General features: G+C 69.9%; 84 protein-coding genes, 1 tRNA gene and 5 pseudogenes. 28 read left to right on the plus strand and 62 right to left on the minus strand.

Annotation, left to right across the window (positions count from 1 at the left end):
• Positions 1 to 110: 110 nt before the first annotated feature.
• Complete coding sequence (locus tag AB0N06_RS15375; protein ID WP_030931413.1) at positions 111 to 566, minus strand: tellurite resistance TerB family protein; 456 nt, start codon at positions 564 to 566, stop codon at positions 111 to 113.
• 163 nt (positions 567 to 729) lie between these two features.
• Between AB0N06_RS15375 and AB0N06_RS15380 the strand changes: the two genes are divergently transcribed.
• Together AB0N06_RS15380 and AB0N06_RS15385 are read left to right on the plus strand one after the other, a co-directional pair.
• Positions 730 to 1,188 (plus strand): BlaI/MecI/CopY family transcriptional regulator, encoded by a 459-nt coding sequence (locus tag AB0N06_RS15380; RefSeq protein WP_366135177.1) that lies wholly within the window; start codon positions 730 to 732, stop codon positions 1,186 to 1,188.
• A 3-nt stretch (positions 1,189 to 1,191) separates the two neighbouring features.
• Positions 1,192 to 2,133, plus strand: a complete 942-nt coding sequence (locus tag AB0N06_RS15385; protein WP_366135178.1) for a M56 family metallopeptidase — start codon at positions 1,192 to 1,194, stop codon at positions 2,131 to 2,133.
• A gap of 18 nt (positions 2,134 to 2,151) precedes the next feature.
• Here AB0N06_RS15385 and AB0N06_RS15390 read toward each other — a convergent pair whose 3' ends face one another.
• The 6 genes and pseudogenes from AB0N06_RS15390 to AB0N06_RS15415 form a co-directional block, all read right to left on the minus strand.
• Positions 2,152 to 3,390 (minus strand): cation:proton antiporter, encoded by a 1,239-nt coding sequence (locus tag AB0N06_RS15390; RefSeq protein WP_366135179.1) that lies wholly within the window; start codon positions 3,388 to 3,390, stop codon positions 2,152 to 2,154.
• Between the two features lie 2 nt (positions 3,391 to 3,392).
• The gene (locus AB0N06_RS15395; protein ID WP_358856938.1) at positions 3,393 to 3,863 is read right to left on the minus strand and encodes a TrkA C-terminal domain-containing protein; all 471 of its coding nucleotides are present in this window, start codon (positions 3,861 to 3,863) and stop codon (positions 3,393 to 3,395) included.
• Between the two features lie 232 nt (positions 3,864 to 4,095).
• Complete coding sequence (locus AB0N06_RS15400) at positions 4,096 to 5,556, minus strand: SPFH domain-containing protein (protein WP_366135180.1); 1,461 nt, start codon at positions 5,554 to 5,556, stop codon at positions 4,096 to 4,098.
• 53 nt (positions 5,557 to 5,609) lie between these two features.
• Positions 5,610 to 6,119 (minus strand): hypothetical protein, encoded by a 510-nt coding sequence (locus AB0N06_RS15405; RefSeq protein WP_366135182.1) that lies wholly within the window; start codon positions 6,117 to 6,119, stop codon positions 5,610 to 5,612.
• Positions 6,120 to 6,222: 103 nt separating this feature from the next.
• A pseudogene (locus AB0N06_RS15410) lies at positions 6,223 to 6,601 on the minus strand (redoxin domain-containing protein); the annotation flags it as partial.
• 71 nt (positions 6,602 to 6,672) lie between these two features.
• Positions 6,673 to 7,341: a TetR/AcrR family transcriptional regulator gene (locus tag AB0N06_RS15415; protein WP_366135183.1), complete on the minus strand. Its 669-nt coding sequence runs from the start codon at positions 7,339 to 7,341 to the stop codon at positions 6,673 to 6,675.
• Positions 7,342 to 7,410: 69 nt separating this feature from the next.
• Between AB0N06_RS15415 and AB0N06_RS15420 the strand changes: the two genes are divergently transcribed.
• Positions 7,411 to 8,853, plus strand: a complete 1,443-nt coding sequence (locus AB0N06_RS15420) for an MFS transporter (protein WP_366135184.1) — start codon at positions 7,411 to 7,413, stop codon at positions 8,851 to 8,853.
• A 124-nt stretch (positions 8,854 to 8,977) separates the two neighbouring features.
• On the plus strand, positions 8,978 to 9,367 hold the full coding sequence (locus AB0N06_RS15425; RefSeq protein ID WP_366135185.1) for a hypothetical protein: 390 nt from the start codon (positions 8,978 to 8,980) through the stop codon (positions 9,365 to 9,367).
• Between the two features lie 37 nt (positions 9,368 to 9,404).
• Here AB0N06_RS15425 and AB0N06_RS15430 read toward each other — a convergent pair whose 3' ends face one another.
• Positions 9,405 to 10,253: a GNAT family N-acetyltransferase gene (locus tag AB0N06_RS15430; protein WP_366135186.1), complete on the minus strand. Its 849-nt coding sequence runs from the start codon at positions 10,251 to 10,253 to the stop codon at positions 9,405 to 9,407.
• Between the two features lie 133 nt (positions 10,254 to 10,386).
• Positions 10,387 to 11,769: a hypothetical protein gene (locus AB0N06_RS15435; protein ID WP_366135266.1), complete on the minus strand. Its 1,383-nt coding sequence runs from the start codon at positions 11,767 to 11,769 to the stop codon at positions 10,387 to 10,389.
• Positions 11,770 to 12,057: 288 nt separating this feature from the next.
• Here AB0N06_RS15435 and AB0N06_RS15440 point away from each other — a divergent pair, with 288 nt between their 5' ends.
• Positions 12,058 to 13,302: a molybdopterin-dependent oxidoreductase gene (locus AB0N06_RS15440; protein ID WP_366135187.1), complete on the plus strand. Its 1,245-nt coding sequence runs from the start codon at positions 12,058 to 12,060 to the stop codon at positions 13,300 to 13,302.
• Between the two features lie 337 nt (positions 13,303 to 13,639).
• Here AB0N06_RS15440 and AB0N06_RS15445 read toward each other — a convergent pair whose 3' ends face one another.
• The 8 genes from AB0N06_RS15445 to AB0N06_RS15480 form a co-directional block, all read right to left on the minus strand.
• Entirely contained in the window at positions 13,640 to 14,479 is an 840-nt protein-coding gene (locus tag AB0N06_RS15445; RefSeq protein ID WP_366135188.1) for a methyltransferase domain-containing protein, read from the minus strand.
• Positions 14,476 to 15,123, minus strand: coding sequence for a DUF2064 domain-containing protein (locus AB0N06_RS15450; RefSeq protein ID WP_366135189.1), 648 nt, complete (start codon positions 15,121 to 15,123; stop codon positions 14,476 to 14,478). Before AB0N06_RS15450 ends, AB0N06_RS15445 begins: the two co-directional genes overlap by 4 nt.
• Positions 15,120 to 15,854: a glycosyltransferase family 2 protein gene (locus AB0N06_RS15455; protein WP_366135190.1), complete on the minus strand. Its 735-nt coding sequence runs from the start codon at positions 15,852 to 15,854 to the stop codon at positions 15,120 to 15,122. The genes AB0N06_RS15450 and AB0N06_RS15455 overlap by 4 nt, the downstream gene beginning before the upstream one ends.
• Positions 15,855 to 16,104: 250 nt before the next feature.
• Positions 16,105 to 17,166, minus strand: coding sequence for an NAD-dependent epimerase/dehydratase family protein (locus AB0N06_RS15460; protein WP_366135191.1), 1,062 nt, complete (start codon positions 17,164 to 17,166; stop codon positions 16,105 to 16,107).
• Between the two features lie 114 nt (positions 17,167 to 17,280).
• Complete coding sequence (locus AB0N06_RS15465) at positions 17,281 to 17,886, minus strand: hypothetical protein (protein ID WP_366135192.1); 606 nt, start codon at positions 17,884 to 17,886, stop codon at positions 17,281 to 17,283.
• Positions 17,883 to 19,139 carry an MAB_1171c family putative transporter gene (locus AB0N06_RS15470; protein WP_366135193.1) on the minus strand — a complete coding sequence of 419 codons (1,257 nt, stop codon included), beginning with the start codon at positions 19,137 to 19,139 and terminating at the stop codon, positions 17,883 to 17,885. Before AB0N06_RS15470 ends, AB0N06_RS15465 begins: the two co-directional genes overlap by 4 nt.
• A 35-nt stretch (positions 19,140 to 19,174) precedes the next feature.
• Positions 19,175 to 19,747, minus strand: a complete 573-nt coding sequence (locus AB0N06_RS15475) for a toxin (RefSeq protein ID WP_366135194.1) — start codon at positions 19,745 to 19,747, stop codon at positions 19,175 to 19,177.
• A 6-nt stretch (positions 19,748 to 19,753) separates the two neighbouring features.
• Positions 19,754 to 20,230, minus strand: a complete 477-nt coding sequence (locus AB0N06_RS15480; RefSeq protein WP_366135195.1) for a hypothetical protein — start codon at positions 20,228 to 20,230, stop codon at positions 19,754 to 19,756.
• Between the two features lie 399 nt (positions 20,231 to 20,629).
• Here AB0N06_RS15480 and AB0N06_RS15485 point away from each other — a divergent pair.
• Positions 20,630 to 20,823 (plus strand): annotated as a pseudogene (locus AB0N06_RS15485) (MerR family transcriptional regulator); the annotation flags it as partial.
• Positions 20,824 to 21,148: 325 nt separating this feature from the next.
• Positions 21,149 to 21,352, plus strand: coding sequence for a cold-shock protein (locus AB0N06_RS15490; RefSeq protein ID WP_358856957.1), 204 nt, complete (start codon positions 21,149 to 21,151; stop codon positions 21,350 to 21,352).
• Between the two features lie 384 nt (positions 21,353 to 21,736).
• On the opposite strand, the gene crcB is transcribed toward AB0N06_RS15490, so the two are convergent.
• Genes crcB through AB0N06_RS15505 form a run of 3 tightly spaced genes read right to left on the minus strand, consistent with a single transcriptional unit; the run spans position 21,737 to position 22,964 of the window.
• Positions 21,737 to 22,111 (minus strand): fluoride efflux transporter CrcB, encoded by a 375-nt coding sequence (gene crcB, locus AB0N06_RS15495; RefSeq protein WP_366135196.1) that lies wholly within the window; start codon positions 22,109 to 22,111, stop codon positions 21,737 to 21,739.
• Positions 22,108 to 22,473, minus strand: a complete 366-nt coding sequence (locus AB0N06_RS15500; protein WP_366135197.1) for a DUF190 domain-containing protein — start codon at positions 22,471 to 22,473, stop codon at positions 22,108 to 22,110. The genes crcB and AB0N06_RS15500 overlap by 4 nt, the downstream gene beginning before the upstream one ends.
• Positions 22,470 to 22,964 carry a CrcB family protein gene (locus AB0N06_RS15505; RefSeq protein ID WP_366135198.1) on the minus strand — a complete coding sequence of 165 codons (495 nt, stop codon included), beginning with the start codon at positions 22,962 to 22,964 and terminating at the stop codon, positions 22,470 to 22,472. The genes AB0N06_RS15500 and AB0N06_RS15505 overlap by 4 nt, the downstream gene beginning before the upstream one ends.
• Before the next feature lie 456 nt (positions 22,965 to 23,420).
• Between AB0N06_RS15505 and AB0N06_RS15510 the strand changes: the two genes are divergently transcribed.
• Positions 23,421 to 24,161, plus strand: coding sequence for a polyprenol monophosphomannose synthase (locus AB0N06_RS15510; RefSeq protein ID WP_366135199.1), 741 nt, complete (start codon positions 23,421 to 23,423; stop codon positions 24,159 to 24,161).
• Between the two features lie 80 nt (positions 24,162 to 24,241).
• Here AB0N06_RS15510 and AB0N06_RS15515 read toward each other — a convergent pair.
• A pseudogene (locus AB0N06_RS15515) lies at positions 24,242 to 24,859 on the minus strand (phosphoribosyltransferase family protein); the annotation flags it as partial.
• A gap of 99 nt (positions 24,860 to 24,958) precedes the next feature.
• Here AB0N06_RS15515 and AB0N06_RS15520 point away from each other — a divergent pair.
• Entirely contained in the window at positions 24,959 to 25,744 is a 786-nt protein-coding gene (locus AB0N06_RS15520) for an HAD-IIA family hydrolase (protein ID WP_366135200.1), read from the plus strand.
• An 11-nt stretch (positions 25,745 to 25,755) separates the two neighbouring features.
• Here AB0N06_RS15520 and AB0N06_RS15525 read toward each other — a convergent pair whose 3' ends face one another.
• The gene (locus AB0N06_RS15525) at positions 25,756 to 25,890 is read right to left on the minus strand and encodes a hypothetical protein (protein ID WP_366135201.1); all 135 of its coding nucleotides are present in this window, start codon (positions 25,888 to 25,890) and stop codon (positions 25,756 to 25,758) included.
• Between the two features lie 226 nt (positions 25,891 to 26,116).
• Here AB0N06_RS15525 and dacB point away from each other — a divergent pair, with 226 nt between their 5' ends.
• The 3 genes from dacB to AB0N06_RS15540 all read left to right on the plus strand — a co-directional run bounded on the left by dacB (position 26,117) and on the right by AB0N06_RS15540 (position 30,225).
• On the plus strand, positions 26,117 to 27,658 hold the full coding sequence (gene dacB, locus AB0N06_RS15530) for a D-alanyl-D-alanine carboxypeptidase/D-alanyl-D-alanine-endopeptidase (RefSeq protein WP_366135202.1): 1,542 nt from the start codon (positions 26,117 to 26,119) through the stop codon (positions 27,656 to 27,658).
• Positions 27,659 to 27,986: 328 nt separating this feature from the next.
• A complete protein-coding gene (locus tag AB0N06_RS15535; protein WP_366135203.1) occupies positions 27,987 to 29,570 on the plus strand; it encodes an MMPL family transporter in 1,584 nt (527 codons plus the stop codon).
• A gap of 1 nt (position 29,571) precedes the next feature.
• Complete coding sequence (locus AB0N06_RS15540; RefSeq protein WP_345517324.1) at positions 29,572 to 30,225, plus strand: response regulator transcription factor; 654 nt, start codon at positions 29,572 to 29,574, stop codon at positions 30,223 to 30,225.
• A 193-nt stretch (positions 30,226 to 30,418) separates the two neighbouring features.
• On the opposite strand, the gene AB0N06_RS15545 is transcribed toward AB0N06_RS15540, so the two are convergent.
• The 4 genes from AB0N06_RS15545 to AB0N06_RS15560 form a co-directional block, all read right to left on the minus strand.
• Complete coding sequence (locus tag AB0N06_RS15545) at positions 30,419 to 31,093, minus strand: CAP domain-containing protein (RefSeq protein WP_366135204.1); 675 nt, start codon at positions 31,091 to 31,093, stop codon at positions 30,419 to 30,421.
• A 719-nt stretch (positions 31,094 to 31,812) separates the two neighbouring features.
• Positions 31,813 to 33,081 (minus strand): GNAT family N-acetyltransferase, encoded by a 1,269-nt coding sequence (locus AB0N06_RS15550; protein WP_366135205.1) that lies wholly within the window; start codon positions 33,079 to 33,081, stop codon positions 31,813 to 31,815.
• A 213-nt stretch (positions 33,082 to 33,294) separates the two neighbouring features.
• Positions 33,295 to 34,083, minus strand: coding sequence for a DUF72 domain-containing protein (locus AB0N06_RS15555; protein ID WP_366135207.1), 789 nt, complete (start codon positions 34,081 to 34,083; stop codon positions 33,295 to 33,297).
• Between the two features lie 103 nt (positions 34,084 to 34,186).
• Positions 34,187 to 35,611 (minus strand): ATP-binding protein, encoded by a 1,425-nt coding sequence (locus AB0N06_RS15560; protein ID WP_366135208.1) that lies wholly within the window; start codon positions 35,609 to 35,611, stop codon positions 34,187 to 34,189.
• Between the two features lie 208 nt (positions 35,612 to 35,819).
• Here AB0N06_RS15560 and AB0N06_RS15565 point away from each other — a divergent pair, with 208 nt between their 5' ends.
• Complete coding sequence (locus AB0N06_RS15565) at positions 35,820 to 36,560, plus strand: PP2C family serine/threonine-protein phosphatase (RefSeq protein ID WP_366135209.1); 741 nt, start codon at positions 35,820 to 35,822, stop codon at positions 36,558 to 36,560.
• A 175-nt stretch (positions 36,561 to 36,735) separates the two neighbouring features.
• Here the strand turns inward: AB0N06_RS15565 and AB0N06_RS15570 are convergent, their stop codons facing one another.
• Positions 36,736 to 37,830 carry a CU044_5270 family protein gene (locus AB0N06_RS15570; protein ID WP_366135210.1) on the minus strand — a complete coding sequence of 365 codons (1,095 nt, stop codon included), beginning with the start codon at positions 37,828 to 37,830 and terminating at the stop codon, positions 36,736 to 36,738.
• On the minus strand, positions 37,827 to 38,513 hold the full coding sequence (locus AB0N06_RS15575) for an RNA polymerase sigma factor (protein ID WP_366135211.1): 687 nt from the start codon (positions 38,511 to 38,513) through the stop codon (positions 37,827 to 37,829). The genes AB0N06_RS15570 and AB0N06_RS15575 overlap by 4 nt, the downstream gene beginning before the upstream one ends.
• A 167-nt stretch (positions 38,514 to 38,680) precedes the next feature.
• On the opposite strand from AB0N06_RS15575, the gene AB0N06_RS15580 reads away from it, so the two are divergent.
• Positions 38,681 to 40,246: a serine protease gene (locus tag AB0N06_RS15580; RefSeq protein ID WP_366135212.1), complete on the plus strand. Its 1,566-nt coding sequence runs from the start codon at positions 38,681 to 38,683 to the stop codon at positions 40,244 to 40,246.
• A gap of 436 nt (positions 40,247 to 40,682) precedes the next feature.
• Here the strand turns inward: AB0N06_RS15580 and AB0N06_RS15585 are convergent, their stop codons facing one another.
• Both AB0N06_RS15585 and AB0N06_RS15590 read right to left on the minus strand, forming a co-directional pair.
• Positions 40,683 to 41,081: a DUF4440 domain-containing protein gene (locus tag AB0N06_RS15585; RefSeq protein ID WP_366135213.1), complete on the minus strand. Its 399-nt coding sequence runs from the start codon at positions 41,079 to 41,081 to the stop codon at positions 40,683 to 40,685.
• Between the two features lie 155 nt (positions 41,082 to 41,236).
• On the minus strand, positions 41,237 to 41,980 hold the full coding sequence (locus AB0N06_RS15590) for an NIPSNAP family protein (protein ID WP_366135214.1): 744 nt from the start codon (positions 41,978 to 41,980) through the stop codon (positions 41,237 to 41,239).
• A 105-nt stretch (positions 41,981 to 42,085) separates the two neighbouring features.
• On the opposite strand from AB0N06_RS15590, the gene AB0N06_RS15595 reads away from it, so the two are divergent.
• Positions 42,086 to 43,063 carry a WYL domain-containing protein gene (locus tag AB0N06_RS15595; protein WP_366135215.1) on the plus strand — a complete coding sequence of 326 codons (978 nt, stop codon included), beginning with the start codon at positions 42,086 to 42,088 and terminating at the stop codon, positions 43,061 to 43,063.
• A 188-nt stretch (positions 43,064 to 43,251) separates the two neighbouring features.
• On the opposite strand, the gene AB0N06_RS15600 is transcribed toward AB0N06_RS15595, so the two are convergent.
• Positions 43,252 to 47,856 carry a cation-translocating P-type ATPase gene (locus tag AB0N06_RS15600; RefSeq protein WP_366135216.1) on the minus strand — a complete coding sequence of 1,535 codons (4,605 nt, stop codon included), beginning with the start codon at positions 47,854 to 47,856 and terminating at the stop codon, positions 43,252 to 43,254.
• Between the two features lie 70 nt (positions 47,857 to 47,926).
• Positions 47,927 to 48,475 (minus strand): hypothetical protein, encoded by a 549-nt coding sequence (locus AB0N06_RS15605; protein WP_366135217.1) that lies wholly within the window; start codon positions 48,473 to 48,475, stop codon positions 47,927 to 47,929.
• Between the two features lie 231 nt (positions 48,476 to 48,706).
• Here AB0N06_RS15605 and AB0N06_RS15610 point away from each other — a divergent pair, with 231 nt between their 5' ends.
• Positions 48,707 to 49,144 carry a sensor histidine kinase gene (locus tag AB0N06_RS15610; protein WP_366135218.1) on the plus strand — a complete coding sequence of 146 codons (438 nt, stop codon included), beginning with the start codon at positions 48,707 to 48,709 and terminating at the stop codon, positions 49,142 to 49,144.
• 181 nt (positions 49,145 to 49,325) lie between these two features.
• Here AB0N06_RS15610 and AB0N06_RS15615 read toward each other — a convergent pair whose 3' ends face one another.
• From AB0N06_RS15615 to AB0N06_RS15625, 3 genes are all read right to left on the minus strand, one after another.
• Positions 49,326 to 49,757 (minus strand): SRPBCC family protein, encoded by a 432-nt coding sequence (locus AB0N06_RS15615; RefSeq protein ID WP_366135219.1) that lies wholly within the window; start codon positions 49,755 to 49,757, stop codon positions 49,326 to 49,328.
• 157 nt (positions 49,758 to 49,914) lie between these two features.
• The gene (locus tag AB0N06_RS15620) at positions 49,915 to 50,211 is read right to left on the minus strand and encodes a hypothetical protein (protein WP_366135220.1); all 297 of its coding nucleotides are present in this window, start codon (positions 50,209 to 50,211) and stop codon (positions 49,915 to 49,917) included.
• Between the two features lie 300 nt (positions 50,212 to 50,511).
• Positions 50,512 to 51,450 carry an alpha/beta fold hydrolase gene (locus AB0N06_RS15625; RefSeq protein WP_366135221.1) on the minus strand — a complete coding sequence of 313 codons (939 nt, stop codon included), beginning with the start codon at positions 51,448 to 51,450 and terminating at the stop codon, positions 50,512 to 50,514.
• 124 nt (positions 51,451 to 51,574) lie between these two features.
• On the opposite strand from AB0N06_RS15625, the gene AB0N06_RS15630 reads away from it, so the two are divergent.
• The gene (locus AB0N06_RS15630) at positions 51,575 to 52,204 is read left to right on the plus strand and encodes a TetR/AcrR family transcriptional regulator (protein ID WP_366135222.1); all 630 of its coding nucleotides are present in this window, start codon (positions 51,575 to 51,577) and stop codon (positions 52,202 to 52,204) included.
• Between the two features lie 374 nt (positions 52,205 to 52,578).
• On the opposite strand, the pseudogene AB0N06_RS15635 reads toward AB0N06_RS15630, so the two are convergent.
• Positions 52,579 to 52,692 (minus strand): annotated as a pseudogene (locus AB0N06_RS15635) (DNA-binding protein); the annotation flags it as partial.
• Positions 52,693 to 52,849: 157 nt separating this feature from the next.
• Here AB0N06_RS15635 and AB0N06_RS15640 point away from each other — a divergent pair.
• A complete protein-coding gene (locus AB0N06_RS15640) occupies positions 52,850 to 53,632 on the plus strand; it encodes a polysaccharide deacetylase family protein (RefSeq protein ID WP_366135223.1) in 783 nt (260 codons plus the stop codon).
• Positions 53,633 to 53,980: 348 nt separating this feature from the next.
• Here AB0N06_RS15640 and AB0N06_RS15645 read toward each other — a convergent pair whose 3' ends face one another.
• A complete protein-coding gene (locus AB0N06_RS15645; RefSeq protein WP_366135224.1) occupies positions 53,981 to 55,408 on the minus strand; it encodes a DUF234 domain-containing protein in 1,428 nt (475 codons plus the stop codon).
• 852 nt (positions 55,409 to 56,260) lie between these two features.
• Positions 56,261 to 56,334 (minus strand) — tRNA-Gly (locus AB0N06_RS15650).
• Between the two features lie 493 nt (positions 56,335 to 56,827).
• On the opposite strand from AB0N06_RS15650, the gene dcd reads away from it, so the two are divergent.
• Together dcd and AB0N06_RS15660 are read left to right on the plus strand one after the other, a co-directional pair.
• Positions 56,828 to 57,403, plus strand: coding sequence for a dCTP deaminase (gene dcd / locus AB0N06_RS15655; RefSeq protein ID WP_037695496.1), 576 nt, complete (start codon positions 56,828 to 56,830; stop codon positions 57,401 to 57,403).
• A gap of 9 nt (positions 57,404 to 57,412) precedes the next feature.
• Complete coding sequence (locus AB0N06_RS15660) at positions 57,413 to 57,922, plus strand: phosphoribosyltransferase (protein WP_366135225.1); 510 nt, start codon at positions 57,413 to 57,415, stop codon at positions 57,920 to 57,922.
• Positions 57,923 to 57,995: 73 nt separating this feature from the next.
• Here AB0N06_RS15660 and AB0N06_RS15665 read toward each other — a convergent pair whose 3' ends face one another.
• The 5 genes from AB0N06_RS15665 to AB0N06_RS15685 all read right to left on the minus strand — a co-directional run bounded on the left by AB0N06_RS15665 (position 57,996) and on the right by AB0N06_RS15685 (position 66,574).
• A complete protein-coding gene (locus AB0N06_RS15665) occupies positions 57,996 to 60,887 on the minus strand; it encodes an HAD-IC family P-type ATPase (protein WP_366135226.1) in 2,892 nt (963 codons plus the stop codon).
• Positions 60,888 to 60,940: 53 nt separating this feature from the next.
• Positions 60,941 to 61,969 carry a polyphosphate kinase 2 family protein gene (locus tag AB0N06_RS15670; RefSeq protein WP_366135227.1) on the minus strand — a complete coding sequence of 343 codons (1,029 nt, stop codon included), beginning with the start codon at positions 61,967 to 61,969 and terminating at the stop codon, positions 60,941 to 60,943.
• Positions 61,970 to 62,480: 511 nt separating this feature from the next.
• Positions 62,481 to 63,377 (minus strand): Yip1 family protein, encoded by an 897-nt coding sequence (locus tag AB0N06_RS15675; protein WP_366135228.1) that lies wholly within the window; start codon positions 63,375 to 63,377, stop codon positions 62,481 to 62,483.
• A gap of 241 nt (positions 63,378 to 63,618) precedes the next feature.
• Positions 63,619 to 65,886: a (Fe-S)-binding protein gene (locus AB0N06_RS15680; protein ID WP_366135229.1), complete on the minus strand. Its 2,268-nt coding sequence runs from the start codon at positions 65,884 to 65,886 to the stop codon at positions 63,619 to 63,621.
• Positions 65,887 to 65,968: 82 nt separating this feature from the next.
• Positions 65,969 to 66,574 carry a sugar transferase gene (locus tag AB0N06_RS15685; protein ID WP_366135267.1) on the minus strand — a complete coding sequence of 202 codons (606 nt, stop codon included), beginning with the start codon at positions 66,572 to 66,574 and terminating at the stop codon, positions 65,969 to 65,971.
• Positions 66,575 to 66,852: 278 nt separating this feature from the next.
• Here AB0N06_RS15685 and dnaK point away from each other — a divergent pair, with 278 nt between their 5' ends.
• From dnaK to AB0N06_RS15710, 5 genes and pseudogenes are all read left to right on the plus strand, one after another.
• Complete coding sequence (dnaK, locus tag AB0N06_RS15690; RefSeq protein WP_366135230.1) at positions 66,853 to 68,706, plus strand: molecular chaperone DnaK; 1,854 nt, start codon at positions 66,853 to 66,855, stop codon at positions 68,704 to 68,706.
• The gene (grpE, locus tag AB0N06_RS15695) at positions 68,703 to 69,353 is read left to right on the plus strand and encodes a nucleotide exchange factor GrpE (protein ID WP_366135231.1); all 651 of its coding nucleotides are present in this window, start codon (positions 68,703 to 68,705) and stop codon (positions 69,351 to 69,353) included. The genes dnaK and grpE overlap by 4 nt, the downstream gene beginning before the upstream one ends.
• A 93-nt stretch (positions 69,354 to 69,446) precedes the next feature.
• A complete protein-coding gene (dnaJ, locus tag AB0N06_RS15700) occupies positions 69,447 to 70,634 on the plus strand; it encodes a molecular chaperone DnaJ (protein WP_366135232.1) in 1,188 nt (395 codons plus the stop codon).
• Between the two features lies 1 nt (position 70,635).
• Positions 70,636 to 71,082, plus strand: a complete 447-nt coding sequence (locus AB0N06_RS15705) for a helix-turn-helix domain-containing protein (RefSeq protein ID WP_366135233.1) — start codon at positions 70,636 to 70,638, stop codon at positions 71,080 to 71,082.
• An 81-nt stretch (positions 71,083 to 71,163) separates the two neighbouring features.
• A pseudogene (locus tag AB0N06_RS15710) lies at positions 71,164 to 71,353 on the plus strand (heat-shock protein HspR); the annotation flags it as partial.
• A gap of 84 nt (positions 71,354 to 71,437) precedes the next feature.
• On the opposite strand, the gene AB0N06_RS15715 reads toward AB0N06_RS15710, so the two are convergent.
• The 16 genes from AB0N06_RS15715 to AB0N06_RS15790 form a co-directional block, all read right to left on the minus strand.
• Complete coding sequence (locus AB0N06_RS15715) at positions 71,438 to 71,686, minus strand: hypothetical protein (RefSeq protein WP_366135234.1); 249 nt, start codon at positions 71,684 to 71,686, stop codon at positions 71,438 to 71,440.
• Positions 71,687 to 71,712: 26 nt separating this feature from the next.
• Complete coding sequence (locus AB0N06_RS15720; RefSeq protein ID WP_366135235.1) at positions 71,713 to 72,576, minus strand: peptidoglycan-binding protein; 864 nt, start codon at positions 72,574 to 72,576, stop codon at positions 71,713 to 71,715.
• A 42-nt stretch (positions 72,577 to 72,618) separates the two neighbouring features.
• Positions 72,619 to 73,266: a hypothetical protein gene (locus tag AB0N06_RS15725; RefSeq protein WP_366135236.1), complete on the minus strand. Its 648-nt coding sequence runs from the start codon at positions 73,264 to 73,266 to the stop codon at positions 72,619 to 72,621.
• Positions 73,263 to 73,457: a hypothetical protein gene (locus AB0N06_RS15730; protein WP_366135237.1), complete on the minus strand. Its 195-nt coding sequence runs from the start codon at positions 73,455 to 73,457 to the stop codon at positions 73,263 to 73,265. Before AB0N06_RS15730 ends, AB0N06_RS15725 begins: the two co-directional genes overlap by 4 nt.
• Before the next feature lie 70 nt (positions 73,458 to 73,527).
• The gene (locus AB0N06_RS15735) at positions 73,528 to 75,912 is read right to left on the minus strand and encodes a hypothetical protein (RefSeq protein WP_366135238.1); all 2,385 of its coding nucleotides are present in this window, start codon (positions 75,910 to 75,912) and stop codon (positions 73,528 to 73,530) included.
• Complete coding sequence (locus tag AB0N06_RS15740; protein ID WP_366135239.1) at positions 75,899 to 76,729, minus strand: hypothetical protein; 831 nt, start codon at positions 76,727 to 76,729, stop codon at positions 75,899 to 75,901. The genes AB0N06_RS15735 and AB0N06_RS15740 overlap by 14 nt, the downstream gene beginning before the upstream one ends.
• Before the next feature lie 45 nt (positions 76,730 to 76,774).
• Positions 76,775 to 77,764, minus strand: a complete 990-nt coding sequence (locus AB0N06_RS15745) for a hypothetical protein (protein ID WP_366135240.1) — start codon at positions 77,762 to 77,764, stop codon at positions 76,775 to 76,777.
• 19 nt (positions 77,765 to 77,783) lie between these two features.
• On the minus strand, positions 77,784 to 78,347 hold the full coding sequence (locus tag AB0N06_RS15750; protein WP_366135241.1) for a hypothetical protein: 564 nt from the start codon (positions 78,345 to 78,347) through the stop codon (positions 77,784 to 77,786).
• Between the two features lie 86 nt (positions 78,348 to 78,433).
• Positions 78,434 to 78,856, minus strand: coding sequence for a hypothetical protein (locus tag AB0N06_RS15755; protein ID WP_366135242.1), 423 nt, complete (start codon positions 78,854 to 78,856; stop codon positions 78,434 to 78,436).
• Positions 78,857 to 78,908: 52 nt separating this feature from the next.
• Complete coding sequence (locus AB0N06_RS15760; RefSeq protein WP_366135268.1) at positions 78,909 to 79,241, minus strand: hypothetical protein; 333 nt, start codon at positions 79,239 to 79,241, stop codon at positions 78,909 to 78,911.
• A 65-nt stretch (positions 79,242 to 79,306) separates the two neighbouring features.
• Entirely contained in the window at positions 79,307 to 79,597 is a 291-nt protein-coding gene (locus tag AB0N06_RS15765) for a hypothetical protein (RefSeq protein WP_366135243.1), read from the minus strand.
• 124 nt (positions 79,598 to 79,721) lie between these two features.
• On the minus strand, positions 79,722 to 80,324 hold the full coding sequence (locus AB0N06_RS15770; protein WP_366135244.1) for a phage tail protein: 603 nt from the start codon (positions 80,322 to 80,324) through the stop codon (positions 79,722 to 79,724).
• Positions 80,325 to 80,367: 43 nt separating this feature from the next.
• Positions 80,368 to 80,769 (minus strand): hypothetical protein, encoded by a 402-nt coding sequence (locus AB0N06_RS15775; protein WP_366135245.1) that lies wholly within the window; start codon positions 80,767 to 80,769, stop codon positions 80,368 to 80,370.
• A 310-nt stretch (positions 80,770 to 81,079) separates the two neighbouring features.
• Positions 81,080 to 81,274: a helix-turn-helix domain-containing protein gene (locus AB0N06_RS15780; RefSeq protein ID WP_366135246.1), complete on the minus strand. Its 195-nt coding sequence runs from the start codon at positions 81,272 to 81,274 to the stop codon at positions 81,080 to 81,082.
• Positions 81,271 to 81,825 (minus strand): hypothetical protein, encoded by a 555-nt coding sequence (locus AB0N06_RS15785; RefSeq protein WP_366135247.1) that lies wholly within the window; start codon positions 81,823 to 81,825, stop codon positions 81,271 to 81,273. Before AB0N06_RS15785 ends, AB0N06_RS15780 begins: the two co-directional genes overlap by 4 nt.
• Positions 81,822 to 82,070, minus strand: coding sequence for a hypothetical protein (locus AB0N06_RS15790; protein ID WP_366135248.1), 249 nt, complete (start codon positions 82,068 to 82,070; stop codon positions 81,822 to 81,824). Before AB0N06_RS15790 ends, AB0N06_RS15785 begins: the two co-directional genes overlap by 4 nt.
• Before the next feature lie 314 nt (positions 82,071 to 82,384).
• Here AB0N06_RS15790 and AB0N06_RS15795 point away from each other — a divergent pair, with 314 nt between their 5' ends.
• The 3 genes from AB0N06_RS15795 (at position 82,385) to AB0N06_RS15805 (ending at position 84,169) form a co-directional block, all read left to right on the plus strand.
• Complete coding sequence (locus tag AB0N06_RS15795) at positions 82,385 to 82,867, plus strand: helix-turn-helix transcriptional regulator (RefSeq protein WP_366135249.1); 483 nt, start codon at positions 82,385 to 82,387, stop codon at positions 82,865 to 82,867.
• A 47-nt stretch (positions 82,868 to 82,914) separates the two neighbouring features.
• Entirely contained in the window at positions 82,915 to 83,418 is a 504-nt protein-coding gene (locus tag AB0N06_RS15800) for a hypothetical protein (RefSeq protein ID WP_366135250.1), read from the plus strand.
• 286 nt (positions 83,419 to 83,704) lie between these two features.
• Entirely contained in the window at positions 83,705 to 84,169 is a 465-nt protein-coding gene (locus tag AB0N06_RS15805; RefSeq protein WP_366135251.1) for a DUF3592 domain-containing protein, read from the plus strand.
• A 91-nt stretch (positions 84,170 to 84,260) separates the two neighbouring features.
• Here AB0N06_RS15805 and AB0N06_RS15810 read toward each other — a convergent pair whose 3' ends face one another.
• The 3 genes from AB0N06_RS15810 to AB0N06_RS15820 form a co-directional block, all read right to left on the minus strand.
• Positions 84,261 to 86,279 (minus strand): PA14 domain-containing protein, encoded by a 2,019-nt coding sequence (locus AB0N06_RS15810; RefSeq protein ID WP_366135252.1) that lies wholly within the window; start codon positions 86,277 to 86,279, stop codon positions 84,261 to 84,263.
• A gap of 173 nt (positions 86,280 to 86,452) precedes the next feature.
• Positions 86,453 to 87,517, minus strand: a complete 1,065-nt coding sequence (locus AB0N06_RS15815; protein ID WP_366135253.1) for a helix-turn-helix transcriptional regulator — start codon at positions 87,515 to 87,517, stop codon at positions 86,453 to 86,455.
• 124 nt (positions 87,518 to 87,641) lie between these two features.
• Positions 87,642 to 87,871, minus strand: a 230-nt coding sequence (locus tag AB0N06_RS15820) for a hypothetical protein (RefSeq protein WP_366135254.1), incomplete at its 5' end; no start/stop codon positions are given.

Below are 87,871 nucleotides of genomic sequence, written 5' to 3' on the forward strand. Positions count from 1 at the left end.
GCTCGCCCCGATACGCCCAGTATCGGGGCGACCCTCCGCCTTGCGATCGCACGCACCAGACGCCGCCCGGCCCGCCCTACGGGCGGACGACGCCACTTTCGAAACACGCCCTAGAGGTCGAACTCGTGCGGCGGAAGGTCGAGTGCGAAGCACGCCTCCCGGACGACGGCCTGCTCCGACTTGTCGAAGTCGCCGTCGGCGCCGCCGATGACGATGCCGATCTGGATGACGGCACGCGCCTCAGCCGGCTTCTTCTTCGCCTTGCCGATCTCCTGGAGCACGCTGACCTTGCCGAAGGCGAAGTCGGCGGTGAGCTTGTTCACGTACTCGTTGAAACGTCGCTGCAGGTCGTCCGCGGGGAAGTTCTGGAGCACCTCGTTGGAGGCGATGAGCGAGGCGACGCGCTGGCGCTCGGACGGGTCGATGGAACCGTCGGCGGCGGCGACCAGGGCGCACATGGCCATGCTCGCGTCGCGGAACGCACCGCTCTTCAGGTCGTTCTTCTTCGCCTCGAGCTGCGACTGCATCGTCGTCGCGGATTCCTTGATCCGATCCCACAGTGCCATGACGTCTCCATACGTTGCTTGCGTTGCGTTGCCGGAACGAGATCCAACTCTACAGACGTGTAGAAGTTAGCAGGATGTCGCCCGCTGCGTCCGGGAACCGGCCTTCAGTACGATGCTGCGACGCCGTGGCCGACGCGGCATCGCACGAAGGGCAGTCACCACGATGGACACGGCCGGGGCCAGCCACCGCCCTCACAACGAACTGTCCGACGACAACGTGCCCCCGGCGGGCCCCGCCTCCGACGGCCGACGCCCCCGCAAGCGCGGACAGGGCGAGCTGGAGGCCCAGGTCCTCGCCGTTCTGCGCTCGGCGAACGGCGCCGCGACGGCGGGCTGGGTGCAGGAACACATCGACGGCGACCTCGCGTACACCACCGTCATCACGATCCTGTCCCGTCTGTACGAGAAGAAGTACGTGACCCGTGCCCGCCAGGGCCGCTCCTACACCTGGACGTCCGCCTCCGACGAGGCCGGTCTCGCCGCGCTGCGGATGCGTCGGGTCCTGGACGGCGAACGGGACCGCGAGGCCGTACTCGCCCGGTTCGTCTCGGCGCTGTCCCCGGGCGACGAGGAACGCCTGCGCGCGCTGCTGGCGCAGACGACGGAGAAGGACGAGGGCTGACCCATGGGCGTCTTCGTCTACCTGCCCCTCGTGCTGCCGCTGACCGCGCTGCCGATCGCGCGCCTCGCCGAACAGCATCTGCACCCGCGCAGTGCCACCCGCCTGCTGGCGGCCGTCGGCACGACGCTCGCCCTGTGCAGCACGGTGTGCCTGGCGCTGCTGATGGTGGTGGGCACGGCCCAACTCCCCGGCAACCCGCTGCCGGACGGCTGGTCGGACCCCGAGGTGCGTGCGGCGGTGCCGTACGAGGAGAAGGCGGGCATCGTCGCGATCGGGGTGCTGGCGGCGGTGGTGGTGGCCTGCGGGTCGGCAGTCCACCGCCACGTATGCCAACGCATCCGCGCCACACGGGCCCTGCAGTCCCTCCCGGAGCAGCCGTCCGCGGTCGCCGTGCTGCCGGACCCGAAGCCGTACGCGTACGCACTTCCCGGCGCCCCCGGCCGGGTGGTGGTGTCGACGGCGATGATGGAGTGCCTGACCGCCCGCGAACGCCGGGCGCTCGTCGCCCACGAGCAGGCCCATCTGGCCGCCCGTCACCACCGCTACCTCCTGGCCACCCAACTTGCCGCGCGCGCCAACCCGTTCCTGCTGCCGCTGCGTACGGCGGTGGCGTACAGCACGGAACGGTGGGCGGACGAGGAGGCGGCGCGGGCGATCGGTGACCGGCGGGCGGTGGCGGGCGCGGTCGGCAAGGCGGCGCTGTTCGCGCACCGTTCGCCCACCGCCCCGCCCGCGTTCGCCGCGTTCGCGGCGGTGGGCCCGATACCGCGCCGGGTCGCAGCGCTCCTGGAGCCGGTCCCGCCGACCCGGCTGTGGCCCCCGTCGTCCGCGCATGTCACCTTGGCGGGACTGGTGGCCACCGTCGGAACGACGGTGTCGGCGCTGTCGTCGCTGAACGCGACGGTGACGCTGGTGCGGATCCTGCACGAGGCGACCCCGCTCTGAGGTTCGGACCGACCGGTCTCAGTCGGCGGCCGCGGCGTGCTCGACGACAGGCATCTCCGTGCGGGCGACAGGCACACTGCCCCCGGACGCACCGCCCCCGCCGTCCCGCCACGTCCGGATCCTGGCCACGACGGGCTGGGTCCAACGGGCGGTGAGCGGACCGATGATGACGAGAATCAGGACGTACGCGGTGGCGATCGGCCCGATACGGGGCTCGGTCGCCACGGCCAGACCGGCGATGACGATGGAGAACTCGCCGCGCGCGACCAGCGTCCCGCCGGCCCGCCACCGCCCGCCCGACCCGATCCCGGCGCGCCGGGCGGCGTACCACCCGGTGCCGATCTTGGTGAAGACGGTGACGACGGCCAGCAGCAGCGCGGGCAGCAGCACGGGCGGAATGTCGGACGGATCGGTGGAGAGACCGAAGAACACGAAGAAGACGGCGGCGAACAGATCGCGCAACGGTGTCAGCAGCTTGCGGGCCCCTTCCGCGACCTCCCCCGAGAGCGCGATCCCGACGAGAAACGCCCCCACGGCCGCGGACACCTGCAACTGCTGTGCCACGCCGGCCACCAGGACGGTCAGCCCGAGCACGACGAGGAGCAGCATCTCCGGATTGTCGGAGGAGACGGCCCGGCTGATGAGCCGGCCGTGCCGCAGCGCCACGTAGAGAACCAGACCGACGGTACCGAGGGCGATCAGCAGGGCGATGCTGCCCCCGGCCAGACCGGCACCGGCCACCATCGCGGTGAGCAGCGGCAGATAGACGGCCATCGACAGGTCCTCGATGACGAGAACCCCGAGAATGACGGGCGTCTCCCGGTTTCCCAGCCGCCCCAGATCGGTGAGTACCTTCGCGATGACGCCGGACGACGAAATCCAGGTGACCCCGGCCAGTGCGACGGCTCCCACGGGTCCCCACCCGAGCAGCAGCGCAGCCACCGCGCCGGGCGTCGCATTGAGCACGAAGTCGACGGCCCCGGACGGGTATTGCGTCTTCAGGCTGGTCACCAGCTCGGACGCGCTGTACTCCAGCCCCAGCAGGAGCAGCAGCAGAATGACGCCGATCTCGGCGCCGACGGCGGTGAACTCCTCACTGGCCCCGAGGGGCAGCAGCCCCCCGTCCCCGAACGCCAGCCCTGCCAGCAGGTAGAGCGGAATCGGCGAAAGCCCTATCCGCCCGGCGAACCGTCCGATGATCCCGAGCCCCAGTATGACGGAGCCGAGCTCCACCAGCAGTGCGGTCGTGTCGTGCACGGTCAGCCCTCCGCGATGATCTCGGAGAGCGCGTCGACACCCTCACGCGTTCCGACGACGACCAGCGTGTCCCCGATGGCCAGCCGGAAGTCCGGCCCGGGCGACGGATGCGCACTGTGCGTCCGCAGCACGGCCACGATCGACGCCCCGGTCCGCGTCCGGGCCCGGGTGTCCCCGAGCAGCCGGCCCCCGTACGGGGAGCGCGACCCGAGCGGTATGTGCTCGGTGACGAGATCGATGCCCTCGGTCCGTACGGCGTCGATGGGCGCGGCGTCGATGAGGTGGGCGAGTCCGGTCGCCTCCCGTGGAGTCAGGGCCACGGAGAGCTGACAGGAATCGGGATCGTCGCGCTCGTAGAACCCGATGAACCGGCGCCCGTCGTGGTGGACGACGACGGAGATGTGCTGTCCCGACTCGGTGATGTAGTCGTACTGCACACCGACTCCGGGCAGCGTGGTCCGGTGGGTTCCCATGGCTTCCTCCCGATACGCGCGGCGACAGGGCGACGCACTTGGTGATCTCTTTAACCTTCCATTACCTTAACCGGAGGTTTCCGCCGCTTGGTGTCCGCGCGCACGGAGACCCTGCTCACCTGCGGATACGGCGTGATCGGTGCGCCGCCCCCGGGAGGCGGCCGAGGTCCGGACACAGCCGTGCCCGGCGGTCCGCTGCTCACCGCCGGGCACATGGGGATCGGGAACGGCGTCAGTCGGTGATCTCGATCTTGCCGTTGGCCGATGCCGATGCCGATGCCTCGGCCGGGGCCTGCGCCGTGATCTGCGCCGCAGCGTCCGAAGTCGACCCGCTCTTCAGGTTCTTCAGCAGTGCCGCCAGGTCGACGCCCGTCGTGGCGGTGAGCAGCTCCATGCCCTGCGCGACGTTGTCCGCGACCGTGCGCGACAGCTGGCTCGCGCCGTCCGTCGAGATGACCGTCATCTTGTCGACGGCGCTCAGCGGTTCGGCCGCCTTGGCGACGACGTGCGGCAGTACCTCGACCAGCATCTGGAGCACCGCCGCATCGCCGTACTGGGCGAACGCGTCCGCCTTCTTCCGCATGGCCTCGGCCTCGGCCGCGCCCTTCGCGGCGATGGCGGCGGCTTCCGCCTCGCCCTCGATGCGGACGGCGTCGGCGAGCGCCGAGCGGTGGAGCTTCTCGCCCTGACCGGTGAGGCGGGAGCGCTCCGCGTCCGCCTCGGCCTCCTTGACCTGGGCGATGCGGCGGGCCTCGGCCTCCTGCTCGGCCCGGTAGCGGGCGGCGTCGGCGGGCTTGCGGACCTTGGTGTCGAGCTCGCGGTCGGTCAGGGCCGCCTGACGCTGGGCGACCTTCTCCTGCTCCTCCAGGACTTCCTGCTGGCGGGCAGCCTCGGCGAGCGGGCCGGCGGCGTTGGCCTTGGCCGCCGCCGCTTCCGTCTCGGCCTTGATCTCGGCCTGCTTGAGGTAGAACGTCCGCTCGGCGATGGCGATTTCCTCGGCGGCCTTCAGGCGGGCCTGCTCGGACGCGCGCTTGGCGATCGCCTCGGCGATGTCCGCCTCCTGCTTGGCGCGGGCGGCCTCGGGGCGGCCGAGGTCTTCGAGGTAGGAGCCCTCGGTGGTGATGTCCTGGATCTGGAAGGCGTCCAGGATCAGGCCCTGGCCGGAGAGGCTGGCCTCGGCCTCCTCGGCTACCTGGCCGGCGAACGCGGCGCGGTCGCGGATGATGTCCTCGACCGACATCCGGCCGACGATGGCGCGCAGCGCGCCGGAGAGCACCTCCTGGGTGAAGCCGACGATGCCGTCCTGCTGCTGCAGGAACCGCTGGGCGGCGGCCCGGATCGCGTCCTCGTTGCCCCCGACCTTGACGATCGCGACGCCTTCGAGGTGGGACTTCACGCCGCGCAGGGTGACAGCTCCGCGCACGGCGACCGGGATGTGCCGGCTGGAGAGGTCCAGGGTGAACTTCTGCTGCACGAACGGGACGACGAAGACGCCGCCGCCGACGACGACCTTCTGACCGCTGTTGTCGATGCTGGTGCGTCCGGTCACCGGGTCGGTCGACTTCTTGCCGCGCCGGCCGGTGATGATGAAGGCCTCGCTGGGCCCGGCGACCTTGTAGCGGGTGATTACCACGAGGCCGAGGAGTACGAGGAGTACGACGACTCCGACGACGGCGGTCACAACTGGGCTCATAAGGGGTCCCCCCTGCCTCCCGATCGGGGACGGCAGTTCGGTTCAGTGGGTGGTCAGCGCTCGACGGGGCGGACCGCGACCGAGGTGGTCGAGAGTGCGGCCTCCACCCAGATCTCGGTGCCGCGTTCGACCGGCGCCGGGCTCTTCGCCGCGAGTTTCACGGGCTGGCCCGCGAGCCGCAGCAGGACCTCGCCGTAGCCGTCGGCCGGGATGGCCGTGACGACGGACCCGGACGTGCCGACGAGATCGTCGCCCCGCGGTGTGGCGGCGGTCTGATCGCGCATCAGGGCGCGGCTGAACTTCCAGGTCAGCCAGGCCGCGACCAGTCCGGCGACCAGTCCGGCCGCGGTCGCGGCGACCGTACCGGCACCGGTGGTGCCGAGCACGATCGCGCCGCCGAAGCCGAGCATCGAGAGGAATCCGGCAATGACGGGGAGGGACAGGAGGCCGTCGAAGAGCCCGTCGAGTACGCCCCCGAAGAGCCCTTCGAGGATTCCGTCGAAGATCAGGGAGAGGGCGAGGAGCACGATCCCCGCAATGCCCAGGCCGAGAAACAGGGTCATGTGATCACTTTCCCGATCTGCGAAATCCTCCGAAGTTCCGTCGAACTGGCTGGATGATGCCATACATGCTTGCGCCGTGACATTGCCGAGGTCCGGCAATCTTTTACTTGTTCTTGATGCCGGAGATGTGGTCGGCGAGCGTGTCCAGCGACTGGAAGGCGGCCCCGAGGACCGCGACATGCTTCCACCGCAGCACGCCGTCCGTCCCGATCGGGAACACGGCGCGGCGCGCCCCGATCCCGGGTGCCGTGATCCCGTAACGCGGGCGACCTCCCGTCCGGTGTCCGCGAGCAGCGGCATCCGCAGACCGTACGTGCGGGCGAACGACTCGTGACTGTCCACACCCTGTGGACTGATTACCCAGACCTCCGCGTCGAGACCGGTGAAGGTCTCCATGCCGGAGGGGTACGCGCAGAGCTGTTTGGTGCAGACGGCCGTGTTGTCGCCGGGGTGAAGAAGGCGAGGACGACGATACGGCCGCGGTGGCCTCGCACGGAGGGGACCATCCGCTGTGCGTGCTCATCGACGCGCTGAACCGAGACAGCGGGGGCGTTCAGCCGGTGGGCCCCGCCGGGGCGTAGTGGCCCAGGAACATGTCGACGCCGCTGGTGATCAGGCGGTCCGTGACCGGGTCGTCGATGGCCGTACCGTACGAGCTGAAGACCAGGTGCGGAAAGACCAGCAGCGCGTACAGCTGGATGATCGCCGTCTCCAGGTCCGGGATGGTCAGGCGGCCCCGGTCGGCGAGGGTGCGCAGGGCGTCGGCGACGGCGGGGTGGTGGCCCTCGGGGCCGTGGCCCTGCCAGGCGTTCGCCAGCTCCGGGAAGCGGTGCAGTTCGGCGGCGACGAGATTGCGCAGGGCGATGACGTCGGCGTTGTCGCGGACGGCGGACACCCAGGTGCGGGCCGCCTCGACGAAGGCGGTGCGCAGGTCGTCGGCGTCGGCGAGTCCGGCCAGTGCGGCGGCCGAAGGGCCGCCCAGGGGCTCGTCCAGTGCGCCCGCGATGACGGCCGTGAACAGTGCTTCCTTGCTGCCGAAGTGGTTGTAGACGGTCACCTTCGACACGCCCGCCTCGGCGGCGATGGCGTCCATCCCGACGCCGAACCCCTCCCGCAGGAACGCCTCACGGGCGGCCTTGACGATGGCTCGCCGCTTGGCCTCGGCGCGCGGTCCACCGGGGGGCTGTTTGGCGTTCCCCCGGTGACTGCTCTGCATGGTCATGGGGCAAGGCTAACAGTCAGCTGAACTGAACAGTTGAGTTCATGTGAACTGATCCGTACAGTTCAGTTCATGAGTCCGCATGAGACGCACGTACAGCATCCGGCCACACATCAGGCCGGGCATCCGCCCGCCCACCCGCGTCGCTGGGCGACGCTCGCCCTTGTCTGCGTCGCGCAGTTCATGCTCGTCCTCGACGTCACCGTCGTGAACGTCGCACTGCCCGACATGGCCGCCGACCTGCACCTCGGCCGCACCGCCCTGACGTGGGTCGTCACCGCCTACACCCTCTGCTTCGGCGGGCTGATGCTGCTCGGCGGCCGGCTCGCCGACGCCCTCGGCGCGCGCCGTACCCTCCTTGCGGGGCTGGCTCTCTTCACCGTCGCCTCGCTGGGCACCGGGCTCGCCGACGGCGCCCCGGTGCTGGTCGGGGGCCGGATCGCCCAAGGAGTGGGGGCGGCGCTGCTGTCGCCCGCCGCCCTGTCCCTCGTCACCACCTCGTTCCACGGCGCGGAGCGCAACAAGGCGCTCGGGGTGTGGGCGGCGATCGGCGGGACCGGGTCGGCGATCGGGGTACTGCTCGGCGGTGCGCTGACCGGCGGCCCCGGGTGGCAGTGGGTCTTCTACATCAATGTGCCCATCGGGATCGCCCTGCTCGCCGCCGTACCCGCCCTCGTCCCGGCGCGCGCTCCCCAGCCCTCCGCCCGGCTCGATCTGCCCGGAGCGCTGCTGGTCACGGCCGGGACCGGAGCGCTCATTTACGGACTGGTCGAGGCGGGGGACGCCGGGTGGGGATCGGCCGCCGTCCTCGTGCCGGTCGCGGGGGCCGTGCTCCTGTACGGGGCGTTCGCGGGCGTCGAACGGGCGGCCGAACATCCGCTGATGGATCTGCGGATGTTCACCCGGCGGCCGGTGCTCGCGGGCGCGTTCCTGATGCTGGTCGCGACGGCGCTGCTGATCGCCTTCTTCTTCCTCGGATCGGTCTATCTGCAGCATGCGCGAGGGTTCACCCCGATGCGGACCGGGCTGGTGTTCCTGCCGGTGGCCGTCGCGGTCGGGTTCGGCGCGCATCTGGGGTCGCGGCTGGTCGGGACGGCCGGCAGCCGCGGGACAGCGGTCGCCGGGATGGTGATCGCCGCCGCCGGTTCCGTACCGCTGACCCGGCTGGGAGCGGACAGCAGCGTGTACGGGGCGCTGCTGCCCGGTCTCTCCGTCGCCGCGCTGGGGCTCGGCGCGGTCTTCGTCACCGCGACCACGACAGCGCTGGGCATGGTCGGGCACCACGAGGCGGGGCTCGCGTCCGGGGTGGTCAACACGTTCCACGAGGTGGGCGGCGCGATCGGAGTGGCGGTCGTCTCCACGGTCGCGGCAGCCGGGATCGAAGGCGGTGCGGTGGGCGGGTTCGCCGACGCGTTCACGGTCTGCGCGGCGGCGGCCGGGGCCGGTGCGGTCGTCGCGGTCGGCCTCGTGCCGCGGGGGAAGCCGGAGACGACGGGCGGGCCGCACGTGCACTGAAGCTGCTGTGCGGAAGCGGGGCGGAGGACGACATCGCGGTGCTTGCCTCGCGGAGACGGCCCCGGGCGCGGAAGGAGAGGGAGTAGCAGCCGCGTTGTCAGTGGGTGCTGCGAGGATCGCCGTCATGGAGACCACGGAGCCGTTGCTGCTCATCGATGTCGAAGCCGCCGTCCGCGCCGGTTGGGGTGCCGACACGACCACGCCCGACCACCGGCCGCACTGGACTGCGGCCAACCCTGCCCGGGACCAGTGCGGGGTCACCGCCCTGGTGCTCAACGACCTGCTGGGCGGCGAGCTGATCCGCGGCGAGGTCCGGGTCGACGGTGAGCGCACCGACTTCCACTGGTGGAACCGGCTGGGCATGGGCGTGGAGATCGACCTCACGCGGGAGCAGTTCGGGCCGGAGGAGATCGTCACCGGTGGCACGGTGATACCCCGGCCGGCGGAGATCGTACGGCTGCGCGAGGAGTACGAGCTGCTCCGCGGCCGGGTGCTGGACCGGCTCGGGCGGTAGGGGGCGGACAGGGGGCGGCGGTCAAGGCATCCGCCGGTCAGCCGAGTTCCAGGCTGGTGATGCCGAACAGCCCGGTGTGGTCGACGTCCGGTGTCGGACCCGTGTACATGCGGGCTGTCTCGAACGACGGGGTGAGACCCAGCTGTTCGGCGAGCCGGACCGCCGCCGGATTGATGTCGGGTACGTCGACGGCGATCTCCGTCTCCGGTGCAGTGGCCGAGAGAGCGCTCACCAGGGCGGCGGCCACCTCGGGCGACGTGGCGTGCAGCGGGCCGATGCGTGACGACGTTCGGCACGGGCGCAGCACGGCGAAGCCCTGCACCTCCCCGTTGGCCACGGCGGCGCGAGCGGTGCGCATGGGGGCGGCGACCCACGGGGCGAGAAAGCTGTCGCGCTCGGCGGGGAAGAAGCGGCGGTCGAAGGCGGCCAGCCGGTCGAAGGGGAGCGACCGGGCGTCGACGAGGGAGACACCGGGCGGTGCGGTGATGTCCATCGGAGGCAGCCCCTCCCAGCGCATGGTCGTCCACGCCGGACGGAACCCGGATTTACGGTAGTTGGACTGCTGGGCGACGACGCCGTCGAGTCCGATGTTGCGCCCGGCGAGCCGGTCCATTCCGGCGCGCCAGACCTGGATCCCGTAACCCCGGCCGCGCAGCTCCGGACGGGTGAGATAGAAGCCCAGGAAGCCGAAGCCGGAGCCGTAACGGATGACGGAGACGGAGGAGACGGGTTCGCCGTCGAGTCTGCCGATCAGGAAGCCGCGCGGGTCGGTGGCGAAGAAGGCGTGGCTGTCGGTGCGGCCCGGGTTCCAGCCCTCGGCGTGGGCCCACTCACCCAGCATGTCGATGTCGGCGGCGCTTGCGGTGGTGATCTCGAATGTCGGCACGGGGCAACCCGTACCCCGTGCGTGATCGGTTCAACGCGCTTCCCGAACTTACGGCCTCCCCCGCGGTAGGGAGTGGGCTCCCGACGCCCTGCGACTCCGCTCGCTGATCCACTCCCTACCGCGGGGGAGGCCGTCACCACCCGGTCCAGAGCAAGTGGTTGACGAGCAGGGCGACGACCGCCTGCGCCGTCAGCCAGCCGCGGCGGGCGGACGGGGGGAGCAGTGCGGCGGCGGGCAGCAGCCAGAGGACGAACGGCTGCCAGATGCGTTCCGTCTCGGCCTTGCTCATTCCGGACAGATCCGCGACGAGGAGGGCGAGGAGCGCGGCCAGGGCGAGGAGGCTCAGCCGCTGCGGTGCGGAGGTGGCGCCGGTGCGGACGGCGCGGACGGCGGACGGGGCACCGGCTGCGGCCCGGCGGAGACCGGCGACGGTGGCGAGACCGGCGGCGATCGTGGTGGCCGCGAGGTTCGCCCAGACCCAGTAGGCGTACGGCCGGATCCCACCCGCTCCCTGGTAGTAGCGCTCGACCAACAGCCGGTACCCCTCCCACCAGTTGAAGCCCACCAGGGTGAACGCGACCGGCACGACGAGCGCTCCGAGCAGGAGAAGCGGAAGGGGGCGTGCGGTGCGGGCGAGGAGCAGGACGGCGAGGAGCAGGAGCGCGATGAGCGTCAGGCCGTACGAGAGATAGCAGGTCAGGCCGTAGAGGAGGCCGGAGGCGAGGGCGGCCGCGGCGGCGCGGCCCGGCCGGGTCCGGCGGGTTGCGGCCAGGACGAGCAGGGCGATCGACCACGCGGCGACCGCGGCGAACCAGGCGTCAGCCGAGGCGCCGGTCCAGACCGCCATCGGTGCGAGGACGAGGAACGGGGCGGCGCGGCGGGCGAGGCGCTCGTCGGCGAGGGCGCGCACCGTGATCAGGGCGGCGACGACGGCGGAGCCGCCGAGCACGATGCACCAGACACCGGCCCAGCCCCCGCCGCCCAGCCCGATCCGGTCGAGCAGCACGAAGGTGAGCGTGGCGCCCGGCGGATGACCGGCGACATGGGCGGGCCAGTTACCCGGGGGGCCGACCAGGATGTGCGTGTTGAATCCGCGCAACGCTGCGCCGATGTCGTCGAAACGACTGATGACCTGCAGGTATTCATGCTTCGTGGTGAGCCGGTCGGCGATGCCCCGCCCCCAGCCGTCGATCATCGCCAAGGAGAAGATCCAGCCGAGGGAGGCCGCCCACGCGGTCGCGAGCAGACCCCGCCAGGGCAGCCGGCCGGCGAGGACCGGCCCGTACGCGATGACGGCCGCGGCGACGATCACAGCGGCCGGGGTGCCGGGGCCGGTGTGCGGGTACCAGGACGCCAGCAGGGGCGGCCAGTGGACGAAGAGGCTGCCGTCGGCGTCCTGGATCGCCCGGCCGACCAGCACGGCGGCGGTGACCAGCAGGACACCGGTGGCGGCGGCGATCAGGTCGAGGGGTCGGCCGGTGGCCCGCCGGCCGGCGGTGCGCTGCTCGCGTTTCACGTGCTCCTCGGTCTTCACACAGGCACGCTATGCAGGGCGGGGCGATGACGGGCGGTGCCACCGGGGCGCGTCATCGATCTGTCAGATCTTGGCCCGGTTGGCGGTCAACGGGAGTGACGTCGGAGTTTCGTCAGGAGTCGTACGCGCTGCGGCCCGAGACCTCGGGCTTAGCGTCGGGACATGGGCGACAGTCGTCACAACAGAGCGTTCCGGTTTTCGTTCCGCTTCGGTGGGGCGGGCCGTGCCGGGCCATCGGATGACGGACCGTCCGCGCGGCGGGCCCCGGCCGTGCTCGAACGGCTCCGGACCACGGATCGGCTGCCCTCCTCCCCCGGGTTCTGGCGCAGCCCCGTGCGCAGCGTCCGGTTCACGGCGGTGCTCGGGCTCGTCCTCCTCGTCGGGCTGACGCTGGTGTTCGTGACGGGGCTGCTGTCGTACGCCGCGTACAACCCGGATCTTGCGGCGGTCAACGACAAGACGCCGGGCAAGGGACTGCTGGGGTTCTACCTGTTCGCCTGGCCGACCGGACCGCACTGGCTGTACCGGCTGACGCAGGGGCTGCACGTCACGGGCGGCATCGTGCTCGTACCGGTACTGCTGGCGAAGCTGTGGTCGGTGATCCCGAAGCTCTTCGCGCTGCCGCCGGTCCGGTCGGTGGGGCACGCCCTGGAACGCGTGTCGTTGCTGCTGCTCGTCGGCGGGGCGCTGTTCGAGTTCATCACCGGGCTGGTCAACATCCAGGTGTTCTACGTGTTCCCGGGGTCGTTCTACACGCTCCACTTCTACGGGGCGTGGGTGTTCTTCGCCGGGTTCGTCGCCCACGTCGGGGTGAAGCTCCCACGGGCCGTACGGGTGCTGCGCAGCGGTGAACTGCGCGGTGAAACCGATGAGCTGGCGTCCCCTGCCCCCGATGCGCCGACCATCTCCCGGCGCGGCGCCTTCGCCATGGTGGGCGCCGGGTCGCTCCTCCTGCTGATCACCTCGGTGGGCCGGAGCTTCGACGTGCTGCGCGGCACCGCACTCCTCACCCCGCGCGGGGTCGCCGACCCCGGGACGGGGCCCAACGGCTTCCAGATCAACAAGACGGCCGCGTCCGTCCGGATCGTCCCGGCCGACACGGGTGAACGGTGGCGGCTGACCGTCAGCGGACCCGCCGGGGATCTCGTGTTCACCCGGGAACAGCTCCTGGCCATGGATCAGTACAGCGCCGCGTTGCCGATCGCGTGCGTGGAGGGCTGGTCGACCGTGGACCAGTGGTGGCGCGGGGTGCGGCTGCGGGATCTGGCGGCGCTCGCCGGGTATCCGGACCGGCCGCCGGGGGTGTTCGTGGAGTCCGTGCAGCGCAGCGGGCCGTTCCGGAAGGCCGCGCTCCGCGACAACCAGGTGCGCGACCCGCGCTCGCTGCTGGCACTGGAGGTCAACGGCGAGACGCTGTCGCCGGACCACGGGTACCCGGCGCGGATCATCGTCCCGGCCGCGCCCGGCGTGCTCAACACCAAATGGGTGACTCGGCTGACGTTCGGAGAGCTGTGATGCGGAAGACGAACGGCCCGCGGTCCGCGGCGGTCTTCAGGCGCTGGTACGGGGAAGGGCCGCTGCATCTCCTGCTCCTGGCCGCCACCTTCGCCCTCGCGGGCTACGCGGTTGTGCGGCTGCTGGAGGGGGACACGTTCGGTGTCGCGGTGTGGCTCGTCGGCTCCGCGCTGGTGCACGACCTCGTGCTGCTGCCGGTGTACGCGACGGCGGACCGCGGCGTACGCGCGGTTCTGGGGCCGGGCTCAGGGCTGGTCAACTTCGTCCGCGTGCCCGCCTTTCTCTCCGGGCTGCTCCTGCTGATGTGGTTCCCGCTGATCAGCAGGAAGGCGACCCACTACAAGCCGGCGAGCGGGCTCTCCCCCGATGTGTTCCTCGGGAACTGGCTGCTGATCACGGCGGTGTTGTTCGCGGTGTCGGCGTTCTGGCTGGGCGTCCGGACCCTCCGGGTGCGGCGCAGGGCGATGAAGGGGCGGCCGTCCGACACCCACTGATCGACGGTCCGCCAGGCGTTCGGCTGCGTGTGCCGGAGCAGGGCCGGGGTGCCGAGCCGGGCCCAGGGAAACAGCGCGCCCCTGGTGGCGGCCCGGTCCTCCTCACCGGTCCCTTCCGGCGCGAGGCGACCGTCGTACAACCGGACCTGGACCCGTTCGTCGATGTCCAGCGGCGACGTCTCCGCGATGAGGAGCCCGCCGGGGGCGAGGAGGTCCGCGGTGCGCAGCAGGAGACCGTGCGGGTCGCCGCCGATGCCGATGTTGCCGTCGATCAGCAGCACGGTGCCCCAACGGCCCTCACCGGGAAGCGGGTCGAAGACGGAACGGTGCAGCGCCGAGCCGCCGATCCGGAGCGTGTGGGCGACAGCGGCGGCGCTGACGTCGATGCCGAGTGCACGGTGGCCGCGGGAGGCCAGTTCCGCGACGAGGCGGCCGGGACCGCACCCGATGTCGAGGACCGGCCCTTCGCAGCGGCGCAGCGCCGACAGGTCGGCGGCGTCGGCCTCCGCACACCAGCGCTCGACGTCCAGGGGCAGCAGCCAGCCGTCCGTACGGCGGAGGAAGAGCGGACCGTGGCCGTTGCGCAGCGCGTCGGTGTAGGGGTCGGTGGACCACGGCGCGAGGTCCTCTCTTTCGGAACCTGCCGTGCTCGTGGCGGAGCGGTCCGGAACCGTACTGCTCATCGGGCCGCCGCCGCGGTCAGCCGGGCCAGCACCGAGGCGAACTCCCCGTGCGGTGCCGCGGCGGCGACGTGCGCGGCGTCCGCCGCTGTGTCCACGTCCCGCAGCCGCGGCAGATCGCGCACGGTCAGTCCGGCGTCGACGAGACGCCGCCGCTGGACCGCACCGGTCTGCGGGACGGACATGGGCACGCCGCGCACCAGGTCCGGGTCGGGGGCGGCCAGGCCGAGTGCCCAGAAGCCGCCGTCGTCGGCGGGGCCGAACCAGGCGTCGCAGTCGTCCCAGGCGTCCGGGGAGAGCGCGGGCGCCAGTTGGGCGGCGGAGATCTGCGGGGTGTCCATGCCGATGAGCAGGGCCGGACCGGTACAGCCGGCGAACGCCGCCGCGAGCCGCTCGTCGAGTCCGCCGGAGCTCTGCGCCACCACCTCGACGCCCGTCGGCAGCCAGGGCCCCGGCCGCCCGTCCAGCACGAGTACGTGCCGCCGGGCGGGCAGCGAGAGCATCGTGCGCAGCGTGTCCCGGAGCGCCGCCTCGGCGAGCTGTGCGGCCTCGGCGGGCGTGAACGGCGGGGTGAGCCGGGTTTTGACCAGTCCCGGCAGTGGTTCCTTGGCGATGACGAGGAGGGCGGTCGGGCCGGACACGCTCATCGGGACGCCCCCTGACGGGCCGTCCCCGCGCTCGTCCGTTCCGGCGGCCTGTGCAGGACCGCGCGCATGTCCCGTACCGCATGCCAGGTCCCCCGCCAGGTGCCGGTCACCTTGGACCTGCCCGTGCGCGGCAGGTACGGGACATCGGTCTCGGCGACCCGCAGCCCGGCGTCCGACGCACGCACCACCATCTCCAGCGGGTAGCCGCTGCGCCGGTCGGTGAGCTCCAGTGCCAGCAGGTCCGCCCGGCGCCCCGCCCGCATCGGGCCGAGGTCGTGCAGGCGCAGTCCCGTCCGGCGGCGCAGCATCCGGGCCAGCGCCAGATTCCCGGCGCGGGCGTGCAGCGGCCACGCGCCACGGCCCTCGGGGCGGCGGCGCCCCAGCAGCAGATCGGTCTCGCCGTCGGCGATCCGGCGTACGAAGCCGGGCAGCAGACCCGGGTCGAGGGAACCGTCGCAGTCGCAGAAGCAGACGAACTCCGCTTCGGCGGCGAGCAGTCCGGCATGGCACGCGGCGCCGAAGCCGCGTCGCGGCTCATGTACGACGGTCGCCCCGAGTGAGCGGGCGAGCTCCGCGGATCCGTCGGTGGAGCCGTTGTCGACGACGACGGCGCGCCAGCCGTCCGGGATACGGCCCAGCACCCGGGGCAGCGCGGCGGCCTCGTCCAGACAGGGGAGGATCACGTCGGCGTGGGGGGAGCGGGCGGGGTAGGAGTCGGTCACCTCGCTCACACTACGGAGCAAAAACCGGCATTTCGGGCTTCAGGCTTCTTACGGAAGACGGACGTCGACCCTTCGGCGGACCGCCGACTGCCCGACCCGGGGCCGGGATGCCGAGGTGACCGTATGGAGAACATCCCGGACACCCCGGGTTCCGGCCCCGCCCCGGCGGACCGCGCGGCCATGTTCTCGTCGTCGACGATCCGACGGTCGCCGAGGTGGCCGCCGGCTGACCGGGCGGGCCGTCCGGAGCGGCCGTCGGTCAGCCGGTGGTGACCGCCGCCCTCAACGCCGCACCGGCGAACTCCTTCATCCCCTCCGCGAAACCCACCTCCGGGCGCCAGCCCAGTTCCTCCCTCAACCGCCGCGAGTCCGCCGTCACATGGCGTACGTCTCCGAGCCGGTACCCGCCGGTGATCTCCGGTGCCGGACCGCCGTGCGCGGACGCCAGCGCCGTCGCCATCTCGCCGATCGTGTGCGGGTCCCCGCTCCCCGTGTTGTACGCGGCGAAACTTCCCACCCCGCGTCCCCCCACGGCCTCCAGGGCCACCGCGTTCGCGACCGCCACATCGCGTACATGGACGAAGTCCCGCCGCTGACCGCCGTCCTCGAATACCTGCGGCGCCTCGCCCCGCTCCAGCGAGGAGCGGAAGAAGGAGGCGACCCCGGCGTACGGGGTGTCGCGCGGCATCCCCGGACCGTACACGTTGTGGTAGCGCAGGGACACCGCCCGGCCGCCCGTCGCCCGGGCCCACGCGGCGGCCAGATGTTCCTGGGCGAGCTTCGTCGCCGCGTACACATTGCGCGGGTCGGTGGGCGCGTCCTCGCCCACCAGCCCCGGCGTCAGCTCTGCCCCGCAGTCCGGGCAGCGCGGCTCGAACCGGCCCGCCGCCAGATCGTCCACAGCCCGCGGCCCGGGCCGGACCCGCCCGTGCCGGGGACAGTCGTACCGCCCCTCGCCGTAGACGACCATCGAACCGGCGAGCACCAGATTCCGCACACCGGCCGCGGCCATCTCCGCCAGCAGGGCGGCGGTCCCGAGATCGTTGCAGCCGACGTACTCCGGGGCGTCCGCGAAGTCCTTGCCCAGACCGACCATCGCGGCCTGATGGCAGACCGCGTCGACGCCCCGCAGGGCGTCGGCCACCGCCGCCCGGTTCCGGACATCGGCAACGATCAGCCCGTCCCGGCCGCCTCCGGCGCCCACGCCGTGCGCCGACTCCAGCAGCGCGTCGAACACCACCACCTCGTGCCTCCGCGCCGCCAGCGCCCCGGCGATGTGTCCCCCGATGAAACCGGCTCCGCCGGTGAGCAGTACACGCATGTCCGTCACGCTAAGGGCTGTCCCGTCATCCCTGGTGGATCAGCGCGCGGCGTCAGATGCGGTGCATCGCAAGGCGCAGGAGCGTCCTCATACTGCGGCGGAACCGAGTGGCCGTCAGACGAGCAGGAACGCGGTCGCGGTCCCCGCACCCAGCGCCGAGCCCGCCACCGTCTGGGCGACGCTGTGGTACCCGAGCGCCACCCGTGACCAGCACACGGCGACCGTCATCGCATACGCGAGCAGCCACCACGGCGAGTGGACCGCGGCCAGCAGCGCGACGACCGCCGAGGCGACCGACGCGTCCACCGAGATCTTCCAGACGGTGTTGACGGCCAGCAGCACGACCGTCATCGCCCACAGCGCCAGCATCGCCACCAGGATCCCGGTGGGCGCGTGGCCGAGGACCATGACGACCGAGCCTGCGCCGATCGAGCCGAGGATGACGAGGAAGATCGGTGCTCGCTTCGTACGGTCGACCACATGCCGGTCGCCCCAGGTGCCGCGCCCCCGCTCCCACTCGATGTATGCGGCCGGGAGGATCCCCGCGCACAGGGCCCCGAGCAGGCCCCACAGCAGACCGGTCCAGTGGCCGGCGGCGGCCGACCCGATGGCGAGCATGCCGGTCAGCAGAAGGTTGCGAGGCTGCAGCACGTCCGTGACCACGCGTGCGGTCGAGGCCGGCCTCGGGCCGGAGCCGGTGGCCGAATCGGTGGTCGTCATGCCGTCCTCTCCATGGCCGCCGAAGCCGCCAGTACGTCCCGGGCCCGGTCCTCGGTGACGGTGCGGTAGGCCGTCGCCACCTGCACCAGCCACGCCACCTCACCGTCCTGATCGGTGGCGTGCTGGGTGCCGACCGCCGCGGCGCTGCCGGCGGGAGCACCGGTGTTCATCGCGGTGAGGGCGGCCTTGATCCAGTACGCGTCGGCGAGCGGACCGGCCTTCGCGGGGGCAGCGGCGTCGGCCGCGGCAGCTGCCGCGGTGGTCGGGAGCAGGCTGTCCGGCACGTAGTGCCGCAGTTTCTCGACCGCGTCCGCGATATCGGCGGCCCACCGGTCGATCCGGAGATCCGCGGGGGTGTCGAACCGGGTCAGCTCGCGGCGGAGCGAGGCCGGGGGCTCGAACGGCTGGTCGGGGAACGCCGTCATCAACTCGTACCAGAGTGCGTGCAGTCGGGTCTGGGCCCGCCACAGCTTTGCCCGGCGCCGCCCCTTGCTGAGGGCGGGGACGGAAGCGCCGACCGCGAAGAACGCGAACAGCACGACCTGCGCGGCCTCGGTGACCTTGTCGAACTCCAGCGCGAAGGCGGCACTCGGCTGGTCGACGACGCTGACCCACAGGAAAAGGGTGCGGCTGACCGTGTAGGCGACCCCGATGAACATCGCGAACGTCATCATCGCGAGCCCCACCCGCAGATGGCGAAGCCCGGCACCGGCGGTGGCCAGCGCCCACTGGTAGGCGCAGACCGCGGACGCGGCGCCGAGGTAGAGGTAGAACACGCTCATGTACAGCGTGGCGCCCCACTGGCCCGCATGGTCGGCGACGAAGCGGTCCGACGGCACGGAACGGTCGACGACGGTGAAGAAGAGCACCGTCAGCAGGATCAGCGTGGCGACGGACGCCTTGGCCGCCACCTGCTGGACCGCCCGGGCGAACCGGACGTGCCGCGGGACGTCACCGGCGTCGGGGTACTGGCCGTAGATGGCGACGATGTAGCTGAGGATCGCCAGGATCGCGATCGTCGCCGTGTAGTGCTTGATCAGAACCGAGAGGTCGGTGACCGGGCTGTTGTTGAGCCCGATCCGCACCACCTCGGTCTTGGTCCACAGGGCGGCGGCGAATCCGGCGTAGCAGCCCCACAGCGCGCGGCGACGCTTGTCCTCCTCGTCGCCCCACAGGGCTGCCGGCATGCGCCACACGGCGACAGCCGTCATCAGGACGGCTATGAGATAGCCGGCGAGGTCGAGCGGGGTCACGGGGGGATTCCTCTGGGTGGGAGAAGGGGACGGGGTCACGTACGGCGGAACAGCCCTCGGCGGCGGTGCGCGACCGGGCGCGACAGCGAATTGGCGAGGCGTCCCACCATGTCGTCGCTGGTCACGTCCCTGGCCATCCGGGGGATGAGCGAGGCGCCGAACTCGGCGATCCGCTCGTCGTGCGTGTCGTACTGGGCGCGGGCCTGGACGGTGGAGTCGCCCGCGCGCAGCGCGTCGGCGACGCCGGAGTCCACGACCCGGGAGATCAGGGACGTGTCGAAGACGGGCAGCAGCCGCTGGAGCTGGTCCGCGTCGAGCGAGGTGCCGTGGTCGAACCACTCGTGGCACAGCTCGTGCAGGATGACGTGCTGGGTCTGGTACGCGGTCGGGCGCCGCCGGTAGAGCACGAAGCTGGTCGAGCCGGAGGCGAGCCGCAGACCGCAGGCGGCATTGACGCGCGCCAGCCGGTCGGGCATTTCGTGCAGCACGATGGTGCGGCCGCGGGCCGCCTCCATGTTGGCCACCAGGCCGGCGATCGAGAACGGTGCCGGGATGGGGAGGTCGGCCAGTCCGGCCTCGCACTCCTTCCGCAGCTTGCGCAGGGACACGGCGGCCTACTGCGCCGAGGGGCCGTCGGCGGCGGAACCGCTGCCTTCGCCGTCGGCGGGGGTGCCGGGCCGGTTCTTCGCGTCCTCCAGGAGCGAGAGCGCGAACTGCAGGAGTTCCGGCGGCAGACCGTCGTCGGCCAGGCCGCGTCCGGCGAGCCCGCTGATCTCCCCGGTACGCCGCTTCGCGAGGAACCGCAGCCCGGCGACGACGTCGTCGACGACCTCGGACTCCTCCTTGAAGAAGCGCCAGTCGACGCCGAAGCCCAGTCCGAGGGCCTTGAGGATGTCCTCGGACGGCTGGGTGACCTTCCCGGCGAGGATGTTGGAAAAGTAGCTGTGCGACAGCGAGCCGCCCCGTTCCCTGACCAGGTCCGCGAAGACCCGCCCCGAGATCTTCTGGCCGGGGAAGGTCTCCGCCACCATGTATTCGACCTTCTGCTGCAGCGTCCGCAGCTCCGGCGCGCGCTCTTCGCCGTTGTCCATCGGGGCCCCCACGTTCACGTCCGCCTGCACGCGCGCCCCTGAGACGCTGCGCTTGCCTGGATCCGGTCGGCGGGCTCGTACTGTAACCAACCGGGATGAGGGGTCCGCGGCGTGGGGAGGCGGGCGAGACATAGCGGAACATCCTGCTCCGCTGTCAGGAGTGGGCTTGCGTAAACACTCTACGTCACTGTTAACTCGAAAAAACATGGGCAAGGGACCACGAGGGGAGTCCCTTGCCCGTGAAGTCGTCGTGCGCCCGTGTGTCCGCGGGCCCGGCCACGCGTTCGGGCCCGCAACGAGTTGTAGCCCTTCACGACGGGGGATGCGTGAAGGGCTACCCATACAGTATGACCATTGATCACTCCTCCCATCAACTGACCAGCCGATCAGTGTCCACCGCCCTTGCGGTCCGAGGGCGGCCACCGCCGCTACTCCCGCTACCGATTGCGCATTACCGCCCGTGCCCGCGAGCTCGTCGACGGCGGCACGCCGATCGAGGCCGCCTGTCGCATCGTCGTTCCGGAGGGCCGGCTCGAGGAGGTCTGCGCCTCGATGCGGAGCCGCGCCGGCCGGTGGCGGGTTCGAGGTCCTGAGGCCAGGTCCCCACGCCGGGGCTCCGTGCAGGGAGCACATATCTGTTGTCGCAAGCACAGAATGTTATGCAATGCGCGATGAGGGTTTATGGCATGCCGCGCGGAGTGTAATTACACGCCGCGCGTGGTCGCTTGCATCGTGCTACGGTGGATCCTAGTTGCGGTTGTGGTTCCCGAAAATCCAAGTGCTCTTGTCGCCGCAATTGGCTGATGAGTGCGCCTTTGTAATTCCGGCATCATCATTCCGGACGGGGTAATCATTGCGGCGACGCGGGACCGGCACAGTGCGAGGTCCCCGGGCACTGCCCCAGAAGGAGAGAAAGACATGGCTACTGGCACCGTCAAGTGGTTCAACGCGGAAAAGGGCTTCGGCTTCATCGAGCAGGACGGCGGCGGCCCAGACGTCTTCGCCCACTACTCGAACATCGCCGCGAGTGGCTACCGTGAGCTGCAGGAGGGCCAGAAGGTGACCTTCGACGTCACGCAGGGCCAGAAGGGCCCGCAGGCGGAGAACATCACCCCCGTGTGATCCTGCAGATGCTCCAGCGTCTGACGCGCTGAGACGCACGTGCGCAGCTGGGACCCGCACCTTCGGGTGCGGGTCCCAGCTCGTTGCTTTTCCGGGCCCGCACCTGTGCGCCGGCCCCGTCCCCGTGACGGACACGATTCACCATCGACCGTGTCGGACACGGCTCACTTTTCGCAGCCGGGCTTCTTCCGTGCATTTCATCGGCCCGTTCTTGCGATTCCTGCACCACTTCACTGCCGTGCGAAATTCCTCGATACGTCATATCGAGGAAGAGTTCTCTTTGAACCGCTCAACGCGCACGAACGACTGTTATTCCGGCAACCGCATGTCGCCGGTCGGGCGACGGCACACCCGTTTGGCGTACACGGGAAGAATGATTGCGGGTCACTGCCAGAGCGCCTCGGCGACCGCGACCCCGGCGAACACCGCGCCCAGCGCCGCCACCACGCTCGCTACGACATTGGCCGCCGCGTAGAACTTCGCTCCGTCCTCGGCCAGCCGTAGCGTCTCGTAACCGAACGTCGAATACGTCGTCAGCGCCCCGCACAGCCCCGTACCGACGAACAGCTGCACCTGCGACGAGGCGGCACCGGCCGCCACCGCGCCGGTCAGCAGCCCCAGCAGCAGGGATCCCGCCACGTTCACCGCGAACGTCCCCCACGGGAAGACCGTGTCGTGCCGGGCCTGGACCGCACGGTCGGTCAGATAGCGGAGCGGGGCGCCGATCGCGGCGCCGACGATCACCAGCAGCCAGGTCACCGGCCCTCCTCGCGGTCGCGGGGGCGGACGATCTCGCACGCGTCGAGGACGACGACGCCGTCCCTGGTCAGTTCGTCGATGAGCGGCAGGAACGCGCGGATCCGGTCCTCGGTGTCCACGATCACGACCGCCACCGGCAGGTCCTCGCTCAGCGACAGCAGTCGCTGGGTGTGGATCCGCGACGAGGCGCCGAACCCCTCGATGCCACGGAACGCACTCGCACCCGCCAGCCCGGCGCGGTGCGCCCGGTGCACGATCTCCGTATAGACGGGGCGGTGGTGCCAGACGTCGGACTCCCCGACCAGGACCGTCAGGCGCAGCCCCCGCTCGGCCGCCCCGGCCGGCTCCGACTCCCTCGTCATGGCTGCCTCCACGCCAGCACACGGCGGGTCACCCACACCGCACTCCACACCGCGGCGAGCGCCGCCAGCAGGGTCAGCCCGAGATACGCGATGCCGGTACGGGCCCGGCCGCCGTCCACCAGCCGTTCGATGTCCGCGGCGTACGTGGAGAACGTGGTGAACCCGCCCAGCACCCCCGTGCCGAAGAACGGGCGCACCAGCCGGTGCGCCGCCCATACGTCGCTGATCAGGACCATGAACACGCCGATCACCGTGCACCCGAGGGCATTCACGACCAGTGTCGTCCACGGGAAGCCGCCCGGCGGGGTGCTCCAGATCAGCGACGCCCCGTAACGGGCGGTCGCTCCGGCGGCGCCGCCGAGGGCGATGACGCCGAGGACGGGCCACTGCCCGCCCGGCTGCCGGCTGCGCTGCCCGGGTGCGGGCGCGACACGCCGGGTGCCGTCGGGACCGTCCGTCACGAGTGTCGTTCGGGGCCGCTGGGCTCCCATGGGCGCATGTCTCCTACCTGCTGGGTGCCCGGACACGAGCACGTTCCACCGCAAGTAGGGACCGTTGGCGGCACTGCTGCCGCGGTTCGGGTACGGCGGGCCCCACCGCCGCGCAGCAACCGTCACCAGTCCCTGCTCGCACCAGATTATCGCCCGGCCGAACGCTCCGCCCGCCGCGCTCAAAGTGACCGGATTCTGCGGGTGGTTGATGGCACGACTCCGTTTCGGTGACGGAAGAGGTCCATAGGGATCCGGGGCTCCGGCCGGCAGCGGCCCCAAGGTGTCGCGAAGGAGGGAGGGAAATAGGGAAATCCGGAGAATACTGTTTAGCCCATGTGCCGGTCGGTCTTAGGAGTACGGGGTGGGTGCTAGGCTCGCGCGGATCGGGAGCGCGGAACAATGGAGAACTCCCGAGAACGTCTGGGAACCCCCGAGAGCACGAGAGAGCGCAAGGGAATGGCCGTGGAGAAGACCTCCCCGAGGACTGTGGTGGTCGTCCCCACCTACAACGAACGGACGAATCTGCCGATCCTCGTCGATCTGCTCAAGGATCTGCACCTGCCGAACCTGCACATTCTGGTGGTGGACGACAATTCGCCCGACGGCACGGGGGAGGTTGCGGACCGGCTCGCGGGCGAGACCTCGGGCCTGGTCGGGGTATTGCACCGCACCGAGAAGGACGGGCTCGGGCGCGCCTACGTGGCCGGGATGACACGTGCGCTCGCGGAGAAAGCGGAAGTTGTCATTCAGATGGATGCGGACCTCTCCCATCCGGCGTCGGTGGTTCCGGTCATGGTCGAGAAACTGTTCGCCGAGAATGCCGCAGTCGTCATTGGGTCCCGTTATGTGGAAGGCGGTTCGCTGGCCACCGAGTGGCCATGGCACCGCAAAGCGCTCTCCATCTGGGCCAATTTCTATGTCAATGCCATTCTGCGACTGCATGTGAAGGACGCCACCGCGGGGTTCAAGGCATGGCGGGCGGACACTCTGAAATCGATCGATCTGCCGTCCGTCCGCAGCAATGGATATTCCTTTCAGGTGGAGATGAACTACCGTGCGGTCAGGCGCGGACTGCGGATGGTCGAGGTCCCGATCCGATTCGAGGAGCGGGTGAACGGCGAGTCGAAGCTCGGACTGCGCGTGCAGATCGAGTCGGCGGTGGCGCCGTGGAAGCTGCGGTTCGGCAAGCAGGACTGAGCAACCGCGGTAGTGCCCCGGGTCCGGACACCGGACCCGGAACCCCGAAGGGGCACCGGCGCCCGGTCGGTCTAAGCCTTCAACAGGGCGAGAACTTCCTCGTCGGGCGTCTGGGAGAAGTCCCGGTACCACTCGCCGACGGCCGAGAAGAGGGCCGGCGTGGAGAGACAGACCACCTCGTCCACCTGCGTACGAAGCCAGGCGATCGTGTCCGCGGGCGCCACCGGAACCGCCAGCACCACCCGGGCCGCGCCCTGCGCCCGTACGACCTCGCAGGCGGCCGACGCCGTGGCGCCGGTCGCCACCCCGTCGTCGATCACGATCGCGGTACGGCCGGCCAGCTCCAGCCGCGGCCGGTCGCCCCGGAACTGCCGTGCCTGCCGGGTGAGTTCCGCTGTCTCGGCGCGCTCCACGGACGCGATGTCCCCGCGGCTGATCCCTCCGCGGCGTACGACGTCTTCATTGATCACCCGCACCCCGCCCTCCCCGATGGCACCGAATGCCAGCTCACGGTGGTACGGAACACCGAGCTTGCGGACCACGATCACATCGAGAGGTGCGCCGAGCGCGGTCGCCACTGCCGCGGCGACCGGGACCCCGCCACGGGGCAGCCCCAGAACGACGGGGTGCTCCCCCTGCAGATGCCGGAGCGCTTCGGCGAGCTGCTTGCCCGCATCGGTGCGGTCGGTGAACAACACGGTGGTTCACCTCCGACCCAGGGGAGACAGAGGCACGTACGCACCTACTTCGAAGCAACCCCATTTGCGGCGCCCGCGCAAGTCGGCGACGGTCGATCCATGGAACGGATCGGAGCGGTACTGATCGACATCGACGGCGTGCTCACCGTCGACTGGGAACCGCTGCCCGGCGCGGTGGCGGCCCTGGCGCGGCTGCGTGCCGCCGGACTCCCGTTCGCCCTGGTCACCAACACCACCTCGCGCACCCGTGCCCGGATCGCCGCGAAGCTGGCCGCGGCGGGCTTCCCCGTCGGCGAGGACGACATCCTCACCGCGCCCGCCGTCACCGCCGCGTACCTGCGTGCCCACTGCCCGGGTGCCCGGTGCGCGCTGCTCAACAGCGGCGACGTCAGTGAGGACCTGACGGGCGTGACCGTCGTCGACGTGGGGGAGAGCGCTCCCGCGGACGTGGTCGTCCTGGGAGGCGCGGGCGACGCGTTCGACTACGCGTCGCTCAACGCCGCGTTCCGCCACCTCCAGCACGGGGCCCGGCTGATCGCCATGCACCGCAACCTGTACTGGCGTACGGCGGAAGGTCTCGCCCTCGACACCGGGGCCTTCCTCCCTGGGCTGGAACGGGCCGCCCGGACCGAGGCGGAAATCACCGGAAAACCCGCCGAGGCGTTCTACGCCACCGCCCTGGCCCACCTCGGCGCCACCGCGTCCGGCACGCTGATGGTGGGCGACGACATCGAGACCGACGTACTCGCGGCCCAGCGGTGCGGCATCACGGGCGTCCTCGTCAGAACAGGCAAGTACCTGCCCGAGACACACCGCTCCGCCACCGGCACCCCGGACCACGTCCTCGACTCCTTCGCCGGCCTCCCGGCTCTTCTGGACCGATGAGCCCCGTGGCCTCAGTCGCTGTCGCGCAAGCAGCGGCGGGCCAGGTCCGCCTCCTCGTCGAGGCGGGCGCGCAGGAACTCCACCAGGTCGTCGGTCATGCACGCATCATCCCGCGCCGCGACGGTACGGACGCGGCCCCGTGCCACGACCGTACGGACACACCCGCCACACCTCCCGCCACCGTCCGAGGGATGTGCCCGCCGCGCCGCGCCTGACCACCCGCCTCCGCCGCCCGCGAGTCATACCCTCAGAACGCCCTTTTCCCGGTCTTCGTGCATCACACACACCGGTGGAGTCCGCATGTCATCATCCGTCACCGGAAACCGACGCCGGAATCGGAGGCATCGGCGCATCTTCACAGTTCTCGGTCTCGTGCTGGTCGCCACTGTCGCCGCGTTCGGCATGGACTGGGTGATGCCGTCGAAAGCCCCCGACGAGCTCGACCCGCGCATCTCCTCGATCATGGGCAAGCCGGACTACCCGCACGCCCAGTGGGGTCTGTTCGAGCAGAACCCGGAGACCGGCAAGGTGGTGCAGTCGCGCTACGCGGACCAGTTCTTCATCCCCGGTTCCGTGGCCAAACTGTTCGGCGTCAGCGGCGTCTGGCACACCCTCGGCAGCGGTCACCGCTTCGTCACGCCGGTTCATGCCGTCGGAGAGCGCCGGGGCGCGACCCTCACCGGGAATCTGGATCTCGTCGCGCAGGGCGACCTGACCCTCGGCGGCCGTACGCGTGCGGACGGCACCGTCGCCTTCACCACCATCGACCACAGCTACGCCGACGACATCCCCGGAGCGACCCTCACCCCGCAGAACCCGCTGGCCGGCATCGACCAACTGGCCCGGCAGGTACGCGCCTCGGGGATCACCAAGGTGGACGGCGACGTGGTCGTGGACGCCCGGCTGTTCCGTCCCGACCCGGAACTCGACCCGGCGCCGACGCCGCTGATCATCAACGACAACCTCATCGACCTGCTCACCACCCCCGGCGACGAACCGGGCGCGCCCGCCGAGCTGGACTGGCGCCCGAAGGTGGCGCCGTACCGCGTCACGTCCTCCGTCCGGACCGTCGAGGCGGGCGAGCCCGCCGACATCACGGTGACGCCCTCCGCCGACGGCACCCGGATCCAACTCTCCGGCACCATCGCCGCCGATTCCGCCCCGGTCCTGCGGGTGTCGGACATCCGGGACCCGAACGCCTTCGGCCGCACCGCCTTGATCGAGGCACTGAAGCGGGCCGGGGTCAAGGTCACCGCGGCCGCGGTCGGAGCCAATCCCGCCGGCAAGCTGCCCGACTCCTACCGGGGTGCGCCCGAGGTGGCCCGGTTCACGTCCCCGCCGTTCGAGCAGTACGCCCGCCTCATCCTCAAGGCGAGCCACAACCTCGGGGCGAACCTCGGTATCTGCCTGATGGCCGTCAGCGCGGGAAGTCATCAGTGTCCGGACGGATTCTCCGCACTGGCGAAGTTCCTGGACGAGGCGAAGGTGGACCGCAGGGCGGTGCAGCTGGCCGACGGCCGCGGCGGCAACCCGGCCGACCGCGCCACGCCTCGCGCCGTCGCCCGGATCCTGACGTACTGGCAGGGCACCCCTGACGCGGACCGCTTCCGGGAGGCTCTGCCGACCCTGGGCGTCGACGGCAGCCTCGCGGGCAACTGCCGCGACTGCTCGGCACGAGGCAAGGTCTCCGCCAAGACAGGCACTGTTGCAGGCGGCGACCTCCTCAACGACCGGCTGGCGGTGGGCGCGGAGACGAGGGCCGGGTATCTGGAGACGAGCCAGGGGCACTACGACGTGTTCTTCATCGGGGTGAACGGCGCCTCGACACCGGACATCAACGGCGTGCTGACCATCGGGAACGATGTGGCCGACATCGCCGCGATCCTTCAGGAGAACGCGAGCGGCAGTTCCTGAACCACGCACGCAGCGACGCCCCGACGCCCTGGACGACATGGCGGGCAACGCAGGGGGCATGGACGGCCGACCACTCCACCACCCGCCACCCGGACGGCGCCGCCGCCCGCTCCTGCTGCATCCCCCGCAGCGCCGGCCCGGGTGGCCGGTACGCGTCGGGTTGTCGGGCGAACCGGGTCGCCGAGGGGCCTCTGGGACGAGGACGCTCCTCGACCGGCCACGGGCCACGGAGATGCCGGCGGACCCTTCGTGTCCACCGACTGGTGGACACGGGGTTCAACCGGTCGAGGCTGCCGGGAGCACCGTCCTGCGGACGAGCATCCGAGGTATGAGAAATCGCCCAGTACGTTTGGCTGTTTGGAGCGCCCGACACCCCTGGAGGGCCATCACCGGTTGGTTCCTGTTCGTCATTCTGTGCCTCGGCGCCGGCATCGCGACGGGGAGCAACGCGGCGACCACCGAGGATTTCCGGGTCGGGGAGGCGGGGCGCGCCGAGGCGATGGCGACCGAGGGCGGCCTTCAGCGCCGGCCCACCGAGCACGTCCTGATCCGCGCACGGTCCGGCCCTCTGGACGCGGCGGCGGCCGGTTCCGCGGCCCGTGAACTCACTGTCCGGATGGGTAAGTTGTCCGAGGTGGACAGCGTGGCGGCTCCGGTCCGTTCGAGGGACGGCAGCGCCCTGCGCGTGACCGTGGTCCTGAAGGGCCCCGAGCTGGACGGCAGGAAGAACGTCGTCCCGCTCCTCGAACAGACGGCAGAGGCGGCCGCGGATCACCCGGACCTGATCGTGGAGGAGACCGGATCGCCCGCCATCAGCAAGGGCGTCAACGACCAGCGCGACGACGACCTCGCACTGTCCGAACGCATCACGCTGCCGGTCACCCTCGTCATCCTGCTGATCGTCTTCGGCTCGGTCGTCATGGCCGGCGTGCCACTGCTGCTGGCGCTCTCCTCGATCGCCGCCACCATGGGCCTGGCCATGGTGGCCTCCCACGTCCTTCCCGACCCAGGGGTCGGGACCAACATGATCCTGCTCATCGGTCTCGCGGTGGGCGTCGACTACACGCTCTTCTACCTCAAGCGCGAACGCGAGGAACGGGCCCGCGCGGGCGGGCGGCTCAGCCCCGAAGCACTGGTGGAGCTCGCGTCGGCGACGGCGGGCCGGGCCATCGTGGTCTCCGGCCTCGCGGTGGTCGTCTCCACCGCGACGCTCTACCTGGCCACGGACGTCATCTTCTCCTCGCTGGCGACGGGCACGATCCTGGTCGTGGCGGTCGCGGTGGTCAGCTCCCTGACCGTGCTTCCCGCGCTGCTGGTGAAGATCGGCCACCGTACGGAACGCCGGGCTGCCAAGAAAGCCGCGCGGCGGGCGAGCCGGGGCGAGCCGGTTCGTACGGAGCAGGTGAAGCCCGAGAACGGCAAGGTGTTCGCCGCCCTGCTGCGCCCCGCGCGTCTCCATCCTGCGATCACCCTGTGCGTCTCCGTAGCGGTCATGCTCGGCGCGGCCCCCCGCAGCGGTATCGCCGACGGATCGGTCGCCGCGACGCTCCGCCGCACCTTGGACCGGTTCACCGAGGACACCGGGCTCATCGTCACGGCGGATCTGCCCGACATCGAGTGCGACCAACCGACTCGGGTCGCACTGCTGCGGTGCACCCAGGAGTCCTTGGCCAATGTCCGCAAGCACGCGGCCGCCTCCACGGTGGGCGTCGTCCTGGCGCGGCACCCCGCCGGAGTCGAGCTGGAGATCACCGACGACGGACGTGGATTCCTGGTCGAGGAGTCCCACGGCTTCGGGCTGGACGGAATGCGCAAGCGCCTCGCCGAATTCGGCGGCGATCTCACCGTCACCAGTTCGCTCGGTGACGGAACCCGAATCCTCGCGATGATTCCCATGCATGGTCAGGTGTGACATGACGACTGCGACGACGCCGGAAGTCCCCCTGCGCATCATCCTGGCCGACGACCATACGGTGATGCGCGCCGGACTCGCCGCGCTGCTGGCTTCCGAGCCCACCATCGACATCGTCGGCGAGGCCGGAGACGGCCGCGAGGCCGTGCGGCTCGTCGAGCGGCTCGGCCCGGACGTGGCACTGCTCGACCTGCGGATGCCCGTCCTCGACGGGGTGGGCGCCACCGCCGAGATCGTCGGCGGCTCCGCGCGGACCCGGGTACTCATCCTGACCACGTACGACACCGATGCGGACATCGAGCGTGGTGTCGAGGCGGGGGCGACCGGCTATCTGCTCAAGGACGCCACGCGCGAACAACTCGTCGAAGCCATCCACGCGGCATCCCGGGGCGAGACCGTACTCGCCCCGCGCGTCGCGCAACGCCTCGTGGCCAGGATGCGGCAGCCCGTGCCCGTAGCACTCACTGCACGCGAGTCCGAGGTGCTCAACGCGGTCGCCGACGGACTGTCCAACGCGGAGATCGGCCGGCGGCTGTTCATCGGAGAGGCCACGGTGAAGACCCATCTCCTGCGCATATTCGCGAAACTCGACGTCAGCGACCGCACGCGCGCGGTGGTCGTGGCGATGGACAGCGGGCTGCTCCAGCGGCGTTAGCCGGCGTGGATGCCCGGGGGAACGACGCGCGGACACCTCGTTCAGCAGGAACAGCAGCCTGGCCCGGCGCGCGGACTCTCCCGCACGCCGGGCCAGGCTGCTGTTTCCTTGGCAGCTCCGTCTCACCTGCGGGTGCGCACCACCCCCGCGGACGTGAGATCCGGGGCACGGAGTGGCCGGATTTCCTGGTCCGCTATCGGGCCGTTCCGAAATCCTGCGTCCAGTAGTGGCCGGGCTGCGCGAGTCCGATGCCGATTTCCTTGTACGTGCAGTCGAGGATGTTGCGCTTGTGGCCCGGGCTGGTCATCCAGGCGTTCATCACCGACTCGGGTGTGGAGTAGCCGTAGGCGACGTTCTCGCCGTAGGCACTCCAGGTGTAACCGGCCCGCGTGATCCGGTCGGCGGGCGACGATCCGTCGGAGCCCGTGTGGGACATGTTCCGGTGGTCGGCCATGTCCTTGCTGTGCTCCTGCGCGGCCTTGGTCAGCTTGGCATTGACGGTGAGGGGAGAGCATCCGACCTTGCCGCGCTCGCTGTTGACGAGCGCCAGCACGCGGGCCGTGTCAGCGGATGCGGGGGTGGTGGTCGGGGCAGGTGCTGCCGATGCGCTCGCAGACGCCGCAGGGCTCGTGGGCGCACTCGCAGTCGGCTTCTGCCCCCGAGGGCCGGCTGTCCAGTGGTGCGCGGAGCCCGGGGTCTCCCAGTGGTGCGCGGAGCTCACGGTCGTCCAGTGGGCGGAGGGCCGGCCACCCGCGTCCTCCGGAGAACCCAGACAGGCCATGGCCGCGGAGGGGATACCCACGGCTCCCGCTGCGACGACAGCGATGGCTATCGGCCGGTAGGACTTCTTCCTGCGGTGCTTCCTCATGCGTGACCTCGCTCGGTAATCGCCAAGCGCCCCCGGTAGGGCAGGGCTCAGCGCAGTTCCTGGCTTGAGCTGTGGAGATGCTGTGCGGCCGTCATTCTTGGAACTGCCGCGAGGCGGGGCAACACGCCCCATGACTATCGGGCTTCGTAGTGATGGCCGGCCCTTGCCGCGGTCGCCCGGCCGTGCTTGTCCGGCTCTCGGGGCCGCGAGAAATCCTGTTGCGTCGTCAGGGTTCCCTGCCTGCCGAAGGAACGGGCGCGACCACCCGCCCGTTCGGATTCCGGCCTACCCCGTGCAGGGCATGTGACATCAAGTCGGACAAATCTCATCAAGTCGCCGTCGTGATATCTACTATTCGGTGACCGCATTGCCGAACATCGATGTGGGAGATGTCACCGGCGAATGAATGCGCCTTCTCTTTTCGTTTCACGCTGTGCAACGTGCGGTTCGTGAGTGCGCAAGGAAGGGAATGGCGCCCGAAAGGTGATAAAGAAGATCACCTGAGGGGCGGGAAAGGATCACCCCGGCTGTGGCGGGGCACCGCATCCGCGGATGCCCGGGAGCACCCGCCCCCGGCCGAGCTCACCGAGCTCGGTGCGTTCTCCTGCGGCGCCGGGTTCGTACGCCTCCCAGCGATCACCCGGAAACGCATGCCGGAGCCGTTCGGAGATCGCGCAGGCATGGGCCCGCCAGGAGCGGACCAATGCCACCGCGGGCCTTCAGGTGCGGCCGTAGCGGATGGTGTGGTCGGCGAACTCCAGGGCCATGTCGGTGGTGACGGTGGGGCGGGTATGCCTGATCGTGTGGAGAAAGTCCTCGGTGGTCGGCTGGGCCCTCTCCCCGGTGTCGAGGGTGCGTTCGAAGACGGACTGGGCGACCGTACGGGCGGCTTGCTTGATGTCGGCGGGGGTGAATCCCTCGCTGGCGTCGGCCAGCACGGCCGTGTCGGCTTCGGTCCCGGTCTTGGCGATATAGCTGGTCCACAGGGCCTTACGGGCCTCGTGGTCGGGCGGACCGACGGGCAGGACGTAATCGAATCGGCCATGGCGCAGGAAGGCCGGATCCAGGGCGGCGACCGTATTGGTGGCGCAGATGAGCAGTCTGCCGTCGCGGTCGCGGAACCGCACGATCGATTTGAGGAGTTCATTGACCACGCCGACAGACATGGGGTCGGCGAGGTTGCGGGTGCCGGCGACTTCCTCCACCTCGTCGATGAAGACCAGGGCATGGTCGAGTTGTGCGATCTCCTCGAAGCGGCGGCTGAGTCCGTGCGCGAGCCCGTCCTCCAGCGCGAGCCGGGAGGGGAAAAGCTCGACGAACGGCCAGCCGAGCCGACTTGCCACAGCCTTGGCGAACGTGCTCTTGCCCGTACCCGGGGGACCGAACAGTACGACGGCCTGGGGTGGTTCGACGCCGTGCGCGTCAGCAAGCTCGGGGTTGGCCAGGGGAAGCACCAGTCGGCGTTCGACGAGCCGCTTCTCGTCCGCCATGCCTGAGAGCTTCTCCCAGAGCCCGGCCGCGGGCACCGTCGCCCCGAGCGAGGACAGGATCGCGGAGTCCTGGGCGGTCACCGACTGCACCTTCTCGAAGTACGTCAGCCCCCGATGCTGTCGGAACCCGGAATGGCCGAGCGCGGCGGCGCCCGTCTCCTCCTCGGGCAGAAGCGCGGCGACGATCTTGGCTCCGACACTCTGCAGGCGGCGCTCCAGGGCGGAGAGCAGCGCGGTGCCCAGCCCCAGGTTCCGCCAGGCCGGATGCAGGGCGATACGCAGCACCCAGGCCCGGTCGCCGTCCACCCGCCCCACCGCCGCGCCCACGAGATGCCCGTCGGCCACCGCGACGACACCGGGATTCTGCGCCTGCACCGCGGCGACGACCTCGGACAGGCGGAAAACAGCGGGCTGGTCGGTCGTGGTGCTCTCAGCGTCGAGCCGCACCACCGATTCGAGATCGTCCGGCGTGAAGTCCCGCACATGCCACACAGCCATGGCCCGGCCCTTGGACGTCGCTCCTTGAATTTCCATCATCAGCCAGGTCCGGCGCGGTCGCCAATCAACGGCATGCGGTCGCACCGGGCGAAGGGCCCGCCGGTGCGGCCCGCCTCATCGTGACGGGCGGGGTGCATGCTGCTTCAAGCAACGCCCCGCGTACGGGAATGCGCGACCCGCACCCGGAACTACCGCAGCCCGGCGGGAAAACCCTCAGGACGTGGACTGCCCCGGCAGGGCTCCGGGAGGCGTACGGCTCACCGTCCGGCCCAACGCGGCCGCTCCGCGGGCGAATTTCACGGCGTCCACGACGGCCGCACCACCCAGGTCGTTGTTGAAGTACACATACACATCGTCCTCGTCGGGCCAGGCGTCGACGATGCGACGGGCCCAGGATGTCAACGCCTGGCGGCCGTAGCGCGGCGGCGGCTCCGCGATGCCGCCGTGAAACCGTACGTACCCCCATGACGCGGTACGCCACAGCGGCGTCACCGTGCGGGACCAGCGATCTGCCCAGCACAGGGCGCTGCCATGCCGTTCCAGCACCGCCCGGAGCTCCCGCTCCGCCTCCCACCACGAGGTGTGCCGCAGTTCGACGGCCACCCGAACCCCGTCGGGAAAGCAGCTCAGGCAGGCGTCCAGAGCCCCGATGTCCGCACGAAAGTTCGAAGGCAGTTGGAGCAGCACGGGTCCCAGGCGGTCGCCGAGGCCCTTGGCGTGATCCATCAGCCGGAGCACCGGCTCCTCGGGATCGTGCAGCCGCTTCAGATGGGTCAAGTAGCGGCTGGCCTTGACCGCCATGACGAACCCCTGCGGCGTCCGCTCCCGCCAGGAGGCGAAGATCTCCTCCGTGGGGAGCCGGTAGAAGGCGTTGTTGTTCTCCACCGTGGCGAAGTGCCGGGCGTACTCCTCCAGCCACAGCCGCTGCGGGTGCCCGGAGGGATAGAGAACGCCGCGCCAGTCCTTGTACTGCCACCCTGAGGTTCCGACGAGCATGGGCATGGTCCGATCCCTGCCCCTGAGGCCGAAGGCCGTAACGCCTCGCCGGGCGAGTGCGCTGTGGTGGAGGCACGTACGGGCACGGGCGCGTGTCGCACGCCGTCGCTCATCGGCGGGTGCGCCACGCGGCGAGCAGATCTTCGGGGCCGTAGACGGCCTGCAGCCCCGAACAGGCGACTCCGCAGCGCGAGACCGCGACGAGCGGGACAGGAGCATCGGTGACGGCTGCCCGGTGTCTGTGCAGTGCGGTGAGATCGTGCCCGTCGAACGGCGAGGTCTCCAGCCACTTGATCGAGCCGAGGAACAGCAGCCGTTTGGCGACGGGCTGCCGGTCGGCGCCCACCAGGTCGATCTCGACGTCATTGCTGCGCGTCCAGTAGCCGCCGATGGCCGGTGCGGCGGGCAACTGGCCGTCGGGCAGGGCGCGTGCGAGCGACTCGCGGATCAGCGGCTCGACCGCGCGCCCGCGCCAGGTGGTCCAACGGTCCCTGATCCGGGCGAGCGTGAGGTCCCCGCGCAGGCGCTCGATCTCCGCCATGTGGGGTTCGACGAAGGCCAGCCAGAACCGCATGTAGGGGTCCGCCACCCGATAGCGGCGTTCCTTGGACGGGCGCAGGGAGAGTGGGAGTTCGGTGGCCACCGCACGCTTGTCGATGAGCAGTTCCGTGGCCCGGCTGAGGGTGCTGTGCGCGATGCCTCCGGCGGCCCGCGCGATGTTGCTGAAGGTCCGCTCCCCCGTGCCGATCGCGCGGAGGACTTCCCGGCCCATCGCCTGGGGTGGGAACTCCGCGGCCAGGGAGCGTTCCGCGGAGACCAGGAGGGCGGAGGTCGGGTTCTCCAGCGAGGTGGTCAGGAACTCCCACATGGAGGCGCCCGGGCGCCACTCCCGGCAGAGCATCGGGAGCCCGCCGGTGATCAGCGTGGCGTCGAAGGCGGTGGCCGGGTCCAGGTCGAGCATCTCGGCGATGTCGGCCGGGTTCAGCGGACCCAGGACCATGTCGCGCCCTCGCTGATGGAAGGGCCGGTCGTAGCTGCCGAGCGCCTCCATCATCGACAGATCGGAACCGATCAGGAGCAGCAGCACCGGCTTGCGACTGAGCAGGCGGTCCCAGGTTCGCTGCAACATGCCTTCGAAGGCGTCGACGCGGTCCATGAGGTACGGAACCTCGTCGATGACGACCACGCTCGGAGTGTCCTCGGGCACGATCTCCGCAAGCAGTCTGAAGGCCGCGTTCCACTGGCTCGGTGCTTCTTCGGCGTACAGGCCGCGCTCCGGCAGGGTGGAGGTCGCCACCGCATCGGCGAGCTCGGCGAGCTCGTCCTCGGCCGACCCGCCGGCCGCGGTGAAGAACAGATACGGCACCCCGGCACGCTGCAGGAACTCTTCGACCAGGCTGGACTTCCCGACCCGTCGCCGACCGCGCAGAAGCGTGCATTGCCCAGGCTTTGCGGACCCTGCGGCAGTCCGGACCTCATCGAGCGTCCGCCCCAGAATGCGCAGCTCCCGGGCCCGGCCGATGAAGCGGTGCACGGCGGTCCCTCCTGACTATCCCCCAAGAATAGTAGCGCGGAAGATACTATCTCGTGCGCTAGTAAGGTCTGGCGCCGCGAAGGCGCGGTCCGGTGCGGTGGTGCACACGCGCGACAGTCTGCTCGGCGGGGCCGCGTCATCCGCGTGCGCACAGCGCCACAATGGAGATGCGGGACGCGCCTGCCGTTACGGAGAGCGGGGCCCTTCGATGCCGTACATAGCCGTCACTGCATTGAGTCACACCGGGCTCATTCGCGATCACAACGAGGACAGCCTCGTTGTCGGACCGTGGACGCTGTGCGGCACCGTGACCGAGAATCCGCAGACGCTGCTGTTCCCGCTCGGCACGCCGCTTGTCGTCGCGGTCGCCGACGGGATCGGCGGGCAGCCCGCCGGTGAAGTGGCCAGTGCGCTGGTCGTCCGCCAACTCGCGTCGTTCGGTCCTTCATTGGACAGCGAGGAAGCCGTTCGTGACGCTCTGAACGTCTGCAACGACGCGGTGTACGCAGCCGCCGACGGCAATCCGGAACTGGTCACCATGGGGACCACGGTCGCGGGCGCCGTGGTGCTGGCGGAGTCGCTGCTCGCCTTCAACGTCGGCGACAGCAGGGTGCTCGACGCGACTCGGGACGGACTCCGCCAGGTGAGCGTGGACGACAGCCCGCCGTTGCCGCCGGGCCGGCGCACCACGTCACTTGTCACACAGGCACTCGGCGGCGCCCGCCGGTTCAGCGCCATCACGCCCCACGTCACGACGGCGCCGCTGTCCGCAGGTGATCGCTACCTGGTCTGCACCGACGGGCTGACGGACCCGGTGACGGAGGACGCACTCGACAGTCTGCTGCGCCTGCACAACGACGGCAGGGCCGCTTTCGAGCTGTGGAAGGCCGCTATCGAGGCGGGAGGCCCCGACAACATCACGCTCGCGATGGTGCGCATCGGCGAGTAGCGGCGAGTGGGCCGTCACGCCGATACGCCCGAACCGTGCGGGCGCGACGGGAGTGGCGCCCCCACGGTTCGGGCGGGAGGGCCGGCACAGCCACAGCGGTGCCGGTGTCCCGCACCGCTGCTGCCGGCCCCGGTGGAACCGCGATCCGACGCGGCCCGTGCGGATGGCTGCCCCTCTACGTGGTCATCGGCGCGGGGGTCTCGCCGGCGCGGTCGACCGCGGCCTTGGTGAGGACCGCGGAGGTGCCGACAACGGTCCCGGCCGGGCCGGCGTCGCCGGCTTCGGTGAGGACCGTGCGTTCACCGAGGTACGCGTACGTGGTCCGGTCGAAGACCCACTGCGTCTGCTGCCCGTGTGCCGTACGGGCGACGGCAACGCCCTCACGGCCCGTGGCGTCGGCGGCCGCATGGATCACCGTGACCCCGGGGATCTTCGCGGCGGCCTTGTAGAGCGCGGCGCTGACCTGCGGGGGGGCCCAGGTCTCGGCCAGCAGTTCGCCGATCGCGGTGAATGCTCGCTGGTCCGGGTCCTGGCCCTGTCCGCGGGTCTCGTCCCGGATCAGTTTCAGCAGGGCGTCGGGGTCGGTGGGCAGCGACGCGACGTACGCGTGCGTCGGGTCGCTGATCGACGCGGCCTCCTTGTGCGAGGTGCGCGGCTCGGGTGTTGCCCCTCGGCTGTCGAGGTCGTAGACCGGCGCGTCGCCGCCGAGCGAGGAGTCGGGCTCGCCCTCCTCGCGCAGCAGGCCGGGGCGGCTGCCGTCGGCGGACAGCCACACCTGCCGCGTGTGCGCGGGAGGCATGGTCACCTTGCCGCCCCCGGCACTCTGCCCGGCGTAGGCGACCTTGCTCTCGATGTACACGAACTGGTCGGCGCCGACCGTCGGTTGCTTCTTCCCGGCGGCCGCGAGTGCGATGCGGTCGAGGAGGTGTGCCGCTTCGGACGTGCCGGGGGCGCGGCCACCCGTGACGGCGGTGGTGTCGTGCCCCGGTGTGTCCGCGAGGTTGACCACCACGATGCCGCCGACCGCCAGGGCGCAGGCGACGGCGGGCACCATGACCCGGACCAGACGCCGACGCGGGCGCGAGGCCCGGGGGGTGAGGCCGCCACGCGGTTCGGCTACGGCGGCCTTGCGCAGCAGGGTTTCCTTCAGCAGCAGTTCACGGTCGCGGTCCAGGCCGGGGACCGGCGGCGGGGGCAGCAGTGCGGTGAGGCCGATGCGTTCGGTCTCCTCGGACCGCTGGTGCGTACGGCGCCGCGAGGTGAAGTTCATCCGTGGTTCTCCTGGGGCAGCAACGGGGCCACGGTGCGGCCCGGCAGTGGCTTGGGCGGGGTGGTGGTGGCGGGGGTGCTGGTGACGGGGGCTCTGTTTCCCGCCGCGGGTGGCCGTTCGGTTCCGGTCGGCGTGTCCTGCGAGCGTGTGGCGCGCGCTTCGGTGCCGGCGAGCTCGCGCAGTCGGGTACGGGCGCGGGACAGGCGTGACCGGACGGTGCCGACCGGCACGCCGAGTGCGTCGGCCGCGGCCGCGTAGTCCAGGCCGGCCCACACCACGAGGGTGAAGACCTCCCGGTCGCGCCGCCGCAGGCGGGCGAGTGCGGCGTGCGCGGCGCGCAGTTGCTCGGCATCCGCGAGGTGCGTGACGAGATCGTCGGCGAAGTCCGGGATCGAACCGCGATCCGGGACGCGGGCGAGCGCGACCTCACGGCGTCGGCGTGCGCGTGCGTTGCGGCGCATGATGTTGGTGGCGATTCCCAGCAGCCACGGGCGCAGACTGTCCCCGTCGGGGCGCAGCTTCTCCCGGCTGCGCCATGCTTCCAGGAAGGTCGCCGAGACGACGTCTTCGGCCTCCGCCCAGTTGCCCGTCACCCGCAGGGCATAGCGGTACAGCACCTGGGCGTGCTCGTCGTACAGCTCTCCCAAGGCGTCGCGGTCTCCGCGGCGGAAACGATTCCTCATGAGTGATTCCACACTCTGCTCTGCCACGTCCGTTGCGCCGGTTCCGGTGACGTGCGCCACACAGATGCCGTCCCAGGGCCACGCCCCCTGTGCCTCGGGGCCACGCTCCCGAGCTCCGTGTGACCCAGCTCACGGGAACGCCGACGCCCGGCAGTGCAGTGCACGTCATGAACAGTTCTTCCGTACCCCGCCGGAGCGCGCTCCGGACGCTTGCTCTCGCCGTCGCCCTGGTCGGCAGCGCGACGCCCGCATGGGACACCACCGCCTTCGCCGCGGAGCCGACGACGTACGCCCTCACGATCACTCACCTCGACCGCACCGGCCACACGACGGGGAATTACGCCACCAACGTCACCGGAATCTCCGGCCCGGGTGCCGACGAGGCCGTCCATCCGTACGACGCTTCCGGTACGACCACCGTGCGCCTGCCCCGGGGCCGGTACCTTCTGGACAGCTCCCTGACCACAGGCAACGAAGCGGACGGGACGGACTGGATCGTCCAACCGCGCCTCGACCTCGACCGCGACACCACCATCACCGTCGACGCACGGACCACCGTCCCCGTCGACGTACGGCCGCCCGACGGCTCCGCGGGCTTCCTGCACAGCGCGATGTTCGTCGAGGTCACGCACGACGGCGCCACCCGGGACGCCAACCTGATCAACTCCAGCTCGAACCTGCGCGTCGCGCACCTGGGCCCCGACAGTGAACCCGGATCGGTGAAGCAGTGGTTCGACTCGTACTGGACGACCGAAACCGCGGGCTACGCGCTCGGCTATACCTTCACCGGCCCCCGCGCCCTGACAGGGCTCACCCGGCACCCCTCCCCGAAGGACCTGGCCACCGTGCAGATCCGCGGCGCGGCCCGGCCGGGCGCTCCAGGGACCGCGTCCGTCGACCTGCAACCGAGTGCCGGACCGACCGTCGGCGTCGCCCAGATGCTGGCGACCCCCGGCACCGCCACCTACCTTGTGACGCCTGAACGCGGCACCTGGGACATCTCCTACTCGGCCCCCGGTACGCCCGGCGCGGCATCGAGCCGCTACAGCGCCGATGGCGTCGCCGTGCGGGCCGGGGGCACGACCACGCACACCTTCGACAACGCCGTCTTCGGACCCGACCTCACCGGTCGGCCCGGCGTCGTTCGCGACGGCGACCGCGTCACCGTCGATGTCCCGCTGCTCGCCGACGGCGACGGCCACGTGCCGTGGTCACCGCAGTTCAGCTCGGCCTCGACCACTCTTTACCGCGACGGCGTGCGCGTCGGGACCAAGGCAGGCGCCCCCGGACGAGGCGAGTTCACCGTGCCATCGGGGCGCGCGGCGTACCGGCTCACCAGCACGGTGAATCGCAAGGGTGCGCCCGGCACCGCCACACGTGTGACCGCGTCGTGGACCTTCTCCTCGCTCACCACGACCGGCCCGACCCCGGTCCCGGTGAGCGCCGTGCGGTTCTCGCCCGAGCTCAGCCCGACCGGCACCGCGGCGGCGAACACGGCACTCCGTGTCCCCGTCACGGTGCTGGGCGCCGCCGCGGACGGACGTGTGCGCTCGCTGGCAGTCTCGGTGTCCGTGGACAAGGGCGGCTCGTGGACCCGGGTTCCGGTCGAGAACGGCGCCGTCACGATCCACAACCCGAACGCGGACACCGGTGTCTCCTTGCGCGCGGAGCTGACCGACACCGACGGGAACACCCTCACCCAGACCATCATGGACGCCTACCGGACCCGATGACCCCGTAATGGCCTCCCCCGCGACAGGGAGTGAGCTCCCGACCGCGGGGGAGGCCGTAATCCGGGCAGGTGAACGGGGCGTGGGACCTTCGGCTTCCGGCACCTTGGGCGAGGGGGGCTCCAGGACGGTCGGCTGGACCTCTTCAGCTGAGGGCAAGAGGTGGGGGATCTCGTCCCTGTGGTGTCTGCCGGGGCGGAACGCCTCTATGAAGCGTACAGAACTCCAGGGCTGCAGAAGGGAGTTGATCGGGCCGTTCCTGCCCTTCGGCGGGTTCGGCCCGTACCCGAATGCGGGTGCGGCAGCGGTTCGAAGGGGTGATCCGGTGGCCGAAGCTGCCTGGTGACCGCCGTTCACGGCGCGTAGTCGCACGCGCCTTCCTCGGCGACCGGAGTCCGTCTCTCTGCCGGCCGTCCCGCCCCGACGGGTGCCCGACGAATCAGGGCCGGTCGTGCCAGGCGAATGCCGTGATCCGCCAGCCGTCCGAGGTGCGGACGAACTGGAAGGTCTTGGTCCCGACACCCTCGAACGACTCACCGTCCAAGACCCCGGACTTGCGGTAGTCGCTGAACCGCGACGCGATATCGCCGACGATCTCGGTCCGCTCGGAGGTCTCCCACTCGGAGAACTCGACCAGTCGGCCGTCGGACAGCAGCCGCCGGCGAGGTTCGATGAACTCGTCCACGGTGTAGACCGTGAACTCCGGGGCGGTGGTGACGATCACGCCGCTTGGAAGGACCAGCCGCCGGATCCGGGCCACGTCGGCAGCCTTGCCGCCCCGATTGTCGAAGGCGCCGAAGAACTCGGCGGTCACTGCGTCGATCTCGGTCTTGGACATGGACGCGACGCTAACACCGAAGGGGCGAGGGCTCAGTCGTCGAGACCATCCAGCCGGCCGGGGGCGTTCACCACCCGGACCGGCACGTACTGGAGCGCCCCGTTCAGGAGGCCGGCGGTGGTGTCCCGCCGGGGCGTGAGAGAGCGCCCCGCCTCTCAGCGGATGAGTGAGCGGGCTGTGGGTGCCAGCCTCAGGAGTTCGGGGGCTGCGGTCTGCGCCTGCTCGATGTCCGGAAGAAGCTCCTTCCGTACGAGGGGATGAGCCATGGCGCGGGTGAGGTGGCGGCGGTGCGCGCTCTCGTCCGGATACGAGGTGAAGACCGCGACGACGTTCTCCCCGGTGCGGACCGGGAGCCTGGGGAATGTGTTGGCCGCCGGCTCCGTGGTGAGTACGGCGAGTGGTGCGGGCCCTGTTTCCCGCAGCACCGGGACGAGACCGTCCCAGATCAGTTCGATGCCGTTGTGGCGGCCCGGAGGGAAGTGCCACAGTGCGCAGGCCACGAACCGATCCGGTGCCGCGGCAGCTTCTTCCTGCGGCCGGTCGGACGGGGTCACCGCGAAGCCGCTCCCGGCCGGCAGGGGCCGCAGGAGCAGGACATTGTCGGAATCGACCATGGTGGCGTTGGCTTGGGGGCCGTGCACGGCCCAGACCGGCCCGCCGTAGAAGGCGGACAGGGCCTCCCGCCGGACCTCCATGTCGGTGAAGCCGCGCAGCCAGACGAAACGGTCCGGATCGTCGAGGTCCCGAAACTGGCCGAGGACGATCGTCCCGGTCCCCTCCTGGGTTTCGACGAACTCCCGGTCGAACAGATCGATGAGCTCGTCCCGGCGGCCGGGGCGCAGGGTGTACTGGCGAAGCTCGATCACAGCAGGGTGGTCGGCAGGGTCGGTTCTGGGCACAGAGGATTCCTCTTTCGCGTTCTTCGGGCCGGGTGGATCGACCTGGGCCGACGGTAGGGCCCGTGTGTGCCAGAAGCTGTCAGTGTTTGGGAGCAGAATCCTCCTGTGTCTGCCGACCGGTTGCTTTCGATGCTGCTGTTGCTCCAGACCCGTGGCCGTATGTCGGCGCGACGGCTGGCCGACGAGCTGAGGGTCTCCGTACGTACCGCCTACCGTGACCTTGATCGCCTGCAGGCCGCCGGGATCCCGGTCCGTGCCGAGTTGGGCCGCGCCGGCGGCTATCAGCTGCTCGACGGATACCGCACCCGCCTCACCGGTTTGAGCGAGCGCGAGGCCAGAGCGTTGTTCCTCGCCGGACTGCCCACGCCTGCTGCCGACCTGGGGTTCGCGGCGGAAGTAGCGGCAGCACGGCTGAAGTTGCTGGCCGCCCTGCCGGCGGGGCGGCGCGAAGAGGCGACGCGGGCCGACGCGATGTTCCACCTGGATGCTCCGGGCTGGTACCGGGAAGCCGAGGCAACTCCGTATCTGCCCCTGCTCGTCGAGGCGGTGTTCAGCCGGCACGCGGTGGATGTGCGCTACCGCCGCTGGCGCGAGCCGCAGGAGGTGAACCGCCGACTGCACCCCTACGGCCTGGTGCTCAAGTCCGGCACCTGGTACCTCGTGGCCGCAGCCGAGGGCCGGATCGCCACCTACCGGATCACCCAGGTCCTCGACGCGGTGCTGAGTGACGAGCGTTCCGAACGGCCGGAGGACTTTGTCCTGGGCGAATACTGGTCGTCCTACCTGGACGACTTCCAGGCGCGCCGCTATACGGGCACTGCGACCATCCGCTTGTCCCCGAAGGGGCGCGAGCGGCTGCCGGCCAACGCTCCGCCCGAGGTGGTCCGGGCATGCGACGCCACGGCAAAGGCGGTTGGCGACGACGGCTGGATCGAGGCGGTCATCCCGACCGAGAGCACCGAACATGCCCGTGGTGAGCTGCTGCGGCTCGGCATCGATGTGGAGGTCGTCTCGCCGGAGGAACTGCGCCGGGCCATGGCAGACGCCGTGTTCGTACTCGCCCGGACCTATGGGCGCGGGTGAGCCGACGGGACAGGACATTCCGCACCGTGGTGCGGGCCCGGTGCGCGACACCCAGGGGCGCTGTGCGCAGGACCGGGGTGGGAGCGGAGCCGAGCACCCCAGCGGTCGGTCGCCGTGGTCACCTGCCCCCGACGTCACTGATCTGCCACTGCTGACTCCCGGCGCCGCGCTGAATCACCTTCAGGTCGTCAGTGGGCGAGCCGCACCACGGGGCGCACGCGCGAGGCGAGGCCGGCCAGCAGCCGGTCGGCCTGCGGCAGTACGCGGGGGCCGAGGGCGGCGGCGCCGACGGCTACGGCCACGCCGGCCCACGCCAGTGGGCCCAGCGGCGTGCACCCGAAGAAGTGGCTGACGACGGGCGTCTGGACGAGGGCGATGAGCACGGCAGCGGTGCCGAGGACGGTGGCCAGGACCAGTGGGCTGTGGCGGCGTCCGACGACGGTCTGGGTGAGCTGGGCGCCGACCACACCGCACAGGGCCATCGTGCTGGTGCGCCGCGCCGAGCCCGGAGTGAGGCTGCCGATCAGCCATGCGACGGTCCCGCCGATTCCGGTGATCAGGCCACGATCGCGGATCTGGCGGGTCAGTGGCCGGCCGAGGATGGCGAGGCCTACGGGTGCGTCGTCGGCTGCGGTGGGCTCACCGACGGGTTCCGGATCGTGGGGGGTGACCGCGACCGCCATCGCCGGGAACATGTCGGTGAGCAGATTGACCAGCAGTAGCTGACGTGTCGTCAATGGCGACGTGCCGGACAGCAAGGTGCCCAGTACGGAGAAGCCGACCTCGCCGGCGTTCCCTCCGAGCAGAATGCTGATCGCGTCGGCCACGCTTCGCCACAGGGAACGGCCCTCGCCGATGGCGTCGATGAGAACCGACAGTTCGTCGTTGGTGATCACGAGGTCCGCGGCGTTGCGCGCGGCGGCCGATCCGCGCGCCGCGATGCCGATCCCGACATCGGCGGCGCGGATGGCGGCAGCGTCGTTGGCGCCGTCCCCGACCATGCCCACGACGCGTCCCGCCTCCCGGAGCGCCTCGACCACCTGCAGCTTCTGCTCGGGTGCGACGCGAGCCACGACGCCGCAGTCCCGGAGCAGGCGCGCCCGCCCCGCCCGGTCGAGTGCGGCCAGCTCGTCACCGGTGACGACCGTGACATCCGATGGCCAGCCCAGAGCGACCGCCACGGAACGGGCGGTCTGAGGGTGGTCGCCGGTGAGCATGACGGGTCGTACGCCGATCTCGCCGAGGCCGGCCACGAGCGGGGCCGAACTGGCGCGAGGGGTGTCGGCCAGTGCCACGAACCCGATGAGTTCCAGCAGTTCGAGGGGCTTGTCCAGGGCCTCCGCCGCTTCTTCCGCCGCGAGGCGGCGCTGGGCGACGGCCAGCAGCCGCAGGCCCTGGGCGGCAAGGGCATGTGCCGTGTCGACGGCTGTCGGATCCGCAGCGGGGCAGCAGGGCAACACGACTTCGGGCGCCCCCTTGATGACCAGCATGTCCTCGCCGTCGTCGCCCCTTCCGACGGCGGCCGCGTAGCCCCGGCTCGCCTCGAAGGGCTGGGCCCGCACGGTGGTCCACCCGGTCTCGCGCGGGGCGGCTGCCAGGACGGCCTCGTCGGTGGCGTGGGCGTGGGCACCCGGCTGCTCGGCGACGCGCGGGCAGGCCCGGGCGGCGATGCGAAGGATCGGTTCCGCTTCGGGGCCGGACGTCGGGTGCTCGGCGCCGGCGGCAGTGACCAGGTGGACGACCCGCAACCGGTTCTCGGTGAGGGTCCCGGTCTTGTCGAAGCACATGGTGTCCACGCGTCCCAGGGCCTCCAGACTGCGCGGCGTGCGGACCAGGACACCCAGCCTGCTGAGCCGGCGCGCCGCGGCCATCTGCGCCACCGTCGCCACCATGGGCATGCCTTCGGGGACGGCGGCCACCGCGACGGCCAGCCCGCCCTGGAGCGCGGCGCGCACCGGGCGGCCGCGCAGCAGGGACAGACCGGCCACCGCGGCGCCGCCGGCGAGGGTGAGGGGCAGGACCCGGCGGGTCAGCCGGTGCAGTCGTGCCTGGACCCCTGCCGAGGTGGGGACCCGGGCGGCGAGGGACGCCGCGCGGCCGGCTTCGGTCTGGTCACCGGTGCCCACCACCACGGCGCGGGCGTGGCCCGCCACCACCGTGGTGCCCTCGAACACCATGCAACTGCGGTCGGCGACGGGCGCCTGTGGTACGGCGGCCACCTGTTTGCGGGTGGGCAGTGACTCGCCGGTCAACGAGGACTCGTCGACCTCGAAGCCGCTGACCTCCAGCAGCCGCGCGTCGGCTGGCACGACGTCGTTGGTGCGCAGCTCGATCACGTCGCCGGGCGTCAGTCGTTCGGCCTCGACGAGGGTCGCCTCGTCTGCTGACACGTCGGGGAGGCGCCGGGCTGTTCGCCGTTGCCCGGTGACGAGTTCGGACAGTGCCTGCTCCGCGCGCAGCCGCTGTACTCCGCCGACCAAGGCGTTCCCCCAGACGGCGCCGATGACGAGGAATGCGTCCACTGCTGATCCCAGCAGTGCCGACGCGGTGGCACCGACCAGCAGGATGGGGGTGAACGGGTCGTCGAGTTCGGCCCACACGGCGCCTGCCAGACGTGCGCCGACCCGCGCCGGCGCGAAGGCCGGGTGAGTGGCTGCGGCGCCCATGACGTGGCCGGTCCGGGTCCGCACCACCGCCCATGCGGTGGGCGCGGCCCGCGGTGCCCTCGCCAGCCGGGCCATGACCTCCTCCGGCTGCAGAGCGTGCCAAGGCACTCGATGCCTGGGGTGCGGGGTCGTACGGGCGGCGACGCCCAGCGCGGTGAACCAGCCCGACACCAGAGCCGCGGCGGTGGCGATGTTGACCGGGCTGATCCGCAGTTCGAGGGGGAAGGGGACCCGTTGCGTCCGGGCCCCGCGGGTGAGGACCAGGAGCTCGGAGAGCGTGGCGCCCGCCTCGGCGAGGAACTTGGACCGCCGGCTGGCCGCCCGTGCAGCGGGCACGGCGGACAGCAACCGCCACGTGCCCTCCAGCCCGCGCAACGGCAGAATATCCGCGCCCCAGACGACAGCGCTGCGCTCGTCGGCAACGGCGACGGCGATGTCACTGCGGAGCAGCCCGTTGAGTACGTCGCGGGCGGGCGCGGTCAACTCCCGTTCCGCTGCAACCCGGTCGTCCGGCACGCGCGCCACCGTGAGGACCGTCCGCCCGCCGCTCTGCAGGCCGGCCACCACCTCGGCCAAGGGGAGCTCGGCAGGGGCGAGTTGGTCGGCCAGCGTCCCGAACTCGCCGAGCGAGTGGTCGTCCAGCACCACAACGTGCAGGCCGGCCCGGCGCGCCGCGTCCAACGCGGCCTCGGCCATCGGGTCGACCTCCCAGCCGACCAGGACGGTACCGACATCTTCGCCGTCCACCGACGCGATCATCAGTCCCGTGTCCGACCGCCCCGTGTCCGACGTCAACTCGTCGGGCACCGGTCGCAGGCCGAGTCCCGGCTCCCCGGACGGCGTCGCTCCGTCCGCGGGCGCACTCAGGGCTGCGGTGGACTCCTGCCACAGCCGACGGTGGTCCCAGCCGGCCATGCTGGGATGGACCTCGAGCACGGTGCGCCGAGTGCCCCGCAGCGCTTCAGGGTGCAGGACCACGGTGTCCACCAGCTCCAGCCGGTGCAGCCGCTCCGGGCTGCGGACCAGCACCTCCTCGCGCGCCAGGGCGCTGCCGAGCGCCGCGGTGAAGGCCGCCGGGCCGTAGCGCGCAGCCTTGGGTGAACCGGCCAGTACGGTCTCGGCCGCCCCATCGAGGTTGCGGGTGAACAGGAGCGTGGTGAGGGCGCCGCCCAGCATCCCGTTGATCGCGGCGTCGGCATACTTTTCGCCGGGGCACGAACGCAGCGGCGGACGTGCGATGTCGTCTCCGGCCAGGGTCAGCCTGTCCGGAGCGCACAGCGTGTCGTGCAGGGCGTCGAATGTCGCGAGCTGTGCAACGGACTCCACCAACTGGGCGGTCCGCAATGCCGCGTCGAGCAGCAGCGGACTCGGCGACTGCCCGACCCCGCAGACTGCCGCATGGGCCGCGGCGAGCACCAGATCGGCCACGTCCGGGCTCAGCGCGCGGCTCAGCACCGTCCGTACCCGGGAGTCCTCACGCATCAGGACGACCGCGGCCACGGCGACCTCCGGCACGGGCTTCAGAAAGAGCGTCCGTGCCGCGAGGGAGGTGGCGATGCCCGCCGCGTCGCACGCCACGGCGACAGCATTGGCGCGCACGCCCCCGGGCGCACCCGGGTGCGCGTGCTCCAGCGTGTGCTCACCGACGTGCACCAGCCCGTGTTCGGCGGCGAGTTCGGACGCCCAGTCCACCACTTGCTCGCTGATCGCACCCTCGGTGGTCTGCACGATCAGCCGCCCCAGGCCGCCGTCCCAGTAGGCGACCAGCACGTCAGGGTGCTCGGCCAGCTCGACGGCCACTTTCTCGGCGGCCACCTCGAGTTGCTCCACGGTGGGTTCCCGCGAGTCCGGATGCTGCCGCAGTGCGAGGTGGATGCGGGAGCCGGAGCGCCAGTAACCGACTTGTGGCGTCACGGTGTTGCGAGCGACCCTGCCGACCCGCAGCGCCGTCGCCGCCACCGCCGCCGCGCCGCTCGCAGCGCCACGCGCACCGGCGCTCACCAGGTCGGCGACCGTCCGCGCCGTGTCGGTGGTCGGCGGGGCGATCCGGCGGGTGGCCTTGACGGGGGCGGCCAGGGCGTTCTGGAGGGCCACGGCGGGCAGCCCGGTCAGGAAACGGAGCAGCATGTCTCACCTTCGCGGGCTTGCCGCACGGGTCGGCGGCGGAACGGTCATGAGAGCGGGTGGAAGGCCTGAGTCAGGGCTTCTTCCGCCCACCTGCCTTGGTCTGTGAGGTGCTCGTGGCGGCACGCTTGGACGAGCGGGCCTTCGCCGTGGCCGAGGTGCTCGTCTTCTTGGGCGCGCGGGTCTTCGCCGTCCCCGGCGTGGCCTTGCCCGGACGGGTCTTCGCCTTCCCGGTGGCGGTCGACGCCTTGGCCGACCCGGCGGCGCGCTTCGCGTGCAGTGCTTCGGCGCGGGCCTCGCCGGCTGTCTGGGCCGCCGCGACATCCTTGGGACGCGGTTGCGTGAGCCACACCACGGCGGCGCCCGCCGCGACCACTGGCCACTCGACCACACCGGCCACGCCGAGCAGCCCGGCACCGGTGTACGCCGCGACACGCCGCGCATGGGGCGAGACGATCCCGACGGAGTCCAGAACACCGTCGACGATCCCCTTGGCCCTCTCGGCGCCAGGGACCTTCTCCATTGCCGTCGTCATCGTCTGCACGGGGTGCGCCAGCGCCTCCTGGACGGGATGCTGCACCTCCGTGTCCCCTGAGCCAGCCGCATGGGAACTGTCAGTCATGGTCGCTCTCCCTCCGTAGCGAAGGCGAGGCATACGACACCGAGGCCGTGACGCTTCTCGCCTTTCCGACAACCTTGACCATATCGGGCAATATCGGCAAGTCTGGGCATATCAACATGCCGCCGTATGACGTACTCGGCGGTGAGGACGGCTGCGCCGAGTCCGCGAGGATCGGCGTCCCGGTCCCGGCGGAGCCGGTCCGCTGACCGGCTCCGCGACGGTGAGGATCCGGTGGACCTCCTGCTCGGCGACGTGGCGGACCGGGCGGCCGCGCTCGTCGGTCGCCGCACGGGCCGCGAGATCGTCGTGCGTGCCGACAGCGGCGTCATACGGGGCCGGCCCGCCGCCCTGCAACGCGCGGTGTCCAACCTCCTGGAGAACGCCGCCAAGTTCGATCCCAGGGGCGACGCCCCGATCGAGTCCGTGATCAGCGGCCCGCGCGTCGAGGTGCGCGACCGCGGCCCCGGCATCCCCGTGCCGGATCTGCCCCGCATCTTCGACCGCTTCTACCGCGCCCCGACCGCACGCAGTCTCCCCGGCTCCGGGCTCGGCCTGGCCATCGTATGGGAGGTGGCCCACGCCCACGGCGGCGAGATCTTCGCTCACAACCGGTCAGGCGGCTGCGCCGTCATCGGTTTCACGGTCCATCACCCCGATTCCGGAGGGTGATCCGGCGCACGGTCCCTACGGGGCGAGCGGGAGTGGGCCGACCAGGCCAGACGCCGCTGGGGCGACCCGTATGCGGGTGCACGGGACGACACCGTTGTCGACCGCTGTTTGCCGCGCTGAAGGGCACGCATCGGCTAGGACGGCCGTGGACCGCACTGCCGTCGTACTCGGTGGGGGCGCCTCACCGCTTCTGTTCCACCAACTCCTTGAAGTGCTCGAGGTCGTCCCGTACAAGCCGTTCGATCGCGGTCGCCTGGGCGAATCCCTTCGGCCCGCCGAACGCCTCCTTGACGGTGCCCGGGTCGTACTCGATCCGGGCCTGGACTCGGGTGTGCTCCTGGTCGATGGGCAGCAGTGAGAAGGTTCCCGACAGGTCGGGACCGCTCGTGGTCTGCCATTCCATCCGGTGTTCCTTGCCGCGGTCGGTGATCTCGGCTTCGAACTTCTGAGCTCGGCCGCCCGCGTTGACGTCCAGGTGCGCCCGGTGCCCGTCCTCCGAACGAGCCTCGCGTACTCCGTCGACGAATCGCGGATAGGTCTCCACCTGGTGAAGGCGTTCCCAGGCCAGAGCGATCGGAACATCAACGTCGATCTGTTCTTCGAGAGTGCTCATCGGCCACCTCGCAAGTAGGTTCACGGTTTACGGGGCCACATCTCCATTGTCGCCGCCAGAGGGCCGATGGAGGCCGGCGTCGGTGTCCGTGGGCCGGGCGGGCCGGTGCCGTCCGTCCTCGGCGTTCCGGGGCACGGGCACAAGGACCGCAGCGGCCTCAGGCGTGCCCGAGTCCGAGTTCGCGGCCGCGGTAGAAGTCTTCCCGCTCCTCGACGATGTACGGGGCCATGGCCTCACGCCGCTGCGTCTCCGCCGCGGAGGCCCGCCAGGAGTCGCAGGCTTCCTTGGTGTCCCAGAACGACACCCCGGTGATCTCCTGCCCGTCCTCGGACCAGTACGCGTAGGCGCGGCGCAGCGCCTGCGGGTACGTGTCCGGGCGCCAGGCCCTCTCGAACTCCTCCAGCGCGCCCGGCTTGATGCGGCGGGTCGTCACCCAGACAAAGTGCTCCACCATCGCGGCCTCCTCTGGAACGCCGGTTCGACTTGATGGCGCCTTCTTGATCCATCGTAGGTTTGTGGCACCGCTTCCGCCTCTGCTGCGGGGCAGTGCGGCCGCCCCAGGTCACTCCCGGGGTGGGTTAAGGTCCCGCATCGACCGCTGTGCACCGATCTGAAGGGCATGGATGGGGCACGACGCGGAGCAGGTGCCCCGCATCATCGTTCACTGGTGTCGAGTCCGGCTGTTGACGCGTCGGGGTTCGGGCACCTTCATGGAGCCAGGGGTTTGCAGCCGCCAAGCCGGTGCTCCCCGCCGCTATGAGTCGACTGCGGCGGGGTCGAGGGAGTCGACGTCCTCCATGAAGCCCAGCATCCGGGCGTTGACGACGTCGGGGTGGTCGATCTGCGGTCCATGGCCGGTCGCGGCGATGATCTCGGCGCGGGCGCCGGGGATCAGGCGCGGTACGCGCTCCAGCTGCCGCTGCGGGTGCACCAGGAGGCTGCGCTTGCCCATGATGAGGTAGAGCGGGGTCCGGATGGAGCGCAGCGCGTCCTCGGTCAGCGGCAGAGGTGCGGGACGGCGGATCCGAAAGGCCCGGGCGCCTATCTGGACCCACTTCCGCAACTCGGGAACGGCGATGACCGGCTGCTCCAGCCAGGAGGCGAGGCGCGGACGCAGCGCCTTGGGAGCGAAGCTGGCGAAGAGGCTCACGAAGACCCAGGCGAAGAAGCGCAGGCCCACCTTCTCCAGGCCGCCCGGGTCGAGGGCGGTGACCGAGGCGAGCCGTCCGGGCCGGCGGTGCGCCTGGTTGAGCACCAGCCAGCCGCCGTAGGACGAGCCGACGAGGTGGACCCGGTCGAGGCCGAGCGCGTCGAGGGCCTCGTCCATCCACTGCGCGGCGCGCTCGGGCTGCCACATGGGCTCGCGGTGGACGCTGCGCCCGGCGTCGCCGGGGGTGTCGAGCGCGTAGACGGGCCGTTCGGCGCTGAGCCCGGGGGTGTTGGGGTACCACATCGCCGAGCAGTAGCCCGCGCCATGGATCAGGACCACCGGAGTGCGGGACTCCGCGGCCGGGTCGGTGGGGCCGTACCGGTAGACGTGCGTGGTGCCGAAGCTCGTCTCGACGTCCGTCTCGGAACGAGCAGGTGCGCCCATCGCGTAGAGGACGTCGCTGGCGGCGAAGTAGCGGTCACGCAGGGTGTCGTTGACGTAGCGGCCGACATCGCGGCGCACACGGGTCGTGTTCTCGGGCACGGAGCACCTCCGGGAAGATCCGTTCTTCGTGATACGACCGTACCATGATAGTGGTACGGCGGTACCATGAAGAGGTTCGGCCGGGCCGGACCGCGAACGCGACCGACGGGCGGAGACACGGCACATGCCAAAGCGCGTGGACCACGAGGAACGGCGAGCCCAGATCGCCGAGGCGCTCATCCAGGTCGCGGGGCGGCGAGGGCTGCACGCCGTCGGCATGCGCGACGTGGCCGCAGAGGCCGGCGTGTCACTCCGGCTCGTGCAGTACTACTTCGAGACCAAAGAGAAACTGCTCTTCTACGGTCTCCAGCACCTGACCGACCGCTTCACCGCACGGGTGGGTGCCCGCCTCCGCGCCGCCGGTACGAACCCGGGCCCGCGCGCGACGATCGAGGCGCTGCTGCTGGCCTCCCTGCCGACCGACGACGAGGGGCGCACCTTCCACCTCCTCTACAGCTCCTACTCGATCCTGTCCGTGACCGACGAGGCGCTGGCCGCCCAGCCCTTCATCAGCAACCCCGACGCCGCAGAGAACGCCCTGACCGGGCTGCTCGAACAGGCCCAGGCGTCAGGCCTGACCGGTCCCGGTATCGCCGCGCGCACGGAGGCGATCAGCCTGCTCGCCATGACGGCGACCATGGGCACCAGCATTCTTGTGGGCCAGCGGAGTCCGGAGTCGGCCATCGCGGTACTTCGTCACCATCTGGACCGGATCTTCTCGACCGCCGAGACGTCGGCGAACGGGGCGGGTTAAATCTGGCGCGCCGTCAGGGCACTTGTGGCACGCGAATGGCCTGTGGGCTCCGAGAGGCCTGGACAACGAAGAAGGCCCAGGTCAGAGACCTGGGCCTTCTCTCAAGAGCGGGTGACGAGAATCGAACTCGCGCTCTGAGCTGGGGAATCACTGGTGCTGACGGTGGTCGAGTGTGTTCTGAGCTGGTGATACGCAGCTGTGGACGCGCCCCCGGCGCGGTGTCTCGGCACCTCTGTTCACCGCTGTTGACCACTCGGCTGGGCACGGATGGGGCACGAGCGTCGGCGGTGCAGTGACATTCACCAAGAACGCATGCCATGGGCCGCCCCGATGAGAAGGCATTGAGGCGCAACTACTCCAAGGGGACTAGTGAGTCAGAGGGGGATGACTCGAACGTGGCTGCCGCAGAGTTTGGTCATGTCGTCGCTGTCGGACGTCAGCAGTGCGACCGGTTTGGGCTGGCGAAGGGCTACTTCGGCCATGGTGGCGTGCCGTTGCGCCCCCTCATCTGTCGCGGAAGTCCTGTGTTTGTCGCCGGCCCCCTGCAGATTCGTCCGTGATCGGTAACTGAGGGACCTCGCGGGGGCGTTCGTGTGTCTTCATGGGTGCACGGCATCGGCGGAGGCAGCAAAGGGGTGGGCGGACATGGCAAGGCGCAAGGGAAGGGGATGGCACGGCCGGCTTCTCGCGGCAGCGCTCGGGGTGACAGCGGCGGCCGCTGCCACCTCGGTGTGGACCGCGCAGGCCGACACCGCCGGAGGGCGGCAGCCGCAAGCGCATGTCTCAGCGCCGGACGCCCGGCCTCAGGACCGGACCGTGGCCAAGGTGGCGGCGGACATTGCGCACGCCTCGGACCGCGGCGCCCGGGGCGTCAACATCACCATCGACGACGGACCGGACCCGGTCTGGACGCCGCAGGTATTGCAACTGCTGAAGGACAGCGGTGTGAAGGCTACGTTCTGCATGGTGGGCACGCAGGCCCAGGCACACCCGGACCTGGTCAAAGAGGTCGTGGCAGACGGGCACCGGCTGTGCAACCACACCGTCTCGCACGACACCACCATGGACACCAAGTCCGAGGCCTACCAGTCCCAGCAGATCCTGGATGCCGAACGCATGATCACCAAGGCGTCCGGGGGCGTCCGGCCGCAGTATTACCGGGCCCCGGGCGGTGCTTTCACCCCGTACAGCCGACAGCTTGCCGCGTCCCGGGGGATGCGGCCGCTGGGCTGGAACGTCGACTCCAAAGACTTCGAGCGTCCCGGCGTGGACACCATGGTCGCCACCGTCAAGAGCGAGATCTCCGACGGGCCGACCGTCCTCTTCCACGACGCGGGAGGGGACCGCTCCCAGACCGTGGCCGCTCTGCGCGAGGTGCTGCCCTGGCTGAAGCAGCAGGGCTACTCCTTCGGCTTCCCCGTGCGGTGAGTGAGGCTCGCCCGCACTGACATCCAGACCCGGACCCCCGGCACCAGCAGACAGATGTGAACGACCCCAGAGAGTGCCAACAATGAGCGCCTCCACTGCGCCGCAAGGATGATCTGGACACCATGACCGTCCGCGTCCGGATGGCCGCGCCCGAGCTGACCACGGGCAGGAGCGCACCGGACGGCAGCAAGTCGGAGGCCGGCAAGCATGTCGTCGTGCTGCCGGGCTTCCTCCGGACCGACCTGGGAAGACACGACCATGCGCGGAATCCTCGGCCCCCGCTGGGGGCCGATGCTGACCGTTGCCTACCGCTCCGACTGGCACGTGGTGGCACGGGCGGTCACAGATTCAGGACCAGGTGTCATGGAGGTCCTCGGGTGTGAGGGTGTGGACGCCGTCGGCGGTGCAGCCGCTGCGGGTGACGGCGAGCAAGGGGGTGGCGTCGTCGGCGCCGGGAAGCTGGGAGCGGTGGGTGATGAGACGGGCGAGGTCGCGGTTGTCGAAGGGCTTCTTCTCCAGCCACTTGACCGAACCCACGAGGGTGATCTTCTTGGCGATGGGGGAGCGATCGGCGCCGACGATGTCGATCTCCGGGTCGTTGGTGCGGGTCCAGTAGCCGCCGATCGCATGGGTGCCGGCGGGCAGTCGACCTTCGTCGGCGCCCAGCCGCCACAAGGCTTCGCGGATGACGGGCTCGATGGCCCTGCCCCGCCAGGACGTCCAGCCGGCACGGATGGTGTCGAGGACGAGGTCACCACGGCCGCGTTCGACCGTCGGGATGCCGGGGCCGATGAAGGAGAGCCAGAAGCGCAGGTACGGGTCGTCGATGCGATAGCGGGTCTCACGGCTGGGTTTGGTGGAGAGGGGTAGTTCGGCGGCGACCATGCGGCGAGAGGTGAGGAGCTCCAGTGAGCGGGATACCGAGCTGGGGTTGAGGCCGCCGGCGGCTCTGCCGATCGTGGTGAAGGTGCGCTCGCCGTGGCCGATGGCGCCCAGGACGGTGCGAGCCTGCGCCTCGGTGGGAAACTCGGCAGCCAGGGTTCGCTCGCCACTGACCAGCAGCGCGGATGTCGGTCTGCGCAAGGCGAGTTCGAGGTACTCCCACAGCCCGGCGCCCTGCGGCCATTCCTCCAGGATGAGCGGGAGCCCGCCGGAGATCAGGTAGGCGTCGAAGGCGTCGGCGGCCGGTAGATCGAGCATCGAGGCGACCTCTGCCGGATTCAACGGCGGCACGACCATCTCGGTGCCCCGCTGGTAGAAGGGCCGCCCGTAGGTGTTGAGCTGTTCCATCATGGCGATGTCGGAGCCGATGAGGATGAGCAGAACGGGCAGCTTCGACAACGCCCGGTCGAACGCCTTCTGCAGCGCGCCCTCGAAGCTCGGGTCCTCGCGTACGAGGTAGGGCATCTCGTCGAGGACCACCACGCTGGGAGAGTCGGTGGGCAGCGCGGAAGCGAGCATGGTCAGCGCGGCGTCCCAGGTCAGTGGGGCGGCGAAATCACCGAACCGCGCCGCGTCGGGAAGCCGGGAGGCCGCCACCTCGGCGGCGAAGCCCGCCAGATCCTCCTCGCGGGAGCCGCCGACGGCGGTGAAGAACACATGCGGCAGCCCGGCCTGCTCCAGGAACTCCTCCACCAGGCGGGACTTGCCCACCCGGCGGCGCCCGCGGATCAGCACGGCCCGTCCGGGCCGTCCGGTGCGCCCGCCGGTCTTCACTGGTCCCAACAAGTCGTCCAGAAGGGCGAGTTCGGTGCGGCGCCCGACGAATCCGTTCACGGCAGTCCATTTCCACGGCGCAGTCTTGATACTCCCATTCAAGATACTATCATTGATGGAAGTATTAAGTGTGCGGAGCGTGATGATGTCGTCCCGTGGCATCGGGGGATCCAGCGTGTACGCCATCCCCGTCGGCCTGCGTGCCCTCCTCATTTGGCGCGGCGGGTCAGGAAGCCCCGGGATCTCTTTTCCTGAAGATCGCCCTGTGGAGCCGCTCGAACCCTGCAGGGTCGGGGTTCGCACCACGGTGGCGACACCGCCGTCACGCGAACCCGAAGGTGGAACCGCGGGCGCCTGTACGGCACTCGACGTCGCTGTTGCGTACCGAACTGCTAGCCCTTGGGGTCGCGCGCCCACTCGCTGCGATTCCATCCGTCCTGCCTTGACCCACCACTGTACGAACGACCTGGACGCCATGGGCCGCGTCTGCTCGGCTCTGCCTGGGGCGATGGCGGACGGGATGGGAGCCCCCAACGCTCGCCACAATGAGCCCGCGGACGGGAACGGCGCCCCTCCATCCCGGTGCCGGCCGATCCCCCGCCGGAGGCATCATCTTGTGCCCGCCGATGACGTCCCGCCCTTGCCCGCATGCACGCAGCGCGCCGCCGGACGCGGCCAGGCGGGGCGCAGACAGGAGGCAGGCCGCGCCGCAAAGGCGGCGCGCGCCCGCGCCGTGCGCGGGCCTTGAACCTGGAGCGTCAGCGGGAGGTGGCCGACGGGATCGACACCCGAGTCCGCGCCGAGCGGGAGAGGGCTGCGATTGTGCCCGACGATCAGGCATCGGGCACGGAACGGGCCTCATGTGGTCTAGACAACAAAGAAGCCCCGGGCCGTTGGCCTGGGGCTTTTGCATGGAGCGGGTGACGAGAATCGAACTCGCGCTCTGAGCTTGGGAAGCTCATGTTCTACCATTAAACTACACCCGCGAAGCGCACTGAATGATCAGCGATGCATCGTCCCACACTCTACCCCATGGCAGGCCCCCGGTGTACGAACCGGGGGTCTTTACGTCATTCGCCAGGGGCGGATGCGGTTGCTGTGGGCGGGAGTTGAGGGCGTAGCGTACGCAGTCGGAGTGCCGCCTGGAGTGGCGTCCTGTTCATCCCCTAATGTGGCGTTCTCGTCCAAGGGTTGTTGGGGAAGGGGCTTGATGGACTCCATGGAGCGCACCGTCGTCCGCTGTGCCGAAGGGCACATTTTCGCTACCGCTTCGTTCCCGATGCAGCAGCTCGGGGCCCGTCGGATCGGTCCCGGGCGGCTTATCCGTTGTCCGCGATGTGCCCGGTTGCGGCAGGCAGTTCCGGTGGAGTTCGAGCGGCGGTAGAAGCCGGCGGCAGGAGCGGCGGCAGGCGATCATGACGGAGTGCGCGGGACAGTCCGGTTGGGGCGGTCTCGCGCGTTCTGCGTATCCTCGGGGGCGTGCTTCTCTCAGACAAGGACATCCGGGCCGAGATCGACGCCGGGCGGGTCCGCATTGATCCGTACGACCCGTCGATGGTGCAGCCATCGAGCATCGACGTGCGGCTCGACCGCTACTTCCGGGTGTTCGAGAACCACCGTTATCCGCATATCGACCCAGCCGTCGAGCAGGCGGACCTGACGCGTACGGTCGAGCCGGACGGGGATGAGGCGTTCATCCTCCACCCCGGCGAGTTCGTGCTTGCCTCGACGTACGAGGTCATTTCGCTGCCCGACGATCTTGCGTCGCGGCTGGAGGGCAAGAGTTCGCTCGGGCGGCTCGGGCTCGTGACGCATTCCACGGCCGGGTTCATCGATCCCGGGTTCTCCGGGCATGTGACGCTGGAGCTGTCGAATCTTGCGACGCTGCCGATCAAGCTGTGGCCGGGCATGAAGATCGGCCAGCTGTGCATGTTCCGGCTGAGTTCGCCGTCGGAGTTCCCGTACGGCTCCGAGCGGTACGGTTCGCGCTACCAGGGGCAGCGCGGGCCGACGGCTTCGCGTTCGTTCATGAATTTCCACCGGACCCAGGTGTGAGGCCGGACCATGACTGACGCACGAGAGAATCTGACGTACGACGGGTTCGGTCATGCCGTGCGTGAGCTGGCGCAGGCCGTGGCCGACGATGACTACGAGCCGGATGTGGTGCTGAGCATCGCGCGGGGTGGGGTCTTCGTCGCCGGCGGGCTGGCGTACGCGCTGGACTGCAAGAACATTCATCTGGTGAATGTCGAGTTCTATACCGGCGTGGGCACCACGTTGGAAATGCCGGTGATGCTGGCGCCCGTTCCCAACGCCATCGATTTCTCGAACAAGAAGGTCCTGATCGCCGATGACGTGGCGGACACCGGCAAGACACTGAAGCTGGTGCGCGACTTCTGTATCGAGCACGTCGCCGAGGTGCGCAGCGCGGTCATCTACGAGAAGCCGCACTCGCTCGTGAAGTGTGAGTACGTGTGGAAGAAGACCGATCGCTGGATCAATTTCCCGTGGAGCGTCCTGCCGCCGGTACGTAAGCCGGGCGAGCCCGTCACGCCGTCCAAGGAGGCGCTGTAACTGCCGCGGCGGCGGTCAGCTCCTCGTGAGCGCTGGGCACAGAATGTAAACCCGGTGAACCTCTGCGTGGCTGTTACGTGCCGGATGCCTGATCGTCCGGCGCGTTCGCGGCCCGCTCACGCATGGCCCGAGGACAGGTGCCGACACCCTGGCCCCGCTCCGGCCGTCCGGCTGCCGGTCGCACGGCAGCCGAAGCGTCCTGGCCAGAGGTCCCGTCGGCCGGGTGCTTGTCGCCGTCACCGTTCCCGGTGACCCTCGACCGGCGAGCGAGGAACTTGCCCAGTTCCCACAGGACCAGGAGCGCGACCGCGGCCAGCAGTGCCCAGCCGAACTGCCGCGCGTTGATCTCGGTCGTCCCGAGGATGTGGCGGAAGCCGTCCACCTGGGTCACCAGCACCGCGAGCACGAACTGGGCCAGTGCCACCCAGTTCATCTGCTTGCTGTCGAAGGTGGACGCCGTCAGTACCGAGTCCGTCTCGCTGCGGCATTCGAAGGCGGCCACGATCAGACAGAGCGCGAAGGCGGTGAACGCGATCGACTGACCGGTCTCGACGCTGTCGAAGTGGGCCACACCGAGCTTGATCAGTCCGAGCAGCACGACGGTGATCGCCAGTCCGCCGAGCCCGACCGTGACCAGGACGGGCCGTGTGAGCACCGACTCCCCGCGCGGACGCGGCCTGCGTCGCATGAGCCCGGCGCTCTCCTGGTCGAAGCCGAGCGCGAAGCCGAAGGACGCGTTGACGACGAAGTGGATCCACAGGACCTGCGGCGGCGTGAAGGGTTCGCCGGCGGCGATGTTGAAGACGGTGGCCCCGAGGAACGTCAGGACGAAGGTGACGAGCAGCAGGAGCACGAACCGGATGTACTTGGTGAGATTGTCGTAGATCTTCCGGCCCTGCTCCACGGCGTAGACGATGGTGGCGAAGTTGTCGTCGGAGAGGATCATGCGTCCGGCGCTCTTCGCCACGTCCGTGCCGCTGCCCATGGCGATACCGATGTCGGCGGCCTTGATGGCGGGCGCGTCGTTGACGCCGTCTCCGGTCATCGCCACGACATCACCCTGCTTCTTCAGCGTGTTGGCGAGCAGCACCTTGTGCTCCGGCGCGACCCGTCCCACCACACCGATGCCGTCGATGCGGGCGAGCTGCTCGTCCTCGGTCAGGGCGGCGAACTCGGCGCCGAGGACGGCCTCGCCGGGGATGCCGAGCTGCCGGGCGATCGCCGCCCCGGTGGTGACGTCGTCGCCGGTCACCATGCGGACCCGGATGTGCGCCGCCTGGGCATCGGCCACAGCGGCCCTGGACTCCGCACGGGGAGGATCGACCATGCCGACGAGACTGGTCATCCGCAGCTCGGTGACGTACGCGAGCAGGTCGCCGTCCGGATCGAAGCCGTCCGGGTCCAGATCGCGGGTGGCCGCGGCCATCACCCGGCGCCCCTCGCCGCCCATGCGTTCGGTCCGCGCCTCGGCGCGCCGGAGCAGTTCGGCGTCCCAGGGGATGGTTCTGCCCGCCGCGAGTGCGGTGCCGGCCCGCGCCATCACCGCCGGGGCCGCGCCCTTGACGAAGCATCGGACCACCTGCCGCCCAGTGGCGTCGACCGCCGAGTTGAAGGTGGCCATCAGCTTGTAGCCGGGGTCGAACGGCAGGGTCGCGAGCCGGGGAAGGCCGTCTCTCGTGGCGTCGATGTCCAGCCCGGCCTTGTGCGCGAGCACCAGCAGCGCGCCCTCGGTGGGATCGCCCACCACCTGGCCGTCCACCAGCTTCGCGTCGCCGGCCACCACGTACGGCAGGATCGCGTCCTCGATGCCCGCGGAGGAACCCGCGGCATGGTGGATCTTCCCCTCGAGTCCGTAGCCCGTGCCCGAGACGGTGTACCGGTCGGTGGGACTCACCACTTCGACGACAGTCATCTGGTTCATCGTCAGAGTGCCGGTCTTGTCCGAGTTGATCGCCGAGGTGAACGCCAGGGTCTCGACCGACGGTAGTTCCTTCACGATGGCGTTCCGCCTGGCCAGGCTGAGGCTGCCGACGGACAGAATCGCCTGGGTCACGGTCGGCAGAGCTTCGGGGATGGCGGCGATGGCCAGCGAGACCGCGCTGACGAACAGCACGTCCCAGGCCTCTCCCCGCTCACGGCCCAGGGCGAACATCACGATCATGGTCAGGCCCGCTGCCCCCGTGATCCACAGCGTGAGTGTGTTGAGTTCCTTGGTGAGCGGCGGCTCCTCCCTCTCGGTGGCCGACAGCATCCCGGAGATCCTGCCGAGCTCGGTGCCGGCGCCGGTCGCGGTGACGACGAGTACGCCACTCCCGTGGGTGACCGGGGTGTTCATGAACGCCATGTCGGTCTGGTCACCCGGTCCCGGCCGGCCGGCCGGCAGCGTTCCGGCGTCCTTCGCGGCGGGAACGCTCTCGCCGGTGAGCGCCGACTCGTCGATCTGCAGGGCGTTGGCCTCGATGATGCGTCCGTCCGCCGGCACCTGGTCGCCTGCGGCGATGAGCACGATGTCGCCGACGACGAGCCGTTCGGCGGGGATCTCCGACTCCGTCCCGTCCCTGCGCACCCGGGCCGTCGCCTTCATCATCGACTTCAGCGCGTTCATCGCGCTCTCGGCCTTGCCCTCCTGGCGCAGGCCCACGACCGCGTTGAGGAGCGTCAGCACGCACAGCAGGATCGCGGTGCTCCACTCCCTGATGAGCAGCGAGACGACCGCCGCGGCCACGAGGACGAGCTGCATGTAGCTGCGGTACTGCCTGAGGAACCGGAGCCAGGCCGGAGTCCGCTTCTCCTCGGGCAGTGCGTTCGGGCCGTGAACGGCGACGAGTTCGGTGGCCCGTGCCGCGGAGAGGCCGACCTCCGGATCCACCCCGAGCGCGTCCAGGACCTCCTCGGGAGAACGCGCGTACCAGCCGTCCTCCGATGCCCCGGGCCGCTCTCCCCCGGCGTCTGACTGCACCGTCATCGTTGTGCCTCCGATGTGGTCCGGCCTGGCAGGCGGGACTTTCGAAACACGCCCTAGCCGCGCTTCTTCTTCGTCGGCCGACCGGTGCCGGACGCGCGCCCGCCGGCCGCCAGGGTGTCGCTTCCGTCCGCGGCCCGGGCAGCCGTCGGATGCCGGGAGGCGTACGGGTCGGCCGGGGCCCCCGCGGGGGCCTCCTGCTCCAGCTCCCGCTTGGCCGCGAGCAGATCCTTCCGGGCCTGTTCCCCCACGTCGGGGTACTGGGGATCGATGTCCATCAGGGTGTGCGCGAGCACCGCCGCCGCGCATATCCGCGCGAACCACTTCCGGTCCGCCGGCACGACGTACCAGGGCGCCCACTTCGTACTCGTCGCCGACAGCATCTCGGAGAACGCGTGCTGGTAGTCGTCCCACCGGCGCCGCTCCCTGACGTCGGCTGCGGAGAACTTCCAGTTCTTCTCCGGCAGGTCGATCCGCTTCATGAAGCGGATGCGCTGCTCCTCCTTGGAGAGGTTCAGGAAGATCTTCACCACCTTGAACCCGTTGTCCGTGAGGTAGCGCTCCCAGTTGTTGATCTCCCGGTAGCGGCGGCCCCATACCCCCGGCCCGCCGGCGTCGTCCGGCAGCTTCTGCCGGACGAGGTTCTCGGGGTGCACCCGCACGACGAGGACCTCCTCGTAGTGCGAGCGGTTGAAGATGGCGATCTCTCCGCGCGCGGGCAGCCGACAGGCGTAACGCCACAGGTAGTCGTGGTCGAGTTCCTCGGTGGAGGGCACCTTGAAACTGCTGACCCGCACGCCCTGGGGGTTGACGCCGCTCATGACGTGGCGGATCGTCCCGTCCTTGCCCCCGGCGTCGAGCGCCTGGAGACAGAGCAGTACGCCGTACGTGTCCTGGGCGGCCAGCCGTTCCTGGTACTCCGCCAGCAGGGACACCCCGGTCCGCAGCAGCTCGATCCCGTCGCGTTTCCTCAGGCCGGCCTTGTAGCGAGGATCGAAGTCCCGGCCCAGGTTCACCTTCGAGCCCGGTTTCACCCGCAGCGGCCCGATGAACTCCGCGATGCGTTCGGCTCTCTCGTCCGCCATCACCGATCAGCCCTTCTCTCCGGTCACGGTGAGCGCCGCGCGTCCCGGCCCTCGCCACCGTCGCGGACTGCTCCCCGCCGCCGGCGGGGACCGGAGCGGCCTCGGCCTCCACCGCTGCGCAGGTGCCATGAAGACCGGAAGCACCCGTTCACAAACCCTCCTTCGCCAGGGCTGTGCCGCGGTGACTCAGGCGCCTGGCCGGTCGGCATGCGTGCGCTCACCCCATGCGGGGCCGACGGCCCAGGGGGCAGAGCGGCAACGCGCTACGAAGAACCCGGAAAGGTACGAGGATTCTCGAGGCTTCCGTCCTCATAGGGTGCGCCGCACGTCGGCTCGTCGCACGCCGAGGGCGATGGGCTCGCATCCGCGCCCCCTCGCCGGTTGATCGTCGTCACCGGCCACTCCGCGGGCAGGTTCTCGACGCCTGAGTCCGGTCAGGTCCGGTCCGTGACAGCAAAGGACCCCCGGTGCCATGTGCCGGGGGTCCTTGCACGGTCGTGGGACGCGGTCGTCAGATCGTGCCCAGCTTGATGATCGACAGCAGCGCGATGAGCTGGATCGCGGACGCACCCAGCGCCTTCGGCCACGGCAGGTCGTGCGACTTGCTCACCATGGAGGTGAACAGTGCGGCCGATGCCAGCCAGGTCATCCAGCCGAGTATCTGGACCAGGGAGTTCTCGCCGCCGAGGAAGAGCGCGAAGATCAGCCGTGGGGCGTCCGTGATCGACATGATCAGCATGGAGAGGCCCACGGTCGGCTGCCAGGCGCCGTCGCCGCCGAGCTGGCGGGCGAGGGTGTGGGTGACCGCGCCGAGGACCAGACCGCCGATGACGAAGCCGAAGCCCGTGAGGAGGACGTATGGGACGGCGGTGGAGATCGTTGCGTGGATGGCGTCGTCGCGGGCCTGGTCGAAGCCGAAGAGCGCCAGCAGGCCGTAGAGGAACGTGACGATGAGGGCCGGGCCCCAGACGGGGTAGTCGCGCATCTGCCAGAACGTCGGTCCGGGGCGCAGCACGATGCCGCTCAGCAGTTGCTGCCAGTGCAGGCGGGGGCCGGCGGGCTGGGCGGGTGCCTGGCCGGCGCGGTAGGTGTTGCCGCCGCTGTACGGGTCCTCGTTGATGCTGAACGCCTGGGTGTGACCCGGGTTGTTGGCGTACGGGTCGCCCTGGTGGGGCTGGTGGTACGAGTCGCCGAAGTATTCGGGTTCGCCGTGTGCGCCGCTGTAGCCCTGGTGCCCCCCGGGGCGCCGGGCTCCGTACGGGGCGCCGGTGCCTCCCGCCGGGGGCCATGGCTGCTGTCCGTACGGCGGCGGTGGGGCCTGCGTGCCGTACGGCTGCTGCTGCGGTTGTTGTTGCCCTTGTCGAGGGGTGCGGTTGTCCCGGCCGCGTCCGATCCTGAATCCAGCCACGTCATCGAACGTACCTGGTCCGCGTGTGTGCGGTGGGAGAGCCGGGGAACCAGGCCCCCTTTGCGGCCGAGCTGTGACATCCCCTAGGGGGACCCTGGGGGGCCGGCCGGTGGGCGCGGAACCCGGGCCTGTGGTACGGGAAACAGGACCGGTTCGGGGCAGGCGTCGGCCCGCCCAACAGCAGAAGCGGCCGGTCCTGCCCCCGAGGCAGGTCCGACCGCTTCTGTACCGCTGAGACCGGCTACTTCACCGGCTCGGGCTCCGGAGCGTCTGCCGCCTCCGGCTCGCCGGCCGGGTCCGACGGGGTCTTCACCGAGTCCAGCAGCAGCTGCGAGACGTCGACCACCTGGATCGACTCCTTGGCCTGGCCGTCGTTCTTCTTGCCGTTGACCGAGTCGGTCAGCATGACGAGGCAGAACGGACAGGCGGTGGAGACGATGTCCGGGTTGAGGGAGAGGGCTTCCTCGACGCGCTCGTTGTTGATGCGCTTGCCGATCCGCTCCTCCATCCACATCCGGGCACCACCGGCGCCACAGCAGAAGCCGCGCTCCTTGTGGCGGTGCATCTCCTCGTTCCGCAGACCCGGCACCTTCGCGATGATCTCGCGCGGGGGCGTGTAGATCTTGTTGTGACGGCCCAGGTAGCAGGGGTCGTGGTACGTGATCAGACCCTCGACCGGCGTCACCGGGATCAGCTTGCCCTCGTCGATGAGGTGCTGGAGCAGCTGCGTGTGGTGGATGACCTCGTACTCGCCGCCGAGCTGCGGGTACTCGTTCGCGATGGTGTTGAAGCAGTGCGGGCAGGTCGCGACGATCTTCTTCGACGACTTCGGCTTCTTCGTCGCCTCATCGTCGTCGTCCTCACCGAACGCCATGTTCAGCATCGCGACGTTCTCCTGGCCGAGCTGCTGGAACAGCGGCTCGTTGCCCAGGCGGCGGGCCGAGTCACCCGTGCACTTCTCGTCGCCGCCCATGATCGCGAACTTCACGCCCGCGATGTGGAGCAGCTCCGCGAAGGCCTTGGTGGTCTTCTTGGCGCGGTCCTCGAGAGCGCCCGCGCAGCCGACCCAGTAGAGGTAGTCGATCTCCGACAGGTCCTCGACGTCCTTGCCGACGATCGGGACCTCGAAGTCGACTTCCTTCGTCCACTCGACGCGCTGCTTCTTGGCCAGCCCCCAGGGGTTGCCCTTCTTCTCCAGGTTCTTGAGCATCGTGCCCGCCTCGGACGGGAACGCGGACTCGATCATGACCTGGTAGCGGCGCATGTCGACGATGTGGTCGATGTGCTCGATGTCGACCGGGCACTGCTCCACGCACGCACCGCAGGTGGTGCAGGACCAGAGCACGTCCGGGTCGATGACGCCGTTCTCTTCGACGGTGCCGATCAGCGGGCGCTCGGCCTCCGCGAGAGCGGCCGCCGGTACGTCCTTCAGCTGCTCCTCGGTCGCCTTCTCGTTGCCCTCCATGTCCTTGCCGCCACCGGCGAGCAGGTACGGGGCCTTGGCGTGCGCATGGTCGCGCAGCGACATGATCAGGAGCTTCGGCGACAGCGGCTTGCCCGTGTTCCAGGCGGGGCACTGCGACTGGCAGCGACCGCACTCGGTGCACGTGGAGAAGTCGAGGATGCCCTTCCAGGAGAACTGCTCGACCTGGGAGACGCCGAAGACGTCGTCCTCGCCCGGGTCCTCGAAGTCGATCGGCTTGCCGCCGGAGATCATCGGCTGCAGGGCGCCCAGCGCGCTCTCACCGGTCGCGTTGCGCTTGAACCAGATGTTCGGGAAGCCGAGGAAGCGGTGCCAGGCGACACCCATGTTGGTGTTCAGCGAGACCGTGATCATCCAGATCAGCGAGACGCTGATCTTGACCATCGCGGTGAAGTAGATGAGGTTCTGCAACGTGGTGACGCTCAGGCCCTTGAAGGCGAGCACCAGCGGGTACGAGACGAAGTACGCCGCCTCGTAGCTCTCGACGTGGTGGATCGCGCCCTCGAGACCGCGCAGGGTCAGGATCGCCAGGCCGATGGTGAGGATGACGTACTCGACGAAGTACGCCTGCCAGGCCTTGGAGCCCGCGAAGCGCGACTTGCGGCCGGCCCGGGAGGGGAGCGAGAGCAGCCGGATCACCATCAGGACAGCGATGCCCACCGTCGTCATCAGGCCGATGAACTCGGTGTACATCTCGAACGGCAGGAATCCGCCGAGGACGGGGAGGGTGTAGTCGGCCCGGAAGAGCTGGCCGTATGCCTGGGCCAGCGTCGGCGGCAGCGTCAGGAAGCCGATGGCGACGAACCAGTGGGCGAAGCCGACGATGCCCCACCGGTTCATCCGGCTGTGGCCGAGGAACTCCCTGACCAGGGTGATCGTCCGGGCCTTGGGGTTGTCCGTTCGGCTGCCCGCCGGTACCGGCTGTCCGAGCTTGACGAACCGGTAGATCTGCGCGAAGGCTCGGAAAAAGAGCGCAACGCCGACCACGGTCAGAACCAGCGACACGATGATCGCGGCGAGTTGCATTTGGGGGCTCCTCGGGCCTGCGAGGGTGGGATCCAGCACGTACTAAGCAGTAACTTAATCAGTCTGTGCTGACACTATCCACTTATTCCGCCGCGCTGTAGCCGCGCCGCCGGTGATCTGTGTCGCTCAGGTGCGCCTTCCCGCGGTGGATGAGCCCGCGGAGGGCGGCGCGGAGTGGGGCGTATACGGCTTCCGCGAGGATGGCCAGGTCGAGTCCCAGCCAGTGGTGCTCGGCGTAGTGCTGGTCGAGCAGGGCGGGTTCGTCCCAGGGCATGGTGGAGCGGGAGCGGACCTGGGCCAGGCCGGTGAGGCCGGGTCTCAGTTCCTGCCGCCAGTGTCGGGCACCGGCCTCGTTCGGGGTGTCCGCCCGCTCGTGGCCAGGGGTGAGCGGTTCCGGTCCGACGAGCGAGAGATCTCCCCGTACGACGTGGGGCAGCCGGGACAGCGCGTCCAGGCGCAGCCGACGGGTGCCCAGGGAGCGCAGGGCGAAGGGGTGGCCGGCCAGTCCGATCCGGGTGGAGCGGGTCAGTACGCAGCCCGCGGGACGCTGTACGGCGAGGGTGAGGGCTGCGGCGGCGAGCAGCGGAGCGGTCAGGGCCAGCAGGGCTGAGCCGAGGACGAGATCCAGTGCGCGCTTGGCTGTCATGTGCGACCTCGGTCCGGGCCGCGCGTGTGACCGCATCCGCATCCGCGTGCGCATCCGCATCGTTCACACCTGCCTGGCTCGGACGGATCGAGTGCCTGTTTTGTACTGCTCTCGCCATTTTGTAACAGAACGATCCCACGTGACGATGATGGACCGGGTATGCGGCCCGCCTGGCGGGCCGGTGTCGTCCGATGAAGTGCAGGTGGCGCGGGATGTGTGCACGATAGTTGAGTCGACCCGACTAAGGTCTGTTGACTCCGAGGCGCCTCTCGTGCATCCTTGAGCCAGATCCACTCAAGTAGTCAGTTGGAGGAATTGAAATGGCACGTGCGGTCGGCATCGACCTGGGCACGACTAACTCCGTCGTCAGCGTTCTCGAAGGCGGCGAGCCCACCGTCATCACCAACGCCGAAGGCGCCAGGACCACGCCGTCCGTCGTCGCCTTCGCGAAGAACGGCGAGGTTCTGGTGGGCGAGGTCGCCAAGCGCCAGGCGGTGACCAACGTCGACAGGACCATCCGGTCGGTCAAGCGCCACATGGGCACCGACTGGAAGATCGACCTCGACGGCAAGAGCTTCAACCCGCAGCAGATGAGCGCCTTCATCCTGCAGAAGCTGAAGCGCGACGCCGAGGCGTACCTGGGCGAGAAGGTCACCGACGCGGTGATCACCGTTCCGGCGTACTTCAACGACTCCGAGCGTCAGGCGACGAAGGAGGCCGGCGAGATCGCGGGCCTGAACGTCCTGCGTATCGTCAACGAGCCGACCGCCGCCGCGCTGGCGTACGGGCTCGACAAGGACGACCAGACGATCCTCGTCTTCGACCTCGGTGGCGGCACCTTCGACGTGTCCCTCCTGGAGATCGGTGACGGCGTCGTCGAGGTGAAGGCCACCAACGGTGACAACCACCTCGGTGGTGACGACTGGGACCAGCGCGTCGTCGACTACCTGGTGAAGCAGTTCGCCAACGGTCACGGTGTGGACCTGTCCAAGGACAAGATGGCTCTCCAGCGTCTCCGCGAAGCCGCGGAGAAGGCGAAGATCGAGCTGTCCTCCTCGACGGAGACCACGATCAACCTGCCGTACATCACGGCGTCCGCCGAGGGCCCGCTGCACCTGGACGAGAAGCTCACGCGCGCCCAGTTCCAGCAGCTCACCGCGGACCTCCTGGAGCGCTGCAAGAACCCGTTCCACAACGTCATCAAGGACGCGGGCATCCAGCTCTCCGAGATCGACCACGTCGTTCTCGTCGGTGGCTCGACCCGTATGCCGGCCGTCGCCGAGCTCGTCAAGGAGCTCACCGGTGGCCAGGAGGCCAACAAGGGCGTGAACCCGGACGAGGTCGTCGCCATCGGAGCCTCGCTCCAGGCCGGTGTCCTCAAGGGCGAGGTCAAGGACGTCCTGCTGCTCGATGTCACCCCGCTGTCTCTCGGTATCGAGACCAAGGGCGGCATCATGACGAAGCTCATCGAGCGCAACACGACGATCCCGACCAAGCGGTCCGAGATCTTCACGACGGCCGAGGACAACCAGCCGTCCGTCCAGATCCAGGTCTACCAGGGCGAGCGCGAGATCGCGGCGTACAACAAGAAGCTCGGCATGTTCGAGCTGACCGGTCTGCCGCCGGCCCCGCGTGGTGTCCCGCAGATCGAGGTCGCGTTCGACATCGACGCCAACGGCATCATGCACGTCGCCGCCAAGGACCTCGGCACCGGCAAGGAGCAGAAGATGACCGTCACCGGCGGCTCCTCGCTGCCGAAGGACGAGGTCAACCGGATGCGTGAGGAGGCCGAGCAGTACGCGGAGGAGGACCACCGCCGCCGCGAGGCCGCCGAGTCCCGCAACCAGGGCGAGCAGCTCGTCTACCAGACGGAGAAGTTCCTCAAGGACAACGAGGACAAGGTTCCCGGCGACGTGAAGACGGAGGTGGAGACCGCGCTCACCGAGCTGAAGGAGAAGCTCAAGGGCGAGGACACCGCCGAGATCCGTACCGCCACCGAGAAGGTCGCGGCCGTCTCCCAGAAGCTGGGCCAGGCGATGTACGCCAACGCGCAGGCCGAGGGCGGCCCGCAGGCCGAAGGCCAGCCGGGCGCCGAGCAGGCCAGGGCCGATGACGATGTCGTCGACGCCGAGATTGTGGACGACGAGAAGGACGCCAAGGGCGGTGCGGCGTGACCGAGGAGACTCCGGGCTTCGAGGAGAAGCCCGACGTTCCCTCCGGCGCCACCCCTGACGACGCCGATCCGAAGGCTGCCTCCTCCTCCACGGAGGAGGAGGCGGCCCCGGCCGGGGACGTGAACCAGACTGCTGGTCTGACGGCACAGCTGGACCAGGCACGCAGTGCGCTCACCGAGCGCACCGGCGACCTCCAGCGGCTCCAGGCCGAGTACCAGAACTACCGCCGCCGCGTGGAGCGGGACCGGGTCACGGTCAAGGAGATCGCCGTTGCGGGTCTCCTGAGCGAGCTCCTGCCCGTGCTCGACGACGTCGGCCGCGCCAGGGATCACGGCGAGCTCGTGGGCGGGTTCAAGTCGGTGGCCGAATCGCTGGAGACGGTCGTCGCCAAGCTGGGCCTGCAGCAGTTCGGCAAGGAGGGTGAGCCCTTCGACCCGACGATCCACGAAGCCCTGATGCACTCGTACGCGCCGGACGTCACCGAGACGACCTGCGTGGCGATCCTGCAGCCGGGGTATCGCATCGGCGAGCGCACCATCCGCCCCGCGCGGGTGGCGGTGGCCGAGCCGCAGCCGGGCGCGACCCCGGCGGCGGCAAAGGAAGAGAAGACAGACGACGAGGAGAGCGGTGGCACCGAGGAGGTCTGACATTTCGTCCGACCACCGCGGGGCCCACCGCCCGGTTCGGCGACCGGCCTGCGGGCCGGTCGCCCGGCCGATCGTCCGGAAGGAGGGACGTCGATGAGCACGAAGGACTTCGTCGAGAAGGACTACTACAAGGTCCTCGGCGTCCCCAAGGACGCCACCGAAGCCGAGATCAAGAAGTCGTACCGGAAGCTCGCCCGCGAGTTCCACCCGGACGCGAACAAGGGCGACAACAAGGCGGAGGAGCGCTTCAAGGAGATCTCCGAGGCCAATGACATCCTCGGCGACGCCAAGAAGCGCAAGGAGTACGACGAGGCACGCGCCCTCTTCGGCAACGGCGGCTTCCGGGCCGGTCCCGGCGGCGCGGGAGGCAACTTCAACTTCGACCTGGGCGACCTCTTCGGAGGCACGCAGGGCGGAGGTCCCGGCGGCCCCGGCGGCTTCGGCGGCGGCGGCGGTCTGGGCGATGTCTTCGGCGGGCTGTTCAACCGGGGCGGCGGTACGGGGACACGCGTGCAGCCGCGCCGCGGGCAGGACATCGAGTCCGAGGTGACGCTCAGCTTCACCGAGGCGGTCGACGGGGCCACGGTCCCGCTCCGGATGTCCAGCCAGGCGCCCTGCAAGGCGTGTTCGGGCACCGGCGACAAGAACGGCACCCCGAGGGTCTGTCCGACCTGTGTCGGCACCGGACAGGTGTCGCGCGGCAGCGGCGGCGGCTTCTCGCTCACCGATCCCTGCGTGGACTGCAAGGGCCGGGGCCTCATCGCCCAGGACCCGTGCGACGTCTGCAAGGGCAGCGGGCGGGCACGTTCGTCGCGCACCATGCAGGTCAGGATCCCGGCGGGCGTCTCCGACAGCCAGCGGATCCGGCTGCGCGGCAAGGGCGCACCGGGCGAGCGCGGCGGACCGGCCGGCGACCTGTACGTCGTCGTCCATGTCGACGCCCACCCCGTCTTCGGCCGCAAGGGCGACAACCTCACGGTCACCGTGCCCGTCACCTTCGTGGAGGCGGCGCTCGGCGGCGAGGTGAAGGTCCCGACGCTCGGCGGACCGCCTGTCACCCTGAAACTTCCGGCCGGCACCCCCAATGGGCGGACGATGCGCGCCCGCGGCAAGGGTGCCGTACGCAAGGACGGCACCCGGGGCGACCTCCTGGTCACCGTCGAGGTGGCGGTCCCCACGGACCTCACCCCCGACGCCCAGGACGCGCTGGAGGCCTACCGGAAGGCGACCGCGGGGGAGGACCCGCGGGCGGAGCTGTTCCAGGCCGCGAAGGGAGCATGAGGTGGACGGCCGACGACGTAATCCGTACGAACTGACCGATGACTCACCGGTGTACGTGATCTCGATCGCGGCCCAGCTCTCGGGCCTGCATCCGCAGACACTGCGCCAGTACGACCGCCTCGGCCTGGTCTCCCCGGACCGCACGGCCGGCCGCGGCAGGCGCTACTCGGCCCGCGACATCGAGCTGCTGCGCACGGTGCAGCAACTGTCGCAGGACGAGGGCATCAACCTGGCGGGCATCAAGCGCATCATCGAACTGGAGAACCAGGTGGCCGCGCTCCAGCAGCGCGTCGCCGAACTCTCCGCGGCGGTGGACGGCGCTGCGGCGGCGATGCAGCAGCGCGAGGCGCAGGTGCGTGCGTCGTACCGGCGCGATCTGGTGCCGTACACGGATGTGCAGCAGGCGAGCGCGCTGGTGGTGTGGCGGCCGAAGAGGCCCAAGGAATAGGCGCGGATACGCATGACGGAGGGCCGCCACCCAGGAACAGGTGGCGGCCCTCCGTGGTGTGCACGGGTCATTTCCCCGCGGATCGAACTGGAGAACCAGGTCGCGGCGCTGCAGGCCCGGGTGGCGGAACTGTCCTCGGCGGTGGAGGGCGATGCAGCAACGCGAGGCGGCGGTACATGCCTCGTATCGCAGGGACCTGGTGCCGTACCAGGAAGTGCAGCAGGCTGGCGCGCTGGTGGTGTGGCGGCCCAAGCGGGCGCCGGAGCAGTAGACGTCGCCGTAGGTGCAGCTGTATATGCGTGAAGGGGCCGGGAGATGAAAACCTCCCGGCCCCTTCGTGTGATCACTCGCGTGATCAGTGGCGCCCCGCCGCCTCCCAGACCGCCACGGCCAGCGCCGCGCAGGACGTCAGGGCCGCGAGCGACGGCAGCGGCCAGCGGGTGCGCTCCAGGGCGTCCAGGCGTTCCTCGTGCTCGCCGAGCGTCTTGTCGGTCTGGTCGGCGCGTTGCAGCAGCAGCGCCAGGTCGCCGCGCGTGGTGGCGAATCCGACGTCGACGCTGCGGCGCAGCCGCTCCAGTTCGACGGCGACAGTGCCGTCGCTCATGGGCGTCTCCTTTCCGGGTTCGGGCCTCAGACGCGGGGTACGCCGAGCCGGTCCCAGCTCGCGCGCCCCGGAACCCCGTCCGCCGCGGCCCCCACGTATCCGAGCCTGCGCTGCCAGGCGGCGTACGACAGGACGTCGGCCTCGCCCCACACGGGCCCGGGTCCGACGCGGTAGCGCCCGCAGCCCTCCGCGACGAGCCGCCGGCCGACCGCGGTGACGAGGTCGCTGCGGCGGCCCGGGACGAAGAAGCCGGCACCCGGGAACGGCGCGTACGACGGGGCAGCGGGCGGCACGGGCCGCACCCCGAGCCGCGCCTCGATCCGCATCCGCATCCCTGGCATCGAGAACGACGGGTCGATCTTCCGCCGCGTCCATTCCTTGTGCCCGATGACGCTCGCCGCCGACCAGCCGTGGGCGCGGCACAGGGCGGCCGAAAGCCGTTCCACGGCGGCGAGCTGGGCCGCCGGGTAGGGGTCGTGGCCGTTGCCGAGGTTCTCGATCTCGAAGCCGTAGAAGTGGGTGTTGCCGTCGACGGCGTCCGGTCCAGGCGGGCCGGGGAATGGGCGCTCGGCCCGTACGGCATCGAACACGGCGGACGAACCGGCGCCCGCGTGGTTGGTGCGGCCGTAGCCGACCAGGTGCACGGTGCCGTCCTTGGCGACGAGGCCGATGCACAGCGGGCCCGGCAGGGCGGCGGTGCCGTCGCGGCACAGGGTGAGGCTGTCGCGGCCCGCGGTGTGGTGCAGCATCACGCCGTTGACCGGGCCCCAGGGGCCCTTGTGATTGCGGTTGTGGGTCTGCCAGTTCAGCTTGTCGGTGTGTTCCGCGAGGCGTACGCCCTCGCCGCGCATGGCGCGGGCGAAGGCGTACGCGGTCAGGGGTGTCGCCACAATGTGCTCCAAGTGCCTTGGCTCGAAGGCGTTCAGGGGCTCTTACGGGATGGGGTCCACACGGATGAAGCGCGTGTCGAAGAACGACGTGTTCGTGCTGGCGCTGGACCGGTAGGCCGGTGTCGCGGTGTGGGTCGTGCCGATGGCGAGGCCTGTGACCTGGAACTGGGCCGACACCGACGTCCTGTTGGGGATCGATACGGCGGCGGCGCGGTTGTCGTCGGCGGCGAGCACAATCGCGTTGGAGGCGTTGCGGATGTTCGCCGACATGAAGGACGTCGCGGTGGTGGAGGTACGGATGTAGCTGCCCACGGTGATGATGACCTGGCCGGACGCGGGCACCGTGAACGTCGCCGCCATGGGGTCGCCGAGGGCGTTCGCGAGGGTTTCCACGTACGTGGTGGAGGCGGTGTCCCCGTCGTCGAGGTTGATCCGGAAGACCGGCACCGGAGCCACCGGGACCCAGGCGGTGCCGGTGTAGTACATCATCCGGCCCGGGGTGCCGATCCAGGCCACCATGCCCGCGACGGGAGCGGCCAACTTGGCGTCGCGCGTAGCCGTGTCGGGGAAGCGCAGCACGGTACGCCCGTCTGCGGCGTCCGCCAGGGCCTTCAGATGGGCCGGCAGATCGGCGGGGTCGGAGGCCTGCGGGTAGGGGAGGCTGCTGATCGGCGTGTACTGGGTGGTCATGCGGACTCCTCCTGGGGTGCGGGTTCGATGGGGTCGACCGTGACGGTCAACAGGCCGTCGGCGGCTGGCTGTTGGGGTTCCTCCGGTGCGGGCACGTAGGGGTCCGTCGCGCGGGCGAGGGCGTCGGCCAGCTCGCGCATCAGGTCGTCGGGCGGCGGCTGGGGAGTGGGATCCGGCGAGGGTTCGGACATGGCGGGGCTCCGTTTCGTACGACGTGGCTTCGTACGGCGTGACGTGGGGCGGGCGAGGACGGGCGCGGGGTCAGTCCGTCAGGTCCGCCCACGTCGGGTTCGCCGCTAGCAGGGCGGCGAGGGTCGGGTAGGCGGTGGCGACGGACGCGTAGGCCGGCGCGGTGTTCGGCGCGGGCGGCAGCGCGGGCGCATCGGGAGTCAGTCCCGCGTCCGCCGGTACGCCGTTGGCCCTCACCCCGCGCAGGCTCAGCGTCTGCTGGACGCCGCCGCCCGCCGCCGACGAGGTGGTGATGCCGACGACCCAGGCGAGCGTGTCGAGGGCCGCGCCCGTCGTGTCCACCACGCGGACGACGTCGCCGAGCTGGATGCGCGGATCGTGCAGAACCTGGACGTCCTCGAGCACGGGCACCGGGTACTGGCCGGCCCTGCGCATGGCCTCTGCCAACTGCTGCGCACTGACCAGGTCCTGGACCCAGTCGGACTGCTCGCCGTAGAACTCCTGGCGTCCGTACCAGCGCTCGCTGTCGCCGCCGGGGACGTAGGCGACCGCCTGCCGCTCCACCGGATCACGGTCCGGGCGCATCGGCACGATGCGGATGGACGGTGAACCGTCCTTGGCCACGGTGTAGAGCCGCGTCGAGGTGCGGTTGGTCAGGCGCAGCACGATCGTGCCGTCCTCGCGTCGTACGAGCGCGTCCACCGCGCCCTTGACCGCGGTCGTGCCCACCGCGTTCTGGGTGGCGACCCGGAAGGTGGATCCCAGGGTGATCACCGAGTCGTCGTCGGTGTCCGGCGGGCCCACGTCCAGCTCGTCCTCGCCGAAGGCGTACGAGATGGTGAGGGAACCGCCTCCAGGGATCTCCCGCACCACGGTGTCGGACACGGCCTCCCCACCGACGGTGCGCACCGTGCCCCAGTCCTTGGCGGGCTGGGTGCAGAAGTTGCGGCAGGCGTCGATCTCCTCGGTGACGGTGAGCGCGGCGATGTCGCGTACGGAGGTCAGGGTCAGGTCGGGGACGGTCGGCTCCGTGGCGAACCGGGTGAAGTTGCGCCACCGGAAACGGCCGCGCTCGTCGATCTCCGCGGTGGACATGCTCGCCTTGGCGATCTGCCCGATCGCGTCCCACTGCGAACCGGTCACTCTGGGCACGGTGCGCAGTGGCAGGATCACCTCGTCCAGTTCGGCGGTCTTGCTCCAGGTGCCCGACTGGCTGAACTCGGCGACGCTCGGTGGACCGGTCAGACCGCTGGTGACCTGGACGCTCTCGGTCGCCATGGAGGTGACGAGGCGGACCTTGCGCAGCTCGGCGACGGGCTGGGGCCCGGTGGCTGCCGTGAAGGCGGCGGCGCCGCCAACCCAGGTGGTCCCGTCCGGCGCGGTGAGCAGCGGGATTACCGAAGGCAGGGCCTGGTTGTTCGTCGACGCGTACACATCGACGTACGCGCCGATGTGCCAGACGCCGCGCTGCGACTGCATCGCGGCGGCGTTGTAGCCCCACTGCAGTGCGCTGCCCGGCACCGCGGGATCGGAGCTGAGCGAGGTGGCAAGGACGGTGCCTTTGGTGAAGTCGACGGCGAGGGAGATGGTGCCGACGGCCGTCCCGGTGCGGTTCAGCTCCAGGTCGAGGCGGACGGTGGAGCCGATGCCGACGGCGTTGTTCACCCACGCCTCGGCGAGCAGCTTGCTGCCGGGCACGGTGACCCGGCTGCGCGGGAACCACGAGGCGGTGATGCCGCTCTCGCCCGCGGGCAGACCGCGCGGCACGAGGGCCATCTCGTGCGGGGCGCCGGTGCGCGACCACGTGTAGTGGCGCGCGTCGGGCAGGTCCTCGGGCATGCCGTACGGGGTGGTGAACCCGCCGTGCAGAGTGGCGTGCACGAGGGTCAGAGGCTGTCCTGCGACGAACTGGGGCGCGCGCGCCGGCGGACTGGTCAGCAGCCCGGCCTGCCGCAGCAGCTCGTCGACGCACCAGGTGGCGCTGGAGACCGGGCGCCCCCAGTACAACCCCGTGTAAGGGCGCGGGAGTTCGGCCGGTGCCCGCAGCCGCTCGGCACCGTCGAGCGCGGTGAGCTGCACGCTGTCGGAGCCGGATGCGGCACTGCGGTTGCGCAGGGTGCCGCGGAAGGCGGGCAGGGTGGCACCGGCCCCCACACCCGTCGCGTGGGTGACACTCTGCCCGGGGCGGGCGAGGTCACCGGTGGCGTGGCCGGCCCACGCGGAATAGAGCTTGGGTGCCGACTCACCCGTCCTGCCGCCCAGTTGGAGCTGCAACTGGGCCGCCGAACTCCCGGAGAACGCGCGCATCGCGGCGGGCAGATCGGTCGCGTACGACCGCTCGACCTGCCACGACTGCACCTGCGCCGACACGTCCGTGCCGCCGAGCCGGGTGGTGTGCGTGGTGGTGCGCTCCCCGGCGGCGAGTGCCGCCTTGGTGGCGTCGTCAGCCTGCTGCACCGGACACCTCCACCAGGTCGACGCTGATGCTGCGGTAGGGCAGCGGGCGCCCGGGACTGTCGCTGTACGACGTGATGGCGAGCGGCGGCAGGCCGTCGCCGGGGGTCGTGTGTGCGGCCCCGTCGTCGTACGCGAAGCAGGCACCGGCCAGGGAGTAGGTGCCCGCCGTGCCCGGGGTCGCGCACGGGGTGGCGTACACGGCTCCGGCGGGCACGGTCGTGGCGATGTACGGGCCGCCGGCCGTGGGCCCGGACAGATAACTCCCGTCGGCCTTCTTGAAGTCGATGTTGACGCCGACGGTGCCGAGGGCGGCGAAGGCGGTAGGGGCGCGGAAGGAGACACGGGTGCCGGGCGCGACGGGGAAGTTGCCCCACGGCACACTCCGCCAGGCCACCCTGCTGGTCGCGTCGGCAGCCGTGAACGTGAACGTCCCTGGCACCGCGGCGACTTCGGCGACGGTTCCGGTCGTCGACGCCTTGAACCACTGCTGGAGCCCGGCCGCCCCGGTGTCGCCGCGGCCCGCGGCCTGCGCGGCGCCGAGGACGTTGCCCGCGGCCGGGTCGATGACCAGGACCGGTCCGGGCCCGCCGTTGACGCGCCGGGCGAGTCCGTCCAGGACCCGCGCGTCGACGGGCGGGAGCCGGTCCCAGCTCAGCTTCATCCGGCGGGAGGGAGCCGGGGTACGGGTGACGGTGATGCGGCCGCCGAGCGACTTGAACTCGCTGACACCGAGCTCGACGCTGCGGTCGAAGGACGTGGCGGCCTGGTCGATCTCGTAGAGGGCCCCTGGGGGGCCTATCCACAGGTTGCTGGGCATGGCGTGTGCCTCCGGGTTCTCGTACGGGTTCTGGAGGAGGGGTGACTACCGCCGGGCGAGCTGGCGCTGCCCCAGGAACACGGCGCGGGCGATGGTCTGCGAGTCGACCTGTACGTGCACGGGCCGCTCGGCGAGCGCCTCGACGGCGGCGGCGAGCCGGTGCAGGGCGGCGCCGCCCCCCGGGTGGTGGCCGAGCATGCGGCTCAGCTTGGACAGCGGGATGACGGCTTCGGCCTCGCCGCCCTCACCGATGACGGCGAGGCGGCCGCCGGAGCGGGCGGTGACGACACCTCCCTGGGCAAGGGTCGGAATATTGGGAATCTTCGGAATATTGATCCGGAATTCCTTGCCGCCGACGATCGGCACCCAGCCGGGAATCTTGACGTGAATCCGGTTCAGGCCGCCGATCATGGCGTTGATGCCGCCGATGTAGGCGCGGGGCAGGGCGGTAAAGCCGTTGACGATGCCCTTCATCACGGACTTGATGGGTCCGGCATGGGACTTGATGGCCCCGGAGATGGCATTCCAGGCCCACTTCACGCCCTGGGCCAGTTTCTTCGACACCTTGTCCATGTTGATGAACTGCCCGATGATCGGCGCGAGCAGCGTCATGACCAGCCCGAAGGCGTTGGCCTTCATGGCGGTGTTGAGGCCCTTCTGGGCCAGGGTCGCGCCCTTGAGCCCCTTCCCAAGACCACCCATGGACTTACCGCTGCCGCCGGCGGACTTGCCGGCCTTGCCGACGGACTTCTCCACGGCGTCGGACTGGCGCTTTACGTCGCGGAGGGCGGTGTTGACGTGGCCGGAGGAGGACTTGAGCTTGTCCAGGGAGGACTTGAACTTGTCGGTGGAGGTCTTGGACTTGCCGAGGGAGCCGTCGGCGGCCCCGATCGAACTTTTGAACTTCCCAATAGATCCCTGGAACTTGTCTACGCCACCGGAGGCACGGTTTACGGATTTGCCTGCCTTATCGGCCGCGGATGAGAACCTGGAAAGGGATGCTTGGGCGGACTGAAGCTTCTGAACGAGAGACACGGTTACTCCTCACGCAGGTTCAGATACGTGATTCGAGTCGAGTGATGCGTTCTTCCAAGGCGGTGAAGCTTTTGCTGGCACGGTCGGCGTTACTGGCCGCGAGCTTCGAGTGACGGTCGGCACTGTTCAAAAGGTTCCGCGCCACCTGGGCGTCACGCTTGGCCTGACCGGCCTTTTCTTGCGCTATTCCGGCATTGGTTTGAGCGCGGCTGACCTGATGGGTGATCTGCCTTTCGAACTCCTGGACCCGCCTTTTTTCTGCGGCGCGGGCTTCGGCTGCCTTCTTTTCGTCCAGCTTCCTCTCGGCTTCCTTCTCCGCTTTATCTCTGGTGTCCCGGCGTCCATGGATCGCACCGTTGAGGGAGAAGTTGGGGCCGACTTGCTTGCCGGCGAAGGTGAAGCCCCTCTCGTCCCACTTGAGGAGCGAGTGGTCCACCTTGAGGAGCTGCGAACTGATCGTGGCGGCTTGGATGTCCGTCTTGGCCAGGGTGGCCTGAACATCCTTGATCCACTGCGCCTTGATGTGGCTGAGAGTGAAGTCAACCGTTTCCTGGACAACTCGGCGTATTTCTGCGGACGTCATGGACGTCTCCTGGGGTGGGAATGGGAACGAAAAACCCGGCCATAAGCAGGCCGGGTGAAGGGTGGTTGAGGGCGGTCTGGACTGAGTCAGCCCAGAGTGAGGCTGATGAGGATGGCTGCCGCGACCAGGTCAAGCGCGAGGCCGACAGGGCCTAGGAGCAGAGCGATGAACAGGATGGTTTTGCTGTCCTGCCCCATGCACTCCGCCGCATCTGAATGTGAGGGGAAGAGCGGGTCGTACAGAACGCTGATTTCCATGCCAGGCACGACTGCTGTGCGCGAGATGGGGGACGATTTGCCGTGGTGCTCGACGCCGTCCACCTCATATGTGAAATACAGAGAGACGGAGCTGTCGCGTATCTGCAGATGTGTGCAGACTGCGGTGCTTTGGGCGCCGCGACGTTTCAGTCGTCGACCCGCTCGCCACGCACGGAAGAAATGTACTGCCGCAGCACTAAAAGAAGCGCCGAGGCCGCCTAAAAGTACCAGTGCAACGAGTGTCTTTCCCATGGTTCCCCTTCTCCCCTTCTGTCCGGAGCGGTAGATTATCGCTCCTCAGTGCTCAGGAGAAGAATTTCGTAGCCTCCGCCGTATTGATGAGGGGGAGCGGCTCCTGAGGCTCCTGCGGCTCCGGGGAAGCGCCCGTTCCCGGCCGGGGAAACGGTTCGGGGTACTCGGGTGGCTCGTCGTCCTCGTCCCGGTTGACCAGGCTGAACATCCAGTTGGCCTCGCGGAGTTGATCCACGGCGTGGGCGATCAGGTGGTCGGTGACGGACCATTCTGCCGCCTCGCCGTGCAGTTCCCGCGCGAGCGCACTGTCGCGCGGCATGTGCTCGACAAGCACCGCGAGCCGGCGAGAGGTGAGCCGGCCGCGGTGCCAGTCGAGGAGGTCGATGCCGTAGTGGCGGAGCAGGTCCGCCTCGATGGCCTCGGCGTGCTCGTCGATGAGCCCGTCGAGGCTCAGTCTTCCCCCAGGCCCAGCCCCGTCTCCTTGCCGTAGGCCTCCAGGATCGCGGCGATGTCCTGCATGGTGATGTCGTGCCGTTCGAACCGGCTGAACTGCTGCTCGCCGAGGAGGAGTTGGAGGAGGCCGTCGACGTCGTTGTCGTCGAGGTCCCGCAGCTTGCGGGCGGTGCCGCGGCCGAGCTCGGTCGGCAGCTCGAAGGTGTCGTCGTCGAGCGTGAAGGTCCATGCGCGGCCGAGCGCTTCGAGGCGCTGGGCGCGGGCGGCGTTGACGTTGAAGCCGGGCATGCGGGGACTCCTTCGCGTAGGTCCAGGGATGGGGATGGGGATGGGGATGGGGACGGCCCGGCGCGAGCAGTCGCGCCGGGCCGAGTTCACCAGCTGCGTTCACAGGCCGCGGGGCCAGGCGCTGCTACACGTACGAGTCGTCCTTCATCAGCCACGTCGCCAGCGGCTGCGACGTGTCGTCCTGCGCGAACGCGGTGAAGGTGATGCCGAGCTTCATTGCGCCGGTGCGGGTCATCGAGATCTCCTCGGTGTCGGTGACCTGACCGCGCGGGACGATGAGGCGGTACACGACGGGCACACCGTTCTTGGTGTCGGAGAACTCGAAGCCGAGCATGCGCTCGTCGGCCGACGGGTTGGTGGTGAGGTCGTACTTGAAGGTGCCGGCCTCGGCCCCGGTTGCCGTCACCGCCGCCGTGGCGCCGCCGCCCATGAAGAACGGCAGCGTGGACTTGTTGAACTGCATCAGCTGGAACTTGATCGTGAGCTCGCGGTCGGAGTAGATGTAGCGCAGGGCGCTCACCGACTGCCATCCGTCGACCTGGTCGATCTTGTCCTTCTTGGCGAGCTTGACGCCGTCGGTGGAGGTGTAGCCGAGCTCGGTCCAGCCGGTCCAGGACACCTTGGTGTCGATGGGGGCGGCGACCGCCGGGGTGGCGCCGTACTGGGCGACAAGCACCTTACCGGTGCCGGCGACGCGGATCTGGGCGCTGGTGTTGGGGTTGGGCATGGTGACTCCTTCGGGAGAGGGACGAGCGAAATGGGTGTGCGCGTCACGCCGGGCGGATCGAGATGCGCAGCGTGGTGAGGTAGCGGCTGCCGGCCGGCCGGTTGTAGTCGGGCAGCCAGCGCGGGCCGTCGGCCTCGTCGACGTCGGTGACGAAGGCGGTGCCGTACGTGGTGCCGACCAGCTCATAGACACAGGCGCGGGCCGCGAGCGCGATGCCGTGGGCTACGGTCTTGTCGGCCGCGTACGCCTCCAGGTCGACGAGCGGCTTGTCCAGGTTCAGGTCGTCGATCCAGGTGCCGCCCGCCCGGGAGACGAGCAGCACCTTCTGGGTGCCGTCGAATCCTGCGGGCGGGCGGTTGTCGACCGTGGTGCCGGTCAGCTCGGTGCGGTTCTTGAGGAAGTCGACGACGAGACGCTCGACGTCGGGGAAGTTCAAAGTCGACACATGGACGCTCCCTTCTCTTCGGGGTCTCCTCGGAGGAGGCGGGATCAACGGGCGGGCGCCGCTGATGTGGAGGCGTGGGCCCGGGGCGCGACGGCGACGAGGGTTCCCGGGCAACACGAAGCGGCAGGTCCGTCGCCCCGGACCTGTACGGTCCGTGGGCGCAGCTCTGCCGCTGCTTCAACTGTGACCCAGGAGGCGGGATCCTGCAACTGAGCGTGTGAGTAGGGGTAGTTGGGGGTCGGCAGAATCCAAGAAGGCCGTGCCCCGCGTGATGCGCGAGGCACGGCCATGTGCAGCGAACAATGGGGGATCAGGACGATCCCAGGTGCACTTTCCGCTCGGCGGCGAACACATCCTCGAGCCGGTAAAGCAGCGCACGCCCCTGGCGTCCGGCCGCTGCCAGATGCCCGCGCTGAACCCACTTGCGGATGGTGGCGGGGGCGACGCCCGCTTCGAGCGCGGCGAGGTCGCCGGTGATCAGAGGGCCCTTCGGGAGCGTATTCATGGCGTCGCGTCCCCCTCCTCCAGCACATGACGGCATACGGGATTCACGCACCGCACTTCCGCCCGCTCGGGAAATGCCCGGAGCGATACGGAGTCGCAGGCCGGGCAGCGGCCCGCGAGCCGCACCATCTGCTCCGGGTCGCCGAGGACGCGCGCGCAGCGGCGGGCCATGCGGCGGGTCTCGTCCTCCACGTGTGTGGCGAGGACGGCGTCGGCGCCGATGCGGCCCAGCAGCCCGGCGATGCGGCCCAGCCGGACCGGGACGGGCGCCGCGGGCACGGGGCGCAGGCCGAGCCGTTCCCGTACGGCCTCTTCGAGTTCGGTGACGCCGTCGGTGATGTCGCGTACGGCGTCGGAGACGTACAGCCGTACGGGCGCGGTGCCTCGCCCTCCACCGGAGGCGCCGGAGCCGGGACGCTCACGGAGAGGTCCGCTCGTCGATGGCGCCAACGCCATGACGAGTTCGGGGAATTGACGGGCGAGGGTGGATATCCAGAGGTGACTGCGCGACTGCCGGGCGGGGCCGGTCGTGTCGCTCGTGCCGGCCCTCATGCCGCGTCCATGACGGCGACTTCGCGCCCGTTGCGCCACAGGCGGCCGCCGCAGACGCCGTCGAACCAGGTGTGCGCCGGGTCGACTACGGCCTCGCACTCCTCCCGGATCGGACAGTGATTGCAGGCTCGCAACACTGGTGCGGCCTCGGACATAGTCCGCGTGAATACCCACTGGTCGGGTAAGGGGGCACAGGCGGCGGCCCTGCGCCAGTCGAGTTCATCGTCGGAGAGTAAGAAACCCATGGTCAAAGCGGAAGGAGAAGAAGTCGTCTGACGGGACACGTGCAGCGCCTCCCCAGCATATGGGAACGTGTGTTCGAAAAATGCGAACGCGCGCTCAGCGTCGCATGGTGCGAGCGCGCACGCAAGTGACTGAAGATGTCTGGAGTTGATCCGATGTACCTGGAGGTGCTGCCGTTGTGAGCGTGAACCAGTCGTGTGTGAAGGGGAGTTGGAGGCGCGCAGCGGTCAAATCTCAACCATTACGCGCGCGAGCGCACATCTTTGGTGCGAGCGCGATCGGTACTCTGTCCCCGCGATGAGGGGAGACCGATCGGATGGCCAGCAGCTCAGGGGCGAGAGCCCACAACGACCACAGTTTCAGGGATGACGGTGCGCGCGGTCGGCCGAAGGGCGCCGACGGGCTTGACGAGTTCGCGGCATGGGTCGAGGACCTGCTGCGGAAGCGCGGCTACGACATCGACACTCCACGCGGGGGAGGAAGATCCAGGCTGGCGGACGACGCGGGCGTGCACCGGGCCGCCGTCAGCCGCCTGCTGCAGCGCCAGAGCATGCCGGACCTGGAGACGATGCGGCGCCTGGCCGTCGTCCTTGGTACCCCGCTGCGTGACATGTTGATCCGCTCCGGCCGGCTTTCGGAGGAAGACCTGCCGGTTGACGCGCCGCACCAGGGGCATAGGCCAGCGGGCGAGCAGGTGATGAGTCCGGAGGAGGCGGCACGGAGAATGGGGGTGCCGCCCGAACTGCGCGAGACCTTTGTGAGGGTTGCCAGACAGTTCCTGCCGGCGGCCGGCGACTGAGAGCAAGCATGGCCCCGGGGGCGGGGCGGCGTTGGAGGAGCGTGCAGATGGGGCTGGAAGGGGGCGACGCGGGGACGTCGGCGCGTACGCACAGCGACCCTGCCGACGCGGACAGTGCTGACCAACAGGGCGATATGGCAACGCTGTTGGGCGGACTACTGATCGAGCTCGGTCACAAGGTGCAGGAGGCGGGCATCGACGGCGTACGCATACTCACTGCGGCGGAGGTCGATCGCGAGCGGCTCGAGTGGTTCCGGGAGGGGTGGCAGAAGCATGCGCGGGCCGTCAGCGAAGGAGCGGAGCCGTCTGCTGCTTTCCCGGCAGGCCTGGAGCCGACGGGAGACGTGAGCGCCGGTCGGCTGCTCCGTTTTCCCGAGCGGGCTGATGAACGCCAGGCCTTACCGGATCTGGGCGAGGAACATTCTCTGCCGCTCGTCCGGGCGCATGAGGCGACCGTTCAGGAGCTGATGCCGCATCGACCGAGGGCGCCGAGGAAGCCGAGCCCGCCGGAGGAACAGGTACGACCTCAATCTCGCCCGGCGCCGGAGTAGTTGAGGGGATCATGAATGCATGGGCTTGACTTTCCTATGTCACCGGCCGATTCCGCCCCCGTCTTGACCCGGTTGAGAGCGGGAGCGGCCTGTGTGGCCGACCCCTTCACGCCCTCCACGGCACGGGAGGTGTTCTGGGAGGCCTGCTGGATCCTGCTCAGCCCCGAGCGGGTCTGGCTGATGGCGTCACGAAACTGGCGAATACTTGCCGTGGCCTTGTTGAATGAACTCTGAACGGTCATGAAGACCTCACGCTGCGGTCGGTGGCTCCTGCCATCATGGCCAAATGGACACTCTTGGCTGGGTCGTCATCTGTCTGGTCTTATTTCCGCTGCCGTTTCTTGCATGGTTCGGTGTGGTCCCGCTGCTGGTCGACCGCCATCTGAGGCGTGTTGGTGTCGAGGTGACGGGTCGGTGCCGGAGTATTTCCGAATCCGAAAGCCGATATTCCACGAGCTTTGAATTCCGTACGGAGTCCGGAGACCGGGTCATCTACATCTCCCCGCTGAGCGGCACCCGATGGGGGACGCCCGGCGAAGAGGCGCTGATGGTCTATGACCCCAGCAATCCCTGGCGGCGGGCCCGCAGCCGTCGAGAGCTCGAGGCGCGGTCGGAGGCGTGGTCCGCACTGTGGTGGCTTCTTGCCGGCGAGGTGATCAACCTGGCCCTCCTCCTGGCCTATCTGCTCTATACCGGAGTGGTGCCGTGCCACTTTTCGCTGTGCGAGGGAATCGGCGGCGAGGCAGGCTGAATCGGGTGAGCCTGCTTTCGAAACACGCCCTGGCACGTACGAAGGGGCCGGAAGGTGTGAACCTCCCGGCCCCTTCGCGCATGCCGTGCCGTTACGCCGTGGGCGCCAGTGCGGCCCAGTCCGTGGCAGGGACGGACTCCGTGCCGTCGGCGTGGACGGCCGTCACGCGATAGAAGTACGTGCTGCCCGCCGGAACGGCCGCGTCCGTGAAGGCCGTGGTGCCGGCCGGCAGCGGCGCGTCGGTGAGCTCGACGTACGTACCGGACGCCCGGTCCCAGCGGTGGACCCGGAAGCCGGTGATGTCATCGCACCCGGTGGCGCACGTCCAGGACAGCGCCACGCCGGGGCCCGGAGCCGCCGCCGCGGCGGTCAGCTCGAGCGGTGAGCTGTCCGGGGTCTCGACGGTGGGAGCCAGGTCGGGCTCGGTCGCCGTCACATAGCCGCCCGGGACGGTCTGGTAGGGGAGTTTGTTGTCCCACTCATCGACCGCCACGACGAAGAACGCCCAGGTGTCGCCGTCCGGCAGGCCCTGGTACAGGAACTCCGAGGTGTCCGGACCCAGGTACTCGATGGTTCGGACCATGATCACGGTGTCTTCGCCGTCCTGGATCAGCTCACCGCGGTAGAGCTCGTAGCGCTTGAGGTCGGGCTCGGGGCTGTCGTTCCAGTCCACCTTGATGCCGTACCCGGTGGCGGTCGCGGTGAGGCCGGTGACGGCGGCGGGCGGGGTCGAGTCGCCGGGCACGGTGAAGGCGACCTCGTTGGAGGGCGCCGACTGCACGCCGTCCATGTTCACCTGCGTGACGACGTAGTGGTAGGTGACGCCGCGCTGGAGGCCGCTGCTGTCCGTGCAGGCGGTCGCCGAATAGTTCGTGCTGCACGAGCTGATGGGCGTGCCGGAGGTGGACACCGGCGAGGTGGTGGAGCGGTACACCCGGACGCCCGTGCCGCTGCCGCTCGGCCGGGTCCAGGCCAGCTTCACGCCGTAGTCGCCCACGGGCGTGGCCGTGAGCCCGGTGGGCGCGCCCGGCAACCGGTGGTCGCCGCGCGTGATCCCGACGGACGAGGAGGTGGACACGTTGCCGTACCCGTCGAGCGCCCTCACGAAGTAGGTGTATCGGGTGTTGTCCTTCGCCGTGGTGTCGCTGAACGACGCCGTGGTGGGGGTGCCGAGGGTGACCCAGCTGAGGATGTCCCCCTCCTGCCGCGTGACGGCGTACCGGGTGGCCCCGGCGGACGGCGTCCAGGTGAGCGCGACGCCCTTGACGGTGTCGGCCGCCTTCAGACCGGCCGGCGCGGCGGGATCGGGCAGATCGGTGGTGACGACGTACTTGGCACCGCCCAGGGCCGACTCGTTGCCCGCCTTGTCGACGGCCGCCACGGCGTAGGAGTAGGACTGCCCGTCCGCCAGCGGGACGTCCGTGAAGGAGGTGCCGGTCACCAGGGCGCTTCCGCTGACTGTCTGCCAGGTGCACTGCGTCGAACAGCGCTTGACCCGGTACCCGGCGATGTCCATTTCCTTGTTGCGGGACCAGGTGACGGTGGGTCGGTAGGTCGTGGTCGAGTACGCCGTCTTCCCCCCGGTGGGGGCGAGGGGCCTGACCTTGTCGACGCCGGCGGTGGTGCGGGGGGCGTACGCGAACTTGACGTTGGCGGAGCCGGTGAAGGCGACGAAGTCGACGCGGATGGTGTGGCGGCCCTTGGGGACGGTGAGGTTGAGCGTCTTGGTCTGGGTGGTGGAGACGTTCTTCCACACGTCGATCTTGCGGACGCCGTCCAGGTACACACGGATGCCGTCACGGACGGCGGCGGTGAAGGTGAAGGGGCCGCCGGAGCCGAAGTCGCGGGTGGTCTGCCAGCGGACGGTGAAGTTGTCCTTGGGCAGGGTGACGCCCGCTGGGTCACCCGTGCCGTAGTTCTCGTTGATCGAGGTGTCGCACGTCGTCCGTTTGGGCGTGCCGTAGAAGCTGGTGTTGGGGTAGTACGTGGCCTTCCACACGCCGTCCGCGCAGGTGGTGGCGGCATGCGCGGTGGACGGCAGGGCAAGCCCGGCGACGGCCGCGCCCACGGCGGCGGCCGTCGCGCAGGCAGCGCGGAAACGCTGAGGCATGGGTATTCGGGATCGCTCTCGGTCCGGTGGGGCGTGGGGGAGCACCAGGGATGTGGGGGGAGCGCCGGGCGTGATGATCGCACGCTTGAGCGTTTGCTGTCAGCCCTGTTCCGCCGGTGACCCGCCCCGGGTCACCGGCGGAACACCACAGCTCAGGAGGCCCGGCGTGTCTTTCAGGCGTCCTGGTCGGGCGTCTCGGAAGACGTCATGTCGAGATCCTGGGTTCCGCCGTCCGGGGTGTCCAGTATCCCGGACTGGGCTATCAGGTAGCCGAGTTGGGCGCGGCTGTTACTGCCGAGGGTGGAGGAGAGCTTGGCGACATGCGCACGGCAGGTACGGACATTCATGCCGAGACGGCGGGCTATGGCCTCGTCGACGTATCCCTCGACCAACAGCGTGGCGATGGCGCGCTGGACGCCGGTGATGCCGTCGCGTGCCGGGTCGTACGGGGCCGCTTCGTTCAACGGAACCGCCCGGCGCCAGAATTGCTCGAACACCTTCGTCAGGTACGCGACCAGCCCGGGGTGCCGCAGTTCGAGGGCGATAGGGGGGGTGTCCAGGACCGGGATGAAGGCGACGGTGTCGTCGCAGATGATGAGACGCTCGATGAGCTCTTCGAGCGTACGGATCTCCATTTTGGCGCCGGCCATCAGTTCCACGTAGGCGAAAGTGCTTTGGCTGTGCCTGACTGTGTGCTGGTAGAGGGTGCGGACGCTGATGCCGGAATCTATCAGCGGCTTGCTGCGGGTCAGGGCTTCGCTGAGGACTTCCTCGCTGCGTCCGCCTCCGGGCTGGATGGTCAGTACCTCGGTCCGGCTCTCGGCGATGGCCAGGTCGAGCGCCGCGTTGATCCGGTCGATGCCTTCCAGCACTGTGATCGCATGCGTGGGTGCCGGACTCTGGGCACTGATGGCCATGAAGGGTTCAAAGGCGTCCGTCAGTTCCACGGACGTCCGTCTGCGGTCCTGGATCTCACGTTCCAGCGGGTGGAGCCGCTGCGCCAGGGCGGCGGAGGGCGGAACCGGGCGGAGCCACGAGGCGTCGTCCGGGTCGGTAAGCAGGAGCCCGAACTCGATGAGGCAGGGTGCGGGTCCCATCTCGGCGCGAGCGATGCGTCCGACGCTCAGTGCGCTGGCGTACAGCCGTGCCCCCTCCGTGCACAGGTCCGTGACCGCGTGAGTATGTGTCGGTGTAGTGCTGTTTGTAGGCAAATCTCCACCCCCCAGGGTCCTGAACATGCAGGAACATGATGCATCGCTCCTGTGGCATTGACGTGCCTGAATGAGCCATCGTCTTGTTGGGCGGGGGAGAGGAATCCATCAAGTGAGGACGAAGCCGACTATGTACAAGCGAATGCTTCGCTCAGTGCTTGTCACTGTGTTTGGCGCTGCTGCGCTGCTGCTCGTGGCGAATGTCTCTCCCCCGGACGTCGGTTGGGGCAGTGTGCAGGCGGGCGCTGTCACCGACCTCCGTCAAGCCGATGTCGGTTGGGGCATTGTGCAGGCGGGCGCTGTCACCGACCTCCGTCAAGCCGATGTCGGTTGGGGCATTGTGCAGGCGGGCGCTGTCACCGACCTCCGTCAAGCCGATGG

The sequence above is a fragment of the Streptomyces sp. NPDC051020 genome (genome assembly GCF_040683105.1).
Classification (GTDB): domain Bacteria; phylum Actinomycetota; class Actinomycetes; order Streptomycetales; family Streptomycetaceae; genus Streptomyces.

Bases quoted from the DNA above. Each gene is read 5' to 3' on its own strand.
- AB0N06_RS15375 (WP_030931413.1), bottom strand. From the start codon at position 566: ATGGCACTGTGGGATCGGATCAAGGAATCCGCGACGACGATGCAGTCG.
- AB0N06_RS15380 (WP_366135177.1), top strand. From the start codon at position 730: ATGGACACGGCCGGGGCCAGCCACCGCCCTCACAACGAACTGTCCGAC.
- AB0N06_RS15385 (WP_366135178.1), top strand. From the start codon at position 1,192: ATGGGCGTCTTCGTCTACCTGCCCCTCGTGCTGCCGCTGACCGCGCTG.
- AB0N06_RS15395 (WP_358856938.1), bottom strand. From the start codon at position 3,863: ATGGGAACCCACCGGACCACGCTGCCCGGAGTCGGTGTGCAGTACGAC.
- AB0N06_RS15400 (WP_366135180.1), bottom strand. From the start codon at position 5,556: ATGAGCCCAGTTGTGACCGCCGTCGTCGGAGTCGTCGTACTCCTCGTA.
- AB0N06_RS15405 (WP_366135182.1), bottom strand. From the start codon at position 6,119: ATGACCCTGTTTCTCGGCCTGGGCATTGCGGGGATCGTGCTCCTCGCC.
- AB0N06_RS15415 (WP_366135183.1), bottom strand. From the start codon at position 7,341: ATGACCATGCAGAGCAGTCACCGGGGGAACGCCAAACAGCCCCCCGGT.
- AB0N06_RS15420 (WP_366135184.1), top strand. From the start codon at position 7,411: ATGAGTCCGCATGAGACGCACGTACAGCATCCGGCCACACATCAGGCC.
- AB0N06_RS15425 (WP_366135185.1), top strand. From the start codon at position 8,978: ATGGAGACCACGGAGCCGTTGCTGCTCATCGATGTCGAAGCCGCCGTC.
- AB0N06_RS15445 (WP_366135188.1), bottom strand. From the start codon at position 14,479: ATGAGCAGTACGGTTCCGGACCGCTCCGCCACGAGCACGGCAGGTTCC.
- AB0N06_RS15450 (WP_366135189.1), bottom strand. From the start codon at position 15,123: ATGAGCGTGTCCGGCCCGACCGCCCTCCTCGTCATCGCCAAGGAACCA.
- AB0N06_RS15460 (WP_366135191.1), bottom strand. From the start codon at position 17,166: ATGCGTGTACTGCTCACCGGCGGAGCCGGTTTCATCGGGGGACACATC.
- AB0N06_RS15465 (WP_366135192.1), bottom strand. From the start codon at position 17,886: ATGACGACCACCGATTCGGCCACCGGCTCCGGCCCGAGGCCGGCCTCG.
- AB0N06_RS15480 (WP_366135195.1), bottom strand. From the start codon at position 20,230: ATGGACAACGGCGAAGAGCGCGCGCCGGAGCTGCGGACGCTGCAGCAG.
- AB0N06_RS15490 (WP_358856957.1), top strand. From the start codon at position 21,149: ATGGCTACTGGCACCGTCAAGTGGTTCAACGCGGAAAAGGGCTTCGGC.
- AB0N06_RS15500 (WP_366135197.1), bottom strand. From the start codon at position 22,473: ATGACGAGGGAGTCGGAGCCGGCCGGGGCGGCCGAGCGGGGGCTGCGC.
- AB0N06_RS15505 (WP_366135198.1), bottom strand. From the start codon at position 22,964: ATGGGAGCCCAGCGGCCCCGAACGACACTCGTGACGGACGGTCCCGAC.
- AB0N06_RS15510 (WP_366135199.1), top strand. From the start codon at position 23,421: ATGGCCGTGGAGAAGACCTCCCCGAGGACTGTGGTGGTCGTCCCCACC.
- AB0N06_RS15520 (WP_366135200.1), top strand. From the start codon at position 24,959: ATGGAACGGATCGGAGCGGTACTGATCGACATCGACGGCGTGCTCACC.
- AB0N06_RS15535 (WP_366135203.1), top strand. From the start codon at position 27,987: ATGAGAAATCGCCCAGTACGTTTGGCTGTTTGGAGCGCCCGACACCCC.
- AB0N06_RS15540 (WP_345517324.1), top strand. From the start codon at position 29,572: ATGACGACTGCGACGACGCCGGAAGTCCCCCTGCGCATCATCCTGGCC.
- AB0N06_RS15545 (WP_366135204.1), bottom strand. From the start codon at position 31,093: ATGAGGAAGCACCGCAGGAAGAAGTCCTACCGGCCGATAGCCATCGCT.
- AB0N06_RS15550 (WP_366135205.1), bottom strand. From the start codon at position 33,081: ATGGCTGTGTGGCATGTGCGGGACTTCACGCCGGACGATCTCGAATCG.
- AB0N06_RS15555 (WP_366135207.1), bottom strand. From the start codon at position 34,083: ATGCCCATGCTCGTCGGAACCTCAGGGTGGCAGTACAAGGACTGGCGC.
- AB0N06_RS15565 (WP_366135209.1), top strand. From the start codon at position 35,820: ATGCCGTACATAGCCGTCACTGCATTGAGTCACACCGGGCTCATTCGC.
- AB0N06_RS15570 (WP_366135210.1), bottom strand. From the start codon at position 37,830: ATGAACTTCACCTCGCGGCGCCGTACGCACCAGCGGTCCGAGGAGACC.
- AB0N06_RS15575 (WP_366135211.1), bottom strand. From the start codon at position 38,513: ATGAGGAATCGTTTCCGCCGCGGAGACCGCGACGCCTTGGGAGAGCTG.
- AB0N06_RS15580 (WP_366135212.1), top strand. From the start codon at position 38,681: ATGAACAGTTCTTCCGTACCCCGCCGGAGCGCGCTCCGGACGCTTGCT.
- AB0N06_RS15585 (WP_366135213.1), bottom strand. From the start codon at position 41,081: ATGTCCAAGACCGAGATCGACGCAGTGACCGCCGAGTTCTTCGGCGCC.
- AB0N06_RS15600 (WP_366135216.1), bottom strand. From the start codon at position 47,856: ATGCTGCTCCGTTTCCTGACCGGGCTGCCCGCCGTGGCCCTCCAGAAC.
- AB0N06_RS15605 (WP_366135217.1), bottom strand. From the start codon at position 48,475: ATGACTGACAGTTCCCATGCGGCTGGCTCAGGGGACACGGAGGTGCAG.
- AB0N06_RS15615 (WP_366135219.1), bottom strand. From the start codon at position 49,757: ATGAGCACTCTCGAAGAACAGATCGACGTTGATGTTCCGATCGCTCTG.
- AB0N06_RS15620 (WP_366135220.1), bottom strand. From the start codon at position 50,211: ATGGTGGAGCACTTTGTCTGGGTGACGACCCGCCGCATCAAGCCGGGC.
- AB0N06_RS15630 (WP_366135222.1), top strand. From the start codon at position 51,575: ATGCCAAAGCGCGTGGACCACGAGGAACGGCGAGCCCAGATCGCCGAG.
- AB0N06_RS15640 (WP_366135223.1), top strand. From the start codon at position 52,850: ATGGCAAGGCGCAAGGGAAGGGGATGGCACGGCCGGCTTCTCGCGGCA.
- AB0N06_RS15660 (WP_366135225.1), top strand. From the start codon at position 57,413: ATGACTGACGCACGAGAGAATCTGACGTACGACGGGTTCGGTCATGCC.
- AB0N06_RS15665 (WP_366135226.1), bottom strand. From the start codon at position 60,887: ATGACGGTGCAGTCAGACGCCGGGGGAGAGCGGCCCGGGGCATCGGAG.
- AB0N06_RS15670 (WP_366135227.1), bottom strand. From the start codon at position 61,969: ATGGCGGACGAGAGAGCCGAACGCATCGCGGAGTTCATCGGGCCGCTG.
- AB0N06_RS15680 (WP_366135229.1), bottom strand. From the start codon at position 65,886: ATGCAACTCGCCGCGATCATCGTGTCGCTGGTTCTGACCGTGGTCGGC.
- AB0N06_RS15685 (WP_366135267.1), bottom strand. From the start codon at position 66,574: ATGCGGATGCGGTCACACGCGCGGCCCGGACCGAGGTCGCACATGACA.
- dnaK (WP_366135230.1), top strand. From the start codon at position 66,853: ATGGCACGTGCGGTCGGCATCGACCTGGGCACGACTAACTCCGTCGTC.
- dnaJ (WP_366135232.1), top strand. From the start codon at position 69,447: ATGAGCACGAAGGACTTCGTCGAGAAGGACTACTACAAGGTCCTCGGC.
- AB0N06_RS15715 (WP_366135234.1), bottom strand. From the start codon at position 71,686: ATGAGCGACGGCACTGTCGCCGTCGAACTGGAGCGGCTGCGCCGCAGC.
- AB0N06_RS15725 (WP_366135236.1), bottom strand. From the start codon at position 73,266: ATGACCACCCAGTACACGCCGATCAGCAGCCTCCCCTACCCGCAGGCC.
- AB0N06_RS15730 (WP_366135237.1), bottom strand. From the start codon at position 73,457: ATGTCCGAACCCTCGCCGGATCCCACTCCCCAGCCGCCGCCCGACGAC.
- AB0N06_RS15740 (WP_366135239.1), bottom strand. From the start codon at position 76,729: ATGCCCAGCAACCTGTGGATAGGCCCCCCAGGGGCCCTCTACGAGATC.
- AB0N06_RS15750 (WP_366135241.1), bottom strand. From the start codon at position 78,347: ATGACGTCCGCAGAAATACGCCGAGTTGTCCAGGAAACGGTTGACTTC.
- AB0N06_RS15755 (WP_366135242.1), bottom strand. From the start codon at position 78,856: ATGGGAAAGACACTCGTTGCACTGGTACTTTTAGGCGGCCTCGGCGCT.
- AB0N06_RS15765 (WP_366135243.1), bottom strand. From the start codon at position 79,597: ATGCCCGGCTTCAACGTCAACGCCGCCCGCGCCCAGCGCCTCGAAGCG.
- AB0N06_RS15770 (WP_366135244.1), bottom strand. From the start codon at position 80,324: ATGCCCAACCCCAACACCAGCGCCCAGATCCGCGTCGCCGGCACCGGT.
- AB0N06_RS15780 (WP_366135246.1), bottom strand. From the start codon at position 81,274: ATGAATACGCTCCCGAAGGGCCCTCTGATCACCGGCGACCTCGCCGCG.
- AB0N06_RS15785 (WP_366135247.1), bottom strand. From the start codon at position 81,825: ATGAGGGCCGGCACGAGCGACACGACCGGCCCCGCCCGGCAGTCGCGC.
- AB0N06_RS15790 (WP_366135248.1), bottom strand. From the start codon at position 82,070: ATGGGTTTCTTACTCTCCGACGATGAACTCGACTGGCGCAGGGCCGCC.
- AB0N06_RS15795 (WP_366135249.1), top strand. From the start codon at position 82,385: ATGGCCAGCAGCTCAGGGGCGAGAGCCCACAACGACCACAGTTTCAGG.
- AB0N06_RS15800 (WP_366135250.1), top strand. From the start codon at position 82,915: ATGGGGCTGGAAGGGGGCGACGCGGGGACGTCGGCGCGTACGCACAGC.
- AB0N06_RS15805 (WP_366135251.1), top strand. From the start codon at position 83,705: ATGGACACTCTTGGCTGGGTCGTCATCTGTCTGGTCTTATTTCCGCTG.
- AB0N06_RS15810 (WP_366135252.1), bottom strand. From the start codon at position 86,279: ATGCCTCAGCGTTTCCGCGCTGCCTGCGCGACGGCCGCCGCCGTGGGC.
- AB0N06_RS15815 (WP_366135253.1), bottom strand. From the start codon at position 87,517: ATGTTCAGGACCCTGGGGGGTGGAGATTTGCCTACAAACAGCACTACA.